At 60.8% G+C, this 115,256-nt stretch carries 97 protein-coding genes and 3 pseudogenes; 39 read left to right on the top strand and 61 right to left on the bottom strand.

Annotation, left to right across the window (positions count from 1 at the left end):
* A partial coding sequence (locus tag BFP95_RS06340) for an RHS repeat domain-containing protein (protein ID WP_139115298.1) occupies positions 1 to 1,856 on the top strand: 1,856 nt, incomplete at its 5' end.
* Between the two features lies 1 nt (position 1,857).
* Positions 1,858 to 2,241: a hypothetical protein gene (locus BFP95_RS06335; protein WP_065881683.1), complete on the top strand. Its 384-nt coding sequence runs from the start codon at positions 1,858 to 1,860 to the stop codon at positions 2,239 to 2,241.
* Between the two features lie 6 nt (positions 2,242 to 2,247).
* Here the strand turns inward: BFP95_RS06335 and BFP95_RS06330 are convergent, their stop codons facing one another.
* Positions 2,248 to 2,685 (bottom strand): DUF3995 domain-containing protein, encoded by a 438-nt coding sequence (locus BFP95_RS06330; RefSeq protein WP_065881684.1) that lies wholly within the window; start codon positions 2,683 to 2,685, stop codon positions 2,248 to 2,250.
* 93 nt (positions 2,686 to 2,778) lie between these two features.
* On the opposite strand from BFP95_RS06330, the gene BFP95_RS06325 reads away from it, so the two are divergent.
* Complete coding sequence (locus tag BFP95_RS06325; RefSeq protein ID WP_065876107.1) at positions 2,779 to 3,168, top strand: DUF2946 domain-containing protein; 390 nt, start codon at positions 2,779 to 2,781, stop codon at positions 3,166 to 3,168.
* 95 nt (positions 3,169 to 3,263) lie between these two features.
* Positions 3,264 to 5,390, top strand: coding sequence for a TonB-dependent receptor (locus BFP95_RS06320; RefSeq protein WP_065909623.1), 2,127 nt, complete (start codon positions 3,264 to 3,266; stop codon positions 5,388 to 5,390).
* 138 nt (positions 5,391 to 5,528) lie between these two features.
* Here BFP95_RS06320 and BFP95_RS06315 read toward each other — a convergent pair whose 3' ends face one another.
* Positions 5,529 to 6,545 (bottom strand): ABC transporter substrate-binding protein, encoded by a 1,017-nt coding sequence (locus tag BFP95_RS06315; protein WP_065876105.1) that lies wholly within the window; start codon positions 6,543 to 6,545, stop codon positions 5,529 to 5,531.
* Positions 6,546 to 6,680: 135 nt separating this feature from the next.
* Entirely contained in the window at positions 6,681 to 7,130 is a 450-nt protein-coding gene (locus tag BFP95_RS06310) for a hypothetical protein (RefSeq protein ID WP_065881688.1), read from the bottom strand.
* 417 nt (positions 7,131 to 7,547) lie between these two features.
* Between BFP95_RS06310 and BFP95_RS06305 the strand changes: the two genes are divergently transcribed.
* The 3 genes from BFP95_RS06305 to BFP95_RS06295 all read left to right on the top strand — a co-directional run bounded on the left by BFP95_RS06305 (position 7,548) and on the right by BFP95_RS06295 (position 8,471).
* Positions 7,548 to 7,829, top strand: coding sequence for a hypothetical protein (locus BFP95_RS06305; protein ID WP_065876104.1), 282 nt, complete (start codon positions 7,548 to 7,550; stop codon positions 7,827 to 7,829).
* A 106-nt stretch (positions 7,830 to 7,935) separates the two neighbouring features.
* Positions 7,936 to 8,166, top strand: a complete 231-nt coding sequence (locus BFP95_RS06300) for a hypothetical protein (RefSeq protein ID WP_065876103.1) — start codon at positions 7,936 to 7,938, stop codon at positions 8,164 to 8,166.
* A gap of 68 nt (positions 8,167 to 8,234) precedes the next feature.
* A complete protein-coding gene (locus BFP95_RS06295) occupies positions 8,235 to 8,471 on the top strand; it encodes a DUF2789 domain-containing protein (protein WP_049708713.1) in 237 nt (78 codons plus the stop codon).
* 221 nt (positions 8,472 to 8,692) lie between these two features.
* Here the strand turns inward: BFP95_RS06295 and BFP95_RS06290 are convergent, their stop codons facing one another.
* The 13 genes from BFP95_RS06290 to iolC all read right to left on the bottom strand — a co-directional run bounded on the left by BFP95_RS06290 (position 8,693) and on the right by iolC (position 24,199).
* Positions 8,693 to 9,919 (bottom strand): methyl-accepting chemotaxis protein, encoded by a 1,227-nt coding sequence (locus BFP95_RS06290; RefSeq protein ID WP_371913951.1) that lies wholly within the window; start codon positions 9,917 to 9,919, stop codon positions 8,693 to 8,695.
* 546 nt (positions 9,920 to 10,465) lie between these two features.
* Complete coding sequence (locus BFP95_RS06285) at positions 10,466 to 10,870, bottom strand: TraR/DksA family transcriptional regulator (RefSeq protein WP_003191666.1); 405 nt, start codon at positions 10,868 to 10,870, stop codon at positions 10,466 to 10,468.
* A 421-nt stretch (positions 10,871 to 11,291) separates the two neighbouring features.
* Positions 11,292 to 12,314 (bottom strand): ABC transporter permease, encoded by a 1,023-nt coding sequence (locus tag BFP95_RS06280; RefSeq protein WP_049708715.1) that lies wholly within the window; start codon positions 12,312 to 12,314, stop codon positions 11,292 to 11,294.
* Between the two features lie 26 nt (positions 12,315 to 12,340).
* Entirely contained in the window at positions 12,341 to 13,894 is a 1,554-nt protein-coding gene (locus tag BFP95_RS06275) for a sugar ABC transporter ATP-binding protein (protein ID WP_065876101.1), read from the bottom strand.
* A 65-nt stretch (positions 13,895 to 13,959) separates the two neighbouring features.
* The gene (locus BFP95_RS06270; protein WP_065876100.1) at positions 13,960 to 14,895 is read right to left on the bottom strand and encodes a sugar ABC transporter substrate-binding protein; all 936 of its coding nucleotides are present in this window, start codon (positions 14,893 to 14,895) and stop codon (positions 13,960 to 13,962) included.
* Positions 14,896 to 14,944: 49 nt separating this feature from the next.
* The gene (locus BFP95_RS29965) at positions 14,945 to 15,130 is read right to left on the bottom strand and encodes a hypothetical protein (protein ID WP_083224207.1); all 186 of its coding nucleotides are present in this window, start codon (positions 15,128 to 15,130) and stop codon (positions 14,945 to 14,947) included.
* Positions 15,131 to 15,257: 127 nt separating this feature from the next.
* Entirely contained in the window at positions 15,258 to 16,286 is a 1,029-nt protein-coding gene (locus BFP95_RS06265) for a Gfo/Idh/MocA family protein (RefSeq protein WP_065909621.1), read from the bottom strand.
* Positions 16,287 to 16,442: 156 nt separating this feature from the next.
* Positions 16,443 to 17,453, bottom strand: coding sequence for a Gfo/Idh/MocA family protein (locus tag BFP95_RS06260; RefSeq protein WP_065909620.1), 1,011 nt, complete (start codon positions 17,451 to 17,453; stop codon positions 16,443 to 16,445).
* Between the two features lie 19 nt (positions 17,454 to 17,472).
* Entirely contained in the window at positions 17,473 to 19,404 is a 1,932-nt protein-coding gene (iolD, locus tag BFP95_RS06255; RefSeq protein WP_065891235.1) for a 3D-(3,5/4)-trihydroxycyclohexane-1,2-dione acylhydrolase (decyclizing), read from the bottom strand.
* Between the two features lie 149 nt (positions 19,405 to 19,553).
* Positions 19,554 to 20,375 carry a TIM barrel protein gene (locus tag BFP95_RS06250; protein ID WP_065909617.1) on the bottom strand — a complete coding sequence of 274 codons (822 nt, stop codon included), beginning with the start codon at positions 20,373 to 20,375 and terminating at the stop codon, positions 19,554 to 19,556.
* Positions 20,376 to 20,401: 26 nt separating this feature from the next.
* Positions 20,402 to 21,190, bottom strand: coding sequence for a 5-deoxy-glucuronate isomerase (iolB, locus tag BFP95_RS06245; RefSeq protein WP_065909615.1), 789 nt, complete (start codon positions 21,188 to 21,190; stop codon positions 20,402 to 20,404).
* Positions 21,187 to 22,095: a myo-inosose-2 dehydratase gene (iolE, locus tag BFP95_RS06240; RefSeq protein ID WP_065909613.1), complete on the bottom strand. Its 909-nt coding sequence runs from the start codon at positions 22,093 to 22,095 to the stop codon at positions 21,187 to 21,189. The genes iolB and iolE overlap by 4 nt, the downstream gene beginning before the upstream one ends.
* 166 nt (positions 22,096 to 22,261) lie before the next feature.
* Positions 22,262 to 24,199, bottom strand: coding sequence for a bifunctional 5-dehydro-2-deoxygluconokinase/5-dehydro-2-deoxyphosphogluconate aldolase (gene iolC, locus BFP95_RS06235; RefSeq protein ID WP_065876093.1), 1,938 nt, complete (start codon positions 24,197 to 24,199; stop codon positions 22,262 to 22,264).
* Positions 24,200 to 24,482: 283 nt separating this feature from the next.
* Between iolC and BFP95_RS06230 the strand changes: the two genes are divergently transcribed.
* Entirely contained in the window at positions 24,483 to 25,391 is a 909-nt protein-coding gene (locus BFP95_RS06230) for a MurR/RpiR family transcriptional regulator (RefSeq protein ID WP_065876092.1), read from the top strand.
* A gap of 6 nt (positions 25,392 to 25,397) precedes the next feature.
* On the opposite strand, the gene BFP95_RS06225 is transcribed toward BFP95_RS06230, so the two are convergent.
* A complete protein-coding gene (locus BFP95_RS06225; protein ID WP_065909611.1) occupies positions 25,398 to 26,810 on the bottom strand; it encodes a MocR-like pyridoxine biosynthesis transcription factor PdxR in 1,413 nt (470 codons plus the stop codon).
* 92 nt (positions 26,811 to 26,902) lie between these two features.
* Here BFP95_RS06225 and BFP95_RS06220 point away from each other — a divergent pair, with 92 nt between their 5' ends.
* Positions 26,903 to 28,147 (top strand): multidrug effflux MFS transporter, encoded by a 1,245-nt coding sequence (locus BFP95_RS06220; RefSeq protein WP_065909610.1) that lies wholly within the window; start codon positions 26,903 to 26,905, stop codon positions 28,145 to 28,147.
* A 158-nt stretch (positions 28,148 to 28,305) separates the two neighbouring features.
* On the opposite strand, the gene BFP95_RS06215 is transcribed toward BFP95_RS06220, so the two are convergent.
* Complete coding sequence (locus BFP95_RS06215) at positions 28,306 to 29,211, bottom strand: hypothetical protein (RefSeq protein WP_065876089.1); 906 nt, start codon at positions 29,209 to 29,211, stop codon at positions 28,306 to 28,308.
* A 436-nt stretch (positions 29,212 to 29,647) separates the two neighbouring features.
* Here BFP95_RS06215 and BFP95_RS06210 point away from each other — a divergent pair, with 436 nt between their 5' ends.
* Both BFP95_RS06210 and BFP95_RS06205 read left to right on the top strand, forming a co-directional pair.
* Positions 29,648 to 30,331: a response regulator transcription factor gene (locus tag BFP95_RS06210; RefSeq protein ID WP_065876088.1), complete on the top strand. Its 684-nt coding sequence runs from the start codon at positions 29,648 to 29,650 to the stop codon at positions 30,329 to 30,331.
* Positions 30,309 to 31,700: a sensor histidine kinase gene (locus BFP95_RS06205; protein ID WP_065909609.1), complete on the top strand. Its 1,392-nt coding sequence runs from the start codon at positions 30,309 to 30,311 to the stop codon at positions 31,698 to 31,700. Before BFP95_RS06210 ends, BFP95_RS06205 begins: the two co-directional genes overlap by 23 nt.
* Before the next feature lie 70 nt (positions 31,701 to 31,770).
* Here the strand turns inward: BFP95_RS06205 and BFP95_RS06200 are convergent, their stop codons facing one another.
* From BFP95_RS06200 to BFP95_RS06190, 3 genes are read right to left on the bottom strand one after another with little or no spacing between them, the layout of a single operon-like run.
* The gene (locus BFP95_RS06200) at positions 31,771 to 32,187 is read right to left on the bottom strand and encodes an SRPBCC family protein (protein WP_065891230.1); all 417 of its coding nucleotides are present in this window, start codon (positions 32,185 to 32,187) and stop codon (positions 31,771 to 31,773) included.
* 26 nt (positions 32,188 to 32,213) lie between these two features.
* Complete coding sequence (locus tag BFP95_RS06195) at positions 32,214 to 33,011, bottom strand: SDR family NAD(P)-dependent oxidoreductase (protein ID WP_065881707.1); 798 nt, start codon at positions 33,009 to 33,011, stop codon at positions 32,214 to 32,216.
* A 17-nt stretch (positions 33,012 to 33,028) separates the two neighbouring features.
* Complete coding sequence (locus BFP95_RS06190; RefSeq protein ID WP_065881710.1) at positions 33,029 to 34,033, bottom strand: aldo/keto reductase; 1,005 nt, start codon at positions 34,031 to 34,033, stop codon at positions 33,029 to 33,031.
* A gap of 128 nt (positions 34,034 to 34,161) precedes the next feature.
* Here BFP95_RS06190 and BFP95_RS06185 point away from each other — a divergent pair, with 128 nt between their 5' ends.
* On the top strand, positions 34,162 to 35,055 hold the full coding sequence (locus BFP95_RS06185; protein ID WP_065881713.1) for a LysR substrate-binding domain-containing protein: 894 nt from the start codon (positions 34,162 to 34,164) through the stop codon (positions 35,053 to 35,055).
* Between the two features lie 28 nt (positions 35,056 to 35,083).
* Here BFP95_RS06185 and BFP95_RS06180 read toward each other — a convergent pair whose 3' ends face one another.
* Complete coding sequence (locus BFP95_RS06180; protein ID WP_065881714.1) at positions 35,084 to 36,376, bottom strand: NAD(P)/FAD-dependent oxidoreductase; 1,293 nt, start codon at positions 36,374 to 36,376, stop codon at positions 35,084 to 35,086.
* A complete protein-coding gene (locus BFP95_RS06175) occupies positions 36,373 to 37,461 on the bottom strand; it encodes a polyamine ABC transporter substrate-binding protein (RefSeq protein WP_065891250.1) in 1,089 nt (362 codons plus the stop codon). The genes BFP95_RS06180 and BFP95_RS06175 overlap by 4 nt, the downstream gene beginning before the upstream one ends.
* 138 nt (positions 37,462 to 37,599) lie before the next feature.
* On the opposite strand from BFP95_RS06175, the gene BFP95_RS06170 reads away from it, so the two are divergent.
* Positions 37,600 to 38,496, top strand: a complete 897-nt coding sequence (locus BFP95_RS06170; RefSeq protein WP_065876081.1) for a helix-turn-helix domain-containing protein — start codon at positions 37,600 to 37,602, stop codon at positions 38,494 to 38,496.
* Positions 38,497 to 38,554: 58 nt separating this feature from the next.
* On the opposite strand, the gene BFP95_RS06165 is transcribed toward BFP95_RS06170, so the two are convergent.
* Genes BFP95_RS06165 through BFP95_RS06155 form a run of 3 tightly spaced genes read right to left on the bottom strand, consistent with a single transcriptional unit; the run spans position 38,555 to position 41,679 of the window.
* Positions 38,555 to 39,658 (bottom strand): acetoin dehydrogenase dihydrolipoyllysine-residue acetyltransferase subunit, encoded by a 1,104-nt coding sequence (locus tag BFP95_RS06165; protein WP_065881717.1) that lies wholly within the window; start codon positions 39,656 to 39,658, stop codon positions 38,555 to 38,557.
* Positions 39,655 to 40,674 carry an alpha-ketoacid dehydrogenase subunit beta gene (locus BFP95_RS06160; RefSeq protein WP_049708736.1) on the bottom strand — a complete coding sequence of 340 codons (1,020 nt, stop codon included), beginning with the start codon at positions 40,672 to 40,674 and terminating at the stop codon, positions 39,655 to 39,657. The genes BFP95_RS06165 and BFP95_RS06160 overlap by 4 nt, the downstream gene beginning before the upstream one ends.
* Before the next feature lie 27 nt (positions 40,675 to 40,701).
* Positions 40,702 to 41,679, bottom strand: coding sequence for a thiamine pyrophosphate-dependent dehydrogenase E1 component subunit alpha (locus BFP95_RS06155; protein ID WP_065909607.1), 978 nt, complete (start codon positions 41,677 to 41,679; stop codon positions 40,702 to 40,704).
* A gap of 309 nt (positions 41,680 to 41,988) precedes the next feature.
* Between BFP95_RS06155 and BFP95_RS06150 the strand changes: the two genes are divergently transcribed.
* On the top strand, positions 41,989 to 43,851 hold the full coding sequence (locus tag BFP95_RS06150) for a sigma-54-dependent Fis family transcriptional regulator (protein WP_065891226.1): 1,863 nt from the start codon (positions 41,989 to 41,991) through the stop codon (positions 43,849 to 43,851).
* Between the two features lie 69 nt (positions 43,852 to 43,920).
* On the opposite strand, the gene BFP95_RS06145 is transcribed toward BFP95_RS06150, so the two are convergent.
* Positions 43,921 to 44,700: an acetoin reductase gene (locus BFP95_RS06145; RefSeq protein WP_065909605.1), complete on the bottom strand. Its 780-nt coding sequence runs from the start codon at positions 44,698 to 44,700 to the stop codon at positions 43,921 to 43,923.
* Between the two features lie 193 nt (positions 44,701 to 44,893).
* Here BFP95_RS06145 and BFP95_RS06140 point away from each other — a divergent pair, with 193 nt between their 5' ends.
* Positions 44,894 to 47,038: a TonB-dependent siderophore receptor gene (locus BFP95_RS06140; RefSeq protein ID WP_065909600.1), complete on the top strand. Its 2,145-nt coding sequence runs from the start codon at positions 44,894 to 44,896 to the stop codon at positions 47,036 to 47,038.
* A gap of 4 nt (positions 47,039 to 47,042) precedes the next feature.
* On the opposite strand, the gene BFP95_RS06135 is transcribed toward BFP95_RS06140, so the two are convergent.
* Both BFP95_RS06135 and BFP95_RS06130 read right to left on the bottom strand, forming a co-directional pair.
* Positions 47,043 to 47,480, bottom strand: coding sequence for a carboxymuconolactone decarboxylase family protein (locus BFP95_RS06135; RefSeq protein ID WP_049708741.1), 438 nt, complete (start codon positions 47,478 to 47,480; stop codon positions 47,043 to 47,045).
* 419 nt (positions 47,481 to 47,899) lie between these two features.
* Positions 47,900 to 48,808, bottom strand: coding sequence for a LysR family transcriptional regulator (locus BFP95_RS06130; protein ID WP_065876075.1), 909 nt, complete (start codon positions 48,806 to 48,808; stop codon positions 47,900 to 47,902).
* A gap of 204 nt (positions 48,809 to 49,012) precedes the next feature.
* On the opposite strand from BFP95_RS06130, the gene BFP95_RS06125 reads away from it, so the two are divergent.
* Complete coding sequence (locus BFP95_RS06125) at positions 49,013 to 49,411, top strand: helix-turn-helix domain-containing protein (protein WP_065876074.1); 399 nt, start codon at positions 49,013 to 49,015, stop codon at positions 49,409 to 49,411.
* A gap of 57 nt (positions 49,412 to 49,468) precedes the next feature.
* Complete coding sequence (locus BFP95_RS06120) at positions 49,469 to 52,231, top strand: ATP-binding protein (protein WP_065909598.1); 2,763 nt, start codon at positions 49,469 to 49,471, stop codon at positions 52,229 to 52,231.
* Here the strand turns inward: BFP95_RS06120 and BFP95_RS06115 are convergent.
* Both BFP95_RS06115 and BFP95_RS06110 read right to left on the bottom strand, forming a co-directional pair.
* Positions 52,178 to 53,701 (bottom strand): winged helix-turn-helix domain-containing protein, encoded by a 1,524-nt coding sequence (locus BFP95_RS06115; RefSeq protein WP_065909594.1) that lies wholly within the window; start codon positions 53,699 to 53,701, stop codon positions 52,178 to 52,180. The genes BFP95_RS06120 and BFP95_RS06115 overlap by 54 nt on opposite strands.
* 95 nt (positions 53,702 to 53,796) lie before the next feature.
* Complete coding sequence (locus BFP95_RS06110) at positions 53,797 to 54,747, bottom strand: GlxA family transcriptional regulator (protein ID WP_065876071.1); 951 nt, start codon at positions 54,745 to 54,747, stop codon at positions 53,797 to 53,799.
* A gap of 181 nt (positions 54,748 to 54,928) precedes the next feature.
* Here BFP95_RS06110 and BFP95_RS06105 point away from each other — a divergent pair, with 181 nt between their 5' ends.
* Positions 54,929 to 55,651 (top strand): pirin family protein, encoded by a 723-nt coding sequence (locus BFP95_RS06105; RefSeq protein WP_065909592.1) that lies wholly within the window; start codon positions 54,929 to 54,931, stop codon positions 55,649 to 55,651.
* A gap of 146 nt (positions 55,652 to 55,797) precedes the next feature.
* Positions 55,798 to 56,067 carry a hypothetical protein gene (locus tag BFP95_RS28785; protein ID WP_083224206.1) on the top strand — a complete coding sequence of 90 codons (270 nt, stop codon included), beginning with the start codon at positions 55,798 to 55,800 and terminating at the stop codon, positions 56,065 to 56,067.
* 62 nt (positions 56,068 to 56,129) lie between these two features.
* On the opposite strand, the pseudogene BFP95_RS06095 reads toward BFP95_RS28785, so the two are convergent.
* Positions 56,130 to 56,456 (bottom strand): annotated as a pseudogene (locus BFP95_RS06095) (zinc-binding dehydrogenase); the annotation flags it as partial.
* A 93-nt stretch (positions 56,457 to 56,549) separates the two neighbouring features.
* The gene (locus BFP95_RS06090; RefSeq protein ID WP_065891223.1) at positions 56,550 to 57,509 is read right to left on the bottom strand and encodes a GlxA family transcriptional regulator; all 960 of its coding nucleotides are present in this window, start codon (positions 57,507 to 57,509) and stop codon (positions 56,550 to 56,552) included.
* 108 nt (positions 57,510 to 57,617) lie between these two features.
* Between BFP95_RS06090 and BFP95_RS06085 the strand changes: the two genes are divergently transcribed.
* The 5 genes from BFP95_RS06085 (at position 57,618) to BFP95_RS06065 (ending at position 62,319) form a co-directional block, all read left to right on the top strand.
* Complete coding sequence (locus BFP95_RS06085) at positions 57,618 to 58,160, top strand: thioesterase family protein (protein ID WP_065909590.1); 543 nt, start codon at positions 57,618 to 57,620, stop codon at positions 58,158 to 58,160.
* Between the two features lie 432 nt (positions 58,161 to 58,592).
* On the top strand, positions 58,593 to 59,321 hold the full coding sequence (locus BFP95_RS06080; protein WP_065876065.1) for a winged helix-turn-helix domain-containing protein: 729 nt from the start codon (positions 58,593 to 58,595) through the stop codon (positions 59,319 to 59,321).
* The gene (locus tag BFP95_RS06075; protein WP_065909588.1) at positions 59,314 to 60,009 is read left to right on the top strand and encodes a hypothetical protein; all 696 of its coding nucleotides are present in this window, start codon (positions 59,314 to 59,316) and stop codon (positions 60,007 to 60,009) included. Before BFP95_RS06080 ends, BFP95_RS06075 begins: the two co-directional genes overlap by 8 nt.
* Positions 60,010 to 60,040: 31 nt before the next feature.
* On the top strand, positions 60,041 to 60,697 hold the full coding sequence (locus tag BFP95_RS06070) for a winged helix-turn-helix domain-containing protein (RefSeq protein WP_065876063.1): 657 nt from the start codon (positions 60,041 to 60,043) through the stop codon (positions 60,695 to 60,697).
* 230 nt (positions 60,698 to 60,927) lie between these two features.
* Entirely contained in the window at positions 60,928 to 62,319 is a 1,392-nt protein-coding gene (locus BFP95_RS06065) for an undecaprenyl-phosphate glucose phosphotransferase (protein ID WP_065876062.1), read from the top strand.
* A 136-nt stretch (positions 62,320 to 62,455) separates the two neighbouring features.
* Here BFP95_RS06065 and BFP95_RS06060 read toward each other — a convergent pair whose 3' ends face one another.
* The 18 genes from BFP95_RS06060 to BFP95_RS05975 form a co-directional block, all read right to left on the bottom strand.
* Positions 62,456 to 64,531, bottom strand: a complete 2,076-nt coding sequence (locus BFP95_RS06060; RefSeq protein WP_065909586.1) for a YjbH domain-containing protein — start codon at positions 64,529 to 64,531, stop codon at positions 62,456 to 62,458.
* Complete coding sequence (locus tag BFP95_RS06055) at positions 64,528 to 65,295, bottom strand: capsule biosynthesis GfcC family protein (protein ID WP_065909585.1); 768 nt, start codon at positions 65,293 to 65,295, stop codon at positions 64,528 to 64,530. Before BFP95_RS06055 ends, BFP95_RS06060 begins: the two co-directional genes overlap by 4 nt.
* Positions 65,292 to 65,945: a YjbF family lipoprotein gene (locus BFP95_RS06050; RefSeq protein ID WP_371914453.1), complete on the bottom strand. Its 654-nt coding sequence runs from the start codon at positions 65,943 to 65,945 to the stop codon at positions 65,292 to 65,294. Before BFP95_RS06050 ends, BFP95_RS06055 begins: the two co-directional genes overlap by 4 nt.
* Positions 65,946 to 65,957: 12 nt before the next feature.
* Entirely contained in the window at positions 65,958 to 67,070 is a 1,113-nt protein-coding gene (locus tag BFP95_RS06045; RefSeq protein WP_065876058.1) for a polysaccharide biosynthesis/export family protein, read from the bottom strand.
* Between the two features lie 86 nt (positions 67,071 to 67,156).
* Positions 67,157 to 67,396 carry a hypothetical protein gene (locus BFP95_RS06040; RefSeq protein WP_065881740.1) on the bottom strand — a complete coding sequence of 80 codons (240 nt, stop codon included), beginning with the start codon at positions 67,394 to 67,396 and terminating at the stop codon, positions 67,157 to 67,159.
* A gap of 180 nt (positions 67,397 to 67,576) precedes the next feature.
* On the bottom strand, positions 67,577 to 68,986 hold the full coding sequence (locus BFP95_RS06035; protein WP_065881742.1) for a mannose-1-phosphate guanylyltransferase/mannose-6-phosphate isomerase: 1,410 nt from the start codon (positions 68,984 to 68,986) through the stop codon (positions 67,577 to 67,579).
* 23 nt (positions 68,987 to 69,009) lie between these two features.
* Entirely contained in the window at positions 69,010 to 69,468 is a 459-nt protein-coding gene (locus tag BFP95_RS06030) for a GDP-mannose mannosyl hydrolase (protein ID WP_065909578.1), read from the bottom strand.
* A gap of 4 nt (positions 69,469 to 69,472) precedes the next feature.
* Complete coding sequence (locus BFP95_RS06025; RefSeq protein WP_065881743.1) at positions 69,473 to 70,681, bottom strand: glycosyltransferase WbuB; 1,209 nt, start codon at positions 70,679 to 70,681, stop codon at positions 69,473 to 69,475.
* Positions 70,681 to 71,658 carry a GDP-L-fucose synthase gene (locus BFP95_RS06020; protein ID WP_065909577.1) on the bottom strand — a complete coding sequence of 326 codons (978 nt, stop codon included), beginning with the start codon at positions 71,656 to 71,658 and terminating at the stop codon, positions 70,681 to 70,683. Before BFP95_RS06020 ends, BFP95_RS06025 begins: the two co-directional genes overlap by 1 nt.
* A gap of 2 nt (positions 71,659 to 71,660) precedes the next feature.
* Positions 71,661 to 72,782, bottom strand: coding sequence for a GDP-mannose 4,6-dehydratase (gene gmd / locus BFP95_RS06015; RefSeq protein WP_065891220.1), 1,122 nt, complete (start codon positions 72,780 to 72,782; stop codon positions 71,661 to 71,663).
* 69 nt (positions 72,783 to 72,851) lie between these two features.
* Positions 72,852 to 73,787: a glycosyltransferase family 2 protein gene (locus tag BFP95_RS06010; protein ID WP_065881748.1), complete on the bottom strand. Its 936-nt coding sequence runs from the start codon at positions 73,785 to 73,787 to the stop codon at positions 72,852 to 72,854.
* Position 73,788: 1 nt separating this feature from the next.
* On the bottom strand, positions 73,789 to 74,766 hold the full coding sequence (locus BFP95_RS06005) for a nitroreductase family protein (protein ID WP_065909576.1): 978 nt from the start codon (positions 74,764 to 74,766) through the stop codon (positions 73,789 to 73,791).
* Positions 74,763 to 75,314, bottom strand: coding sequence for an acetyltransferase (locus BFP95_RS06000; RefSeq protein WP_065876049.1), 552 nt, complete (start codon positions 75,312 to 75,314; stop codon positions 74,763 to 74,765). The genes BFP95_RS06005 and BFP95_RS06000 overlap by 4 nt, the downstream gene beginning before the upstream one ends.
* The gene (locus tag BFP95_RS05995) at positions 75,311 to 76,474 is read right to left on the bottom strand and encodes a polysaccharide pyruvyl transferase family protein (RefSeq protein WP_065876048.1); all 1,164 of its coding nucleotides are present in this window, start codon (positions 76,472 to 76,474) and stop codon (positions 75,311 to 75,313) included. Before BFP95_RS05995 ends, BFP95_RS06000 begins: the two co-directional genes overlap by 4 nt.
* Positions 76,471 to 77,661: an O-antigen ligase family protein gene (locus BFP95_RS05990; RefSeq protein WP_065909575.1), complete on the bottom strand. Its 1,191-nt coding sequence runs from the start codon at positions 77,659 to 77,661 to the stop codon at positions 76,471 to 76,473. Before BFP95_RS05990 ends, BFP95_RS05995 begins: the two co-directional genes overlap by 4 nt.
* On the bottom strand, positions 77,658 to 78,971 hold the full coding sequence (locus tag BFP95_RS05985; protein WP_065909573.1) for a lipopolysaccharide biosynthesis protein: 1,314 nt from the start codon (positions 78,969 to 78,971) through the stop codon (positions 77,658 to 77,660). The genes BFP95_RS05990 and BFP95_RS05985 overlap by 4 nt, the downstream gene beginning before the upstream one ends.
* Positions 78,972 to 78,977: 6 nt before the next feature.
* Entirely contained in the window at positions 78,978 to 81,197 is a 2,220-nt protein-coding gene (locus BFP95_RS05980) for a polysaccharide biosynthesis tyrosine autokinase (protein ID WP_065909571.1), read from the bottom strand.
* Positions 81,198 to 81,238: 41 nt separating this feature from the next.
* On the bottom strand, positions 81,239 to 81,679 hold the full coding sequence (locus BFP95_RS05975) for a low molecular weight protein-tyrosine-phosphatase (protein WP_065881754.1): 441 nt from the start codon (positions 81,677 to 81,679) through the stop codon (positions 81,239 to 81,241).
* Positions 81,680 to 81,978: 299 nt separating this feature from the next.
* Between BFP95_RS05975 and BFP95_RS05970 the strand changes: the two genes are divergently transcribed.
* Together BFP95_RS05970 and BFP95_RS05965 are read left to right on the top strand one after the other, a co-directional pair.
* Entirely contained in the window at positions 81,979 to 82,218 is a 240-nt protein-coding gene (locus tag BFP95_RS05970) for a phosphomannomutase (protein ID WP_256533248.1), read from the top strand.
* Positions 82,215 to 82,547 (top strand): hypothetical protein, encoded by a 333-nt coding sequence (locus BFP95_RS05965; protein WP_065876042.1) that lies wholly within the window; start codon positions 82,215 to 82,217, stop codon positions 82,545 to 82,547. Before BFP95_RS05970 ends, BFP95_RS05965 begins: the two co-directional genes overlap by 4 nt.
* On the opposite strand, the gene BFP95_RS05960 is transcribed toward BFP95_RS05965, so the two are convergent.
* The gene (locus BFP95_RS05960; RefSeq protein WP_065909568.1) at positions 82,499 to 83,119 is read right to left on the bottom strand and encodes a hypothetical protein; all 621 of its coding nucleotides are present in this window, start codon (positions 83,117 to 83,119) and stop codon (positions 82,499 to 82,501) included. The genes BFP95_RS05965 and BFP95_RS05960 overlap by 49 nt on opposite strands.
* 268 nt (positions 83,120 to 83,387) lie before the next feature.
* Here BFP95_RS05960 and BFP95_RS05955 point away from each other — a divergent pair, with 268 nt between their 5' ends.
* A complete protein-coding gene (locus BFP95_RS05955; RefSeq protein ID WP_065876040.1) occupies positions 83,388 to 84,470 on the top strand; it encodes an LLM class flavin-dependent oxidoreductase in 1,083 nt (360 codons plus the stop codon).
* Positions 84,471 to 84,603: 133 nt separating this feature from the next.
* On the opposite strand, the gene BFP95_RS05950 is transcribed toward BFP95_RS05955, so the two are convergent.
* Positions 84,604 to 85,398 (bottom strand): class II aldolase/adducin family protein, encoded by a 795-nt coding sequence (locus tag BFP95_RS05950; protein WP_065876039.1) that lies wholly within the window; start codon positions 85,396 to 85,398, stop codon positions 84,604 to 84,606.
* Positions 85,399 to 85,768: 370 nt separating this feature from the next.
* A complete protein-coding gene (locus BFP95_RS05945; RefSeq protein ID WP_065909566.1) occupies positions 85,769 to 86,674 on the bottom strand; it encodes a LysR family transcriptional regulator in 906 nt (301 codons plus the stop codon).
* 217 nt (positions 86,675 to 86,891) lie between these two features.
* Here BFP95_RS05945 and BFP95_RS05940 point away from each other — a divergent pair, with 217 nt between their 5' ends.
* The 6 genes and pseudogenes from BFP95_RS05940 to BFP95_RS28780 form a co-directional block, all read left to right on the top strand.
* The gene (locus tag BFP95_RS05940) at positions 86,892 to 87,503 is read left to right on the top strand and encodes a cysteine dioxygenase family protein (protein ID WP_065891213.1); all 612 of its coding nucleotides are present in this window, start codon (positions 86,892 to 86,894) and stop codon (positions 87,501 to 87,503) included.
* Positions 87,500 to 89,082, top strand: a pseudogene (locus BFP95_RS05935) (rhodanese-related sulfurtransferase). Before BFP95_RS05940 ends, BFP95_RS05935 begins: the two are co-directional and overlap by 4 nt.
* Positions 89,083 to 89,166: 84 nt before the next feature.
* Entirely contained in the window at positions 89,167 to 90,141 is a 975-nt protein-coding gene (locus BFP95_RS05930; protein ID WP_065876035.1) for an ABC transporter substrate-binding protein, read from the top strand.
* Between the two features lie 12 nt (positions 90,142 to 90,153).
* Positions 90,154 to 91,503, top strand: coding sequence for an LLM class flavin-dependent oxidoreductase (locus tag BFP95_RS05925; protein ID WP_065909564.1), 1,350 nt, complete (start codon positions 90,154 to 90,156; stop codon positions 91,501 to 91,503).
* Positions 91,504 to 91,719: 216 nt separating this feature from the next.
* Positions 91,720 to 92,889 (top strand): acyl-CoA dehydrogenase family protein, encoded by a 1,170-nt coding sequence (locus tag BFP95_RS05920; protein ID WP_065909561.1) that lies wholly within the window; start codon positions 91,720 to 91,722, stop codon positions 92,887 to 92,889.
* Positions 92,886 to 93,288, top strand: a pseudogene (locus tag BFP95_RS28780) (NAD(P)-dependent oxidoreductase); the annotation flags it as partial. The gene BFP95_RS05920 and the pseudogene BFP95_RS28780, both read left to right, overlap by 4 nt.
* A 124-nt stretch (positions 93,289 to 93,412) precedes the next feature.
* Here the strand turns inward: BFP95_RS28780 and BFP95_RS05915 are convergent.
* From BFP95_RS05915 to BFP95_RS05900, 4 genes are all read right to left on the bottom strand, one after another.
* Positions 93,413 to 94,294, bottom strand: coding sequence for a LysR family transcriptional regulator (locus BFP95_RS05915; RefSeq protein ID WP_065876031.1), 882 nt, complete (start codon positions 94,292 to 94,294; stop codon positions 93,413 to 93,415).
* A gap of 182 nt (positions 94,295 to 94,476) precedes the next feature.
* Positions 94,477 to 95,094, bottom strand: coding sequence for an isochorismate family cysteine hydrolase YcaC (ycaC, locus tag BFP95_RS05910; protein ID WP_065881774.1), 618 nt, complete (start codon positions 95,092 to 95,094; stop codon positions 94,477 to 94,479).
* A 28-nt stretch (positions 95,095 to 95,122) separates the two neighbouring features.
* Positions 95,123 to 96,961 (bottom strand): amidohydrolase, encoded by a 1,839-nt coding sequence (locus BFP95_RS05905; protein WP_065909560.1) that lies wholly within the window; start codon positions 96,959 to 96,961, stop codon positions 95,123 to 95,125.
* Positions 96,958 to 97,548: an antibiotic biosynthesis monooxygenase gene (locus BFP95_RS05900; protein ID WP_065876029.1), complete on the bottom strand. Its 591-nt coding sequence runs from the start codon at positions 97,546 to 97,548 to the stop codon at positions 96,958 to 96,960. The genes BFP95_RS05905 and BFP95_RS05900 overlap by 4 nt, the downstream gene beginning before the upstream one ends.
* Before the next feature lie 543 nt (positions 97,549 to 98,091).
* Here BFP95_RS05900 and BFP95_RS05895 point away from each other — a divergent pair.
* The gene (locus BFP95_RS05895; protein WP_175405799.1) at positions 98,092 to 98,769 is read left to right on the top strand and encodes a response regulator transcription factor; all 678 of its coding nucleotides are present in this window, start codon (positions 98,092 to 98,094) and stop codon (positions 98,767 to 98,769) included.
* Between the two features lie 47 nt (positions 98,770 to 98,816).
* On the opposite strand, the gene BFP95_RS05890 is transcribed toward BFP95_RS05895, so the two are convergent.
* Positions 98,817 to 100,445 (bottom strand): pyoverdine maturation tyrosinase PvdP, encoded by a 1,629-nt coding sequence (locus BFP95_RS05890; protein WP_065891208.1) that lies wholly within the window; start codon positions 100,443 to 100,445, stop codon positions 98,817 to 98,819.
* Positions 100,446 to 100,587: 142 nt separating this feature from the next.
* On the opposite strand from BFP95_RS05890, the gene pvdM reads away from it, so the two are divergent.
* The 3 genes from pvdM to BFP95_RS05875 are packed head-to-tail and all read left to right on the top strand — an operon-like array spanning position 100,588 to position 104,134.
* On the top strand, positions 100,588 to 101,937 hold the full coding sequence (pvdM, locus tag BFP95_RS05885) for a pyoverdine-tailoring dipeptidase-like protein PvdM (RefSeq protein ID WP_065876026.1): 1,350 nt from the start codon (positions 100,588 to 100,590) through the stop codon (positions 101,935 to 101,937).
* Positions 101,938 to 101,955: 18 nt separating this feature from the next.
* On the top strand, positions 101,956 to 103,227 hold the full coding sequence (locus tag BFP95_RS05880; RefSeq protein ID WP_065876025.1) for a pyoverdine-tailoring periplasmic protein PvdN: 1,272 nt from the start codon (positions 101,956 to 101,958) through the stop codon (positions 103,225 to 103,227).
* A gap of 34 nt (positions 103,228 to 103,261) precedes the next feature.
* Positions 103,262 to 104,134: a dihydropyoverdine dehydrogenase gene (locus BFP95_RS05875; protein WP_065876024.1), complete on the top strand. Its 873-nt coding sequence runs from the start codon at positions 103,262 to 103,264 to the stop codon at positions 104,132 to 104,134.
* Positions 104,135 to 104,269: 135 nt separating this feature from the next.
* Here BFP95_RS05875 and BFP95_RS05870 read toward each other — a convergent pair whose 3' ends face one another.
* A complete protein-coding gene (locus BFP95_RS05870; protein ID WP_065876023.1) occupies positions 104,270 to 105,097 on the bottom strand; it encodes a N(5)-hydroxyornithine transformylase PvdF in 828 nt (275 codons plus the stop codon).
* Positions 105,098 to 105,297: 200 nt separating this feature from the next.
* On the opposite strand from BFP95_RS05870, the gene BFP95_RS05865 reads away from it, so the two are divergent.
* Together BFP95_RS05865 and BFP95_RS05860 are read left to right on the top strand one after the other, a co-directional pair.
* Positions 105,298 to 106,950, top strand: coding sequence for a cyclic peptide export ABC transporter (locus BFP95_RS05865; protein ID WP_065876022.1), 1,653 nt, complete (start codon positions 105,298 to 105,300; stop codon positions 106,948 to 106,950).
* Between the two features lie 109 nt (positions 106,951 to 107,059).
* Positions 107,060 to 109,486, top strand: coding sequence for a TonB-dependent siderophore receptor (locus tag BFP95_RS05860; RefSeq protein ID WP_065909558.1), 2,427 nt, complete (start codon positions 107,060 to 107,062; stop codon positions 109,484 to 109,486).
* Positions 109,487 to 109,597: 111 nt separating this feature from the next.
* Here the strand turns inward: BFP95_RS05860 and BFP95_RS05855 are convergent.
* Positions 109,598 to 115,256, bottom strand: a 5,659-nt coding sequence (locus BFP95_RS05855; RefSeq protein ID WP_139115297.1) for an amino acid adenylation domain-containing protein, incomplete at its 5' end; no start/stop codon positions are given.

Below are 115,256 nucleotides of genomic sequence, written 5' to 3'. Positions count from 1 at the left end.
TAGTCCAAATCGTCTTGCCGAGTGGTGACACGCGTAAATATACCTACAACGCTTACGGAAAAATCACCTCCGAACGCGATGAACTGGGGCACGTCACCCGTTACGAATATGCCGACGGCTTGCACCTGATCAGCCGCCGCATCAACGCCGATGGCACCCAGGTCAAATACCGTTACGACAACGTTCGTTTGTTGCTGACCGAGATCGAAAACGAAGTCGGCGAAACCTACCGGTTCCAGTATCACAGCAACGGCCTGATCCAACAAGAAACTGGTTTTGACGGCCAGCGCACCGCTTACGTTTATGACCTGAACGGCAACCTTCAGGAAAAGACCGAACACGGCGACGATGGCAGTCAGCTAGTCACCCGCTACGAGCGCGATCACGCCGGACGACTCGTAAGAAAAACCCTGCCCGACGGCAACATCGTCGATTACGCCTACGACCGCCAGGGCAATCTCCTAAGCGTCGACGACGGCCACTGGGCGCTGGCCTACGAATACGATCCGCAAAACCGCCTTACCGCTGAACACCAAGGCTGGGGCACGTTGCGCTATGGCTATGACGCCTGCGGTCAGCTGAAAAACCTGCGCCTGCCGGATAACAACCGTCTCACCTTCAACCACGATAAAGGCGGCCATCTAGCCACTGTCGACTTGAACGGTGAAACCCTCACCTCGCACCTGTTCAAAGCCGACCAGGAACAGCAACGCCAACAAGGCCAACTGATCAGCCACTACCACTATGACGATCAGCAACGCCTGCACGCCCACGCCGTCACCCAACAGGAACACTACCTTTACCAACGCCAATACGACTACGACAAATCCGGCAACCTCACCCGCCTCCTCGACACCCGCAAAGGCGAACACCACTACCACTACGATCCCCTCGCCCGCCTGACCCGAGCCGATCACTCCCAAGGCGAGCAGGAACGCTTCGGCCACGACCCGTTTGGCCGCCGCATCAGCAAAACCGTTGACGGCAAAACTACCGAATTCTTCTGGCAAGGCGACAAACTCATCGCCGAACACCACGCGGATCGGCACCGCAGCTACCTCTATGAACCGGACAGCTTTCGTCCGCTGACCCTACTAGAAGGCTTCGGTCCAAAAGAAACCAAGCCCTACCACTACCAACTAGACCACCTCGGCACCCCACAGGAACTCACCGCCCCGGGAGGCAAAATCGTCTGGTCCGCGCACTACCGCGCCTACGGCGAAATCACCCGCCTCGACATAGGAAAAGTCGACAACCCGCTGCGCTTCCAAGGCCAATACTTCGACTCGGAAAGCGGGCTGCACTACAACCGCCATCGCTACTACAATCCGGATCTTGGTCGCTACCTGACACCTGACCCGGTGAAGCTGGCGGGTGGGATCAATGCATACCAGTACGTACCCAACCCGACAGGTTGGGTAGATCCGCTAGGCTTGAACTCTTGTCCAGGTGGCAAAAAGTGCAAACCGACGACCGAAGCTGAAGAACCAGAAACGGAGGCAAAAGCTAATTATGGGGAGCCACTCCCCCCCACCACCTCAAATATCCCGCCTGAAATGGGATATCACAAAGAAACCTATGCCAACAAACCAGTTAAACCGGAAGAAACCACCCGAAAGTGGGATGAATTTCTAGGGCCACGTCCCCACACGAACACCAACCCGCGAACTGGAAAACCTGATCGCGACAGGATAGTTTCTAGTGACGCAAAAAGAAGTATTCGCTATGGCGCGCACGAAATGAACAGCAAACCAAGCAAACATCACTACCATGAGGAGACATGGACTCTTGAGCTTAAAACCAACACCATGAATGTGGACAACACTGTTGTTAGAGTCCCACTACCGAAGAAGTGAAATGAAGATACGAATTACCGAAATACTTTCTACTACGGACACTTTACTCGTCAGGTTCCAATCATCTATCGGTAGTGGCGCCGCTCTATGGGCCGGGATCACTCCCAAAATCGGCGATGAACACGACGTAGAGTTCGATCTGGATGAAATCTTTTCTTGGGGGCGAAGCATTACTCCGTCCTCCGATACAACCCCGCAGATCATCGAGATAAAGGGTATCACTCAAATAACAGCCGAATTGACTCAAGTCGCGGACGAAGAATGTGCTGCATTACAACTTGGCGACTCTATAGTTCTTGTTGAACTCGACCGACCAATCACTCAAAAATCTGGTTACGTTGACGTGCGGGCAACCAGAATCGTCCTATACCCAACAAATATTTAACCCCCCTCACCCCCACGCCACCACCAACAACCCCACCCCCAACACCAAACACAACGGCGAATAAAAATACGTATCCAACCTCGCAAACCTTGACCCGCCGACTTTCTTGAAAAACCCCACCAATTCCGAATCCCCAATCGCCCTGGCAAACATCACCAACGCAATCGCACTGATCCCCCACTGCAACGCCCCATGGGACACCGCCGAAAAGTACAACCCCGCCCGCAGGCACACCATCAGCGCAATCCCCACCAATCCCAATGCGACCAGAAACGTGGCGAGCGCCGAGGGCTTGAACGCTGGCTTGGGTCCGCTGGCGAATTCTCCGGGCAGTTGGGGGATGGCGGCTAAGAAGCCGAGTTTGCCGCCGGCAGCCCAGTACAGATGCACCATGCTGATGAATGTAAAAACGCCGACAATCCATCGTGCGACTACAAAGCTCATGACTGGCTCTCCCTGAAAAGGTCCGCATCAGGATAGCCCCCCTGAGATTTTCTGCAGGCATTTCGTCGGCGGCTGATGGTAAAGTGCCGCCCCATGAAACTTGCCCGTGCCGACCGCTCGCTCATTGCCTGGATGCTCTATTGCTGCGTCCTGTTCAATGTGTTCGCCTGCAGTATCGGTCATGGGCAGATGGTCGGGATGCAGCTCAATGGCATCGGCGGTCAGTTCTGTACAGTGGACCCGCGCACCCAGGCGCCCAAGCCGTCCAACTCCACCGAAGAAAACCTGCCCACACTGTCAAAGGCGTTTGGCTGCCCGCTGTGCTCCACTGGCGGTATGGGCCCGGCGCTGAGTTCCAGCCTGAATGTAGCGGTGTTGCCCCAGCCCCATGCGCCACCGCCAGCTATTGTCCTGGCTGCTGACATCCCTACCCACTTCACCTGGCCCACGGCTCATCCGCGCGCGCCGCCTGCTTTCGCCTGATCCCTTCGCTTTCTGATCTGCACTGACCGCCGTTTCCGCAAGGAAATACAGGCGGCTGCGCGTTGTTTTCAAGCCAAGTTTTTCAGGATTCAACCATGAAACATCTACCCCTGTTGGCGGGCCTGTTCGGCTGCCTGCCTGTCTGCGCCTGGGCCCTTGAGTTGGCCCCGACGACCATTGATGGCGAACAAACCGCCGAGCCCGGCCTGGCCCTGGACCAACCCAGCGGCGTGGCGTCGCGGTTGGGATTGAGCGTACGGGAAACCCCGGCGTCGGTGGCCATCGCTAAGCGCAGTGACATCGAGCGCCACGGCGCCAAGACTTTCCGCGATGCGGCCAACAGCCTGCCCGGCGTCAACGCCAGCGCCCCACCGGGCTTTGGCGGGTTTGTCTCCTATCGGGGTTTTACCAGCAGCCAGATCACCCAGATGTTCAACGGGATCAACGTCGCCACAGGCCTGGCCCGGCCTGTGGATGCCTGGATCTATGATCGGGTGGAACTGGTCGGCGGCCCCTCCTCCCTGATCAACGGCGCAGGCTCCGTGGGCGGTTCGCTCAATTACGTGACCAAGCTGGCCACCCGTGAGGAACAGGCGGCCGAAGGCCAGCTCACCTACGGCAGCTATGACACCGCCGGTATGGCGTTCGGCGTCAATCACGCCCTGACCGAACCCGGCGCCGAGGTGCAGCACTACGCGCGCCTGGATGTGAGCCGCAACACCAATCACAGCTACATCGACCGCGACCAGCGCGAGGCCTGGAGCCTGGCGTTTTCCCTGCTCAGCGACCTCACGCCCAACCTGTCTCATACCCTGGCACTGGAATACCAGGATGAGCATGAAGACAGCCCCTACTGGGGCACGCCGGTGCTCAACCCCAAGGCCGGCGAGCTGAAGATCGACAAGCACAACCGGTTCAACAACTACAACGTCGCCGACGGCCGCTACGAGCAGCGCACGCTCTGGGCGCGCTCGATCATCGACTACCGCATCAACGACAGCACCACCCTGAAAAACACCCTGTACCACTTGGACAGCCAACGCGATTACCGCAACCTGGAAACCTACCAGTACAACGCCAACAACAGCGCGGTGAACCGCTCGACGGCTTACCAGGTACGCCATCAGGGCGAACAGAACGGCAACCAGTTCGAGCTGCGTCACGATGACAGCCTTTACGGCCTGTCGACCACTTGGTCCGGCGGCTTCGAGTACAAGGTCAACAGCACCACGAGCACGCCGTGGAATGTGCCGGGTAACAGTGCGGTGGATCCGAATACCTTCAACCCTGGGCACTTCTACGACATCCCGCGAACCCGGGAGAGCTTCGGTAACGACAAGACCAATGAAGTCACCACCAAGGCGCTGTTCGTGGAGAATCGCCTGGGCCTCACCGACAAATTGTCGCTGTTGACCGGCCTGCGTTACGACGCCATCGACCTGGATGTCACCAACCACCGCGTGGTCACGGCCACCAACCCTCGGCACTTCAAACGCAGTTGGGAACCGGTGACCGGCCGCGTAGGCCTGACCTATCAATTCATCCCATCGGCCAATGTGTACGTGCAATACAGCACCGCCGCCGAGCAGCCAAGCACCACCACACAAGTGTTTGATGTCTCGACGGGTAAACAGTGGGAAGTGGGCAGCAAGTTCGACTATCTGGACGGCCGTGGCTCGGCCACCGTGGCCGCCTACAAGATCGAGCGCAAGGATTTTGCCGTGACCGATCCGCAGGATCCCACCAGCAGCATCCCGGTCGGCGCGCAGTCATCCAGGGGCATCGAGTTGGCCAGCTCATTGCGCATCACGCCAAGTCTGCTGGCGGAGGGCAACTTCGCCTGGGTCGACGCCGAGTACGAGGATTTCAATGAGAAAATTGCCAGTGGCGCGGTGGTCTCGCGCAAGGGCAACACGCCGACCAACGTACCCACGCGCGTGGGTAACCTGTGGCTGACTTATGATTTTGCCGAGGATTGGCAAGGTGGTGTGGATGCGCGGTATGTGGCTGAGGTGTATGCGGATAATGCCAATACGCAAACGGTGCCGGCCTATACGCTGTTCGGGACGTTCCTGCGCTATAAGGTGGACTCGCATACCTCGGTCACGGGCCGGGTGCGCAACTTGACGAACGAGGTGTATGCCGAGTTCGCCCATGTGTCGCCGGCGTACTATCTGGGGGCGCCGAGGACCTTCGAGCTGGCAGTACAGACCCGGTTCTGACTTTGGAATACACACCAATGTGGGAGCTGGCTTGCCTGCGATAGCGGTGTGTCAGTTGATGAATCCTTGACTGATACAGCGCTATCGCAGGCAAGCCAGCTCCCACATTTTGAGCTCACTTGGCAGTGAGACCGGTGTTTATTTCAGGCTCGCCTCAACCTTCTCCGCCACATCCTCGGTCAACCAAGCCTTCCACACTTGCGGATGTTCCTTGAGAAACGCCTGGGCCACATCCCGTGGCGCTGTGTGATTTTCACTCATGGTCGCCAAGGCCTTATTCAGCGGCTCGATCGGAAACTCAACTTTCTCAAAGAACTGCGCAATCTGCGGATGGGCCTTCTGGAACGGCGTAGACACCCCGATACTCAACTTGGACGCCAACGAGCGCGTGGGCTTCGGATCAGGATTATCCGCATCCGTCAGGGTCTTCCAGGCCTCGGCATCGAACGGCGGTTCCTCCAGTTGGATCAACTTGTAGCGCCCCATCAACGGCGTCGGCGACCAGTAGTAGAACAGCACCGGCTTGCCCCGGCGGATCGACGAGGCAATCTCGGCATCCAGTGCCGCGCCTGAGCCGCTGCGGAAGTTCACGTAGCTGTCATCCAGACCGTAGGCCTTGAGCTTCTGTTTGTTGACCACTTCCGAGGTCCAGCCGATAGGGCTGTTGAGAAAGCGGCCCTTGCCTGGGGATTCCGGGTCCTTGAACACATCCTTGTAGCGCGCCAGGTCCTTTACGCTCTTGAGGTCCGGCGCCAGTGGCTTGATGCCTTTGGCGGGATCACCCTTGATCACGTATTCCGGCACCCACCAGCCTTCGGTTGCGCCTTTGACCGTGTCCCCAAGACCCACCACCTTGCCTTCGGCCTCCGCCTTGACCCACACCGGGCTGCGGCCGGCCCATTCTTCGCCGATCACTTGGATGTCGTTCTTGGCCAGCGCGGTTTCCAAGGTGATGGTAGTGCCGGGCAAGGTGTCGGTGGGCAAGTCGTAGCCCTTCTCGACAATAACCCGCAGCACTTCGGTGATCAGGCTGCCGCTTTCCCAGTTCAGGTCGGCAAAATGTATCGGCGCCTCAGCGGCGCGCACCGGCAATGCGGCCATTGACAGCCCTAGGGTCGCCAGGGACGCAGCCAACAGCGTTCTCAATCCTTTCATGCCTCAGGCACCTCGCGATATCGCAACCAATAGCGGAAGGCTTTGCTGCGTATGCGCGAAGCCTCTGAACAATTAAGTCAACTCAACTGTAGTAGAGGTTCCGGGAGATAACGGGTGTTCGCGTTTTTTTGCTGATTATTCGCTGGCCTTGAACGTGACCAGCTCGCCCTTGCGCCACTTGGCAGCCTTGCCGGTCACGGCCTTGAGGGTTTTGGTCAGGCCATCCTGCAGTTGCTCATTGGCGGCAAACACCAGCATCACGCTGTGGCCTTCCTTGAACACGATGCCCTGGCCTTCGGCCGAGGACACGAAGGCGTAGTCGCCCAAGCCATAGACGGTCAACTTGATGTCGCGGAACTTCAATTCGAACTTGCCACCCTCGCGACTGGGCAATACCGCCGCGCGGAAGTGATCGCCGACTTTGAGTTCCAGGCGAGGTTTGTCGTCCACCACCATCGCCGCCTCGGTGTCGATTTCGGCGATGTAGATACCTTCCGGCGTCTGCTCGGTGATGTAAACGAAACGGGATTGAAACTGCTTGACCAACTTTGCGCGCAAATCACCCAGCACGAACAACGCGTGCATATCCAGATTACTGACTGCCAAGGAAACGCCCCCACATCGAAAAGAGCGCTGTCCGCCAGAGCGGGCAGCACAAAAAAACGGCCATCACGGCACGATCACATCACTCATTCTTTGAAAAAAACTGAAGAAGATCCCACTGTCGCGTCACAAGACTAGTACAGACGTACGTGATGGACCTTGTGCAAGGTCATCAGGCACCACAGGAGATCACAGGTTCAACGGCCCGAGAATACGGCCCGACCAACTTCAGAGAATAACCCAATTAAAAATGCAGTTTTCCGACACACAAACACAAATAAACACACTGCCATGGAACCGGGCGCTGGCCGCCGACGACAATACTAAAACAGCAACACCGATCAAAACCACCTACAACACTGCAATCAAGTCATCCGGATCGATCGAAAGGAGCAGGCCATGCAACGATCAGCCTACAACGCGATGTCTTCGCACACCCGTCCATCCTGTCAGGACGAAGCTCAATACTACCGCTTGAACGGCTTTGAAGGGTACTCGGATTCGATTCTTTACCAAGTCGTACCTGCCGGCCGAAACTTTTTCCATATCCGCGAAGTGCTCAGCGGTCGAATCAAAGGCTTTCGCAGCGACCATGTCAAGGCCTGCGAACTGGCCAAGAAACTTGAAGCCATGTTACAAGCGGCCCCACGGAGCAATCGTTTCGTCAGCCCGCTAACTTAACTGCGCCGCCGACCCGCAACAACTGCCATACTGGCCCGTCCACTGAAGTTTGTGTCCACCCGGGCCAGGTTTCTCCAGTGCAGTTATCTCCAAGGGAAGGCTCTACGTGACGGAATTTGATATCGGCGAATTTTTTATCCATGGCGACGCAAGGGAAGTAGACGGTGAGTTCCAAGCCGTGATCATCATGCGGGCCAAGCCACCGCTGACCACTGTCACCACCCACCAGGTTGAAAAAGACCGCTGGTTCAAAACCGTCGACGCCGCCGCCATCGCAGCAAAGGACGCCGCCAAAGCGTTAAAAACCGCCGTAGATTCCGGCGCCCTGAATTCCTGACAATCCGATAGAACTCTACTGCGTCACAACCCTCCCATGCATAACGACCACCCTGCATGGAGAACGATATGGACGCGCCAATCCCTACCCTTGAAACCCTATTTGACCAATTGGGCCTGGATTCAACCCCGGACGCTATCGACGCCTTTATCGCCGCGCACCCTTTGCCTGACGACGTGAAGTTGATCGATGCGCCTTTCTGGTCCGCACAACAGGCAAGTTTTCTCAAGGAAGAGCTGCGCGAAGACGCCGAATGGGCGATCGCGGTGGACGAACTGAACCAACGCCTGCATCAACCGCACTGACGGTAGATATCTACACAACGTTCAAAGGCTGAAAAATCTCCCTGTAGTGAGCGGGCTTGCCCCGCGCTGGGTGGCGAAGCCGCCCCAAACCAAGCGACCTAGTTCTATCTGGAACTCGGCGATGTCTTTATTGGGGCGGCTTCGCCACCCAGCGCGGGGCAAGCCCGCTCACTACAATATGTGTCGATAGCTATGCCCATTCCGGAAAAGCCCAATTCACGTCAACGCCTTACAGCCTCGGGTTTATAGCCCAGGCGCAAACCACCCCAATGCCGGCCCTTGACGACGATCGGCACCGACAGGTCGTGCATCAGCTCACCGGTATCGCGGGTGTAGGTCTGCAACAAAACCGCCTGTTGATGGCTGCCACAGCGGATCCCGGTGCGGTCTTCAAACTTGCGCTTGGTGCGGTTCTGCACAGCATCCACCTGCACATCGCCGGTCAACGCCTGGGAAAACGCCTTGTTGTGCGTCGGCACGTAACCCTGGGGCGTGCAGGCAATGGCGAACACCAACCCTTCATGCCTCGGCAGCAGATCTTCCTGGATCGCCGGCAACACCTGGTCGGTATAGCCGTCAAACCGGGTGTGGTACTTGCTTGGGCTGGTATTGGCAATCGGCGTATAGCTGCGGTCGAACAGGTCATCCAGGCTGATGCGGTTCTGTAGCACGTCGGCCTCGAATTGCGCGGCAATTCGGCTGGCGCCTTCACGGGCCAAGTCGTAGATACGCTGGTGATAGTCATCCAGGCCAACTTCCGCCAAGCGCTCACTGATGGTTTCGGCCTGGCCTTCCATCTGCACGGCGGCGTCGGCCAGTTGGCGGGTTTGCTGGTCGCTGACGGCCAGGTCGCTGCGCATTTGTTCCACAGCATGGAACAGGCTGTCGAGCTGGGTGCGGTTGGTGTCGGTGCCCTGGGCAATTTCATTCACCTGGCCTTCGACATCCGCCGCCAGGCTGGCGATGCTATGCAGTTGCTCACCGGCGCGCTCCACTTGCTCCACGCCCGTGTGCAAGTCTGCCGAGAGCTGGCGAATCTGCTCCACCACCTGAGCGGTGCGTTGCTGGATATCGGCCACCATCACCCCAACCTCATCAGTGGCTGTGGCCGTACGGCCCGCCAGCCCGCGCACCTCATCCGCCACGACTGCAAACCCCCGACCATGCTCACCGGCTCGCGCCGCCTCAATCGCTGCATTGAGTGCCAACAGGTTGGTCTGGCTGGCGATGGACTGGATCACCAGGGTCACCCGCTGGATTTCCTCACTGCGCTGGCTCAAGGCTTCGATCAGTTCACGACTGGCATCGGCGCGCTGGCTGAGCTGGTGCATGCGGCTGATCGATTGGGCCAGTACTTCGCGGCCTTCGGTGCTGCGTTGATGGGCCTGGCTGGCTGCCCCCAGGGCCTCGCGGCTGAGTTGGGAGGTGACCTTTTCGGTGCCAATCATCACCTCGGCACTGCTGACAATCTGCTTGGCTGCACTCAACTGAGACTGCAAGCGAGCCGCCAGTTGCTTGACCGAATAGGCCACGCCGGCAGCGGACAGTGCGTTATGGCTGGTGGTATAGGACAGGTCGCGAGTCAACTCGCCAATCGCATCGACGGCGTCGCAAGACGCAACAACGGGCGTGCGACTTGTCAGGCGAGGCAGCCAGATCACCAGCACGGCCAGTGGCAGGCAGAGGTACAACGGCAGGATGGCAAATGCCAGGCCCAACAGTATCAGCACCAGGGCGATGCTCTGCGTAAGCTGCGTCAACCAGGCGGGCAACCCGCGCACCACCGATTGCGGTGCCACTGCTGCGCCCGTCAGAGATCCGTCTCCAGCCATCTTCGTCACCCCACTGCTTATCGTTATTGTCGCTGCATTAAACGCCACTATCGGGCCATTATCCATGGGCCTTTAGTGGGGTGGTTTGCAACAGATCAATAGACGGGGGTGTAACGAGTCTTTCCCTGGGGGACCGCTCAGCGATCCCCCAGCTTCACCACATCAGGCTTGGCGCTGGTGCTTGTCGATCTGCTCGTGGCGCTCTTGCGCTTCGATGCAGTACTTGGTGGTAGGGCTGATCAGCAAGCGCTTGAGGCCGATAGGCTCGCCGCTGTCATCGCACCAGCCAAAGGAATCTTCCTTGATGCGTTCCAGTGCACGCTCAAGCTGCGGCAACATGCGCTGGTCGCGGTCGATGGCGTTCACCAGCCAGGTGCGCTCTTCTTCAACGGAAGCGGCGTCGGCAGGGTCGGCCGGAGTGTCCAGGCTTTCAATGGCGATACGGTTCTGTTCGATGCGCTCGTGGTGCTCCACTTTCATGTCTTGCAGCAACTTCTCGAAAAAAGCGTGCTGTTCGGCATTCATGTAGTCATCCGCCGGCATGGCCAGCAACTTTTCCTTTGTCATTGATTTCTCTATAAAAAATACGTGCATTAAGGCGAATAAGGGAGCGTTCCGGCCGACCTCTGCAGGTCTCGGAAGGGCGCCGTCCATTTCAAGCGCCACCCGGCACTCAATTTACGAGGGGCGGCAGTCTAAGGCCGACTTGAGGGCACAGCAACTGAAAAGACAGGCAATTTTTCCGAGATAACCCCCAAAAGCACCAGGACGGGCTCGGCGAATGGTTATCGGAGTGCGTTTATAGCAAGAAATTCAGTGTTGTGGAGCTATATAGAAGACAAACGGTTAGAACTGCCTGATAAAGATGCAAGTGTGGGCGTCGGGCTTGCCCGCGATCCAGGCGACTCGGTCCGTCAGGGCTACCGAGTTGATGCAATCGCAGGCAAGCCAGCTCCCGCACTTGATTTGTGTTGGTCGTAAGACGATCTCAGCGTTTGAGTTTGCGCTTGTTGCGGTACTGGTCGATCACCACTGCCACCACAATGATCAGGCCCTTGATGATGTCCTGAATGTACGCATCCACCCCGACAAACGTAAACCCGCTGGCCATCACCCCCAGAATCAGTGCGCCGATCACAGTCCCCGTGATGCGCCCTACCCCGCCCGCCAGGCTGGTGCCGCCGATCACCGCAGCCGCAATCGCATCCAGCTCATAAGACATGCCCATGCCGGCCTGCCCGGTTGCAGCACGTGCCGAAGCGACCACACCGGCCAGACCAGCCAGCAAGCCGGCGATGCTGTAGACGATGATCAAGTGGCGCTTGACGTTGATCCCCGACGTACGCGCCGCCTGCATGTTGCCGCCGATGGCGTAGGTGTATTTGCCGTACTTGGTGTAGCGCAGGGCGATATGGAAGATCACGGCCACCACCAGGAAGATGATCACCGGCATCGCGCCATGGCCGATGGCCGTGTACGAATCCGAGAGCATGCTCACCGGTTGGCCTTCGGTGTAGTAACGCGCCAGGCCACGGGCCGAGACCATCATACCGAGGGTGGCAATAAAGGGTGGGATACCGGTGACGGCGATGATGCTGCCGTTGATCGCCCCTGCCAGCAGCCCGACGCCAAGCCCCATCGCCACCGGAATCCACACTGGCAAATCGGTCAGGCTGGGAAACACGGCTCGGGAAAAATCAGAGGTTTGCGCCAAACTGGCAGCGATCATCGCCGACAACGCCAATACAGAGCCCGAGGACAGGTCGATACCGGTGGTAATGATCACCTGGGTCACACCGATGGCGAGCAGGCCGATGATCGACACTTGCAGGATCATCAGCACCAATCGCTGGGAGTTCATCAGGAAGCTCTGGTCACGCACGATCCAGCCGAACACTTCAAACACCAGGCCGATGCCGATCAGCACCAGGAAGATGCTCAGCTCGGTGGGCATGCGTCGGCGACTTTTGGTTGGCACCGTCGCGGGTTTGTTATCCGTTATTGCATTCATAGCCCATCACCTTTTTATTCTGTACGTCAGTGGACTGCCGTCATCCCGGAGGCCAACTGCATGACTTTTTCCTGGGTCGCGTCGCTGCGGTCCAAGGTGCCCATCAATTCACCTTCGTGCATCACCATGACTCGGTCGCTCATGCCCAGTACTTCGGGCAGCTCGGAAGAAATCATGATCACCGCCATGCCTTCGCTGGCGAGGAAGGCGATCAACCGGTAGATCTCGGCCTTGGCGCCCACATCAATGCCCCGCGTGGGTTCATCAAGGATCAGCAGGCGCGGGTTGGTCATCAGCCAGCGCGCCAGCAAGGCCTTCTGCTGGTTGCCGCCGGACAAGGTGTCGATGCATTGCTCAAGGGACGGGGTTTTCACCCGCAGCTTCTTGCACATGTCTTCGCACAGCGCACGCAGGGCTTTCTGCTGGATAAAACCGTTGCCCGAGTAGTGCGGCAGCACGGCCATTTCCATGTTTTCCAACACGGAAAGGCAGGGGAACAGGCCACTGAGCTTGCGGTCTTCGGTCAACAGAGCAAAGCCCTTCTCAATGGCCATGTGTGGATCGGTAATGCGCACCGCCTTGCCGTCCAGACTGATCTGGCCGCTGCTGCTAGGGGTGATGCCAAAAATGGTTTCGGCCACGTTGGTGCGGCCCGAGCCCATCAACCCGGCAATACCGAGGATCTCGCCGGCATGCAGGTCAAACGATACGTCCTTGAATACGCCGTCCAGCGTCAGGTTGCGTACCGACAGCAACAGGTCACCGATGGGCGTCTCGCGCACCGGGAACAGCTGGCTCAGCTCACGGCCGACCATCATCGAAATCAGGCTGTCGCTGTTCATGCTGTCCGCGCGTTGCAAGCCGATGTACTGGCCGTCGCGGAACACCGCCACTTCATCGGCGATGGCGAATACTTCATTCATTTTATGGGTGATGTAGACGATGCCTTTGCCCTGGGACTTGAGGTCGGCAATGATCGAAAACAGGTGGGCCACTTCCTTGTCGGTAATGGCCGATGTCGGTTCATCCATAATCAGGATGTCGGAGTCGTAGGACACGGCCTTGGCAATCTCGACCATCTGCCGCTCGGCGATGCTCAGGTTGCCCACGTGTTCCTCGGGGTCGAGGTTGATGCGCAAGCGCGCCAGCAACTCGGCGGTGCAGCGGTGCATTTCACGGTGGTTGACCATGTGCAGGCTGTTGAGCTGCTCGCGGCCGATCCAGATATTCTCGGCGATGCTCATGTGCGGCATCAGGTTGAGTTCCTGGTGGATCATCGCGATCCCGGCCTTTTGGGCCGCCAGGGGTGTTTCAAACACGATCGGCTTGCCGCGCAGGCGAATTTCACCGGCGTCGGGCTGGTAGATGCCGGCGATGATTTTCATCAATGTCGACTTGCCTGCACCGTTCTCGCCCATCAGCGCCAGCACGGTACCGGGGCGCACGCGCAGCTGTACATCGGCCAGGGCCACGACACCGGGAAAGCCTTTGCTGATATTGACGATTTCCAGCAGGTAGGGTTCTTCCAACAGCTGGGGTTGGATACCGGGAGGCTGCGAGACAGTGGCTTGAGCGAGCATAAGGAGGTACTCCATCGGCAAGGCGGGCACGACCGCCCTGCCGGTTTATTGTTGTTATGTCAGGGCTACTTGAACTTGGCGACGTTTTCCGGAGTGATCAGTTGGAACGGAATAATCACGTTCTGCTCGACCGGCTCCTTCTTGGCCATTTTGCGCGCCGCTTCCACCGAGCCCACCGCCTGACCCTTGGCGTCCTGGAACGCCGACGCGGCCATGTCACCCTTGGTGATCGCGTTCAGACCGTCCGGGGTGCCGTCGACACCCGCGATCAGCACGCTGCCCGGCTTGGTACCCGCCGACTTCAGGGCCATCGACGCGCCGATGGCCATCTCATCGTTGTTGGCCAGCACCGCGTTGAATTCGCGACCTTGGGTCAGCCAGTCGTTGACCAGGGTCATACCCTTGTCACGCAGCCAGATGCCGGTCTGTTCCTGTTCGATCTTGATATCCGGGTATTTGGCCAGCACCTCCTTCACGCCCTTGGTGCGATTGGTGGTGGAGTTGTTCGCCAGGTCACCCAGCAGGATCACAATCTTGCCTTTGCCGCCGAGCTTTTCAGCGATGTATTGCATTTGCAGGCGACCAGCCTCGATGTCATCGGAGGTCACAGCGACCACATCCTTGGGCAAGTCTTTCTGGTCGGGACGGCGGTTGACGAAGACCAGCGGGATGCCCGCCTTGGTGGCGGCGCTGATGATGTTCTTGGTCGACGCGGTATCCACCGGGTTGACGATGATGGCGTCGACTTTCTGGCTGATAAAGTTCTCGACCTGGCTCAACTGCTTGACCACGTCGGCACGCGCGTCTTCGAACTGCAATTGCACACCGTCACCCTTGGGGTAGGACTTGGCTTGCTTGTCCATGTCCTCGCGCAGGTAAGTCAGGAAGGTATCGTCGAAGGCGGACATGCTCACGCCCACCTTGATATCGGCGGCACTGGCAAAACCACTGGCCAGCATCATGGACAAGGCCAGCGCGGTAAAACGGATCGGGGTCTTCATGAACGGTCTGTCTCCACATTCTTGTTGGTTTTGTTGGACGTTACGTTGATCAGAGCGGGGCTTGCGAATTGGACAGTCGAACCACCGGCGCGCCTGGAATGCAGCAGACCAGCGCGCCTTTGTTTTCGACGCACAGCACATTAAGGAAGGAGAAGTAGAACGGCCGGGTGCGGGGCAGACCGCGTGGCGCTAGGACAGGGCGTAAAACTCGCAGTACAGCGTTGAAGATTTTCATCTGACGGTACCTGGTTGTTTTTGATCTTGTTTTTGTTGAGTCGTGCAGATCGAGTCCGAACGTACTTTATGCAACCTGGAAAAGACTTTATTGGAAAATAATTTCCATATCAACCTGTTTTAGAATTTTATTCTATTTTTGTTGAAACCACCTGCTGGCGCTCCGCGCTCAGGCGTGCGGCGTCCAATATACGGGTGGTTTCCAGCGCATCATAGGCATCCACCGGCAGCGGCCCCTGCCCTTGCACGGCCAATTGCAACTGTCGATAGAACTGCGTCCAACAGCCCTTTTCCGACGGCACCCGCTCGCGGTCCGGGCCTTGTTCGAACCAGCCCCAGCGGCGGTGTTCTTCAGAGCCCCAATGCTCACCTTCAGTCTTCGGCGACTTGCCGGCCATCAGCGCTTCTTCCTGGCCGTCCAAGCCTTCGACGGTGTAGCAGCCAGAGGTGCCACTGACGCGAAAGCGCGGCGCCTGGCTGTTTTGCAGGGCATTGCCCCACAGATGGGAAATCACACCGTTGGCGTGGGTCAGGGACACAAAAAAACCATGGTCCACCGTGGGATGTTCGGCGGTGTATTGCAGTTGCGCGAACACCCGATCTACCGGGCCGAACAGTTGCAGGGCCTGGTCGACCAAGTGGCTGCCCAGGTCGCGCAGCCAACCACCGCCGCTGGCGTTACCTACGGCTTGCGGGCTGTAGCGTTCCACGCGGGATTCGAAACGCGTGATCGTGCCCAAGGCGCCGGCGTCGACGAGTTTGCGCAGGGTCAGGTAATCCGAGTCCCAGCGTCGGTTCTGGTAGACGCTGAGCAGCGAGCCTTGGCGTTCGGCCGCGGTGATCAGCGCCTGGGCCTGTTCGGCGTTGGCGGCGAAGGGCTTGTCGCTGACCACGGCAACGCCATGTTCGATGGCTTCCAGCACCAGGGCCGGGCGGCCCTTGAGGGAGGTGGAGATAACCAGGGCATCGACGCCGGCTTCGACGATTTGGCCGATGTTGTCAAAAGCCCTGACACCGGGGTGGTCGGTTGCCAGTTGCTGGCGGCGCTCGGGGGACCGAGTTACTACGCCGACCAATGTCGCACCTGGCAGGGTTGCAATCAGCGGCGCATGAAAGAAGCGCCCTCCGTGGCCGTAGCCGACTAGACCGATTCGCATGCATACACTCCTTACTTGAAGTGGAAACCCAATTCAAATGTGGGAGCGGGCTTGCTCGCGAATGCGGTGTATCAGTTAAAGAACTTGTATCTGATACACCGCATTCGCGAGCAAGCCCGCTCCCACACTGACTGCATTCCATCTGTGGGATCGCGGTCAGCCGTAGAAGTGCGGACGCTGCGGCAAGCTCACCCTCACAATCTGCTCGCTATTCTGCGCCTCAATACACGCATCCGCCGCCACCGCCGCCGCAAAGCCATCCCACGCCGACGGCCCGCCGACCTGCCCGGCGCGTACGCTGTCGATAAACGCCTGCAACTCCACGTCATACGCACCAATAAACCGATCCTTCCAGTCCATCAGAATCGCATTCGACAACTTCGCGCCACTGCGCATTTGCACCTGGGACGGCTCCGGCAGTTTGGCAATACCGGTCTCCCCCACCACTTCGCACTGGATGTCATAGCCGTACTGGCAGTTCACGAACACTTCGACATCGATACGCGTGCCCTTGGCGGTTTCCAGCAGCACGATCTGCGGGTCACGCAAGTGGGCCAGGGCCTTGCTGGATTTGCGTGGGAACACCACTTGCACCGAGACGTAGTCGTCGTTGAGCAGCCAACGCAACACATCCAGCTCGTGGATCAGGGTGTCGGTGATCGCCATGTCGGTCTTGTAGTTCTCGCCCACCGTCGGGTTGCGGTGCGCGCAGTGCAGCATCAGGGGTTCGCCGATCTGGCCGCTGTCGATCACCGCTTTCAATGCGCGATAACCCTCGTCGTACGGGCGCATGAAGCCGACTTGCACCAGGCGCTTGCCGTAGGCCACTTCGGCGTCGACGATCTTGCGGCAGCCGTCAGCCGTCACGGCCAAGGGTTTTTCGCAGAACACCGGTTTGCCGGCGGCGATGGCGGCGAGCACGAACTCTTCGTGGCTCGGGCCCCATGAAGTGACCAGAATGGCCTCGACCTGTGGCGAATTGATCAGCGCATGGCCGTCGGCGTACACCTCGGCGTCCAGCTTCAACTCTGCGACAACCTTGGCGGCTTGCTCAAGATTGATGTCGGTTACCGCCACCACCTGGCTGTTGAGCAAGGTCTGGCTGCAACGACGAATATGGTCGCGGCCGATGGCGCCGGTACCGATAACACCCAACTTCAAAGACATACATTCACTCCTTTTGTTATTAGTACTGCCGGGCCTTCGCCAGGTGTTCGTTGAGTTTTTTCGCGGCGGCATTCGTACGTTCGCTGGTGGACACCTGCGCGACACCCACCCGCCACCACGACAGGTAGCCGTGGATCATGGTCTTGGGCAGCACCTTGATATCGATCAGCGTCGAAACCGTTTGAGTTCGTGCATCGGCCAGCGCCGCTTCGAGTTGCTCCACAGTGCTGACCTTGTAGGTCTTGCAACCATAGGCCGCCGCGCTCATGGCGAAATCCACCGGCACCAGGCCGCCGTCGAGCTTGCCGCTCTCGGGGTTGCGGTAGCGGAACTCGGTGCCGAAGCTGTCCATGCCATTGCCGATCTGCAGGTTGTTGATGCAGCCGAAAGCCATGTTGTCGAGCAGCACCACGTTGATCTTGCGGCGCTCCTGGATCGAGGTGGCCAGCTCCGAATGCAGCATCATGTAGGAGCCATCGCCGACCAGGGCGTAGACCTCTTTGGTCGGCTCGGCGAGTTTCACGCCGAGGGCGGCGTTGATCTCATAGCCCATGCACGAATAGCCGTACTCGACGTGGTAGGTGTTGACGCCCTTGCTGCGCCAGGCGCGCTGCAGGTCACCGGGCAGGCTGCCGGCGGCTGCGACGATGATTGCGTCATCGGCCAGGGTTTGGTTGAGCACGCCAAGCACACGGCTTTGGGTGAGGCACGAACCGGTCAGCTCGATGAATTCACGCAGCACCGCGCGGTCCAGGTGGTCGTCGACCTCCGGCACGAAGCCGTCACCGTCATATTCCACCTGATGCACACGGTCCACTTCGGTGTCCAGCTGCGCCTTGGCTTCACGGATCTGCTCGCCCCAGCCCGAACGATAATCGCCCAGGGCATCGGCCAGTGCTTCAAGGGCGACTTGTGCGTCAGCCAACACCTGCACGCCGTCCAGTTTCAAGGCGTCGCAGGGACTGATGTTGAGGTTGAGAAACCTCACCTCGGCGTGCTTGAACAGTGATTTGGACGAGGTGGTGAAGTCGGTATAACGCGTGCCGATACCGATGATCAGGTCGGCTTCGGGCGCCAGCAGGTTCGCCGCCAGGCAGCCAGTTTCTCCGATCCCGCCGACGTTCAGCGGATGGCTGGAGACCACGGCGCTCTTGCCCGCCTGGGTTTCGGCGAAGGGGATATCAAACCGTTCGGCAAACGCCTGCAGTGCAGCATTGGCACCGGAATACTTCACACCGCCGCCGCAGATGATCAGCGGCTTGCGCTTGCCGCGAAAGGCCGCCAGCGCATCACTGATCATCGCGGCGGTGGCCGGGCGACGTTCGATACGGTGCACGCGTTTTTGCAGGAAGTAGTCGGGATAGTCCCAGGCCTCGGCCTGCACGTCCTGGGGCAACGCCAGGGTCACGGCACCGGTTTCAGCCGGATCGGTAAGCACGCGCATGGCGTGGATTGCGGCGGTCATCAACTGCTCGGGGCGGTTGATGCGGTCCCAGTATTTGCTCACGGAGCGGAAGGCATCGTTGGTGCTGATGCTCAGGTCGTGGAACTGTTCGATCTGTTGCAACACCGGGTCGGGCTGGCGACTGGCATACACATCGCCGGGCAACAGCAGCAGCGGGATACGGTTGGCGGTCGCGGTCGCGGCGGCGGTGAGCATGTTGGCAGCGCCGGGGCCCACAGAAGCGGTGCACGCGTAGATCTTGCGGCGCAGGTGCTGCTTGGCAAAACCGATGGCGGCGTGGGCCATGCCCTGTTCGTTGCGGCCCTGGTGCACCACCAGGTCACCGCTGTCTTGCTCCAGGGCCTGGCCCAGGCCCAGCACGTTGCCGTGGCCGAAAATCGTGAACACCCCGGCGACAAACTTGCTCTGCACGCCATCGACTTCGATGTATTGGTTATCCAGGAACTTCACCAGGGCTTGGGCCATGGTCAGTCTTGTTGTGGTCATGTTCGCACCTTGAATGAATGCAAATCTTTCGATCAACAGTGATCCCATGTGGGAGCGGGCTTGCTCGCGAATGCGGTGTGTCAGTCACCGGATTTACTTACTGGTCCACCGCCTTCGCGAGCAAGCCCGCTCCCACACGTTATCCGCTGTCAGTTCCGGGATTTGTTCAGATGGGCAATGCTCGCGCCCAACGCCTGTTGTATATCCGCCAGTTCATGCACGCTCTCGGCAAACGGCTCAAACGACAAATAGCCGCTGTATCCCGTGCTGAGCAGCGTGTCGATCTGCGCCGCGTTACCAAGGATGTCACCCTCGCCCACCAACACGCGGTGGCCGTCACGAATCGAATTGAGCGGCGCCTCGGCATCTTCCACGCCGGAGATATGCACCAGCCCGGTCAATTCGGGGAAGAACTCATGTTCGCTGGCCAAGTGATGATGGAAGGTGTCGTGCACCAGGCGGAACACATCCAGGCCGCCAATGGACTGGATCGCATCCACCGCCACGCGCTTGCGGCGTAGCGCACATTCCTCAAAGCCCAGGGGTTCGATAAAACCGAGAATCCCGTATTCACGCAGGATCGGCGCCAGCTCGCTCAAGGCCGTGCGCAACCCGGCGGCACGCTGCGCTTCGTTGCGCGTATCGCCTCGCTCGTTGAACGGGCACATCACCAGGCCCTGGGCGCCGCACTCGCGGGCATAGGTGGCGAGCTGGATCGCTTGGGCGCGACGCTCCTCGTTCCACACGTCAAAGGGGTACAGCGCGTTGATCGACAGCACCTGGATGCCCTGCGCTGCGCACAACTCGCGCACGCGGCTGGCCGGGGTGCCGAATTCGATTTGCTTGTCCGCAAGGTCATTGCGGATCTCGATGGCATCGCACTTGAGCGCTGCGGCCAACTGGATGAAGTCCGGCAGGGACAGGTTGGGGGCGACCATGCGGTTAAGGGCAAAACGTAAAGGCGACTTCATTGTTGTTGTTCTCCGTCCAAAACCGCTTAGAGGTCCAGCAGCCAGCTGTGCTGTGGGTCGTTATGGAAATGCCAGGCGCGCTTGGGGCCGGCCATCACGTTCAGGTAATACGATTCGTAGCCATACGGCACGCTGACTGGGTGGTAGCCCTTGGGCACCACCACCAGGTCGCTGTTTTCCACGGCCATGGCCTGGTCAATGCTGCGATCGTCGGTGTAGACGCGCTGGAACACAAAGCCCTGGGGCGGGTTGATCTGGTGGTAGTAGGTCTCTTCAAGAAAGCTCTGGTGCGGCAGGTCGTCGGTGTCGTGCTTGTGCGGCGGGTAGCTCGACGAATGCCCGGACGGCGTGCGTACCTCTACCACCAGCAGTGAATGGGCCGGCTCGCTGTCGGGCAGGATGTCGCACACATAGCGGGTGTTGGCCCCTTTGCCGCGCACGCTGCGTTTGCAGTCTTCCGGGCGGATCAGGCGCGGCTCGTAGCCGTCCGCCCCCGGCGCGGCGCAGACGGCAATCTGTACATCGCTCAACGCGGTGACCTGGGCATCGGTACCCGGTGGCAGGTAGGCGGCGAAGGGGGATTTGTCTTCAAACACCGACTGGCGATCCCCCAGGTTCTGCCAGTTGAAGCCTTCGCCTTCAATGTTCACGCGACCGCTGAGCAGTACCAAGCACAGCTCTTGATCACCGGCGCTGACCGGCAGGGTTTCGCCCAGGCTCAGGCGGTAAGCGGAAAAGCCCACGTACTCCAGGCGCCCCGCTTTCAGCGCGACCATGGTTTGTCCGCGTTTGCTGCTCTTGACCAACAAGCTCATTTTGCAGTCCTCTCATTCAGCAGGGCATCATTCAGCAGAGCACGTAGGGTGTCGTAACCTTTTTTCGCATAGATATAGCTGGGCGCCACAGCCGGGTCCTGCTCGGCTTCCACAACCAGCCAGCCTTCATAGTTCTCGGCCAGCAACTCATCGAGCAATTCGGCGAAGTCGATGTCACCGTCGCCGGGCACGGTGAAGGTGCCGTTGACGATGCAGTCGGGAAAACTCCACATCTGGTTACGCGCCAGTTGCACCACAGGCTTGCGCACGTCCTTGAAATGCACGTGGCAGATGCGGTCGATGTGTTTGCGCAGCACCTCCACTGGTTCGCCGCCGCCCATGTAGCAGTGGCCCGAATCGAACAGCAGGCCGACTTCCGGGCCCGTTCGCTTCATCAACTGGTCGATGTCTTCCGCGGATTCGACGTAGGCGCCCATATGGTGGTGGTACGCCAGGCGCACGCCTTGGGACAGGGTGAAGCGCGCCAGTTCGGTGAGCTTGTCGGCATAATCCTGCCAGGCCTGTTCGCTGTGAAAGCGCGGGCGCTCGATCAGGCGGATGCGCGAACCCTGGATCGAATCGGCGACTTCGCCGTAGACCAATACACTGGCACCGTTTTGCTTGAGCAACTCGACATGGCCGGCGATGGCCTCGATTTCTTCGGCCACTGAACGCCGGGCCAGCCGGCTCGAGTACCAGCCGGAGACCAGTGCCAGGTCATAAGGACGCAGCACATCGCCGACGCCTTTGGCGTCCTTGGGGAATTTGCCGTTGAGTTCGAAGCCTTCGTAACCGATTTCCTTGCCTTCGCTCAAGGCGGTGCTCAGGGGCGTTTCGCCGCCCAGGGCTGGGAGGTCGTCGTTGCTCCAGGAAATCGGGTTGATGCCAATTCGGATTGCGGGCATGGCTGCACCTTTTGTTTTTATCTAGAGATCACCGGGATCTGCTTTATGTGGGAGCGGGCTTGCTCGCGAATGCGGTCTGTCAGGCAACACTTCTGTAACTGAACCACCGCATTCGCGAGCAAGCCCGCTCCCACATTTGACTGCATTCCACATTCGAGAAGCGTGTTTAGGTTCGGGCACTTCGCCAGGCATTGATCAGCTGTTCAAACGTGGCCTGTACTTGCTGAATCAAAACCTCATCATCAATCTCCCCCGCCATCCACGCCCGGCTCGGCTCCTGGAAGATCGTGCGGCCCACGGCAAAACCTCGGCAGGTAGTGCTCAGGCGGGCTTGCTGGAAGCCATCGGCGAGAAACTCGGCCGAGGCATTCAGGCCCAGCAGCACCACGCCACGGCAGTACGGGTCGCGGTCCTGGATCAGTTCGTCAAGCTTCTTCCAGTCCTCGGCCGACTGCGCCTCGATCTTCCACCACGCCGGGTAGATACCCAGGTTGTACAAGCGCTTGAGGCTGCGATAGAGCACGTCCGGGTAAGTGGACGGGTGGTCCTTGGGCGGGATGACTTCCAGCAACAATTCATGGCCACTGACAATAGATGCCTCGTACACCGCCTTGAGTTGCGCTTCCTGTTCCAGGCGCAGCAACGGCTCGTCGTCGGGGTGGAATTGCACGAGGCACTTGATGATCTGCTCCTGGGGCCAGGCGATCAGGTTGCTGCCAATCGAGCGGCCGTGCTCGAACGCCAGTGGGCGCGAGTTCTGCACCTCCACCGGGCGTGCGATCCACCAGCCACGGCCGCTGGCCGCATTAAGGGCGTCCTGGCCGAAGCGTTGGTCGGCCAGCAGGCCCACATCGGCATCTATGCCTTGCTCGGCGAGCTTTTTCTCGACGCGTTCGATGGCCTGGATAAACAGCTGCTTGATATCGCTGATGCGCGTTGGGTCCTGGCCACCTTTTTGCGCCAGGTCCACCAACTGCCAGCGGTGGTCGAAAGCAAACACGAACAGTTGCTTCCAGGGCTTGCGCGGCACCGAGACGCGGTGCAGGCGTTGCAAGGTGACGTCTTGATCTGGCCGGGTGATCGGCACCGGGCTGTTGAACAGGTACTCAAGCTCGGCAGGCGTCGGCATGGCCGGTGCGCAGGCGTGGCGCGATACCACAAGCCCGCCGCAGGCATTGGCCAACTGGCTGCAGCGCTCATCGCTGGCGTCATTGATCCAGCCGCTGAGGAAGCCCGACATAAATGCATCGCCAGCACCGAGCACGTTGAGCACTTCAACGCGCACACCGGGGTAGATGGCGCCGTCTTCCAGTCGCGCGGGGATGGCGCCGTGAATCACCGTGCAACCCTGCGGGCCGAGCTTGACCACCAGGGTCGCCGGTGTCAGCTCGCGGACTTTACGCAGTGCGGTGAGCAAATCTTCACTGCCACCCGCGATGAGGAATTCTTCTTCGGTACCGACGATCAAGTCGAAGCGCGGCAGGATTTTCTGCACATGCTGGCTGACGTTCTGGTCGGCGACAAACCGCGTCTCGCCATCCGCCTTGCCCGCCAGGCCCCACAGCACTGGGCGGTAGTCGATATCCAGCACGCGCTTGACGTTGTGCTTGGCCGCGTAGTCCAGCGCCTGGATGCTGGCCTTGTACACGCCGTCGGTGGAGAAATGCGTGCCGGTGATCAACAGCGCCTTGCTGGAGGCAATAAAGGCTTCACTGATGTCCTCGGCGCGCAGGGCCATGTCGGCGCAGTTTTCGCGGTAGAACACCAGGGGGAAGGTTTCGCGGTCCTTGAGGCCGAGCAGCACCAGGGCGGTCAGGCGCTCAGGGTCGACCTTGATGGCGCTGACATCGCAACCTTCGCGGGCCAGGGATTCCAGCAGGAAACGGCCCATGTGGTCATCGCCCACCCGGCTCAACATCGCCGACTTGAGGCCCAACCGTGCGGTGCCAAAGGCGATATTGGCAGAAGAACCGCCGAGGTATTTGGCAAAGCTGGACACGTCCTCAAGCCGTGCACCGACTTGTTGTGCATAGAGGTCGACGCCCAGGCGCCCGAGGCAAATCAAATCCAATTGACGCCCACTGGCAAAACGAGTCTGGCCCATGCTGGCTCCTGTTATTTTTATCAGCCTGCGTTGTGCCGTCGTGGTGGCGGCAAACGCTCTTGGTGGGAGCAGACTAGAACGTCCGGCGACGCCAATCAATATTTATTCTAGATATTTTTTCATTGGAATATTTTTTCCATTAAGCTTGCACAGGGGCAGCCCAGCGAGACTGCCTCGTTTAAGCAGGCCACGGTGGCCGTGATGCGCAGGTATTTTTTTGCGCCTACCCTGTAGACTTGCGCCACTTATCAGCGCATCAGAAGAACCGTCAGAAGGATTGCCCATGTCCCGCACCGATCATGAGACCCCCCTGGAAGAAACGCCCGCCAGCCCTCCGATCAATGCCGAACGCCTGTTGCAGCTGATCACCGACGAATACGAAAGCCTGCCACGCCAACTCAAACGCATCGCCAGCTACATGAGCCAGCAAAGCGACCGGATCATGGTCGACCGCATCAGCGACATCGCCCGCGAGTGCGAAGTGCACCCGTCGGCGATCGTGCGGTTTTCCCAGCGTTTCGGTTTCAGCGGTTTCAGTGAGATGCAGGCGCTGTTTCGCGAGGCCTACACCCACAAGACCACCCCGGTGCAGAACTACCAGCAGCGCATCCGCAGCATGATCGCCAACAAGTCGCAGAAGGCCAGCGGCGGCGACCTGGCGCGTGAGTGCGTCAACGCTACCCTGTCCGGCATCGAGCGCCTGGGGCTGGAACTCGATGACGTGGCATTCGACAAGGCCGTGGACCTGGTGGTCAACGCCGACAACATCTACGTGGTCGGCGTGCGCCGCTCGTTTGCGGTGGCCGATTACCTGGTCTACAACCTGCAGCACACCAACAAGCGCATCCACCTGATCTCGGGCCTGGGCGGCAGCTACCGCGAGCAGATGCGCAGCGTACGCGCCAATGACCTGGTGATTGCAATCAGCTTCTCGCCCTACGGCAAAGAGACCCAGCATTGCCTGCGGATTGCCCAGCATCATCAGGCCAAGACGTTGATTATCACCGACAGCAACCTGTCGCCCCTGGCCAAGCGGGCGAACGCGGTGCTGTTGGTGAATGAGGGCTCGTCGTTTGCGTTTCGTTCGTTGAGCGCCACGTTGTGCCTGTGCCAGGCATTGTTTATTGCGGTGGCGTATCGCTTGGAATTGAAGGTGGACGAGATACATGAGCAGGTCGGCTTCGACGACTGACCGCGCCTACACCAACTGCGCCAACGCGCGGCCGTGAAAGCGGATCTGCGCCAGGGTCAACGCGGTGTAGCCGATGATCACCGCCGGCGGCAATGTCAGCGCATGACAGAACTTGCCCAGCGGCTGTAGCGTCAACCCGACTGCAGCGGCACGGCGACAGAAATCCCCCTCTTCGACACCGTCCGGCAGCCACAACACAAAGTGCAATCCTGCCTGCTGCCCGCTGACGGTGCAGCGCCCACCCAGGCATTCCAGCAGCGCATCGCGCCGTGCCTGATAAGCCTGCCGCGAGGCACGCAGGTGACGCACAAACGCGCCACTGCGCAGAAACTCCACCAACCCCAGTTGATCACTGGCCCCCACCGAGTGCCCGGTGAGTTGCAAGGTACGCAACAACGAGCGGCGCAGCACGTTGGGCACCACCATGAAGCCCACGCGCAAACCGGGGAACAGGTTCTTGTTGAAGCTGCCGCAATAGATCACACGGTCGCCCGAATCCAGGGATTTAAGCGCGGCCAGCGGCGCGGTGTTGTAGTTGTATTCACTGTCGTAATCGTCTTCGACCAACCAGGCGTCGGCGCGGGCGGCCCAGTCCAACAGCGCCAGGCGACGGGACACCGACAACGTCATGCCCAATGGCGCCTGGTGGGCGGGCGTGACATAGGCCAGACGCGCCGTCTCGGGCAGTTGGGCAGTGTCGAGGCCGTCGGCAGTGACGGGAATTGCGTGGATGTGCGCCCCCGCCAGGGCGAACAAACGGCGTGCCGGCAGATAACCGGGGTCTTCGACACAGGCCGTGTCACCCGGCTTGAGCACGCTGCGCGCAATCAGGTCAAGGGCATGGCGGATGCCGGTGGTGACGATCACCTCATCGGCCTCGCATTGCATACCGCGATAGCTGCGCAGGTAATCGGCAATCTGCGCGCGCAGCTCGGGCAGACCGGCCGGGTGCGCCGCTTCCAGCACACCCGGGCCTACCGTCAGCAACCCACGGGAGATGCAGCGGGCCCAGGTTTTCAGATCAAACAAGCTGGCATCCGGACGCCGCGCAACAAAGGGCACATGGCTCTGCACACCCGCATCCGGCTGATCAGGCTCCACACGGCGCCGTGGGATTTCCCTGGCTAAAGGTGCTGCAATGAATTGTTCCGGAATCACCGCGCACACCCGCGTACCAGACCCCGCCACCCGCTGCACGTAGCCTTCGCTGTGCAGGCGGTCAAACGCCGCCTCCAGCGTGCCACGGGATACCAACCAGCGCTCGGCCAGGCTGCGCGTGGAGGGCAAGCGGCTCCCGGCGGGCAACTGCCGGTTCAGGATCGCCCCGCGCAGGGCCTCGTAGGCGCCCTGCTGCTTGCCCGCGTCCAGCGTATCCGGGCGCGGCAGGTCGAGGGCGGATGCGGTTTTTCCTCGGCTCATAGTGGTCCTATCGATCAAGGCATAAGTGGCCCTGAGGATTAAACCACAAAGCCGCTAGAGTTCGAGCTCTACCTCTTGCATCGAGACTTCCCATGACTCAACGCGCCCTCTCTACCGGGTTCTGGCTGGTGCTGCTGACCGTGCTCATTGCCCTGCCCCGCATCACGCTGGACATGCACCTGCCAGCCCTGCCCGCCATGGCTGACTACTTCCAGACCAGCGACGCCGAGTTGCAACTGACCCTGACGCTGTACACGCTGGGCTCGGCGATTTCCCTGCTGGTCAGCGGCCCGCTCACCGACCGCTTCGGCAGGCGTCCGGTGCTATTGGCCGGGCTGTTTCTGTATGTCGTGGCCACAGTGGCTTGCGCTTTGGCTGACAGCATCGCCGTGCTGATCATCGCCCGCCTGTTCCAGGCATTGGGTGGCTGCTGCACCACGGTGATCGGCCGGGTGATCGTGCGCGATTACTTCGACCGCGACGAACAGGCGCGCTTGCTCGGTTTGATCTCCATGGCCATGGCCGTTTCGCCGATGGCCGCGCCGGTGCTGGGCAGCGTGCTGTTGCCCGTCGTCAACTGGCGCGGGCTATTTGTGTTGCTGGCGATGATTGGCGCACTGCTGTACGTGGTGGTGTATCGCCACCTGCCTGAAACCCGTCCGCCGCACGTCGCCGCGGCACCACCGAGTGGTTTGCTGCGCCTCTACGGGCAGCTTTTGCGCGACCGTCATTTCCTGCGTTATTCCCTGGCGATTGGCTGCGTCTACAGCACGTACTTTCCGTTTATCAGTGAGTCTTCGGCGTTGTTGCAACGGGGCTTCCAGTTGTCTGCCACAGCTTATGCACTGGTATTCGCTGCCACGATCAGCGGCTACATGCTGGGCGCGAATCTGTTTCGGCGCCTCGTGCTGCGCTTTGAACCAGACCGTTTGATTGCCGCAGCGATAGGCCTGAACGTGCCTGGCAGTGTCGTGCTCGCGGTCGCTACAACCACACTGCCAGGGGAATGGCTGGCGATTGTGCTACCGATGGTGGTGATCATGGTGTCGGTGGGGATGGTGATTCCGGCCTGTCAGCTCTCGGTTTTGCAGCCGTATGGCGCGATTGCCGGGACAGCATCGGGGCTGTTCTTTTTTACCCAGATGTTCCTGACAGCGGTAAGCAGTTGGGCAACTGGCTTGTTGTCAGATGGTACGTCAGGACCTTTGGTGATCATGACAGCGGTGGCGAGCGTGTTGCTGGTGGCAAGCTGGCTGACACTGCGCACAACCAAATGTGGGAGCGGCGGTGCGACGATTCGACTTGCTCGCGAAGGCGGTGTATCAGTCACCCCATGAGTAGCTGACACACCGTCTTCGCGAGCAAGCCCGCTCCCACAGGGGGACCGAGCCAGGCTCAGTATCAGTGCACGAAGATCGCAATCAGGATAATGATCGGGATTGGAATGCCGAGGAACCACAGAAGTAATGAGCGCATGATGTTCTCCTTGAATTAATTAACGGACGAAGTGTTCGGTTTCGACATACACCACGGCATCGCGACGACGACCGCCATAGGTTGCAGCGAAACTGGCAAAGAAGGCGCCGATCAGCAGGGCAATGAAGGTCCACAGCGACGTATAGGCAGCGACTTTCGCAGCGGCATCAGCGGCTTGCTTGGCCTTGAGCTTGGCGTCTTCAACGGCTTTACGGGCATCGCCATAGACCTTGTCGATACGGGCTTCAGCATCAGCCTGACTGAGGTTGGTACGCTGGCTGATCAACTGGGCCAGGTAAGCACGGTCTTCAGCGGCGAGTTGACCGTCATTGCTCAGGGTGCGGGTGAAGATGCGCGCGACCACGCCATGTGCAGCGTCGTCACCGACGGCCACCGGGCGATCATCGCGAAACAGGCTGTCGACGTAGTAGTCGAAATCACCGCCGCTGACGCCTTTGGCTGCACTGCCGGCGGCCTGCGTCATGCCACTGGCCGCGCCGGCTGCAACGCTGGCACCGGCTTTCACGCCACCGCTCACCACACTGCTGACCGAGCCGACCACCAGTACTGCGGTAATCAGCGTGGCAACAGCCCAGGCCAGGAAGCCATGGGCGGTGTCGCGAAAGTACACCTCATCGCCGTGCATATTCGCCCACTTCACACGCAACCGGCCGGCGATATAGCCGCCCAGCCCGGACGCGACGATCTGGGTAAAGGCCAGCCAGATAATCGTGGAAATGCCAAGGCCCTTGGCGCTGATGCCACTGTCAGCCCACGGCGACACCGCCGAAAAGCCCAGGCCGAAACCCAGCAGTACCAGGATCAGCGACAGTGCAGCCGCCGCCGCCGCCCCAGCAAAAATCGCCCCCCAGGAAACCCCGGAGAGCGTGCTCGACTCTTGTAGCGTGGATGAGGATGTGATCATTGTTTTTTTGCTCCCGGCAGGAAAAATGGTGTTACAAGTCTCAAAAAGGACAGTGCAGGCAGCGTGCCAGTCGCTATTAAATTTAATATCGTTGCAGATCAATAAGTTAAGTAATTTGAACTTACAAAAACCATGCAAGTTGCAAGAATTGATCGTTTGAGGCGGGCGTTATGCATTCCACGTAGTGAGCGGGCTTGCCCCGCTCTGGGCTGCGAAGCGGCCCCAACCCAGACACCCAGTTTCTCCAGTTGGAGCGAGATGTCAGGTTTTAGGGCGGCTTCGCCACCCAGCGCGGGGCAAGCCCGCTCACTACAATCCTTCGCAGCCATGAAATCTGTGTCAGTTTCGCCAAGATGACGTTTTATTTAGGAAGCGTTCAGCCATTTCTTGGCAAAATGCCCACACTTCTAGTGTGAATCGCTCACCAGGTAATCCTATGACCCGTATTTTGACCATCGAGGATGACGCCGTAACAGCCCGCGAGATCGTCGCCGAGCTGAGTAGCCATGGACTGGATGTAGATTGGGTGGACAACGGCCGCGAAGGCCTGGTCCGTGCCGTGAGTGGGGATTACGACCTGATCACCCTCGACCGCATGCTGCCGGAACTCGATGGCCTGGCCATCGTCACCACGTTGCGCACTATCGGGGTGTCGACGCCGATCCTGATGATCAGCGCTCTGTCCGATGTCGACGAGCGTGTGCGCGGCCTGCGCGCCGGGGGTGATGACTATCTCACCAAGCCGTTCGCGTCCGACGAAATGGCGGCGCGCGTCGAGGTGTTGCTGCGGCGCAAAAGCACGGTCAAGGAATTCGAAACCGCCCTGCGCGTGGCCGACCTGGAACTGAACCTGATCAGCCGCGAAGCCAGCCGCGCCGACCAACCGCTGAGCTTGCTGCCCACCGAATACAAACTGCTCGAATTCCTGATGCGCAACACCGGGCAGATCCTGTCGCGGATGATGATCTTTGAAGAAGTCTGGGGCTATCACTTCGACCCGGGCACCAACCTGATCGACGTGCACATCGGCCGCCTGCGCAAGAAGATCGACCCGCCGGGCCTCACGCCGCTGATCCGCACGGTACGAGGTTCCGGTTATGTCATTGCTGAACCCATCTAAAGGCTGGCGCTCTTCCAGCAGCCGCCTGCTGGCGCTGTACAGTTCGTTGTTCGTGGCCTGGAGCTGCATCCTGATGGGGGTGCTGTATTACGAGGTGTCGGGTTACCTGAGCGACCTGTCGCGCCACTCCCTGATGCAGCGCCAACACTTATTCCAGCGCTTCGACGGCGAAGAACTGGTGGAAGCCCTGACCACCAGCATGACCTTCGACATGAAGGGCGTGGACGCCTACGGCCTGTTCGATGCGCACTTCCGCCCTCTCAGTGGACCGATCCGCGCAGTGCCGCCGGACCTGCCCCTGGATGGCAAGATCCACGCCCTGGCCAATTGCGTCGACTCCGACGACCCCAAGCTGCCCAAGGACAGCTGCGACGCCGTGGCCACCCACACCGAAGACGGCCGTTGGCTGGTGCTGGTGCGCGCCAACGGTTCGCTGTTTGGCGTGACCCGGATCATCTGGCATGCCCTGCTCTGGGCCCTGTCGTTGACCATTATCCCAGGCGCGGCTGGCTGGCACTTGCTGCGTCGGCGCCCGTTGCGTCGGATTCGCGGGATCCAGGCCAGCGCTGAAGCCATCGTCGCCGGCGACCTCACCCACCGTTTGCCGCTGTCCAACCGGCGCGACGAACTGGACATGCTCGCCGCCATCGTCAATGCCATGCTCGACCGCATCGAGAAGCTGATGAACGAGGTCAAGGGTGTGTGCGACAACATCGCCCACGACCTGCGCACGCCACTGACGCGGCTGCGCGCGCAGCTGTATCGCATCAAGCAGGAAGCTGAAGCAGAGTCGGGCTACGCGGTGAAACTCGACGACGCGATTGCCGAGACCGACACGCTGATGGCGCGCTTTCGCGGGCTGCTGCGCATCTCCGAGCTGGAAGACCACCAGCGCCGCTCCGGCTTTCTGGTGATGGACCCACTGCCCCTGCTGCGTGAACTGCACGACTTCTACCTGCCCCTGGCCGAGGAAGGCGAATTGCAGTTGGTGCTCGACACCCCAGAGTCCCTGCCCTGGATCACCGGCGACCGCGCGCTGCTGTTCGAAGCCTTGTCCAACTTGCTGAGCAATTCGATCAAGTTCTCCCCGCCGGGCGGCGAAGTGATCTTGCGCGCGGTGAATGACGCTGGCAGCACACGCATCGAAGTCCACGACTCCGGGCCGGGCATACCACTGGCAGAACGTGCAGCGGTATTCCAACGCTTCTATCGCGTGGATGAAAGTGACCAACAAGGCGGGTTCGGGTTGGGTTTGTCGATTGTGGCGGCGATCATCAACTTGCACGGGTTCAAGTTGGAAGTGGGTACAAGCGAGCAAGGCGGTGCCAGATTGGTGCTGGAATGCCGCCAGCAGCTCATGCCCAAGTAGCCCAAGCACCACAAAACCCTGTGGGAGCTGGCTTGCCAGCTCCCACATGGGCCTGCTCTACGTCTGAAAGTCAGGCCGGAAAGTTGGCCCGCAACGCCTCAAGCCCGCCGCTGTAAACACCAGCGAACAGTTCTTCCACCGCCGCATCCGTGGTGCCTGCCGCCGGCGTAAACACACCGGACCAGGTCACTTTCGCCGACGACTCGCTCAACGCCTCAACCTGCAACGTCGCCAGGTACGCACTCACCGGAAACGGCGATTGCTCAATGGTGTAGCTGTACGTGCGCCCCACGTTATCAAACGTCTGCAAACGCTCCACGATTTCGCCACCGTCAGCGGTTTGCAGGTGACGCACGCGGCCGCCCTCGCTCGGTTCGCTCTTGACGATAAACGGCAGCCAGTCCGGCAGGCTGTTGAAGCCGCCGATCAATTGCCAGACCTGATCGGCCGATACCGGGATTTCAATCACAGAAGAGGCTGTTGCCACAATAAATACTCCAGAAATGAAAAAAATCAGATCGCCATGCTGTCGACCACACCACCGTCGACCCGCAACGCGGCACCGGTGGTGGCAGACGACAGGGGTGAAGCAATGTACGCCACCAGGTTGGCGACTTCATCCACATTCGCCGCACGCTGGATGATCGAGGTCGGCCGCGCGTTACGCACAAATACGTCCGCCTCGTCCCGCGCACTGCGCCCGGACTTTTGCGTCGCGTCCTTGAGCATCTGCTCCAGCCCGTCGGTGAAGGTCGGGCCCGGCAGCACAGCGTTGACCGTCACACCGGTGCCCGCGAGGCGCTTGGCCAAGCCATGGGACACCGCCAGGTTGGCGCTTTTGGTCACGCCGTAATTGATCATATCCGCGGGCGTCGCCACGCCGGACTCCGACGACAGGAAGATCACCCGCCCCCAGCCATGCCCGACCATGCCCGGCACATAATGCCGCGCCAGGCGTACGCCGGAAATCACATTGACCTCATAGAAACGCGTCCACTCGCTGTCTGGCGTTTCGAAGAAATCCACATCGTTGAAGATGCCCAGGTTGTTGACCAGGATGTCGGCACGCGGTTCGGCGGCAAACAGTTTTTCTGCGCCTTCAGCCGTGCCCAGGTCCGCCACCAATCCGCGCAAGTCAGCGCCGGGGACGGCCTGGCGAATGCTCGCCAAAGCCTCATCCACCTTGCCGGCTTCACGCCCGATCACCACCACGGTAGCGCCGGACTGCGCCAGCGCCTGGCTGATGCCCAGACCAATGCCGGCGGTGCTGCCGCTGACGATGGCGACTTTGCCACTTACATCAATTTTCATGGTTATTACTCCTGAAGTTAGAGCGGCAGTGGTGCGCGGTCCGAGATCAATCGGGCATCGCGCAGGGCCTGCCAGAAGGCTGCCGGGATCTTCTCTGACAACGCTGCGACGTCTTCGGCAATCCGCCCCGGACGACTGGCACCTGGAATCACCGCGGCCACTGCCGGATGCGCCAGCGAGAATTGCAGCGCCGCAGCTTTTACGCTGATGCCGAATGCCTGGGCAATTGCCTTGATCTGTTCGACCTTGCTGATGATCGCCGGGCTGGCTTTCTGGTATTCGAAGTGCGCACCACCGGCGAGGATGCCGGAGCTGTAGGGGCCACCGACGACGATCTCGACGTTCTGCGCCAGGGCCGCGTCCATCAAGCGTTGCAGGGCACGATCGTGGTCCAGCAGCGTGTAGCGGCCGGCCAGCAAAAAGCCGTCGGGTTGCGCTTCAGTCAGGTCCAGGGTCAGTTCGCACGGTTCGACGCGGTTCACACCCAGGCCCCAGGCCTTGATCACGCCCTCTTCGCGCAGGCGGGTCAGGACCTTGAAGGCGCCCGTGCGAGCCTGGTTGAAGTACTCCAGCCATTGGTCGCCGTAGAAGTCCTGGGCGATGTCATGAACCCACACGATGTCCAGGCGATCGGTTTTCAAGCGAGTCAGGCTGTCTTCAATCGAACGCATCGTCGCGTCGGCGCTGTAGTCGTTGACCATTTTGTTCGGGCGACCGTGTTCGAACACGCCGCTCTTTTCGCCAAGGTCACGGGCACTTTCTTCGACTTCGTCGAGAATCACCCGGCCGACTTTGGTGCTGAGCACGAAGTCATCGCGGTTGTACTTCGACAGGGCTTGGCCCAGGCGAATTTCCGACAGCCCCGAGCCGTAGAACGGCGCGGTGTCGAAGTAGCGCACTCCGGCGTTCCAGGCGGCCTCGACGGTCGCCTGGGCTTCGTCTTCAGGAATGGCGCGGAACATGTTGCCCAGGGGTGCGGTGCCAAAGCCGAGTTGGCCTGGGAGTTTGTCTTTCAAGCTCATGGTGGATCCTCAATTGGGTAAGAGGTCGCTGTGACCGTTGAGCAAATCCTAGATTGCCTAGATCGGACCGTCCAAGACATACTGCGACGAACTTGAGTCCTCTCAGGTCTTAAAAGAAGAGGTCTGACATGATTGATCTACGCCAACTGCGTTACTTCGAAGTGGTCGCTGAAGAAGAACACGTCGGCCGCGCGGCCGAGCGCCTGCACATTTCCCAGTCGCCGCTGAGTCGGCAGATCGCCCAGCTCGAAGAACGCCTGGGCCTGACCCTGTTCGAACGCAGCCAGCAACGCATCCGCCTGACCCGCGACGGCCAGACCTTTCTCGCCGAAACCAAGGCGCTGCTGACCCATGCCAATCGCCTGGAATCCCTGGGCAAGCGCCTGGGTCGTGGCGAGGAAGGCGGCCTGTGCATCGGCTATATCGAAAACGCCATGCATGCCGGCGTGCTGCCGAACGCCCTGCGCGTCCTACGCGACGACCGGCCCAACGTGCATATCAAGCTGTATAACCTGCCCTCCCTGGAACAACTCGAAGGCCTGCGCCAACGCAGCCTGGACATCGCCCTGGTCGGCGAGCCGCCAGCCGCCGACGATCCCGATCTGACCGCGCTGCAAGTGCTGGACGACCCGATGCTGCTGGCCTTGCCGGAGCATCATCCGCTGGCCCGAGAAAACCACTTGCTGCCCGAACACTTGGCGGACGAACAGTGGATCGGCGTGCAGCGCAAACCCAGCGCCAACCCTGCCGATGACTTTGTCGCCGCCTGCATCCGCGCCGGTTTTACCCCGCAGATACCCATGGAAGCCAGCGAGCCGTTCACCGCATTGGGTTTGGTGGCCTCAGGGCTGGGCGTGGCGATGGTGCAAAAAGGCCTGAGCCGCAATGCACCGCCCGGCGTGGTGCTGCGGGAATTGCCGTGGTTGACCTACACCACTCCGTTATGGGCGGCGTGGCATCGGATCAACCTGCGGCCATTGGTGGAAACCTTTCGCAAAGTGCTCACCGAACCCAAGGGCTGACGCTCCCACGTTTGGATTGCGGCGCCTGCTAGACGAGCTCCCGCAGGCGATACCACATCATCCCCAACGCCAGCAGCGGCGAGCGCAACGCTTTGCCGCCGGGGAAGGTCATGTGTGGCACTTGGCTGAAAATATCCAGGCCCTGGCCCGCGCCTGCATGAATCCCTTCAGCCAACAACCGCGCGCACCAGTGGGTCACGTTCAGCCCATGCCCGGAATACCCCTGGGCGTAGAACACATTGGGGTATTGCTTCAAGCGCCCGACCTGGGGGAAGCGGTTGGCGGTGATGCCGATCTTGCCGCCCCACTGGAACTCAATCGCGGTATTGGCCAACTGCGGGAACACCTTGAGCATTTTCGGCTGCATATAGCCGGCGATGTCCGCCGGATCGCGTCCGGAGTAATGGCAGGCACCACCGAACAACAGGCGACGGTCGGCGGACAGCCGGTAGTAATCCAGGCCGACTTTCTGGTCGCACAGCGCCAGGTTTTGCGGGATCAGTTGGTTGGCCATTTCTCCCGACAGCGGCTCGGTGGCAATGATGTAGCTGCCGGCCGGGAGCACTTTGCCGCTCAAGCGCGGTTCGAGTTCTTCCAGATGCGCATTACACGCCAGCACCAGATGGGCGGCGCGCACCGTGCCCCCTGCGCAGCGCACCTGAACCGTGTCGCCATGGGTCAGTTCCAACACCTCGGTATGCTCGAAAATTCGCACCCCGAGGGATTCGGCGACCTGCGCTTCACCCGACACCAGATTCAGCGGGTGCAAGTGCCCCGAGCCCATGTCCACCAGGCCACCGGCATACACCGTCGAGCCCACCACTTGCTGTATGTCCTGCGGGCCAACCAGCCGGGTTTCATGGGTGTACCCCAGCTTCGCCAGGTGCTCCTGTTCAGCGTTGAACGCCGAAAACTGCGCCGGCGTATTGGCCAGTTCGCAAAAGCCCCAGCGCAGGTCGCACTGGATGTTGTGCTCACGAATCCGTTCGCCCACCAGCGCCACCGAATCGATACCGGCGCGCTCCAGGTAACGCACGCCCTCCTCGCCCACATACTTGGCAAACCCCGACACATCGTGGCCGATACCGCGAATCAACTGCCCGCCATTGCGCCCACTGGCGCCCCAGCCGATGCGCCGGGCCTCCAGCAGGATCACCGAGAGCCCGCGCTGCGCCAGTTCGATAGCGGTATTCACGCCGGTGAACCCGCCGCCGATCACGCACACATCGGCATTCAAGTCTGCGCCGAGTGACGGGCGCTCCGGCAGGGCATTGGCCGAAGCACGGTAATAGGATCGGGCGTGGTCACTGGATGGGGTCATTTGTTGGTCTTCACTTTGCTCCAGGCGCGGGTCATCAGGCGCATGGTCGCCGGGGTTGGCGTGGTGGAAATGTAGAGTTTGTCGAGCACTTCCTGCGGCGGGTACACCTCAGGGTTGTTCACCAGCTCCGGGGCCATGAAGGCCTTGGCCGCCGGGTTGGCATTGGCGTAACCGACCGAGGCGCTGACCTTGGCGATCACTTCAGGGTCGAGCAGGTAGTTGATGAACGCGTGAGCTTGTTTCGGGTTGCTCGCGTCGACGGGAATCGCCAGCAGGTCGAACCACAGGTTGGAGCCTTCCTTGGGAATCGAATAGGCGATGTTCACCCCGTTCTTGGCTTCCTTGGCACGGTTGGCCGCCTGGAACACGTCCCCGGAATAACCGAAGGCCACACAGATATCACCGTTGGCCAGGTCCGAAATGTACTTGGAGGAATGGAAGTAGGTGACGTACGGCCGCAGCGTCAGCAGCTTGGCCTCGGCCTGCTTATAGTCCTCGGGATTCTCGCTGCGTGGGTCCTTGCCCATGTAGTTGAGGATCGCCGGGAACAGCTCATCTGCCGAATCGAGGAAGGCCACACCGCACTGATTGAGCTTTTTGATGTTTTCCGGCTCGAACAACACCGCCCACGAGTCGATATGGTCCACGCCCAGCACCTGCTTGACCTTGTCGACGTTGTAGCCGATGCCATTGGTGCCCCACAGGTACGGCACCGAGTGCGCGTTGCCCGGGTCGTTTTTTGCCAGCAGCGCGAGCAATTTGGGGTCGAGGTTCTTGAAGTTGGGCAATTGCGCGCGGTCCAGCTTGAGGAATGCGCCGGCCTTTATCTGGCGCGCCAGGAAGTGGTTGGACGGCACCACCACGTCATAACCGGTGCGCCCGGCGAGCAATTTGCCCTCCAGGGTTTCGTTGGAATCGAACACGTCGTAGACCACGTTGATCCCGGTCTTGGCGTGGAAGTCAGCCAAGGTGGTCTCGCCGATATAGTCGGTCCAGTTGTAGACGCTCACGGTTTGTGCCGCTTCGCTGGTGCTACTGAGGGCGGCGACCAAGGCCAGGGGGATAAGCTTGTTCACAAGACGCATATCGGAAACCTCGCAGAGGGGATGCCGCGCCGGGTTGAACTGCCCGCGCATTGAGGTCTATCTTGAGCCGTATGTCGAACCACCTCTATCCACTTTGCACGCACCATAACGCACCAATAGAGTGCGCACGGATCACCCATGACACAGGCAACCGCTTTGCGCGTACAGGCCTTCACCACCGGTGATGTGGCCGCCCAATGCAGTGCGACACCCGGCTGGGTGCAACAGTACCAGCAGATGTCCCCGGGGCATTTTGCGGGGCAGATCCGCTACCTCGACCTGCAAGGCGTGGAGGTCTACGAAGAGTGCATGAACACGCGGGTGGAACAACATTTCAACGCGCCAACCGGCGCCCTCGCGTTCTGTTTCGACGGCAGCGATAACGCGCTGTACCTGCTCAATGGCGAAAGCCGCAACACCTGGATCACCCCGGAAAACTACCGCGAAGTGGCGGTGGTGTTCGGGCCGCAGTTCGTGCAGCGCCATGGCTTGGACGTGGCAAAGCTGGAAGGTTTGTTCATGGCGCCGCTGACTTGCCAGCAGAATGCACTGTTCACCCGCTGGCTGAGTGGCACCCTCACCCGCTTGTCCGCCGTGATCGACCCTGCCAGCCGTGACGCGCTCAGCCAGCAATTACTCGACGATTGCCTGTTCATCCTCGACAACGCCTGTGTGTGCCTGGACAGCAGTTCATTGCAACGACGCGGCGAAGCGCGCCTGCTGATGGCGCGCATTGGCGAATGGGCGGCGGATGCGCCGGATGAAGCCGTCAACCTGCTGGAACTGGCACAGATTGCCGGCGTGCCGTTGCGTCAGTTGCAGCAAGGGTTCAAGACCTATACGGGGATGAGCCCGGCGCAGTGGTTGCGGTTGCGCCGGTTGAACGGGGCGCGGCGGGAGTTGCTGGGTTCACCTGACTCAACCGTGGCCGAAGTGGCGATGAACTGGTCGTTCTGGCATTTGGGGCGGTTTTCCAATAGTTATCGGGCGTTGTTCAAGGAGTTGCCCAGCGAAACCCTGAAGCGCCATGGTTGAAATGCGCCCAAAACTGTGGGAGCTGGCAGGCAAGCCAGCTCCCACATTTGGATCTCTATCAGGCTTGGGATTTGAGGAAGGTCGCCATTAGCTGGTTGACGTACTCTGCTGCCTCCAACTGCACCATATGCCCCTGCCCTGGCAAAACTTCCACCTGGGCGTCCAAGCCCTCGGCATGCCTGGCCGGGATGATTGCATCCTCACTCCCCCAGATCACCAAGCTCGGCTGTCGGCCCACCACATTGCGCACATCAATCATCTGCCGCCCGCCCTCAAACAGCTTTTGATTGAGCTGCCGCAATGCCTGGTCCACGCCTTCCAGCCGCTTGAACTTGAGCATGTCCTCCAGCATCTGCCGCGTCACCAACGCCGGGTCGCTGAACAGTTGGGTCAACTGTGGCTTGAGCGCATTGCGGTTATTGGCCTCGGCAAACCCTTGCAGGTAATCACCGTTAATATCCGGGCCCAGGCCGGCGCTGGCGATCAGGGTCAGCGAAGCGACACGCTCGGGTGCCTGGCCAGCGACCGTCAGCGAAACCAGCCCACCCATGGAGTGCCCGGCCAGGTGCACGCGGTCAAGATCGAGGTGGTCAAGCAAGTCCAACACCGCCAGGCTCAACTCCTGCGCATCGCCGTTTTGCAGGTGCTTGCCCGACTCGCCGTGCCCCGGCAGGTCCAGGGCGATCACGCGGCGCTCGGCGGCCAATGCCGGTTGGTTGAACAGCCAGTTGTTCAAGTCACCGCCAAACCCATGCACCAGTACCAACGGCGTGCCGCCTTCGCCCAGGTCGAGATAGCGCAGCAAGCGCCCGCCTATTTCGACCTTCTGCGCACTCGGCCCAGTTGCTTCGGCCTCGGCGCTGCTTGAGACAAACCCAGCGTTGAAGCTTTCGATCACCGCATCGATCTGGGCCTCGGTGGCCTCGCCTTCCACCACAATCCCCAGCAATGCACCTACCGGCAAGGTCTCGTCGCTCAGCGCCAGCACCCGGCGCAACACACCACTGAAGGGCGCTTCGACACTGCTGGAGAGCTTGTCGGTCTCCACGTCCAGCACCTCCTCGCCCTTCTCCACCCGATCGCCGGGCTGCTTGAGCCAGACGTCGATGCGGCCCTCGGTCATCGACAGCCCCCACTTGGGCATGGTCAGGGTATGGATCATGCGGCATTCCTCTTGTCAGCGATCTTCAGCACGGCGGCCTCGATCTTCGCGGCGTTGGGGATGTACAAGTCTTCCAGCGCATCGGAAAACGGCACCGGCGTGTGCGGCGCGGTGACCATCTCAATCGGTGCGCGCAGGGAGGCAAACGCCCGCTGGGCGACTAAGGCACTGATATCGGTAGCAATGGAACAGCGTGGGTTGGACTCGTCGATCACCACCAGCCGCCCGGTTTTTTCCACGCTTTCGAGGATGCTGTCTTCATCGAGCGGGCTGGTGGTGCGCAGGTCCAGCACTTCGCAGTCGATGCCCTGGCGGGCCAGGTTGGCGGCGGCCTCCAGGGCGATATGCACCATGCGCCCGTAGGTCACCAGGGTCACGTCTTTGCCTTCGCGCACGAAGTTGGCTTCGCCGAAAGGCACCGTATACAGCTCCTCCGGCACCTCACCTTGCAGGCTGTAAAGCATCTTGTGCTCGAGGAAGATCACCGGGTCATTGTCGCGGATCGCCTGGATCAACATGCCCTTGGCGTCATAGGGCGTGGCCGGGCACACCACCTTGAGGCCGGGAATGTGGGTCCACATCGAAGTGAGCATCTGTGAATGCTGGGCCGCCGCACGCAGACCGGCGCCGTACATCGCGCGGACCACCAGCGGCGTAGTGGTCTTGCCGCCGAACATGTAGCGGAACTTGGCGGCCTGGTTGAGCAACTGGTCAAGGCAGCAGCCGATAAAGTCGACGAACATCAACTCGCACACCGGGCGCATGCCGCGCGTGGCGGCGCCGACCGCCATGCCGACATAGCCGACTTCGGACAGTGGCGCGTCGAGTACGCGGTCGGGAAATTCCGGGTACAGGCCTTTGGTCACGCCGAGTACACCGCCCCAGGCATCCTGTTCGCCAGGGGAACCGGTGCCGCCGGACACGTCCTGGCCGATGATGAACACGCTCTGGTCACGGCGCATTTCCTGGGCCAGGGCTTCGTTGATCGCCTGCTGATAGCTGATTTTGCGAGCCATAAAGTTCTCTCCACGTAGTTGTTGTTATTAGCGGTAGGCGACGTAGACATCGCTGAGCAGGTCGGCGGCCTGGGGCTTGGGATCGGATTTGGCCAGGCGCACGGCGTCTTCGATCAACTGTGCAACCTCGCCGTCGATGCGTTCGAATTGCGCCGCGTCCAGCCAGCCTTCGGCGCTGCAGCGTTGGCGGAACAGCGCCAGGCAATCCGCACTTTCGCGCAGTTTTTTCACTTCATCCGGGCCGCGATAGGTTTGCGCATCACCTTCGAAGTGGCCGTAGAAGCGGCTCAATTTCACTTCAACCAGCGTCGGCCCATCGCCTTTGCGCGCTCGCTCCACGGCGACGCCAAGCGCCTCATGCACGGCGAAGAAATCATTGCCATCGACAATTACGCCTGGCATGCCAAACCCCACGGCGCGTTCGGCAATGTCCTTGCACGCCACCGACCAGCCGGAACCGGTGGCCTCGGCATAGCCATTGTTTTCGGCGACGAACAGGCACGGCAGTTTCATGATTGAGGCCAGGTTCATCGCTTCGAACACCGCGCCCTCGTTGGAACCACCGTCGCCAAAAAATGCCACGGCCACGCCCTGGCTGCCCTTGAGTTTGGAGGCCAGCGCCGCACCAGCGGCCAATGGCGCACCGGCACCGACAATGCCATTGGCGCCGAGCATGCCCTTCTCCTGGTCGGCGATGTGCATGGAGCCGCCTTTGCCACCGCAAACGCCGGTTTTCTTGCCATAAATCTCGGCCATCATGCCGAACACATCCACGCCCTTAGCGATGCAATGGCCGTGGCCACGGTGGTTGGAGGCGATGCAATCTTCATCGTTGAGGTGGGCCATGACCCCGGCGGCGCTGGCTTCCTGGCCGGCGTAGAGGTGCACAAACCCGGGGATCTCGCCGGTGGCGAATTCCACGTGCAGGCGTTCTTCGAAATCACGGATGGTGCGCATCACGGTATAGGCATGCAGCAATTGATCGGTGGACAGGTGAGTGGACATCTTGTTGTTCTCCAGGTTGTCTCGACACACAAAAGGCTGGCTACGGCCAGCTACAGGGCATTCAGCACAGGCTGTGCCAAGCCCCGGGAAAACCTCGCAAAGCATTGATCCAGAGCAGTGCCCTGGCGTTGTGCGGGTGCTACTTGCCCGCGCAGAATGAGACGGCGCATTGCACAGTGCAGGCCGTGTCTCAGGGTGTTTGAGACGCTGCGTCTCATGCCTGGCAGTTGGTCAGCCACTGCTTGTCCCACCCGACGCATGCGCGCTTAATGGCGGGCATAACAACAAAGACCGAGAACCGGAGGCCTTATGCTCGCCGCGAACTCCAGGGAGCACGTCGACTGCGTCAGTCGCGTGGTCCGCAATGCCGATCGCCTGCCCCAGGCGCCGGTGCCGTCGTTGATTTTCGATTCGTGGCGGCGGTCCATGGAGCAACACCATTTGGACCCCGGTTCCCTGCAGGGCCCGCGCATCCTCAGCGAGCCCTTGCTCAAGGAATGCCGCGAGCGCGCCGAACTGTTCATGCGCATCGCCAGCGAAGAAGTCGGGCAACTGCACCACCGCGTGCGCCAGGCCGACTACTGCGTGATGCTCACCGACGCCCAGGGCCAGACCATCGACCACCGCGTGGACACCTCGATACGCACCGACTGCCGCAAGGCCGGCCTGTACCTGGGCACCTGCTGGTCGGAAGCTGAAGAAGGCACGTGCGGCGTGGCCACGGTGCTCACCAGCAAGTCGGCGGTGACGGTGCACAAGCGCGACCACTTTCGTGCGGCATTTATCGGCCTCACCTGCTCCGCCGCGCCGATCTTCGACCCTCAGGGCAACCTGCTCGGGGTGATGGACGCCTCCGCGTTCAAATCCCCGGATGACCGCCGCAGCCAGCATTTGGTGCGGCAGATGGTGGCGCAGAGTGCCCAGGCCATCGAAAACGCGTTTTTCATGCACACCGCCCGCGAGCATTGGGTGCTGCAAGCCCACAGCACGCCCGGCTATGTGGACAGCCAGCCCGACCTGCTGCTGGCCTGGGACCGAGACGGTCGCTTGCATGCCCTCAATAGCAAAGCGCGCCAGGCCCTGCGCCTGCGCTTTGGCCAGGTGCCGGAGCATATCGGTGAAGTGTTCGACCTGGATGCATTGCGCGCAGTGACCGACCAATCGGCCCAGCAACTGCACTGGATTGGCGAGCCTGGCGCCCTGCATGTACGCGTCAATGCACCGCGCCGCAAACCGGCGCGTGCGGCGTTGATCCCGCTGGTCGATGCGCGCGTGGAAGAGCACCTGCGCCTGGCCGTGCGGGTCAAGGACCGCAACCTGCCCGTGCTGGTGCAGGGTGAAACCGGTGCCGGCAAGGAAGTCTTCGCCCGCCAACTGCATGCGCGCAGTGCCCGTCGCGATGGGCCGTTTGTGGCGGTGAACTGTGCGGCGATTCCAGAGAACCTGATTGAAAGCGAGCTGTTCGGCTACGTCGCCGGCGCGTTCACCGGCGCCTCCAGCAAAGGCATGCCGGGGTTGTTGATACAGGCCGATGGCGGCACGTTGTTCCTGGATGAAATCGGCGACATGCCCCTGGCCTTGCAGACGCGCCTGCTGCGGGTGATGGCCGAAGGGGAAGTTGCGCCGCTGGGCGCGGCGAAAACCCGCGCGGTGGATATCCAGGTGATCTGCGCCAGCCACCGAGATTTATCGGTGTTGGTCGCTGAGGGCCGTTTTCGTGAAGACCTGTACTTTCGCCTCGGCTGCGCGCGTTTCTGCCTGCCGCCGTTGCGCGAGCGTACCGACAAACTGGCCTTGATCAATCGACTACTGGAGCAGGAAGCGCGCAACAGCGGCGTCGCGGTGGGCATCGGCCAGGCAGCGCTGGAACTGCTGCTGGGTTACGCCTGGCCGGGCAACGTGCGGCAATTGCGGCATGTGCTGGCGTATGCGTGTGCGGTATGTGAAGGCGGGACGCTGCAGGTGGCGGATCTGCCGGTGGAGGTGCGAGGGGATCAGGTTGAGGCGCGGGTGGAAGATAACGTGAGTCCGGAGCGGCAGGTGGTGCTGGATGCGTTGATTCGGCATCGTTGGAAGCCGTTGCCAACGGCGCAGGCGTTGGGCATCTCAAGGGCAACGCTGTATCGCCGAGTTAACCAGCTAGGTATCGACATGCCCGGCAAAACCACCTGACACAGTGAGACCAAAAATGTGGGAGCTGGCTTTCCTGCTCCCACATTCAACCGAGTAGGCCTTGGGGGATCAGCGGTAGACCAGGCCGCCGTCAATCAGCGGAGCTTGCCCGGTCATATAGTCGGAGTCCGGCCCTGCCAGATAAGACACCAACCCCGCCACATCCTCCGGCGTTTCTGCGCGACCCAGGGTAATCCCATCCACATACTTTTTGTACGTCGCCCCCACTTCAGCCCCGGTAATCTCGGCCATGCGCTTGTCGATCTCGACCCACATATCGGTGCCCACCACACCCGGGCAGTAGGCATTCACCGTAATCCCGGCGCTGGCCAGTTCCTTGGCCGCCGCCTGGGTCAAGGCGCGCACGGCAAATTTGGTCGCCGAGTACACGCCGAGCAGCGCAAAGCCTTCGTGGCCCGCGATGGAGCAGGCATTGATGATCTTGCCCTTCTGCCCCAGCGCCTTGAATTTCTTGCCGGCAGCCTGGATGCCCCAGAGCACGCCTTGCACGTTGATGCCCAGGGTGCGCTCGACCTGTTCCGGGCTGACGTCCAGCAGTGAGTCGATCTGCGCGACCCCGGCGTTGTTGACGATGATGTCGAAGCCACCCAGGGTCTGGTGCGCGTGCTCCACCGCCGCCACGACTTGCTCACGCTTGGACACGTCGGCGACAAACACCGAGGCCTGGCGTCCCAACGCCACGACTTCGGCAGCCACCGCTTCGAGCTTGGCGCCATTGATGTCCACCAGGGCGATGTCGGCACCGTCCTGTGCCAGGCGCAGGGCGATGGCCCGGCCAATGCCCTGCCCGGCGCCGGTTACCAGCGCAACTTTTCCAGCGATACTCATGGCTATCTCCTGCGAGTGATGAAGGAAGCCTTGTCTATCGCAGGTGCACCTTGGCCTGTCGAGGCGCAGTGGGATCGGTGGGAAGGTTGAGACGGATTGTCTCAAGCCGCGAACCATTCTCGAAAACTTGTAAAAGTGCGCGGTTATGCCTAGTTTATGCGCCCCCCGCCCTGCGCTTTAAGGCCTTGCCCCCATGGTTTTGCGTTTTCGTCCCGTCGTCACCTCACGTTTCGCCCTCGGTTTGCTACTCAGCGGCGGCATCGGTAGCAGCCTGGCGGCTGAAATTGAACTGCCGGCGGTGAAGGTCCAGGGCCAGGATGAGTCCGGCTACCGCAGTGAAACCGCCTCGGTGGGCGGCGTCGATGACGCGCCGCTGCTGGACACCCCGGCGTCGATCAGCGTGATCAATGCCGCGCTGATCAAAGACCAGCAAGCGCGCCTGCTCAGTGAAGTGCTGCGCAACGACGCCTCGGTGGGCGACAGCTATGCGCCCATCGGTTATTACGAAAACTTCGTGGTGCGAGGCTTCTCGCTGAACGCGGCGAGCAGCTACAAGATCAACGGGCGCACCATCACCGGCGAGCAAAACGTCGCCCTGGAAAACAAGCAGCAGGTGGAAGTACTCAAAGGCCTGGCGGGCTTGCAGAGCGGGATCTCCGAGCCGAGCGGCGTGATCAACTACGTGACCAAGCGCCCGGAAGATGTGCGCTCGGTGACCGTCTCCACCGACGATCGCGGCAGCGGCTACATCGCCACCGACGTCGGCGGTTGGTTTGGCAGCGAGCAGCAGTTCGGCCTGCGCGCCAACGTGGCCCATGAAGACCTCAATGCCTATGTCGAACACGCCAATGGCCAGCGCGATTTCGTCTCCTTGGCCTTCGACTGGAACATCAGCCCCGATGCGGTGCTGCAACTGGATGCGGAATACCAGGACAAGCAACAGCGCTCGGTGCCGGGTTACCAGTTGTTGGGCGGCACTGAGGTTCCACACGACGCCTCGCCGAAAAAACTGCTGGGGCACCAAAGCGGCTCCAGGCAGGTGGGCATTGAATCACTGAACCTCAACGGCAAGTTTGAATACCGTTTCAGCGACCAGTGGAAAGGCAGTGTCAGTGCCGCCCGCAGCAAGGTGGTGATCGATGACTACAGTTCGTTTGCCTGGGGTGGCGCCACCAGCGGCGTAGGCAACACCTTCACGCCCGAAGGCAACTACGACATCTACGACTACCGCAGCCCGGACGACACCCGTCGCGACGATGAAGTACAAGCGGCAATGACCGGGCTGTTCGACACCGCCGGCCTGGGCCATGAACTGACTTTCGGTACCAGCGCGTTTCGCCGCGTGATCGACAAGCGCAAACCAGTCAACGAGTGGATCGGCAGCGGCAATATCAACGCCGACGCCCCGACTTTTACACCGACTGACGTCCCATTGAATGACAGCCATCGCAACCTCGACAGCCGCCAATACGGCCTGTTTGCCAGCGACCGCATTCTCTTCAACGAGCACTGGCAAACCCTTCTTGGCGGCCGTGAAGTGCGCCTGGATGAGCGCGCCTTTGACGATAACGGCAATGAAGCCCGCCACACTCAACGGTATGTGTTCCTGCCCCAGGCATCGATTATCTACAAGCCGGTGGACAACCTCTCGCTTTACACCAGCTACAGCAAGGGCCTGTCCCTGGGCGGCACCGCCCCCTGGTACGCCAGAAACGCCAATGAAACCCTGGCCCCGACCACCTCACGGCAAATCGAAGCCGGGGTGAAGTACGACTGGCGCCGCATCAGCTTCGCCGCCGCCGTGTTCCAGACCCGCCAGGCCTACCAGTACGCCCAGCCCGACGGCGCGGGCAACTTCACCTATGTGCAACAAGGCGAGCAGAAAAACACCGGGCTGGAGTTGTCGGCCAACGGCTGGGCCACCGACCGCCTACAAATTGCAACCAGCGTGGCGGCGATTCGTGCGCGGGTCACCGGCAGCGGCACGCCGGAGTACGAAGGTCACCAGGCGATCAACGTGCCCAAGCTGCGTGCCAGCGTGTATGCCGACTATGCCTTGCCGTGGGTGAATGGCCTCGCGGTGCTGGGTGGCGTGCAATACAGCGCCAAGAAGTCCGCCAACCGCACCGGCAAGGTGGAAGTGGGCGATTACGCGGTGGTGAATGTGGGTAGCCGCTACACCACCAAGGTGGACGGCTATGAGACGGTGTTCCGCCTGAGCGTCGACAACCTGTTCGACAAGCGCTACTGGCGCGACGCGGGCGAGTACATGGGCGATGACTACCTGTTCCAAGGCGCGCCATTGACGGCGCGCCTGAGTGCGTCGGTCAATTTCTGACGGGTTACTTCGGCATCTTGCGAAAACCTACCGCCAGGCGGTTCCAGCTGTTGATGGTGGCGATGGCCACGCTCAAGTCGACTTGCTCCTGGGCGCTGAATTCGGCGGCCAGCGCGTTGAAATCTTCATCCGGGGCGTGGGTCTGGCTCAGCAGGGTCAAGCTCTCGGCCCAGGCCAGCGCGGCGCGCTCACGCGGTGTGAAAAACGGCGTTTCACGCCAGGCCGACACGGTGTACAGGCGCCGCTCGGTCTCGCCCCCTTTGCGCGCGTCAGCGGTGTGCATGTCGAGGCAGAAGGCACAACCGTTGATCTGCGACACACGCAGGCGGATCAGCTCCAGCAATGGCAGCTCGATGGACAGTTTGCCGACGGCGGCCTCCAAGGCGAGCATGGCTTTCATCGCGTCTGGGGAGGCGGTGTAGAAATCGGTACGGGTTTGCATGGTATTGCTCCGGAACGGTGGGGTTGGTGGCTAGGTTAGTCACCGGGGGGTTGGGGAGGAATATCCAATTTTGGGGAAGAATGGGTGACCAATTTTCTTGGGGTGGGGGTGAGTACATATCCGTTATTGGGGTAACGGCGGCTTATGGTTCCGCCCTTACGGCGGGTCACTTTTGGAAAAGAGCCCCAAAAGTAACCAAAAGGGCTCTTGCCCCACCACTCGGTGTCTCGCCTAGGCTCGACATGCCCTCACTCCGGCCCACGCTCCAAAGCCGGAGTGAGGGCACACCGAGCCTAGGCGAGGTGCCGAGTGTTGGGGCAAGAGCGCTTTGGTTACTTTCGCGCTTTTCGAAAGTGACCCGCCGTAAGGGCGGAACCATAAGCCGCCGTTACGCAAATAACGGATATGTACCCAGAAGGTCAAACCACCCGCGCCATATGCTCCCCAATCCTCCCCCTCAACCACCGCTCCGCCGGGTCATTGTCATGCACCCCGCTCCACACCATCGACAACTCCGCCGCCTCGATCGCAAACGGCGGATCCTCCGCCCGTAACGCCGTGCCCTCGGTCAACGCACACGCCGCGTAATCCGGCACCGTCGCGATAATCTGCGTGCCCGCCAGCAACGCGCGCAAGCCGCTGAACTGCGGCACCGCCAGCACCACCCGTCGCGCCCTGCCAATGCGCGCCAAGTCAAGGTCAATATTGCCGCTCAAGTCCCCGGAAAACGACACCATCGCATGGGGCCGCTCACAGTAGTCATCCAGGGTCAGCGGCTCGGCGCCGTCGTCCCCACGCAGGACCTTGCATGGGATGTCCCGCAGCTTCTTGCGCTTGGCATTCGCCGGCAGTTCGGTGGTGTAGCTCACGCCAACGGATATCTCACCACTGGCCAGCAACGATGACATCAGCAAGTAATTAGCCCGACGCACCACCACGATGATGCCTGGGGCCTCTTCGCGCAGTTGGCTGAGCAGTGGCGGGAACAGGCCGAACTCGGCGTCGTCGGAAAGGCCGATGCGGAACACCGCACAGCTGGTGGAAGGATCAAAATCCTTGGCACGGCTGACCGCGCCGGAAATGGTGTCCATCGCCGGTTGCAACTCCTTGAGTATCGCCAGCGCGCGTGGCGTGGGCTCCATGCCCCGCCCGTTGCGCAGCAGCAAAGGGTCGTCGAACAAATCGCGCAGACGCCCCAGCGCCGCGCTGACCGCGGGTTGGCCCATGAAGAGTTTTTCGGCGACCCGGGTCAGGTTCTTCTCGAACATCAGCGCTTCGAAAATCACCAGCAGGTTCATGTCGACGCGGCGCAGGTCGTTGCGGTTCATGGTGGTATCCAAACGATTGGAGAGCCTACAGATAAACACACGAAGCGCAGTTGGGATTGCATGGCTGTGCTGTCTTTTCCAGGCCGGCACCTGACGAAATTAACAACGATTAACTCGTCAGCCGGGCGGTCCGGCAACAAGATTAGCGGCGTCTACACTGCATCCATTCAACGGGAACGCTCCCATCGACTGCGGATATTTGTCATGGCCCGACTCGAGCAATATGCCCCTCGTTTATCCGCCACCGGTGGCCTATGCCCCCGGCGCGAGCGTATCGCCAAGCAATTGATCCTGGCCAATCTCGGCGAAAGCCTGGCCATTGCCGACCTGGCCCAGGCCTGTGCGTTGTCGCGCAGCCATTTCTCACGCGCCTTCAAGTGCAGCACCGGGCTGTCGCCGCAGGAGTGGATCCGCCAACAGCGCATCCAGAGAGCCAAGGAATTGATCACCAGTTCCTCCTTGAGCCTCACGCAAATCAGCCTGGAGTGCGGGTTTTGCGACCAGGCGCACTTCTGCCATATGTTCACCCGCAGCGAGGGCGTCAACCCGATGACCTGGCGAAATCACCACTCGCGCCACAAGCCTCAAGTGATTGCTGCCTAGTGGTCTGTACGGACCTGGAATATGCTGGCCGCTCCCCCCTCCCGAGCATGGCCACCCATGAGTGACCTCAGCGATCAGGCCGTGCATTTCGGCCCTTACCGCATCCACCCGCGCCAACGCCTGGTGCTGGAGGCGGGTCGCCCGTTGCGCCTGGGACGGCGGGCAGTGGATATCCTGCTGATCCTGCTGGAGCAGGCCGGCAATGTGGTGAGCAAGCAGGAACTGATCGCCCGGGTCTGGCCGAAAAGCGTGGTCGAGGACGGCAACCTGCGCGTGCACATGGCGGCGTTGCGCAAGGCCTTGGGCGACGGCCAGGCCGGGCAGCGCTATATCGTCACCGTGGCCCAGCGCGGCTACAGTTTTGTTGCGCCACTGAGCATCGAACCGATGACGCTACCCACCGACGGCGCTCCCCAAAGCCCGTGCCACAACCTGCCCTTGCGCCGCACCCGGATGATCGGCCGCCAGGCCCTGATCGACAGCCTGGTGCAACAACTGCCCGAACAACGCTTCATCACCCTGACCGGCGCCGGCGGCATCGGCAAGACCACCGTCGCCTTGCGCGTGGCGGAATTGCTGATCGGGCATTACCGCGACGGTATTCGCTTGCTCGACCTGGCGCCGCTGAGCGCGCCATCGATGATCCTGCCCAATCTCGCCGCCCTGCTCGACCTGACCCACGTCGAGCACGAACCATTGGCCACATTCGCCCGCAGTTTGCAGGAGCGCCAGTTGCTGCTGGTGATCGACAACTGCGAACACCTGCTCGATGACATCGCCCTGATCAGCGAAACCTTGCTGCGCCACGCGCCCAGGCTGAACATCCTGGCCACCAGCCGCGAGGCATTGCGCGCCGAGGGCGAGTACGTGCAGCGCCTGGAACCCCTGGCCTGCCCGCCTGCCTCCGGTAACCGCGCCCAGGCATTGGGCTACCCGGCCCTGCAATTGTTGATCGAGCGGGCCATGTCATATCAGGACAGTTTTGAACTGAGTGAAACCGAACTGCCGCTGGCGATTGATATCTGTCAGCGCCTGGACGGCATCCCCCTGGCGATCGAGTTGGTGGCGGCGCAAATCGAACGCTTCGGCCTGCCCAGGCTACTGGTGCAGATGGAAGACAACTTCCGCCTGCTCACCCGTGGCCGACGCAGTGCGCTGCCGCGGCATCAGACCCTGCGCGCCACGCTGGACTGGAGCTTTGAGCTGCTGACCGCCTGCGAGCAAGTCTGCCTGCGGCGCCTGGCGGTGTTCCGAGGTGGGTTCAGCCTGGCGAGCGCCGCAGCGGTGATTGCCGGGGAACAGGTGGCGCCGGCTGAGGTGCTGGGTTCGATCACGCAATTGGTGGCCAAATCCTTGCTCAATGTGGAGGCCGGTGATGACGAGATGGGCTATCGGCTGCTGGACATCACGCGCACCTACGCCCTGGAAAAACTCAGCGTTGCCCATGAGCTCGACGCCACCCGCGAGCGCCATGCAGCGCGCTGCCTGGCACTGATGGAGCAGGCGCGCGGCGATTGGGAGCTGATCGCGACCCAGCCCTGGATCGACCGCTACGCACCGCTGCGCGAAGACGTCCGCGCCGCGCTCGACTGGGGGCTCGCACAGGGCGGTGAACACCTGTTGGCTGTCCGCTTGACGGTCAGCGCAATGCCGCTCTGGCAAGAGTTGTCGTTGCTCCGGGAACACGGCTTGTATGTGGGCAAGGCGCTGGCGTTGATTGAGCAGGTCCGTACGCCCTGCACTCAACTGACAATGCAACTGCAATTGGCGCTGGGCAGCCTGTCTTACCACGCCATGGGGGCTGCTCCCCAGACCATCGCGGCCTTTGTCGGGGCTCAACGCCTGGCTGAGGAGCGCCAGGATGTCGCTGGCCAAATGCGCGCCATCTCCGGTCATCTGGCGGTGAACTTGTGCGCAGGCCGCTATCGCCAGGCGTTGGCGCAGAGCATGCAATTTGATCGCCTCGACCCACGCACTGACCCGCTACTGGACTTGAGCGCCCAACGCCTGCGGGTATTGGCGCAGCACTACAACGGCAATCAGGCACTCGCCCGGCATAACGCCGAACAATTGATCCAACGCATGGCGCACAGCGGCCACCTCAACCGGTTCGCCCACGGGATTGGCGTGCAATACGACCAAAACGTTGCCTCCCTGACCGTATTGGCGCGAATCCTCTGGCTGCAAGGTTTCCCCGAGCAAGCCTGGCGTACCGCCAGCCAGGCGTTGGAACTGGCGCTGCAAATCAATCATGGCACTTCCATCTGCTACACCCTGGCCCTGGCAGGCGTGGTGATCGCCCGCTACAACGGTGAAGAGGACAGCGCTCAGACGCTGCAGGCATTGTTGCTGGAACACGCGCACAAGCATTCGGTGCAACTGTTCCAGACTTGGGCGGGGCACTACGCCGGCATCCTCGGGCATAAAGACTGGCAAGGCTTGGGGCTGATCGAGGACATCCTGATCACGCTCGATGCACACACGGTCGATGAGCCTGCCTTCGACCGCGCACGCACAGGCGACGCGGGCTGGTGTGCGCCGGAAATTCTGCGGGTACGCGCCAACAGCATGGCGGATATCCACGCGGCCGAAGCACTGCTGCACGATGCCCTGGCGCTGGCGCACCAGCAAGGCGCGCTCGCCTGGGAGCTGCGTTGCGCGACATCATTGGCGCGGCTGTGGCTGTCCCAAGGTCGCGAGCAAGCTGCACGCGACCTGTTGAGTTCAATCTACGCGCGATTCACCGAAGGCTTCGCCACCCAGGACCTAGTTCGCGTACGCAGCCTGCTCGACGAGCTTGAGGACAAACGGCCGGCCTGAAAACGGTCCCAGGTAATGTCCATAACCCTGCTGCAAACGCGCCACCTGCTCCGGATCGCGCAGTTGTGCCAGGGCATAGCTGCGCACGCAATTGAGCAGACGGTAACGCGGGTTGCCGGGGCCGGGCTCGAGGGTCAGCAACGACACGCCGACAAGACGCCTCAGCAGGTAGGACAGATCGGCGTGTTCCAGCTCGGTGCCGGCGACCAGTTCACCCAAGGTGGGCAAGGTTACCGCCATCTTGAACAACCCCAATTGCAGGAACAGCCAGCGCTCCGGCAGGCTCAGGCGCTCGCAGGTCCAGTCCAGGGCGGCGGTCAGGGATTGGTGACGTTCCACTGCCGTACGGCGGCCGCGGGTCAGCACCTGCAAGCCCTTGCACAGTTGCTGCTGCAGCCCGCGCACACCCAGGGCATCCACTTGAGCGGCCGCCAGTTCCAGGGCAAGGGGAATGCCATCCAGGCGTCGGCAGATATCCCGCAGCGGCGCCAAGTCCTGGGGCCGCAACACGAAGCCCTGCTGACTGGCACGCCCGCGGGCAACGAACAATTGCACGGCCGGATAGGCCATCGCCTGTTCAACACTGCTCAGTGCCGACGGTGCAGGCACCGCCAGCCGGGGCACGCGCTGCACCCATTCGCCGTGGACTTGCAGGGCCTCACGACTACTCACCAGCACACTGACTTGAGGCGCTGTTTTGCCAAGCACCCGCACCAGGTGACGGCAGGCGCCGAGCAGAAGGTCGGCGCCGTCGAGCACCAGCAACAGCTGGCGGGAGGTCAATTGACGGCTTAACTCGGTAGCGCTGGCGCTCGGTTCAAGGTTCAGCGCGGTGGCCAGGTGGCACAGCATACTCATCGGCGCTTCCACGGTGGCCAGATCGACCCACCACACACCGTCCCGATAACGCGGCAATACGCGCTCGGCCAGCGCCAGGGCCAAGGTGCTCTTGCCTACGCCGGCGCACCCGGTGAGCGTCATCAGGCGCTGCCCCGACAGGCGCCGCACCAGCACACCCAACAGTTCATCGCAGCCAATCACAGGGCTGAGCCGCGCTGCCAGATTGTGCCGGGGCAGCATGACGTGTACCGCGTCCTGTACAGGTGCTGTGAAACAGTAGCCGCGCTGCGGGTCGTTGAGAATGAAGCGTTGCCCATCGAGGGCGCGGCGCAGTGCGGCGATGTGCACGCGCAGGTTGTTTTCTTCCACCACGCTGTTCGGCCAGACCCGCTCGATCAAGGTGGCCTTGCTGATGTACTGCCCAGGCGCTTCGAGCAGCGCCGTGAGGATATCCAGCGCACGTCCGCCCAAGGGTACGGGCCAGCCGGCCTTGCTGACCAACCGCTGTTGCCGGTGAAAGACATAGGCGCCGAAGCGGACCGTGCCATCAGCGTCAATCGCCTGAGGGTTATTCATGTGGGTCATCGCGCTGAAACACCCGGCCTTGGGCGTTTGCGCATCCTTTTCCATGGGCTTGACGCTATCTTGCCAGTTGGCGATGACAGGACAATGCTGGAACGGGGAGCGACACGGACAATCGGGTGCGCGAGACGGACATTCTGTCGTTAACTGAACTGCTGTCGGTATTGGGTCGGGTTGAGGCCCAGCTTCTCACTGAACAAAAAGCGCATATGCCGCACGCTGCCGAAGCCTGCGTGGAAAGCCACGGTCTTGAGCGGCAGGTCGGTGGATTCCAGCAACTGCCGGGCGCGGTCGATGCGCGCACCTTGCAGGAACGCCATGGGCGTCATTTGCACATCCTTGGCAAACAGCCGCGCAAAATGGCGTGCGCTCATGCCGGCCAGCTCGGCCATGGATTCGATGGTGAAAGGCTGCTCCAAATGCGCCAGGACATAGTTCTGCACGCGGGTAATCGCGGTTTCCTGGGGCGCAACCGCCGCTGTCATCGGGCTGAACTGAGCTTGGCCGCCCTGGCGCTTCATCACCACCAGCAGCACCTTGGCCACGTCCACCGCGACTTGCTTGCCATGGTCCTGGGCCACCACCGACAACGCCAGGTCGATACCGGCCGTGACGCCACCCGAAGTGATCAAGCGCCCGTCCTGCAAGTAGATTTGATCCGTCTCGACAATCGCCTTGGGAAACGCCTTGATCAGCCGTTCGGTGTAGTGCCAATGGGTTGTTACACGGTGCTCGTCGAGCAGGCCTGCATGCCCCAGCACGAACGCACCGGTGCAGATCGAGCCGAAGCGCCGCGCCCGTGGGGCCGCAGCCTTGAGCCAGGGCAACAGCGCGGGGTGGCATTCGTTATAGGCACCGGGCCCGCCGGGCACCAGCAGCAAGTCGTAGGCATCCAGGGCCTGGTCCAGCAGCAGATCGGTCTGCACCATCACGCCGTTGGAAGCACGCAACGGGCCGGGCTCGGTGCCGATAGTGAGGATCTGGTAGTGCGCGGCCGCCGGCAGGTAGCGGTTGGCAATGGAGAACACTTCGAGCGGCCCGGCCATGTCGAGCAGGAGGAAGTCCGGAAACAGCGCCATGGCCACGGTTTTCATACAGGGAAAGGTCCATCAAAAAAGGAAAACGGCGGACAGTATGCCATGCCTGAAACTGTCAACTCATAAGCGACAGTTATTCAGAATCCACCTTCTTAATCAACCGTCCAGTAACCATTAATCTCTTTCTCAACGACGGAGCCCTGCATGTCGCAGCCCGCTCCCACTTGAGGACAAGACCATGTTGACCCTTCGCAAAGCTTCCGAACGCGGCGCCGCCAATCACGGTTGGTTGAAGTCGTTCCACACCTTCTCGTTCGCCAACTACTGGAACCCGAATGAACAAGGGTTTTCCGACCTGCTGGTGATCAACGATGACCGCGTCGCCGCTGGCAAAGGCTTCGGCCAGCACCCACACCGCGACATGGAGATTTTCTCCTATGTGCTCGAAGGCGCCCTGGAACACAAGGACACCCTGGGCACCGGCTCGGTGATCCGCCCTGGCGACGTGCAACTGATGAGCGCCGGCAGCGGTGTAGCCCACAGCGAGTTCAACCACAGCCAAAGCCGTGGCGTGCACTTCCTGCAAATCTGGATCGTGCCCGCGGTGGCCGGCGCCGAGCCGCGCTACCAGCAGGAGCACTTCAGCGAGGCGCAGAAACGTGGGCGCCTGCAGTTGATCATCTCGCCAGAGGGCAATGACGGCGCCCTCAGCGTGCGTCAGGACGCACGGGTGTATGCCGGGCTGTTCAACGGTGACGAAGCCGCAACCCTGAACCTGCCGCCGGACCGCCACGTGTACATCCATGTGGCCCGGGGCAGCGTTGAAGTGAACGGCCAGCGCTTGCAGGAAGGCGATGGCGCTCGGGTACGGGATGAGCGGCAGATCCGCTTGAGCCAGGGTGAAGACGCCGAAGTGCTGGTGTTCGACCTGCGCCCACAGGAATTGCCGCAGATGCCATGACCGGCCCCGCGATGGCCCGCCAACACGAGCCATCGCTGGCGTCGATAGTCACCATCAGCCCAATGAAGTTCTCTTAAAAAATGCAACGCGTACCATCAAACCCATACCAGGCAACACCCAAACTAAAACACTCGGAGCACACCATCATGAAACGCCAAATCTTGCTTAGCCTCGCTTTCTCGGTACTTGCTGCAAATGCATTTGCTCACCCAGTGGTTGCTGAAGGCGGTTCGGATCGCCTGATCGAAAGTCGTGTTGCAGAGGGTGGTTCGGACCGCCTGCTGGACCGCCGTGTCGCCGAAGGCGGTGCTGATCGCTTGCAAGAACGCGGTCTGGCTGAAGGTGGTGCTGATCGTCTGCAAGAACGCGGTCTGGCTGAAGGCGGTGCTGATCGTCTGCAAGGCAACAACGCTTAACCTCCCGCTGCTTGCGGGAACCCCAAACCGGCCTGATCAGCCGGTTTTTTTTTCGCCCGCTATTAATGCAACTCACGGTCCCCCCACAGCACCGCCTTGCCGACCTGTTGCCGCGCTTCGATGCGTTCGTGCACCTGCTGCACGGTCTCCAGCGTGTAATGCCCCTCGATATCCACCGTCAAAGCCCCTTCGAGCATCGCCGCAAAGACCGCATTGGCGCGTCGCTGCACAGTGGCCCCATCGGCCATGTGGTCGGCCAGCCGTGGCCGCGTCAAAAATAACGATCCGGCTTCGCCCAGTTCAATCGGGTCGAGGTCCGTCAGCGAGCCCGAAACATTGCCATAGTTAACGATCAAACCGCGTGTGCGGCAGGCGCGAAAACTGCAACACATGGTCGGCGAATCGGCCATCGTCGTAATTAAAGGTAGTGATGGAGTTCCTGGTGGCCTGCATCGAGGGCGAACCGCAGTTACGGCGCTGAATCAACCTGGATGGGCGAGAAACTTCTTGCGATACGCCGCCGGCAACAGGCCCACCCGTTGCTGGAACAGGCGGCGGAAGGAATTGCTGTCTTCGTAACCCACCGCGTAGGTGATGCTTTCCAGGGTCATGCGGGTCGATTCCAGCATTTGCTTGGCCCGCTCCAGGCGCAGGGTTTGCAGGTAGGCAATCGGGGTGTACTCGGTAGCGTCCTTAAAACGCCGCTTGAAATTGCGCACGCCAAACCCAAAGCGCCGGGCCACATCGTCAATGACCAAGGCCTCGGCAAAGTGCTGCTCCAGCCAGTGCTGCACGCGCAGGATCTCGCCATCGCCATGGCTTTTGGGCAGCGACCACATGGCATATACCGACTGTTCGCTACGCACATTATCGATCAGCAAGTATTTACCACAGGTGTGGGCCAGTTCCGGAGAGCCGAAACGACGGATCAGATGCAACATCAAGTCCATCGCCGCGCTTGCCCCACCGCTGGTGATCACACGGTTTTCTTCGCAGAGGATCTGCGCGTCATCCAGGTTCACGTCCGCGTAGCGTCGTCGAAACAGGTCGGCAAACGCCCAGTGAGTCGTGGCGCGCAGGTTTTGTAGAACGCCGCACTCAGCCAGCAAAAACGCTGCGGTGCACATCGAAGCCAACACCGCGCCGCGTGCATGCTGTTCGCGCAACCAGGCTGCGTAGGCAGGAAAGTTCGGCAGGGCCTCCTTCAATGTGAACAAAAAACCTGGGATCAGCACCAGGTCGGTCTGCGCGATCTGCGCCACCGCGCGGTCCACCTGCAAGCACTGCCCGCCCCAAGCCTCCACGGCCTGGCCGTCCAAGGAGGCAACGACCACGTCGAAGGGTGGGCTGTCGGCGAACAGGTTGGCGGCGCTGAGCATCTCCAGCGCCAAGGTGGCACTGGCGGCAGAACAACGATCGGCCAGGAGCAAGGTAATGTGCATGAAAGGAGCCCTGTTGCGCTTTTCGCAGGTAATAAGTCATTTGTGCACCTACCTTAGCCGATTCCACATCTTTACAGTGCTGCCACTGATCAACTGTCTGGTGCCTTGATGAATCTCTGGTTTCGCTTGCTCTTCATGCTGTCCCGGCGCCCCTGGCGCAAACCTGTCCATGGCCTGGCCACCACCGTGGTGCGCATGCGCGTCTGGCCGCTGGACCTGGACATTAACCGGCACGTCACCAATGGCCGCTACTTTTCCCTGGCGGACGTCGCCAGAATGGATTTTGTGTTGCGCACCGGCGCCTTTCGCGTGGCGCTGCGCAACAAGGCGCTGCCGATCGTGGGCGATACCTGGGGCAAGTTCCGCCGGGAGTTGAAGCTGTTCGAAGTGTTCGAGGTGCACACCCGCATGCTCGGCTGGGACCAAAAATGGAGCCTGATGGAGCACCGCTTTGTGAGCAAGGGCCGGGTGGTCGGCGTGGTTGTGATGCGCGGGCTGTTCCGCTCGGCCAAAGGCACCCTGCCCCCAGCGGATTTTTTACGTGAGCTGGGGCTGGGTGAAGCGTCACCGCCAATGCCGCAATGGCTCAGCGACTGGGCGCAAAGTTGTGATGACATGAGTGTGCAGTTGCGGGAGGAGGAGCAGGTTTGAGTGTTGGCAACCTGCACAACAGCCCCTCCCCGGCGTCGGTTGCACCTGGTCTGGGCCAGCCGTAGATCGCCCTGGCCGACGTTGCTGGCTAACGTGTGGGCATGACCGCGCAGCCCCGCAATCGATGAGTTCGCCGAAGCGTCGCAGGCTTAATCCAGTCCCCCCTTGCCACTAGCGATGCAAGGGTTTACCCGATTCCACCAAAAAAGCGTTTGGTCTAAAATACTTATCGAGCATTAAGAATTTGCACTAGCATATGTGTACGTTCGTACAAACACCCTCGCAATAGCCGCGCATTACCCCTTCCCTCTCTGAAAAACAAAGTGGCGAATGTTAAAATTTGTCACGTTTTGCCGTATTCAATTCGATTAGTATCTAAACGCTAGCAGCGATTGAACTGACGGCCTTGCATGCCGGAAAAGGGAGTAGGTGATGCATTTTTCCAATGTCCTCGCTATTGCACGGACTCAATCTAAATCGGAGGACTTTCGAGCGCTCATAGTTCGCACTGTAACGGATGATTTAAAAGTCGATACACGTTACTACGAACAACTAGTTGACCCCCACGAAAGCCACGGGAACTACCGTGCCATCATTATAGAAATCGACACCCCCTCGGCCAGCAATCAAACGCTGGAGATAATAAGAAAAACCCGAGATAAAAACCCTGGCTGCACGATATTCGTCGTTATCACTTTTGCCTCGACCTTGAGTAAAACCAAATACTATCTGGCCGGTGCGGACTACTGCATCAAAGTGATAGAAACATCCCCTGAAAAAAAATCGAGCCTGTTTGAAGACTTACTCAGCGAGACGGCACGACTGAATCGTTGCGCCCTGGTGCTCGATCAGGACCGCATGTGCATTCACGGTGACGGCAAAAAACTGGAAATCTCTTTTGTTGAAATGAAAGTATTGGAAGCGCTTATCCAGCGTCGACTACTCAGTCACAATGAGATCGCCGCCGTCATGGGACTTAATACCAAATACTATGACTCCCGCGCGCTGGAAAAATCCATCAGCCGATTGCGCAGTAAAATCAAGGCACACTACGGTGACAATATCATTCAGAATATCCGCGGTTATGGATACAAACTAAGCCGCGGTCTTATTTGCGCCAGCCATTTGCAAACCGCCCAAGAGAGGTCGAATCGTGAATAGCGAGAGAATATCCCCTGCGCACAGTGTGGACTTCAACCTTGTCAGGCAAGCCATTGTTGACCGCAACCATACACTCTGGGGCAATGAAATCAGCCTGACGTCCAAGGACACTCAGGCATTACCTCAAAGTGCCTACAGCGAGGCACTTCAGCGTATCAGCGCACGGCGCAATGCCTTGAACCCAACGGTAAGCCACACGTTCCTGCGGATTAATCAAGCCGTATTAATGAACGAAGACTTTCATACGTACATTATTCAGACTGCCCAGTCACTGGAAAAGCACAAACTTCCCTTCACCCTCAGTATCGATAACCCGTTGGATGCCCTGCCCGGTCCGGTTGAACGCAGGGCGATGGTGCGCCAGCTATATAAACTAAAAGACCAATGCAGCCTCACACTTGCCTACAATAATTACAGACTCGATACAAAGCCGGCAGATCTGTTGATCGACCTCAAGCTTTACGACTATATAAAAATGCCCTTCCCGGATTCCGCGCTCCGGCTGAGTCTCAACACACGCTCCGATCTGTTCGATCGGCTCTACGACCGCATGCTAGAGCTGATCAGTGCGACCCGGGTATGTTTCATTGCTGACACGGTTGAATTTGCCGACAGCGCCGTTCTGGCTAAAAACCTGCCTTTCGAATACTTTCAGGGCGGTTATTACTCTCCTGCTGACCGCTTATAACAACTGCATCTTCCTGATACCGGTGAACACCATGAGTTCTCTCAAGAAATACGCCTTTACACCGACAGTTCCCGCTATCGCACTGCGGGACTTCACGCCCAATGCAGAGCTGTTTCATTATGATATTGGTGAGCCAGCAACCACGCAGGTCGCCGACAAAAAACGCGGAGTTAGCCATCGACATTCCAGCCCCAGTGAACACCCACGGCTGAACACCTATGTCATTACCCATACCATAACGCTACCCTTACATTCTTCTACCGCCGTGCGACAAGAATCCAGAATGCCCACGCCAAAGGATCATGACAGCACGCCAAAAAACCATACTCGTCCTGCGGAAATAACCCCTGAGCGAACTCAACTGTCTCAGGATTTCTGGCTGCTGACCCAGCATGACCGAACCCTGGTCAAGGGCGGCTTGCGCATCTCCTTGACCACCATTGAATCCGCATTGATTAAAAAAATGTTGCATCATGAAGAGCGCGTCGTGAGCAAGGAAGAGTTGATCCGTAATATCGGGCGCGAGCCCGAGTTATATCGCGGATTGGAAATGTGCCTGAGTCGACTGCAAGAAAAGTTCAAGCGGGCCAACGACGGCGAACGTTTGTTTCGTGCAGTCAGAAACCGTGGTTATTGCCTCACCCAAAAAATCAAAAAGCCGCTCGAGCTGACTCAGTCACGCCGATAACTATAAGACAACTGACACTTTATCACTCACCCTGCCTATTGATACCTGCCTTTTTATAACACCCTCTAATAAGATCTCGCTGGCCTTGTTATAAGTCGTCAGCCAATGCTCCCTGCCGTTCATTACTATCCACGGGTACGCGCTTGCGCGTGCCTGTCGTTTTAGTGCGGTATTGCACCGCGTGATTAAACCCTGCCACCACGCACGTGGTCACCACCGGGAGCAGAACTATGCTGAACAACACTAGAATGCATCGCAACCTGACGCCCAAGGGTTTGACGTTCTGGGGCCAGTGGACGCTCGCATCGGGTTTGGTCGTGACACTGTTGTTTATGTTGGTGTTCTTGAAAACCGGTCAACTTGAATATAACTATCGTGTCTTGGCCGCCTTTACCATACTGGCGTCGCTGCCTGCGTATAGCCTGTGTGATGTGTATAGTAAGAAAGACGATTATGGCGTGGGCCTAGGTCGACTATTCATGGGTTGGTTGCTGACCATAGGTATATTGTTTGCCGTGGGCATTGCCTGTAATGCCAGTTCATTGTTTCCTCTGGAAATTTTACTGTTGTGGGCGGCAGTCAGTTACCCACTGTTGGCACTGTGTTATATCCCGTTGCACAGCCTGTCCAGGTATTACCATCGCCAACTTCACCAGCGGCACAAGTCATTGATCGTGGGCACCGGCAAACTGGCGGTCGACTTGGCCAAAACGCTGTCGCGCCAGAAGCGTTCACCTTTGGTTGGACTGGTCGGTAGCCACGCCGATGCGGCGTCGGAGGCGCAATCGCAGATACTCGGCGAACTGCCGCAATTACCGCAACTGATCCGGCAGCACGGCATTCGCCGGCTCTACATCACTCACTCGTTGCAGGATGCCACCCACATCGAGGCGCTGTACCTCAACTTGCTGGAAATCAGCGTCGATGTGATCTGGGTGCCCGACCTCAACAACATGCTGCTACTCAATCATTGCGTGGCCGAAGTGGATGGGTTGCCGGCGATCTTCCTCAACGAAAGCCCGCTGACCAGCCGCCCCACCGCTGCCCTGAGCAAGTCATTGCTGGACAAGAGCCTGGCCTTGCTGGCGATCCTGGTGCTGAGCCCGTTATTGTTGGTGTTCGCCCTGCTGATCAAGCTCACCTCTCCCGGCCCGGTGATTTTCAAACAGGACCGCCATGGCTGGAATGGCGAGGTGATCAAGGTATGGAAGTTCCGCTCGATGCGCATGCATGACGACCAAGAGGTACGCCAGGCCAGCCGCAACGACTCGCGCATCACCCCGGTCGGCCGGTTTATCCGGCGTACCTCCATCGATGAATTGCCACAGCTGTTCAACGTGCTGCAAGGGCACATGGCCCTGGTCGGCCCGCGGCCCCATGCCGTTGCGCATAACGACTATTACTCGGGGAAGATTCACGCGTACATGGCGCGTCATCGCATCAAGCCCGGTATCACGGGGCTGGCGCAGATCAATGGTTGCCGGGGTGAGACCGAGACACTGGAGAAGATGCAAAAACGCGTCGATATCGACCTGCTCTACATCAATACCTGGTCGCTGTGGCTAGATATCAAGATCCTGGTGAAGACGCCATTTACGCTGCTGTCCAAGGATATCTACTGACAGAAAAGCTGGACGTTCAAGTCTGATACCCGTCAGTTAAACCGCCGCTAAGGCGAAAGGTACTTGCTCCCTCGCCACAGGTACGGTGTTAGCCTTTGGCGGACTGGGATTAGACCTTCAAGCCCCCCTTCCCGCCTCACTCCGTCATCTTGTCGATGTTCTTGTAGAACAATTCACTGTCCCGTCCATCCGTCATCGAGTGCAACGAATAGGCGCGATTCAGCCGCGCGCCGCCGTCACGCGTCAGCGGTGCCCACACCAGGTTGGCGCGGCGCATGGTCGATAGGCTCATCAACTCATCGAACGGAATGGACAGATAGAGGCCTTTGTCGAAGCTGCCTTCCCCAAACTCTTCCTTGGACACGTTGGTACGGGTGATCCATGCACCGATGCGCACGCCATTGTTGAACTCCCGCGAAAGGCCCAGCGTCGCGCCCCAGTCCCTGGCCAGGTAGCGACCGACGCTCAAGGCGCCCTGCAGGTTGAACGGCAAGTCCGTGTAGCCGGTGATATGCCCGGTCACCGTGCGGTAATCGCGCAGGCTGAAATCCTGCTCGAAGCCGCGCTGGCGCACGTAGTTCAGGTCTGCCCCCACGGCCCAGCCCTGGCCCATCGGCCGGTACAACACTTCGCTGCCGACACCGGCGTACATCGACTCGAGCAAACCGCCGTAGACCATGCCGTACAGGTCCTGGTCCAGGCGCTGCGCATGGTTGAGCTGGAAGGTCGGGAGGGTGACGTCAGCGCTGGTCATGTACTTGCGCAGGTCGGTACGTACCCGAGGCAACCCCGTGGGCGCGTCATAGGTAAAACCGTCGTAGTTGTTCAACAGGTTGACGCTCAGCAAGCCGCTCCACCACGTGTTGCGGGTAAAGCGGTATTCGGCGTCGAGATCGGCGGAAACCTGGTAGAGCAAGCCATCCGGCCCGCCGACGTTCTGCTTATAGCCAAGGCCGATGCCATAGCTGAACGGCTTGGGCGGTTGGGTATAGAGCAGCGTCTGCGTGCGTTCACTGGCGCGATTGACTTCGACCTGGCGGTGCAGGTCCTGCAAGTCTTCGCGGTTGTTGACCACCTCGCGGAAGGTCTCGCGGGGTACGCTGGTTTCCTCGATCGGCATGGCATAACGTTCGCTGACCAACGTGAACCAATCAATCTGGTCGTTCACGCTGTTGTCCAGGATACGGCTGGCACGCCCTACCGCCTTGGCGCTGTGGAAGTAGCGCTGCTGTTCGCCATACACCACCAGCTCCGGCCCGCGTTGAGTGATGCGCTGCACGGTGTAGCCGGCATTGTCATGCAGACGCTGGGAGACTGCCGCCCAGTCCACCTGGTCGGGCGGTGTGCTCGGTGCCTTGGCCGGTAATGGGGGGGCCGGTGGGTCGTAGGTTTTTACCGGTGCCTTGCGGCTGGCAAAATTGGTGTGCAGGGTGATGCCGAACATCGCGGTGTTGCCGCGTTCCCAGGCAGCACTCACGTCGATGGAGTCGGCGAGCTTGTAGACCAGGCCCAGGTTGACCGGCGAGTCCTGGCGAAACGAGTTGTCCCGGGGTTCGTTCTTGTAGTCGTTACCTTCAACCTCGAGCTTGAGGCTCAACGGCGCCCAGGGCGTTTGGTAGGCGATCCCGCCAAACAACGCGGGCCGGCCGCGAAAATAGCCGTTGGAAAAGCTGCCGGAACCTTCGGCGGTGGGCCGCCTGTTGTAACGATCATCCAACACGCCCAATGGGTTGCCGAAATCACCGCGACTGCCCATGTAACCCCAGGCGATGCCGGCGCTGAAATCCACATCGCCATAACGCTTGTTGGCCACCAGGTACTCGCTGGAAAACAAGCCGGTGCCGCCCAGGTCCATGAACCCCAGTGCCACTTCCGGCAGCCAATGGCTTTCCTGGTACAGGCGCACTTTGGCGTCGACGGCCTTGTCCTTGTAGCTCTGGCCGCCGCTGAACGACTCGGCGCCATACAGGCGGTTGGTGATCGCGGTATAGCGAAAGGTGCCTTCCAGCCAGTCCAGCGGCTGCGCCGAAAAACTGTAGCGGCTATAGGGCTCGGTGCGGTTGGCGTTGATGCTCAGCTCGCCCGCGCGCGCCATGCGTGCGGTGGGGGTTTGCAGCAATCCCACCCCGCCAAAATCGCTTTGGGTGTAACGGGGATCGCCATGCGCGACGCCACAGGGCACCAGCAGCACGGCCGCAATACATAATTTCAAGGCGTGACCTCGGCCAAGGGTTGGGTGGCGAGAAACTCGGCCAATTGCTGATTCAGTTCAGGGGTGGGCGGGTCCAGGTCATCGCTGCGAATCGGTACCAGCAACGTGCTGCCGGGCGCAGGGGCTGCGCCGTCTTTGCGGTTCCAGGGGGCAATGCCCAAACGCGTGACCTGCCCGTCGGGCTGGATCAGCCACAGGTAATCGGCGTCCGCTTCCACGGATGGCGGGCACGCAGTGAGGTAGTCGCGCGCTTGCCGTTGCGGCTGAAATACCAAGGTGCACGCAGCGGCAACCGCGCCCAGCACACGCACGCTGTCAGGCCTCGGCGGGTACACCAGGCGGTCGCCCTCGCTGACCGGCAGGTTGGGCGCAAAACCGACCTCCACCGCCACCGGGTCCAGCACCGCCAACTGGCGGCCGGTCACCGGTAAGGCCTGCACCTGTTGATACACCTGCGCGGCAACAGCGGCACGGCCTTCGCGCCCCGCCGCCAACGCGGCCTGGTGCAGGGTTTGCAGGTCAAACAACACGCCGGCCTTGAGACGCGCCTGACCTTCAAGCAACGGTTGATGCAGCCAGGCAGCGCCCAGCCAATAGCCTTGGGCATCCGGTTGCGCCGCCGTGATCACCTCCAACAAGCGTGCCCCGGTTTGTAGCGCGATGGGGCCTGGGTTGCGTACCTGGCCGCTGACCGTCATGGCGGCCTGGCTCACACTGGCACAGCTGCACAACAGGACCAGCGCCGTGAGTGTTCGACGGGTCATCGGGCGTCCTTACGGGTGGGTTGCAACTGGGTAATGGTCAGGATCAGGCTCGGCGAAAGGTGTTGTTCGCTCCGCACAATAAAACCGTCGGCGGGGTCGACCCAGTAACGGTTGCGCGCCTTGAAACCAGCGCCTTCAACGTCTTCGTCGATGCGCAACAAGGCATAGGGCTTGTCGAGGATCTCGATGGTTTCGAGGCCCTTGCGCGTCATGCGGCTGGTCAGTGGGATACCCATGCGATAGCCACCCACTAAATCGATTTGCCGCGTACTGCGATAGCCATCCGGCACACGGTGCAGCCCTAGCTGGAACGGCGATTGCCCCTGCCAGTGCGTGCCATCCAGGTCGGTACCGAGGCCGACCGTGCGCACCACCAGGCCGTCACGCATCAGCAGCACCTGCTTGCCCGACGCCACCCAGAATTGCAGGTCGCCGCGCTGGCGAATCAGCGCCATCACCCCTTGGCTGGACACTGTGGTGACCTTGATCTGCGGGAACGGCACGGCATCCACCTGCGCCTGGGTCAACACCAGCGGCGCGGGCCCGGCCACGGCCGCCCTGAACGTGTCGAGGGAGGCGGTCATCAGCGGATTGCAGCCACCCAGCAGCCACGCCAACCCCATGTAAGTAGCGATTTTAAGAGTGTTCACGCAGGTTCCACCCTATCGGTTGCTGACTTCGCTCAGGTTGTTCTGAGTGGACGCGCCGATGCCGACGATCGTGGCGGAAGGGATCAACTGGCTGATAAAGCGGTTCCAGCGCGTGATATTGGCGGGGCCGACAAACACGACATCCTGAGGCTGCACCTCAAAGCGCGTGGCCAGGGCCATGGCCGAAGGAGAAGCCGCTTCCAGCTGGAACACCTTGGCCGGCTCTGCCGCGATATTCTGCGCGCCGCGGATCACATAGATGGCGTCGGCGTTGGAGGTGTTCTGGTTGACCCCACCCACCGAGCCGAGCACGTCGGAAAGGTTCATGCTGCGGGTCTTGAAGCTCAGCGCACGCGGCTGCATGACCTCGCCCATCACATAGATGCGTTTGCGGTCGTTGTAGGCCAGGTACAGCTGGTCGCCGTCCTTGAGGTAAATGTCGTTCAAGCGCGACTGCTCCAGGTTGAGCGTGTCGAGGTCCAGGGTGTAGCGCTTGCCGCCACGGGTGAGCGTCAGGTTCGACAGGTCGGCATTCAGCGGGTCGATCCCCGACGTGGAGACAGCCTCCATCACACTCATCGGGATGGTGGTGATCGGCAGCGGCCCCGCCTTGGCGACAGCGCCAGTCACCACCACGCGCTGGCTGGCAAAACGCAGCACGCTGACGTCTACCTGTGGGCTGTCGATGTATTGGCGCAACTTGTCAGTGATCTCATTGCGCAGCGCTTCAATCGAACGCCCCTTGGCGACCAGCGGACCCACATAGGGGTAAAACAGTTTGCCGTCGGGGTTGACCAGCCGCCCGTTGGCGTCGATCTGCTGCTGTGGACCGGAAGGTGCGGTGAGTTCAGGGTGATCCCACACGGTGATATACAGCGCGTCATTGGCGCCGATCAAATAGGGGCCAGGCTTATAACTTAATAGTTCCGCTGGTATGGAATAAGGCACTTGGGTTGCCGCGTCCATGGCGAGCAACTTTGGCGTGATAGGAATTAAATCCACCCGACTGTTTTCAGCCCCGCCCTCCTCGGTCAACGCCGCGGTATCCATATATTGGCCTGGGGCAAACATGCAGCCTTGCAACAATGCAGCGGCCACGGCCGCAACAGAAAAAATACGCATCATAGTGCTAGGACACTCGCGATAAACGACAAGAAAAAAAGACCACTTGGGCGGGGAATCCAAGCGGTCCAAAAGCGGAAGGCTTACAACTAGTTGCCGGTACCTGTGGTGCCGGTCGTGCCAGTGGTACCCGTGGTGGTGCCGCCGTTGGAACTGCCGCCGCTGCTGGATGCAGCGGCAACGCCGGCAACAAGGGCGCTGCCGACCAGCAGGGTTTCCCCTACTGTCACAGACCCCACCACGGCGGTGTCGAGCCCCAACGGCAACTCGGCAGCCAACGCGGACGTACTCAAGACACTGAGCATAATAATAGCCAGTGATTTCCTCATAACAGACTCCTTATCGTCAGTGAGTAGTCAGGCCGATAGTGCCACCCAACTAAACAGCACACCAGACAGGTAAGATTTAACGTGATTAGTTGAAAATAACGTTTTCCCGGCGAAGTGCCCGGCCGCCCCTGCATTGAGTGCTATTGAAGTTGTATAAAACGTTATTAATTGTCGGAAACTTCAGGTCCGTCCGTACTTATCTTCAAAACGCACAATGTCGTCTTCACCCAGGTAGGAGCCCGACTGCACTTCAATCAACTCCAACGGGATCACCCCCGGATTTTCCAGCGCGTGCACCTGGCCAATGGGGATATAGGTCGACTGGTTTTCCGAGACCAGGTAAGTCTGCTCGCCATTGGTAACCCGAGCCGTGCCGCTGACCACGATCCAGTGCTCAGCACGGTGGTGATGCATCTGCACCGACAGCTTGGCCCCCGGCTTCACGGTGATGCGCTTGACCTGGTAACGCTGGCCGTTATCCACCGAGTCATACATGCCCCAGGGCCGATATACCTCACGGTGGTTAAGGTGTTCATGCCGCCCGGCCTGCTTGAGCTGGTCGACGATGCCTTTGACCTGCTGCACCTGGTCCTTGTGGGCCACCAGCACGGCGTCCTTGGTCTCGACGATGATCAGGTCTTGCACGCCAACCGTGGCGACCAATCGGCTGTCGGCGTGGACATAGGTGTTGTGGCTATCCAGCAGCAACCCATCGCCGCGCAACACATTGCCGCAGGCGTCTTTTGCACTGGCCTCCCACAACGCCGACCATGAGCCAATATCGCTCCAGCCAGCCTGCAACGGCACCATCACCGCGTCACTGGTTTTTTCCATGACGGCGTAGTCGATGGAGTCGTCCGGGCACGTGGCAAAGGTCGCGGCATGCACACGGGTAAACGGCAGGTCCTGGCTACCGCCCTCCAGTGCCACGCGGCAGGCTTCGAGAATCGCCGGCTGGAAGTGTTCGAGCTCCTCTAGGTAGCGGCTGGCGCGAAACATGAACATGCCGCTGTTCCAGTAATGCTCACCGCCGGCCACATACTGCGCCGCCGTGGCCGCGTCCGGCTTCTCGACGAAGCGCTTGACCCGATAACCGCCCTCGCCCACCCCAGCACCTTGCTCGATATAGCCGTAGCCGGTATGCGCGCTGGTGGGCGTGATGCCGAAGGTCACCAGCTTGCCGTCCCTGGCCAGCGGCAGTGCCACTTCCAGGCTGGCATGAAACGCCGGGATGTCTTCGATCAAATGGTCTGCCGCCAGCACGAGCAGGATCGGGTCCTCGGCCTCGGCGACGGCCTTGCACGCCGCCAGGGCGATGGCTGGCGCCGTGTTTCGCCCCACGGGCTCCAGCAGGATGCTCGCCTGTTCCATGCCCAGCTGGCGCAATTGCTCGGCCACCAGAAAGCGGTGTTGTTCGTTGCAGATCAGCTGCGGCAACGCCACGTTGGCACCAGCAAGTCGCGTGATGGTCTGCTGCAGCATCGACAGGTGCGCGTCGGTCAGGCGCAGGAACTGCTTGGGGTTCAGTTGCCGCGAGAGCGGCCACAGGCGCGACCCCGAACCGCCTGCCATGATCACGGGTATTAACATGAGAGCATCCTTGGGACAGAGATTCAGAAGTAGGCACGGGTGTGTTTATGCACTCGCGGACTGAAGCGCAGCTCATCCTGCGGCCACCAGCGGTAATGCTGGTGTTGCTCGACAGGTGGCTGCAGCGTTTGGTCGTCGTCAAGCTCCAGGCAATAGCTGAGCACCACGTAGTGGGTGTCCGGCCCGGCCCCGGCGTTGGCGAAGACACTGTCATCGTAAAAGTGCTCGAACACCCCCAGCAGCCGTGCACTGGCGCGCTCGAATGTGCGCCCCAACTCATCCAGGGTGATGCGCCGGAAAGCGCTGTCCAGGCTTTCGTTTTTCTGGATGCGCCCACCGGGCACGAACCAGAAACCATAGGCCGGCCGGTTGACGCGCAGGCCGAGAAAAACATCGCCACGGCGGTTTCTCACCACCAGGTCGATCGCCACTAATGGCGTCGATGCCACGACCGTTTGGAAGGTCGATAAATCAAGCCACATACCATCAAACCTGTGCCAGAAAGCGTTGCAGAATGCGTTCCTTGTCGAGGAACTCCTTGGCGTAGTTCAACGCCACCTCATTGCGCGCGGGCAAGGCCAGCACCCGCTCGATTCCTGCGTTCAGCGCCGCGACGGATTCCGGCTCGATCAACACCGCAATGCCCGTGTGTTCCTGGCACAGGCGGCCGAGTGTGGTGTCTGGGTCGGCGGTGATAATTGCATTGCCACCCACCGCCAGGATGTTGGTGAGCTTGGACGGCAACACCGCGTCCGCCACTCCGCGCTTCTGGATCACCAGGTGCGCATCGGCCGAGGCCAGCAGCGCCGGTAAATCCTCGTAGGCCTGCAACGGCGCGAACAGCACATTGCGCAGGCCATCGCGCTGCACCCGTTCGAGCAAGCGCGCCTTGCCGGTGCCCTGGCCGACGACCAGAAATACCAGCTCCGGGCGATCGGCATGGGCCTGGGCGGCGTCAAGGATCAGCTCCAAGCCCTGCTTCTCACCGATGTTGCCGGAGTACAACAACACCCGTGCTCCCGGCGGCACACCCAGGCGCTCAACCAAAGCGTGGCTGTGCGCTACTTGGCGAAAACGCGAGGTTTCCGACCAATTGGGAAAAAACAGCAGGCGCTTGCTGTTCACACCTTTGCCACGGGCCTTGTCGAGCATGCCGCTGGAAATCGTCGAGACCCGATCAAAACGTCGCAGCAACCAGCGCTCGATCCCAAACGCCAGGCGCCGCAACAAGGAACCGCCGCCGATGCCCAGGCCGAACATCGCATCCACTTCATAATCCTGGATATGCAACACCGACCGTGCACCGCTGAGCTTGGCCAGCAATAACGCTTGGGGCGCGCACAACAGCGTGGGCACCACCAGCATCACCAGGTCGGGTTTCCAGCGCAGTTGCCCCAGCACCGCCAGAAACGAGCTGGCGGAAAAGCTCAGCAGGTGCAGCAGGCGGGTCAACGCGGTGGGCTGGCGCGGCACATACAGTGGGCAGCGAATCACCGTCACGCCCGCGTCCTGCTCGGTGCGAAAGCGCCACGGCGAATACCCTTCGCCCACCTGCCACTGTGGGTAATACGGTGGCGCCGTCACCACTCGCACCTCATGCCCCTGCTCGGCCAACCAGCGTGCCTGTTCACCGCTGTACTTGCCGATACCGGTGAGTTCCGGGCTGTAATTGATGCCATACAGAAGGATTTTCATCACTGGCCCCGAGGCTGTTCGAGGGCCGCGAGATAAGCGTTGTAGGCGTCGCGCAAGCCCTCCTCCAGCGGCACGTAGGCCTCCCAGCCAAGGGCATTGATACGGCTCACATCCAGCAACTTGCGTGGCGCGCCATCGGGCTTGCTGGCGTCGAAGCGCAAACGCCCCTGGAAGCCGGTCACGCGTACCAGGGCCTGGGCCAGTTCGGCGATGGTGCAATCCATTCCGGTGCCGACGTTCAGGTGCGAGCACATTGGCTGGGTCTGCTCGCGGTAACGCGCGGCGTCGAGTTCCATGACATGCACGCTGGCCGCCGCCATGTCATCCACATGTAAAAACTCACGTCGCGGCCGGCCACTGCCCCAGATCACCACCTCCTCATCACCGCGCTGGGTCGCCTCATGGAAACGCCGCAACAAGGCTGCGATGACATGGCTGTTTTCCGGGTGATAGTTATCGCCCGGCCCGTACAGGTTGGTCGGCATCACACTGCGGTAATCGCGGCCATGCTGGCGGTTGTAGCTCTCGCACAGCTTGATCCCGGCAATCTTGGCCACCGCATAAGGCTCGTTGGTGGGTTCCAGCGCGCCATCTAACAACACCGCCTCGATCATCGGTTGCGGCGCATGCACCGGGTAAATGCACGACGAACCGAGGAACAACAGGTGCTGCACGCCATGGCTGTGGGCGGCATGGATCACGTTGGCCTGGATCATCAGGTTCTGGTAGATGAAATCCGCCGGGTAAGTCGCGTTGGCATGAATCCCGCCCACCTTGGCAGCCGCCAGGTACACCTGGTCCACACGCTGCTTGGCGAAATACGCCTGCACCGCCGCCGGGTCGAGCAGGTCCAGCTCATTGCGGCCGGCGGTGAGGATCTGCGTATACCCCAGCGCCCACAGCCGGCGCACGATGGCCGAGCCGACCATGCCACGATGGCCGGCGACAAAGATCCGCGCATCAAGATCACGTGCCATGCTCAGTTCTCCACGGCAATCGGTGCGTCATGCCCGTGCAGGCGCAACAGGGCGTGGCGCCGGGCGATCTTCAGGTCTTCGCGGACCATCTCCGCGCACATTTCCTGCGCCGTGATCTCAGGCACCCAACCGAGCGAGCGTTTGGCCTTGGACGGGTCACCGAGCAGCGTCTCGACTTCTGCCGGGCGGAAGTAACGCGGGTCGACGCGCACAATCACATCGCCCACCAGGATGCCCGGCGCCAGGTCGCCGTCGATGTGCTCGACCACCGCCACCTCGTCCACGCCCTCACCGACAAAGCGCAAGCCCAGTCCCAGTTCCGCCGCCGACCAGCGGATAAAATCACGCACCGAATACTGCACGCCGGTGGCGATCACAAAGTCCTCGGGGCTGTCCTGTTGCAGCATCATCCACTGCATGCGCACGTAATCCTTGGCATGCCCCCAATCGCGCAGGGCATCCATGTTGCCCATGTACAGGCACGGCTCCAGGCCCAGGGCGATGTTGGCCAGGGCGCGGGTGATCTTGCGTGTCACGAAGGTCTCACCGCGACGCGGCGACTCGTGATTGAACAGAATCCCGTTGCACGCATACAGCCCATAGGCCTCGCGGAAATTCACGGTGATCCAGTAGGCGTACAGCTTGGCCACGGCATAGGGCGAACGCGGGTAGAACGGCGTGGTTTCCTTCTGCGGGGTCTCCTGCACCAGCCCGTATAATTCGGAGGTCGAGGCCTGGTAGAAACGGGTCTTCTTTTCCAGGCCAAGCAGGCGTATTGCTTCGAGAATGCGCAAGGTGCCCAGGGCGTCCACATCGGCGGTGTATTCCGGCGAATCGAAGCTCACCGCCACGTGGGATTGCGCACCGAGGTTATAGATCTCATCGGGCTGGATCTGCTGGATGATGCGCGTCAGGTTCGACGAATCCGCCAGGTCGCCATAGTGCAGGATCAGGTTTTTATGCAGGGCCTGCGGGTCCTGGTAAATGTGATCGATACGCTGCGTATTGAACGACGAAGAACGTCGCTTGAGGCCGTGCACGGTATAGCCTTTTTCCAGCAGCAGTTCCGCCAGATACGAGCCATCCTGACCGGTAATTCCGGTGATAAGCGCGACTTTATTCATGTCTGTCTCCCAATTGATAGGCGAGCGAAGGCCGACACCCAAACTTGGGTGTTTGTTAAAAACGGTCAGTTACTTCGGTGTGGGCAGGTTCAAGTTATGTCCGGTCAACTTTGAAAGTTCCCGGACAATGGCGTCCTTATCGTTTAAATGAGCAATCGCGGTTTCCAGTTCGAGCACCTTGGCGCCCACCAGGAAGCGGTACCAATAGCCCTGCAGCAAGTGATAGACCAAGCCGCTGCGGCCATCGAGAAACCCCAGTTGGATGATGTAGCGCCACAAGAAATACGCCGTCGAACTCAGGGTGAACGGCACGCGGTTATACACACGGTTCTTGACCAGGCGCTTGGCCTTGGCCTGGAACGAACTCTGCCCCGTATGCAGCTCATCGCGGATCGCGAACAACCCGAGCCGTGCGTTAAGCACTTCAATCGCTTCACGGGTGGCGTAGCCGTTGTGCTTGTGGGTGAAGAACGTCAAGTCATGCAGGTTATGGTCGGCAAACCCACCCTCCAGGGTGATCGTGCGGCCCTCAGCCACCGAAATGTGCTCGTCCATCCAGCGGTCTTCCATGCGACCGAGGCCGGTGCGCCACAACCGCAGCATCTTCAGAGGGTAGCGCCCGCCATGGCGTACCCAGCGGCCCATGAAAATATGCTTGCGCTTGAAGTTGATGCCGGTGATATCACTGGCCAACGTCGGCAGCCGCGTGTTGATCTCGGCGGCAAGGTCAGCCTCAATGATTTCATCGGCGTCCAGGCGCAAGGTCCAATTACCGGTTATGGGCAAATGGTCCAGCGCCCACTGGAACTGCTTGGCCTGGTTGACGAAGGGGTGCTGCACCACCAGCGCGCCGTGGCGACGCGCGATGTCGCAGGTGTCGTCGGTGGAGAACGAATCCACCACCAGCACTTCATCACTGAAGGCCCGCACCGAATCGATGGCCCGGGCGATGTGCAGGCTTTCGTTGTAGGTGAGGATGATCACGCTGATGGTTTCGCGCTTCATATCAACCTCCGTGCAGTTGCAGGACTTCGGTGGTCAGCCTGCGTGGTGAACGCGCGGCGCGGAAATGGCTCTCCAGGGGTAGGCCCACGGCGATCATCATGATCAGCCGCTCGCTGGCAGGAATGGCGCCGATGCTGCGGATTTTCTTTTCCACCGAATTGAGGATCGCCAGGTTCAGCGGACACGCACCGAGACCGTTGGCGTGGCACGCCAACAAAAGCCCCATAGAAAACAGGGCGCCGTCGACGTAAAGCTGGTTGCGTTGGCCGGCACCGCCCCAGGCGGTGACTTCAGAAGTAACCACAAACAGGTTGTCCACCGACTGGGCAAAGCCGCGCGATCCACCTTGCAGCTCAAGCAATTGCGCGATCACTTCACGGTCCTGGTACACATGAACTCGCGATGACTGGCGATTGCACTGCGAGGGTGACGACTGCGCCAGCTCCACCAGCGACGTCAGCAGGTGGCTGTCGATCTTGCCGGCCTGGAACATCCGGCAACTGGAGCGTGATTGCAGGAATGCCTTGGCATCAAGCCCACCACTGCCCGGCCACGCCGCGGCGCGCTTGATGCCGCCCGTACCGAGGGTACCGTCGCGCTTGAGGTGCTCAACATAGGCATCCAGGTAAAACACGAATTCGTCGCTCACGCCTAGGGTGCGGTGCAAGTCGAGGTAGCCCTGGAAAGCGCCAAGGGCCATCTCAAATGGCAACGCCGAATAGGTGCGATCGTATTCGTTGAGCATATGGATGATGCCGTTGATCTTGTCCTTACCGAATAGCGGTTTGGGCTCCTTGAGGGACAAGCCTTTTTCCACGGTGTGGGTTTCGATCAGGATCTTGTAGAACAGCTTCTTGTTGCGGCTCTCCAGCGGCGAGTAACCGTTGTGGCGAATAAACATGAGCATGTCGCGAAAGAATTCGCTGACGAAAAACATCAACTTCCACGCCTTATCCATCATGCGTTTCAACTGTTTCATAGTGTGATGTCTCTCGGTTTGAGGGGTCGGCACGGCGCACCAACGCAAATCATCCAGGCCGGCAGGTTGGCGATGACTACTGATCGCGCGCCCACCACGCAGCCCTCCTCCAGCACGCAGCCGGGATGGATAAAGGATTCGGCAGCCACCCACACGTGGTCCTTGATCAGGATTTCGCGCGTCACCAAGGGCCGCAGCAGGCTGCGGGTATCGTGGGTGCCTGTGCACAGGAAGCTGCGCTGGCTGATGGCGACCTTCGAACCCAGGGTGATCCTGGCCATGGCGTACACATCCACGCCGTCAGCAATGGCGGTGTAATCGCCGATCTCCAGATTCCACGGGGCCCAGATGCTGCACGTAGGCGCAATCCGGCAACCCACGCCGACCTTGGCGCCAAAGCGACGCAGCAACCAACTGCGCCAGCCGTGCAGCATCCAGCGCGGTGTGGGGCGAAACAGCAGTTGGTAGACGACGCCCCACAACAGGCGCCGGGCCTTGTTGCTACGGGGCAAGGTGTCGACATACTTGAGTTGGGCAAAATCGCTCATGAGTGCAGCGCCGCCAGTTGTTCCAACAGGTAGCGCTCGCCGACTTGCTGCAAGGCCTGGCGCCGTGCACGCACCGCCACCCAATCAATCGGCACCGTGATCAGGGCCTGAACCTGGTCGACGTTGTCCGCCGGTAGAAAGCGTTGCGACAGTTCCAGCTTCTCCAGCAAGTTACGCACCCGGGCATTCAGCGAGGCTTTGTTACCCGGCAACCCCACAGCAATAAAGGGCTTCTCAAAAATGATCGAGAACACCGTCGCATGAAAGGAATTGGTCACCACGTAGGCCGACTCCTTGAGCAACTTGAGCCAGTCCTGGGGGCCGACCTGCACGGTCTCGCCGATCTGCCGCCAGCGGCGGTGCGCGTTGTACGGCGAAACGATCGGCCCGGCTACATGCTGGGACAGAGCATGGGCCACTTCGCGCACGCCCACGCCCGTGCGCAAGGCGTAGCAGAACACGTGGCCAGTACGGGTCTGAGTGGCAGTGGCGAGCAGCGCTGAATAATCACGGTGCAGCAACGTCGGGTCGGGTACGCATTGGGCGGTGAGCCCGCTGACCTGTTGCACAATGCCCACACCGCTCTCTTCGCGCACGCTGATCGCTGACAGTTGTTTGAGCAGGCCTTCGGCCCGGGCGTGGTACTCGGGCTCCAGGTATTCCTTGCCGAAACTGGCGGCGTAGGAGATGCGCCGAATCGTCTTGTCGCAATCGAACGCCAGGAAGTACGCCGGATCCAGACCAGTCTGGCCCGAGGGGTTCCAGATCTGGTCACTGCCCGCCACCAGCAACTGCTGACCGGCGACGGCCTGGTTGAGCTGGTCGGCATGGGCGTAGCGCGGCTCCTGGATATTCAGGAAACGCGCTTTGAACGCCTGGAATTGGCGGGATTGGGCATTCGGCCCCAGCACCTGGGTTTTCAAGGCCAGGGCCTTGAGGTAAACCGCCTTGAGATTGGCTTTGAGCTGGCGCGGGTTGAACAGCTGCCGGATCTCGCTGCCATCCTCGACATAGGCCGGATGGTAGTTGATCAGGCTCACCTGCAGGCCCTGTTGCTGTAGCCAGCGCTGCAAGGCATAGGCTTGCAGCACGGCGCCGAAGTTCTCGCTGAAATGGTAGGTCAGTATCCCGGCCCTGACGGGGCGTGCAGATGCGCTCATGATCCAGCCTGTCTTAATAAGGAATGTGTAGGGTGTGCCGGCAGGACAAAGGCCTGGCGCGCAGGCGCGGCTTTGTTGAGCAAGCCGATGAACATCGACCACACCAGCAAATAGCTGCCATCAAAGGTGGTGAAGAACTGGTAGCTGGTCTTGAACGAAAAAATCAGCAGGATCGCCACCACCGCCAGCGACACTGGGTTGCGCGGCAGGGTGCTGAACAGCAGGCAGAACAACGCCACACCGATCACCCCGAGCTTGGCGATCACCCCCCAATAACCGTTCTCAATGTCGAACTTGGAGTTCTCGAACCAGCGTTCATCGTTGGTGGGCACCCCTGGCGTCAACTGCTTGGCCAGGCCATTGCCGAGAAACACCGTGGCCGGGTTTTCCAGGAACGACTCCTTGGCATGGGCGATCTCGAACGCGCGGGTCACGTCCTCACCCTTCTCTTCAAACAGGTAAGTGGCAAAGCGCGACACCGCCAGGGGGCTGGCATAGAACGTCAAGGTGCCCAGGGCGCCGATGGCGACCACCAGCACCGCGAGGGATTTGAGCTTGCGTTGGGTAATGGCCGACAGCAGGATCATCACCGCCATCGCCGCGAGGATTGTCTTGGATCCAGCGGCCAGCAGCGTGACGGCAAGGATCAGCATCAGGCCGATCTTGCGCTGGCAGCAGGCATAGAAAAACAGCAGCACCGCCGAGCTGGTGGGGAACAGCATGATGCGGCCCACCTCGTCGCTGGACTTGGAGGCGGCGTTGGTCAGGTCAATGCCAACCCCGTACAGGCTGACCTGCAGCAATTGGCCGAGGGCAAAGATATAGATGACCCGCTCGATGATCTGGCGGTAGTTGAAACGATGAGCCCGGGCAATTTTTTCCACATTGGCCAACACATAGCTGTAGCCGGCCAACAGCAGTACAAAATAGAAAAACGGAATGCCCGAACGCAGGAACTGGTACAGGGAAATTTTCGCGCCGCTGCTGACCAATACCTGCAACACGCTGGAGCCAATCACCAGGGCCAGTAACGGCAACGCACGGGTAAAACCACGCGCCGCATACACCACGAACGGCAGTAACAGCAGCAGCGCCAAGGGCTGCGACAGGTTGTTACTGAGCGCCAGCGGCAAAGCGAAAAACGTCAGCGGTAGGTAAAGGGTCAGTCGCGCCTGGGATAGCATCATGGCCCTACCTCCCCAGCACGCAGCACCCGCAGGTAAACCAGCACCACCAGTTCCGGCAGAGAGAGCAGCAAAGAGGCGCCCAGCAGCGGATCAATGCGCTCCTTGCACGCCAGCCACAGCAGCAAGGCCACCGCGCTGCTCACCGCATAGATCAGCGAAGTGCGGGTGTGACGATTGGTCGAAATGAGCATGGCCGCGAGGATGAACCACGCCACATTCAAGATCGTGTGGGAGCCGATCAGCGCCAGGGACACGCGGTCGACCTGCACCAGTCCATGGCTCCACAGCAGGATGATCTGCGGCCCGGCCCAGATAACAGCGGCATATACCAGCACGCACAGGCCCAGCACCAATGAACTGGCGCGCTGGGTGAAACGCCGCGCCTGCTCGAACTGACCGCGCCCGGCCAGCCGCGAGATTTCCGGTGTAAGGGCATTGCTGCAGGTGATGCCCAGCTGAATGATCAGGCGCATCAGGGTGCGTGCCATGGTGTAACCCACCACCACGGCCGGGCCGGCGATCTGGTTGAGCACTTGCAGACCGCCTTGCAGGGTGATCGCCTGGGCCAGCGGGATCGCCGCGCTGCCCAGCGCCGGTTTCCAGATTCCCCGAAACTCGGCCCAGGAGGCCGACGCCAGGCCCAATAGCGGCCAAGGTGAAATATGCCGGACAAACAGGGTCACCAACACTAGGAACAGCACTTGGCTGAAAAACATGCCCTGCGCCAGTTGCAGCTCCGAGCCGCCGAGCAGCAGCACAACGATGGACAGCACAATATCCAAGGTCCTGCGGTTGGCCATGATAAAGACCCCGCCGACAGTCTTGTCGATGGTCCGGAACCAGGCGTCAATCGGCCCACCCAGCAGACGCGTGCACAGGTAGCCGGACATGAACAGCACCACCAGACTGGCCTGTTCGGGGACCAGGGTCTTAAGCTTGAGCAGCCCCACCCAGTCGACCCACTGCCCCACGGTCAGGGCGAACACCAGCACCCACGCGACCACCACCAGGGTAAACGCCAATGCGGTCTGCACACTGCGCCGCGCACCGGGCACATCGCCTTGGCTGGCGCGCAAGGTGGCGCTGGTGGCCGAGGCCTGGGCCACCCCCAAGTCGAGCAGGCTGAGCATCGACGGGATACCGGTGAGCACCAGCCAGTCGGCATAGCGCCCCGTGCCCCAGGCATGCAGGAAAAACGGTACCAGCACCAGTTGCGCCGCCAACGTCACCAATTGGGTGTAGCCATAACTCAGCACGTTGAGGCGAAAACGACGCGACAACGAACGGGGCATTTCAAGCACTTTGTTCATAGCTCATCAGGCCTTGTCGGACTGATAGGCATAGCTGTAATAGCCGTAGTCGCCGTAGCCGTAGCTGGCGGAACGACGTTTTTCCACGCCATTGAAGATCGCCCCTTTGAGCTCAATGCCGTTCTGGTGGAAGCGCCGCAGGGTCAGCTCGATTTCCTTCGCCGAGTTCACTCCAAATCGCGTCACCAACAGGCTGGTGCCCGCCTGGCGTCCGACAATCGCGGCGTCGGTTACGGCCAGCAGCGGCGGCGTATCGATGATCACCAAGTCATAGTGTTCGCTGACCTCAGCCAGCAGAGCGGCAAAATTGGGGTGCATCAGTAGCTCGGACGGGTTCGGCGGAATCTGCCCACGTCCGATAAAATCAAAACGCTCCACAGCCGTCGGATGAATCGCCTGCTGCAAATCGCACCGTTTGGCCAGCAGGTCGGACAACCCCTCTTCCACTGCCTTGCCAAGCATCTTATGCAAGTAGCCCTTGCGCATATCGGCGTCGATCAGCAGTACGCGCTGGCCCGACTGCGCGACAATCGCCGCCAGGTTGGCCGAGACAAATGTCTTGCCCACTTCGGGGCTGGGACCGGTGATCATCAATCGGTTGTTCTTGGCCTCGATCATGGCGAAGTGCAGGCTGGTGCGAAGGCTGCGCATGGCCTCCATCACCAAGTCGTGAGGGTGATTGAGCGCCAGCAACGACGGTGCGGCCGAGCGGCCCTTGGCTGCGTTGGTTTCCTCGGCCTTCTGCAACAGGCTGAAAGGAATCGAGGCGTACACCGGTAGCCCGAGTTTCTCGATGTCATCCGGGCTTTCCAGGCCTCGGTTGAGCAGGCTGCGCACCAGTACCAGGCCGACCGACAACATGCCGCCCAACACCATGGCGAGCAGCACCACGATGACTTTTCGCGGTTCTACGGGCTTGGCAAGGTTGGCGTCGGCACTGTCGATCAAACGCACGTTGCCCACAGTCCCGGCACGCATCACGTCCAGCTCTTGGGAGCGGTTGAGCAACTGGGTGTAGATCTCTGTACCCACCTGCACATCTCGGGTCAGGCTGAGCAGTTCTTGCTGGGTGCTGGGCAAGCCTTCGACGCGCTTGGTCATCTGCGCTTGCTTGGCGTTGAGTTCAGCGAGCTTGGCGATCAACGCGCGATAAGCAGGGTGATGCGGAGTGAACTTGCGGTCCATCTCGGCCTGTTGCAGCTTGAGCTCGGAGATGCCGGTGTCCAGGGCCACTACTTGGTCCAGCACGGCTTTGGCTTCGAGACTGATGTCGATGGATTTGCTGCGGGTCTGAAAGCGGTTCAAGGCGTTTTCGGCCTTTTCCAAGTCGCGGCGCACCTGGGGCAGTTGGTCGTTGAGGAACGACAGGCTTTGCGCCGCTTCGGCCGAGGTGCGGTCGACGTTTTGCTTCACATAGAGATTAGAGATTTCATTCAACGTGCGAATCGCCAACGCCGGACGCGTGCTCTCCAGGGACAGGCTGATGATCCCAGATTCCTTGCCGCGCTCGACCACGGTGAGCAGGTCTTGGTAGTCGGCCACGGTATCCAGCCGTGGCTTGCGCACAATTTTGAAGTGTGTGCCGGGGTTGGCGCGTAGCTCCTTGATCAGGACCTCGACACCGTCGGCGGCAAATGGCACACCGACGCGACCTGCGGCGATCTGATTGCCGTCCTCATCAAACAGCGTGTAGGCCTGGTCAGCGCCGGCGACCAGTATCAACTGGGTGCCCAGCAACCCGGCAGGCAGGTTCAACGTGGTCAGCAACAGTTGCTCGCCACCGGCCGAGTAGCGGCTGAACCCAAACAGCGGCGGCGCGATATCGCCTTTGTGCTCCGGTGCGTAACGCCGTGCCAGGAAGCCGCCAATCAACGGAAAATGCTGCGCGGTGATGGTGATATCCAGCGCCAAGGTGTCCACGGTCTTACCGATGATGGTGCGCGACTTGATCAGCTCGATCTCAGTCACCGCCGGCGACTCTTTCCCCAGCAGGCTGCTGACATCAGAGAAACCAAGCATGTCGTTTTTCTTCGGTTCCACCTGGATCAACGCATTCGCCTGGTACACCGGCGCCGCCAGGATGGCGTAGGCCGCGCCGATCAGCATGCACGTGCCAGTAATCCCCGCGATCAGCCACTTATGATCGATCAGGGTGCCGAGCATGCCGAGCACATCGATCTCGTCACGGTGAGGGGTGTCCGGGGAGGCGTTCTGGGGTGAATACATAAATCGCGTCTTCGTCCTTGCAATCATTTAAAGAGGGAGCATCAGCGCGCCAAGCGCTGGGCCCAGGCCTGCGCGGCCTGTTCGATCAATGCATAGGCCTGCACAAAGGCAGGCTTACCCTGGCGATAGGGGTCGGTGATCTCGCGGTCGTGCTGCCATTTGCCCAGCAGGAACACCTTGCCCCGTGCTTCAGGGGCAAGGTTGAGCACACCGTCGATGTGCCGTTGCTCCATCACAAGGATCAGGTCGGCTTCGCTCACCGCCTCCACGCTGAGTTGCCGCGCTTTGTGCACTTGGGGCATATGCCCATGCTCTTGCAACACTTGCCCCGCCAGCGGCTCCAGCGGGTGATCACGCAGTGCTGCCAGGCCGGCCGAGCTCACCCGGATGCCGGAAGGTGCAAGCGCGACGCCCAGCAAGTGTTCCGCCGTGGGGCTGCGGCAAATGTTGCCGATGCACACGATTAATATCTTTTTGAACAAGGCAACCTCCCACGCACCGCATGCTTATTCTTCGGCAAAAGGGACGACCTTATTAACTAACCAACAACTAACTTCCGAGTAATTATGACCACAGCTGATAAAGCGCGACCATCTATCGCGCAAGACAAAAAATAACAACAGTTGTATTAACCGACGAAAAATAACATTCCAGTACTTTTCCCCCTCTACATAATAAAGTGCCGCCTGACTGCAACAGCGAAGGGACGGCCATGAACACTTCAAAGTTATTGGTAGAGCGTATTGGCCTATTTCCTTCTTCGGGAAATATTCATGTTGACGTGAATAACTCAACGCGCGTCGTCGAGCGCATGCAGCTGCTATATGGCGACAACTCGCTGGACAGCGATGAGTCCTGTTCCGGACTGTCCATGGTCTTTGCCGATTGGCGCTTCAAGTTGCAGGTCAGTGACGCATTGTCGGTGTGCCTGTGCGTGGAAAGCCGCGGCGACAGCCAGTTCATGCAGGTTAAGACCGCCGAGTTGCTGGCGAACATCTCCGGCACCGAGGAGCGGCCATGAGCCTGCTGGATGATGTGATCCGCAGCTATGCGCTGAGGAAACTCACGGGGATGTTCGAAGGCTTTGCCGAGCCGGCGATGGGCGCGCAGTATCGGCGCAATACCCAGGCCATCGGGCGCTGGCTTGAACAACTGCACGGCAGTTCCCCGCAGGAAGTCACCCATACGCTGTTCAAGCAGATGAAAGAGGCGCGGCGGCGCGGCGATGTGCGGCGCTTCAACGCGCAGACGGTGTTGCTGGAGCTTATGGTGGAAAGCAACCGGGCCTTGGACCTGGTGACTTACTCGGCCTTCCTGTGCGCCGCATCCGACCGCCAGGAAGGTTCTTGATGGGCGTGCTCGGCCCCCGACAGCGTGATTGCGACACGATTGAGCAGCAACTCTGCGTTGTACTTGGGCAACAGCGCACAGGCCAACAAGACCACCAACCCACCGCCGATAAACGAGGGGGATACCTCGACAGGGGTGGCTTCAATCCGCCAAAGAAACACGAGAGCCGCGCCCACACCCAGCACCGCGCCAGCCAAGGCTTCATTCAACGGATGGATATAAGGCGCGACGCAATAGGCACTGAACCACAGACTGGCCAATAACCCCGCCAACGCCGACGGCCAACGTAAAGCCGGGTTGAACTGGCGCGCCACCAGACTCGCGCCCACCGTGACCATCAGGCACGTGTTCATTGCATGGCCGCTTAATACGGCGATGTCCAAGTGTTGAAACGATAAGCCCCACCCCTTGAACAACACCTTGCTGAGTGCAACCAGTAAGTAAGTGGCACCGACTGTCAGTACCCAGGTCCGAAGTGCCCGAGGATTGGAATACCAGAGCCACACAGCAATGATTATCGCGGCCGGAACCATGACGGTGATGCCGCCATATTGCGCAAGTTCTGCCCGCATAAATCTCCTACCGTTGACGTGCCTGATTCGGCGCCCATCAGACCTCAGCCCAAGGCGAAATACAACGTTATCAATGGTCAGCCTTGCACTGCGCACCCTGCATAAAATGCGATTTACTGATAAAAATACAAAAACATGATTCTGTATTTTAATAATTAGAATAGAACCAAACGGCATTTTACATAGGCTGTTGCTGACCCTACCTTGGACGAGCATGACCGACCCCTACTCGGCGGAGGTGTTGATCCCTACTCGACAAGGACAGACCATGAGCATCGAATTCATCGGCTACATTGGCGGCCATCACGCTTCCGAGATTCACCCGCGCAGCGGCCCTACCCTGCAACCCGACTATGTCGAGACCGTGGCCCGCGCCCACGAAGACGCTGGCTTTGACCGCGCACTGGTAGCCTTCCATTCCAACAGCCCGGACAGCACGCTGATCGCCGCCCATGCCGCCAGCGTCACGAAGAAACTGCAGTTTCTCATCGCTCACCGCCCGGGCTTTGCCCAGCCGACCCTGGCGGCACGTCAATTCACCACGCTGGATGTGTTCAACGGCGGGCGCACGGCGGTGCACATCATCACGGGTGGCGACGACCGCGAACTGCGTGCCGATGGCAGCCATATCGGCAAGGACGAACGCTACGCACGTACCGACGAATACCTGAGCGTGGTGCGCCAGGAATGGACCAGCGAACAGCCCTTTGACTTTGAGGGCACCTACTATCAGGTCGAAGGCGCGCACTCCACAGTGAAGTCGCCGCAACAGCCGCATATTCCGCTGTATTTCGGCGGTTCTTCTGCAGCCGCGATTGCTGTCGCGGGGAAGCATGCCGATGTGTATGCGCTGTGGGGTGAAACCTACGAGCAGGTGCGCGAGACCGTGACCCAGGTTCGCGCTGAAGCGGCCAAGCATGGGCGCACGATTCGTTTCAGTTTGTCGTTGCGGCCGATTCTCGCCGAAACCGAAGCGCTGGCGTGGGCACGCGCCGACAGCATCTTGCAGCAGGCGACCGAGCTGGCAGAAAAAAATGGCTTTGTGCGGCGTGAACCGCCGAATGAAGGCTCACGCCGGTTGCTCGCGGCAGCCGCGCAGGGGTCACGCCTGGACAAGCGCTTGTGGACCGGGATTGCCGGGTTGCTGGGGGCGCAGGGCAACTCGACTTCGTTGGTGGGCACGGCCGAACAGGTCGCAGAAGCGCTGCTGGATTACTACGACCTGGGGATTACCACGTTCCTGATTCGCGGGTTTGATCCGCTCAACGATGCGATTGACTATGGCAAGCGCCTGATCCCCCTCACCCGCCAACTGATCGCAGAGCGCGAGCAGGCCCAGCAAGTCGCTTAATCAACACCACCACAAAACAGTGTGGGAACTGGCTTGCCTGCGATGCATACACCTCGGTGTTTCAGCGGTACCGAGTTGATGCTATCGCAGGCAAGCCAGCTCCCACATTGTTAGATCTTCAGTGGCTTGAAGATCAGTTTTTGTAGTCGGTATCGCTGCGCTCCAACTGCCGAATCAACGCATTCCAATGCCGCGCCACCCCCGGTCCTTCGCCATTGGCAAACACCTTGGCCTGCTGCTCGACCTTCTCCACCACGTCCGCTGGCGGAAAGATCAATTCCGCATTCCCCGCCGCCTGCGCCGCGACCTGGATGTTGCACGCACGCTCCAACTGCTGCAGCTGCTGGAAGGCGTGTTCCACGCTGCCCCCCGCCGTCAACAACCCATGGTTACGCAGGATCATCACGCTCTTGTCACCCAAGTCCGCCACCAACCGCTCGCGCTCGTCCAAATCCAGGGCAATGCCCTCATAGCCGTGGTACGCCACGCGCCCGGAGAAACCAATGGAATGCTGGGAGATCGGCAACAACCCGCTTTTTTGCGCCGACACCGCAATGCCGTCACGGGTGTGGGTGTGCAGCACCGCTTGCAGGTCGTGGCGTGCGCCATGAATGGCGCTGTGAATCACGTAGCCGGCGTAGTTGATGCCCAGGCCGGTCGGGTCGTCGACGAGGGTGCCGTCGAGGTCGACCTTGACCAGGTTGGAGGCGCTGATCTCATCGAACAACAGCCCGAAGGCGTTGATCAGGAAATGCTCCTCCGGGCCCGGAACACGGGCGGAGAAGTGGGTGTAGATGTGGTCGGTCCACTTGTACAAGGCCGCCAGGCGATAGGCGGCGGCCAGTTTGACGCGCACGTCCCATTCTTCCGGGGTGACGCGGCTGCGAACAGTGTTGGAAACACTGGAAATCGAGGTGACGCTGCTCATGGCAAAACTTCCTGGATGGCCTTAAGGACTTCCAGGCAGCCTATGGGATGCAAAAAAATAATAAAAAGCACATTTTAATCTAAGATAATTATTATTTTTTTTCATAACTACATTGGTCACGGCACAGATCAAATGTGGGAGCTGGCTTGTCGAATCGTCGAACCGCTGCGATGGCCATAGGTATCTACACAACTTGAGGGAGCCTTCTGCGTAGCAGCTGTCGAGCCCCGGCGAGGCTGCGTTTGCGGGCTGTCTGACACACCGCTGACGCAGCCTCGCCAGGGCTCGACAGCTGCTACGCAATTTCACGTTGAAGATGTGTAGATACTTATGACCATCGCAGCGGTTCGACAAGCCAGCTCCCACAATGTCAGGCGGCGTTGCGGATTTTGTGCAGGGAAGCGGCGACCAACTTGCCAAACGCATCCACCGGCCCTTGCAGGTTGCCGAGGAAGTGCGGATAGATCAGCCACAAATCCATCACCGGCTTGAAGTCCTTGAGCGGCATCACCGCCAACTGCTCAAAGTGGGCGCTGCGTTCCAACAGCGGGCGCGGCACCAGACCAAGCCCCAAACCGTCCGCCACCAATCCCAACTGCAACTCGGTACCGAACGTTTCCAGGTTCACCCGCAGTGACAGGCCCTGATCCGACAACGTGCGCTGCAAACCGGCGCGGAAACCGCAGCCGTCCGGGTTGAGAATCCAGCCATTCTGATACACATCCGCCAATTTGCAGGGCTTCTTCGGCAGCTGGGATTTGGCACACACCACCACCAATTCCATCTTGCCGATCGACTCACCGACGATGTTGTCCGGGAAAATCTTGCCGGCCGGGAACAACGCCGCCGCTGCGTCCAGCTCGCCGCGTTCGATCTTGCCCACCAACTGGCTGCCCCAGCCTGTGGCGACCTGTGCACGCAGGTCCGGGTATTCGGTACGCAGGTGCTTGAGCGCGTCCAGCAGCACCACATCGCCGATGGTCTGCGGCACGCCCAGGCGCAGCAGGCCGCTGGGCGGTGCGTCGGTGGCGACCAATTCGCGCAGGGCATCCATCTCGCGCAGGATCAGCCGGCACTGCTCGTAGACGCGGGTGCCGATCAGTGTCGGCTTGAGAGGCTTGGTATTGCGGTCGAACAGCTCCACGCCCAACGCCTGCTCGAAGTTCTGCACGCGGCGGGTGATAGCCGGCTGGGTCAGTTGCAATGACTCGGCGGCATGGCTGATGGACTGGCAACGAATCACTTCGACAAAGGCATCGATATCGTCAATTTTCATTTGGGCCGCACATAGAGAACAGTCATTAAGATGTGTGCGAAGCATAGTTGCAGGCGGGCTATCTGGATAGCCCGCCCTGTGATCGATAACGTCTAACGCTATTCAAGCCGGTTCTAAATTACCTTCAGCTATAAGCTAATCATTAAAAAATAGCATATTAAATATAAACATTATGCTTAGATAAACCCATCGCAACCGACCACACGATGGAGCTGCCATGACCCAGGCCCGACACCCCGAGAGACTTCGAGCCTTTATAGGCGCCCTGGCGGAGTTGATTGACGGCAATCCACGCGAAGGTGACCTGCTGCACCGTGGCGGCAAGCTGCTGGCGCAACTGGTCAGCCATGATGACTGGCTCCCCGACGAATTTGCCCAACCTGACCCCGAGCGCTACCAGCAGTTCTTGCTGCATGCCGACTCGCGCCAGCGCTTCAGCATCGTCAGTTTTGTGTGGGGGCCGGGGCAAAGCACGCCGATCCATGATCATCGGGTGTGGGGGTTAATCGGAATGCTGCGCGGGGCAGAGTTTTCCCAGGGTTTTGAACGCGCACCCGATGGCAGCCTGGCCGCCGAAGGCAAGCCGATCAAGTTGGTGCCGGGCCAGGTTGAAGCCGTGTCGCCCAAAGTCGGCGACATCCATCAAGTGAGCAATGCCCACGGCGACCAGGTGTCGATCAGCATTCATGTGTACGGCGCCAATATCGGTGCGGTGCGCCGTGCGGTGTACCAGCCCGATGGCAGCGAGAAACTGTTCATTTCCGGCTATTCCAACGCCTTCCTCCCGAATATCTGGGATTTGTCCGAAGAAAAGAGCCCTGCCCTATGACCACCGTATCTACACGCAGCTTTGCCCAGATTCGCCAGGCCCTGTTGGACCGTCAGGAAGTCGCCCTGGTCGACGTGCGCGAAGAAGCGCCGTTTGCCGAATCCCACCCGCTGTTTGCCGCGAACATCCCGCTGTCCAAGCTGGAACTGGAGGTGTACTCGCGCATTCCACGGCGCGATACCCAGGTCACCGTGTATGACAATGGCGAAGGCCTCGCCGCCCGCGCCGCCGAGCGTCTTATCGCATTGGGCTACAGTCAGGTCAGCCTGCTTGAAGGTGGCCTGCAGGGGTGGCGCAAGGCCGGTGGCGAGCTGTTTATCGATGTCAATGTGCCAAGCAAAGCCTTTGGCGAGCTGGTGGAAAGCGAGCGGCACACGCCGTCCCTGGCGGCTGAAGAGGTGCAAGCGCTGCTCGACAGCCAGGCCGATGTGGTGGTGCTCGACGCCCGCCGCTTCGACGAATACCAGACCATGAGCATCCCCACCGGCATCAGCGTGCCCGGTGCCGAGTTGGTGTTGCGTGCCCGCGAACTGGCGCCGGACCCGACCACCCGCATCATCGTCAATTGCGCCGGGCGTACCCGCAGCATTATCGGCACGCAGTCGCTGATCAACGCCGGCGTGGCCAACCCGGTGTCGGCCCTGCGCAACGGCACCATCGGCTGGACCCTCGCCGGGCAGAAACTCGCCCACGGCCAATCGCGCCGTTTTGCACCAACCTCGGAAGAACATCGCCAAATCGCCGCCGTCGATGCGCGCCGCGTCGCCGACAAGGCGCGCGTGGGTCGCGCTACCCTCGCCGATCTGCAAGCCTGGCGCAGGACGCGGCCCGCACGACCTACCTGTTCGATGTTCGCACCCCGGAAGAATTCGAAGTCGGTCACCTGCCGGGCGCGCGCTCCACGCCAGGCGGCCAGTTGGTTCAGGAAACCGACCACGTCGCCAGCGTGCGCGGCGCCCGCCTGGTGCTGGGGGATGACGACGGCGTGCGCGCGAATATGTCGGCGTCCTGGCTGGCCCAACTGGGCTGGGAAGTGCATGTGCTGGATGACCTGCAACCGGCGGACTTCAGCGAAAAAGGCGCTTGGATCGCCCCCGTACCGACGCCGCCACAAGCCGAACTGATCAGCCCCCACACCCTCGCCGACTGGCTGGAGCATGGCGACACCGTGGTGCTGGATTTCACCGCCAGCGCCAACTACGTGAAGCGCCATATCCCCGGTGCCTGGTGGGCCTTGCGTGCACAACTGCCCCAAGCCCTGGCCAAGGTGCCCGCCGCCCAGCGTTATGTGCTGACCTGTGGCAGCAGCCAGCTGGCGCGCCTGGCGGTGGCCGAAGTCGAAGCCATCACCGGCAAGCAAGTGTTCCTGCTGCAAGACGGCACCACCGGCTGGATCAACGCGCAACTGCCGTTGGAAGAAGGTGAAACCCACCTGGCCTCGCCGCGTATCGACCGTTATCGCCGCCCATATGAAGGCACCGATAACCCCAAGGAAGCCATGCAGGCCTATCTGGATTGGGAGTTCGGCCTGGTCGATCAGTTGGCTCGCGACGGCACCCACGGTTTCCACGTTATCTGACCACCCCCTGCACCACGCTCGGCACCGACCCCTTCTCCAGGCGGAGGTATGCCTTCAAGTCCAATAAACGCCTGGAGTTTGCCCATGCTTTACACCCAACCCTTCAAGCGCCTGTTCCTGGGCACCGCCCTGGCGCTCGGCCTGATGTCCAGCGCCCATGCCGCCGACCTGCAACCGCTGCGGGTAGCCAATCAGAAATCGACGATCAAGGCGCTGCTGGAAGTCTCCGGCGAAACCAAAAACGTGCCCTATGCAATCCAGTGGTCGGAATTCCCGTCCGCCTCGCCGCTGGGCGAAGCCTTGAATGCCAATGCGGTGGACATCGGCGCCCTGGGCGATGCGCCTTACGTGTTTGCCCTCGGCGCCGGTGGGTCGCTCAAGGTGGTCAGCATCATCCACGCCGAAGGGCGCAACACCACCGCCCTGCTGGTGCCCAAGGACTCGCCGATCAAGAGCGTCGCCGATCTCAAGGGCAAAAAAATCGTCACCGGGCGCGGTTCCATCGGGCATTACCTGGCAATCAAGGCGCTCGCCAGCGCCGGCCTTACCACCAAGGACGTGCAGTTCATTTTCCTGCTGCCCAGCGAATCACGCCTGGTGCTGGATAACGGCAGCGTCGACGCGTGGTCCACCTGGGACCCGTACACCACCGTAGTCACCTCGCAAAGCCAGGCCCGCGTACTGGTCAGCGGCCGCCAGCTGTTGAGCAATCACCTGTACCTCGCGGCTACCAGCCAAGCCATCGCCGACAAGCGCCCGCAACTCGACGACTTTGTCGCCCGCGTCGACCGTGCCTACGCCTGGGCCAATACCCACCCCGACGAATACGCTGCCGCCCAGGCCAAGATCACCGGCCTGCCGCTGGAAGTGCATGTGGAAGTGGCCAAGGACACCCACCTGACGCCGGTCGCTATCGACGACTCGGTCATCCGCGGCTTGCAAGCGACCGCCGACACCTATCAACAAGAAGGCCTGCTGACCAAGCACATCGATGTGTCGCAGGGCTTCGACAAGAGCTTTAACGCCAAGCGTGTCCCACTTTCCCAAGCATCGCGCTAGAAGGAGCAGAACATGAGCAAGCCACGTCAATTGAAACTCGGTGCCATGGTCCACGGAGTCGGTCACGGTTGGGGCGAATGGCGCCACCCGCAGGCCCAACCGAATGCCAGCACCGACTTTGGTTTCTACCAGCAGCAGACTGAATTGGCCGAAGCCGCCAAGTTCGACTTCGTGTTTATCGCCGACAGCCTGCATATCCACGCCAAATCCAGCCCGCATTACCTCAATCGGTTTGAGCCGCTCACCATCCTTTCGGCGCTGGCCGCGATCACGACGAATATCGGACTGGTTGCCACCGTGACCGTCAGCTACACCGAGCCCTACCAGGTGGCGCGGCAGTTTTCGTCCCTGGACCATATCAGCGGCGGCCGCGCCGGGTGGAACGTCGTCACCTCGTGGCTCAGCGGCACTGCGGACAACTTCGGCAAAGCGGAACATCCGCCGCATGCCGTGCGCTACCGCATTGCCAAGGAACACCTGAACACGGTCAAGGGCCTGTGGGACTCCTGGGAAGACGACGCGTTTGCCTACAACAAGCAGACCGGCGAATTTTTCACCCCCGGCAAACTGCATGCGCTGAACCACAAGGGCGAGTTTTTCTCGGTCAAAGGCCCGCTGAATATCGCGCGCTCGCGCCAGGGGCAGCCGGTGATTTTCCAGGCAGGCACGTCGGAAGACGGGCGCAACTTTGCCGCGCAACACTCCGATGCGATCTTTGTGCATGTGGAGAGCATCGAGGAAGGCCTGGCCTATACCCAAGACCTCAAACGCCGCGCTAAAAGCTTTGGCCGTGACACGGGCAGCCTGTCGATCCTGCCGGGTATCCGCCCGATTGTCGGCCGTGATCAAGCAGAAGTGGAAAGCCGCTACCAGCAGGCCGTGGACCTGGTCACCGTGGAAGACGCCATCGTCGCCCTCGGCCGCCCATTCAACGACCATGACTTCAGTCAATACCCGCTGGACGCGCCCTTTCCGGAACTCGGCGACCTCGGTTCCAACAGCCAGAAAGGCGGCTCCGACCGCATCAAGCAACTGGCCAAGGACGAAGGCCTGACCCTGCGCGAAGTGGCCCTGCGCTTCTCGCGGCCAAAACGTGATTTTGTCGGCACGCCGGAACACGTCGCCGATGCCATCCAGACCTGGTTCGAAAGCGGCGCCAGCGATGGTTTCATCATCAACTCGGTGCTGCCGGATGGCTTGCAATACTTCACAGAACTAGTGGTGCCGGTGCTGCAACAGCGCGGTCTGTTCCGCACCGACTACAGCGGGCATACCCTGCGCGACAACCTCGGCCTGGACGTGCCGGCCAATCGCTACAGTGTCGCCGCCGAGCTTGAAGAAAAACAAGAGGCGCTGGCATGACCGCCACCCGCAGCCAGAACCTGTAGTGAGCGGGCTTGCCCCGCGCTGGGCTGCGAAGCAGCCCCACTAAAGACACTGCGATTTCCAGATAGACCCGATTCGCCTGGTTTGGGGCTGCTTCGCAACCCAGCGCGGGGCGAGCCCGCTCACTACACGCCTATGCCCCACGACCAGCGCACACAAGCCGCTCCCCCATTGTTGACCGAGTACATGCTTATGACCCAGCCGTCTCTCCGCTACGTGGAAGTCGCCAACTTCGACGCCCTGCTCGAACGCCTCAGCGCCGAGCTGGCAGGCACCGCGCACGTCTATGACGAGAGCGGCGCCTTCCCCCACGCCAACTTCACGTTGCTGCACGAGCACGGCCTGGTCGCCCTCACCGTGCCCAGATCCTTGGGCGGCGGCGGCGCCAGCCTGCCCCAGGCGCGCAAGGCAATCCGTGCGATTGCCAAGGGTGAGCCTTCCACCGCGCTGATCCTGGTGATGCAGTACCTGCAGCACACGCGCCTGCAAGACAGTAAGACCTGGCCGCCCCACCTGCGCAAGCAAGTGGCCGAAGACGCGGTGCGCAACGGCGCCTTGATCAACGCCCTGCGCGTCGAACCCGACCTCGGCACCCCGGCCCGTGGCGGCCTTCCGGCGACCACCGCCGTGCGCACCGCCGAAGGCTGGCGCATCAGCGGGCGAAAGATCTACTCCACCGGCAGCCATGGCTTGAGCTGGTTCAGCGTGTGGGCGCGCAGCGATGACGCCGACCCGCTGGTTGGCGCTTGGCTGGTGCGAAAAGACAGCCCCGGCGTCAGCATCATCGACACGTGGGATCACCTTGGCATGCGTGCTACTTGCAGCCATGAAGTGGTGCTCGACAATGTGCTGGTGCCACTGGACCACGCCGTCAGCGTCAGCCCGTGCAGCGCGCCGACGCCGGAGCTGGATGGCGAAGGTTTCCTGTGGATGTCGGTGTTGCTGTCCTCGGTGTATGACGCCGTGGCCCAGGCCGCGCGGGACTGGTTGGTGACGTGGCTGGAAGCGCGCGCACCGTCCAACCTCGGCGCCGCGCTGTCGACCTTGCCGCGCTTCCAGGAAACCGTCGGTCATATCGACACCCTGCTGTTTGCCAACCGCAGCCTGCTCGACGCCGCCGCCGAGGGCCATACCCCAGCGGCCAATGCGGCGCAGTTGAAGTACCTGGTGACCCACAACGCCATCCGCGCCGTGGAGCTGGCCATCGAGGCTTCGGGCAACCCTGGCCTGTCACGTCATAGCCCGTTGCAGCGGCATTACCGCGACGTACTGTGCAGTCGCGTGCATACCCCACAGAACGACGCCGTCTTGCAAGGCGTCGGCAAAGCCGTTTTCGCCCAACGCCAGAAGGAACGCTCATGAGTCAGGTGATGATTGCCAGCCAGTTGGACGAAGACTACAACGACGTAATCCGCGAGCGCGAATATCCTGCTGCTGCGCCCGATCAACGTGCGCGGCTACACCGCCCCGGACACCCTGCCTCCGGGTTGGCCTTACGGCGCACAGTGGGTGCACCTGGTGTCGTCAGGCATCGACTTTTATCCGCAATGGCTGTTCAACGGCCCCCGGTGACCACCTCGCGGGGCAGCGCCGCTGACCGAGGCCACGCGGCATATCATGAACCGTGATGTGCTGGGCAGTGCCAAGCCGGGGCTGCATCTGATCAACATTGCCCGAGGTGGTTTGCTGGATCAGGAGGCGCTGCTGGAAGCGCTGGACAATGGGCAGATAGGGCTGGCGTCGCTGGATGTGGCCGAGCCTTAGCCAACCGTGCAGGCGGGAAATCGTTACATCAGCCCCCATTGTCACCACGTCAAAGGGTTCGCTTGCGGCCTTCACAAACAAGATCCAGGAACCCATACAAACCCTGGACATCTGCACTTGGTTAACCGTCATTCGCCAGGCGCTCACGCAGGAACTCCACCAGCGCCTGCACCGGTCGCGAGCTCTGCCGGTGTTGCGGGTACACGGCCGACAGGGTCAGGGCTTCGGGGGCGAACTCGTCCAGTAGGCTGACCAGGCGGCCGTCCTTCAACGCATCGCCGACGATAAAGGTCGGCAGGTACGTGACGCCCAGCCCAGCAATGGCGGTATCGCGCAGCAGGTCGCCGTTATTGACGCGCATGCGACCGCTGACATTCAGCGCCTGCACCTTGCCCTTGAAGCGCCATTGCACCTGGCGACCATGGCCATAAGGCAGGCAATCGTGCTGGGCCAGGTCCTCGGGCTGCAACGGCGTACCGCGCAGGGCCAGGTACTCGGGGCTGGCGCAGTACACCCGTGGGATGCTGGCAATACGGCGGGCGATCAGGGTGGAATCTTCCAAGGTGCCAATGCGCAGCACCAGATCGTAGCCCTCGCCGATCAGGTCCACGGGGCGATCGCTTAAGTCGACTTCCACCGACACCTGCGGATGGCGCTGCAAAAACTGCGGCAACAGGCAGCCCAAATGGGCCATGGCAAACGACAACGGCGCGCTGAGGCGAATGGTGCCGCGTGGCTCGCTGTTCTGCCCGGCAATGCCCTGCTCCACTTGCTCGACTTCACTGAGCAGGCGCAAGGCGGATTCGTAATAACTCTGGCCGAGTGGCGTGACATCCAGGCGGCGTGTGGAGCGGTTGAGCAGGCGCACGCCCAGGCGATCTTCCAGTTGGATCAGGCGGCGGCTGACGAACTGCTTGGACAGGCCCAGCTGTTCGGCCGCGGCGGTAAAACTGCCGGATTCCATGACTTGGCAGAACAGGCGCATGTCTTCAAAGGGGTTCATTGTCGCTTCTCGGTGGACATTTAGCGGACTTATAGCCTGTGAGTGGCCACACCACAAAACAAAATGTGGGAGCTGGCTTGCCTGCGATGGCGGTGTGTCAGCCAACATTGCTGTCAGCTGACACACCGCCCTCGCGGGCAAGCCCGGCTCCCACAGGGTTCAGCAGTGCGGTGTTTATACAGTTACTTGGCCGTAAACGCCGAGTAGCTGTTCATCAGGTTGCGGTAGTTAGGGATGCGTGGCGACAGCAGGTTGGCCAGGCCTTCCATGTCGTTGCGCCAGTCAACTTGCAGCTCACAGGCCACCGAGAACCAGTTCACCAGTTGGGCACCGGCGGCGGTCATGCGCGCCCAGGCAGCCTGTTGCACGGTTTCGTTGAAGGTGCCGGAAGCGTCGGTGACCACGAACACTTCGAAGCCTTCATCCAGGGCGCACAGGGTTGGGAACGCCACGCAGACATCAGTCACCACGCCGGCGATGATGATCTGCTTGCGGCCGGTTGCCTTGACGGCCTTGACGAAATCTTCGTTGTCCCAGGCGTTGATCTGGCCAGGGCGCGGGATGTACGGCGCGTCCGGGAACATGGCTTTGAGCTCTGGAACCAGCGGACCGTTAGGGCCGCTTTCAAAGCTTGTAGTGAGGATGGTCGGCAGGTTGAAGAACTTCGCGACGTCGGCCAGGGCCAGTACGTTGTTCTTGAATTCGTTCGGAGAGAAGTCCTGTACCAGCGAGATCAGGCCGGTCTGGTGATCGACCAACAGGACAACGGCGTCATCTTTGTTCAAGCGCTTGTAAGTCATGGGGTAACTCCTGTGGGATGTATGGGATTCAGAAAGCAAAGCACGAGCAGCCAAACGCCCCCCAGAAACCCTGGAAGTCGCTGACCGGCACGCTGGAAAGACGCGCCTTTTCATGGCTGTGGGAATGCACGCCGCACGGGCCGCTGCAGTGGTGAACCTGAGCTTGCAAAGGCGAACTTGGACGCCAGTGACCCGGCACCTTGACCACCGGCGACCAGTCCGGCAGCACCGGAACCCGTGGCGGTGCGTAATCTTCGAAATCGCCAGCACCGTAGACCACGTTGCCGCCGAGCACGGTCAGTACCGATTCGATCCACTTGATGGCTTCTTCATCGACACTGAAAAAGTCTGCCGACAGTGCGGCCACATCTGCCAATTGACCGACCTTGATCTGGCCTTTCTTGCCCTGTTCGGACGAGAACCAGGCGCTGCCATGGGTGAACAGTTCCAGCGCGGTGAGGCGCGGCAGGCCCTCGGCGTGCAGCTCCAGGCCGCCGACGGTGCGGCCGCTGACCATCCAGTACAACGAGGTCCATGGGTTGTAGCTCGACACCCGCGTGGCGTCAGTGCCCGCCCCTACCGGTACGCCTTCGGCCAACATGCGTTTGATCGGCGGCGTGGCTTCGGCTGCTTTGGCGCCGTAACGCTCGACGAAGTACTCGCCCTGGAACGCCATGCGGTCCTGAATCGCAATCCCGCCGCCGAGGGCACGTACGCGCTCGATGTTTTTCGGGGTGATGGTTTCGGCGTGATCGAAGAACCACGGCAAACCGTTGAACGGGATATCGCGGTTGACCTTCTCAAACACGTCGAGCATGCGCGAGATGGATTCGTCATAAGTCGCGTGCAGACGGAACGGCCAGCGCTGCTCCACCAGATGGCGCACCACCGGCTCCAGCTCCTGCTCCATGGTCAGCGGCAAGTCGGGGCGCGGCTCAAGGAAGTCTTCGAAGTCCGCCGCCGAGAACACCAGCATCTCGCCCGCGCCGTTGTGGCGCAGGTAGTCATCGCCCTGGTGCAGGGTGACGCTGCCGGTCCAGTTCTTGAAGTCGCTGAGTTCTTCCTTGGGCTTCTGGGTGAACAGGTTGTAGGCGATGCGCACCGTCAACTGTTCGTCTTTGGCCAGTTGCTCGATCACCGCGTAGTCATCGGGGTAGTTCTGGAAACCACCGCCGGCATCAATGGCGCTGGTGAGCCCCAGGCGATTGAGCTCGCGCATGAACTGGCGGGTCGAGTTGACCTGGTATTCCAGCGGCAGTTTCGGGCCCTTGGCCAGGGTCGAATACAGGATCATAGCGTTAGGCCGCGCCACCAGCATGCCAGTGGGGTTGCCATTGCTGTCACGCACGATCTCGCCACCCGGAGGGTTTGGCGTGTCCTTGGTGTAGCCGGCCACACGCAGCGCGGCACGGTTGAGCAAGGCACGGTCGTAAAGGTGCAGCACGAAGACCGGGGTATCCGGCGCGGCCTGGTTCAACTCTTCCAGGGTTGGCATGCGCTTTTCCGCGAACTGGAATTCGTTCCAGCCACCGACCACACGCACCCATTGCGGCGTCGGGGTTCGATCAGCCTGGTCCTTGAGCATGCGCAAGGCATCGGCCAGGGACGGCACGCCTTCCCAGCGCAGTTCAAGGTTGTAGTTCAGGCCGCCACGGATCAGGTGCAGGTGCGAGTCGTTGAGGCCGGGGATGACGGTGCGGCCCTTGAGGTCGATTACCTTCGTGCCGCTGCCACGTCGCGCCATGGCTTCACCGTCGGTGCCTACGGCAACAAATCGCCCCTGGCTGATGGCGACGGCGGTTGCACGTGGGTTTTCACGGTCCACGGTGTGGAACTGGCCATTGAACAGAATCAGATCGGCGTTCATAGGGTTTCCTTTACAGAGGCTTCAAGCCAGGGAGCGAACAGGCGGGTAGCCGCCGGCATCAGCAGGTAGACCACCAGCAGGACGATGGTCAGGGTGACCAGAAAGGTGGAGACCACGTAGTTGGACAAGAACGGGTGCAGACGCAGGATCGGCCCCCAGATGAACGGCAACAGCAAGGTCTGCGGCAGAATCACGAACAGGCTGACCACCGCCTGCTTCCAGCGCGGCGGCTTGGCGGCGCTGTCGGCCAGGGGCGCGAACCAAAATTCGTTGGCGGCGCCGATTTCGGTCTTGTCGCCGTCGGCCAGCATGGGCGTGGCTTCGGCGATCAGGGTTTTGCGCTCTGGGGAGTCGAGCCAGGTTTTCAGGTCATCGGTGGAGCGGTAGCGCAATACGCAGGTGAACAACGCCAGCTTGCCCTGCTTACCGCGCACCACATCGACGCCCAGATGGCCAGGACGGTCGCCGGCGATGCGCACGATGCGGCGTAGCCAGGCTTCGTAATCGGCTTCACTGCCTTGTTTGATCAGGTGTTTGACCACCAGGGTGACGACTTCGTCGGAGCCTGGTTTTGGTGCTGGGTCCATGGGGTGTCCCTCTGCCTTGATGTTTCAGCGATGAGGGTAGTTTGCAGGGGGTTGGGGTGGGGAAAATTGGATGTACGTGCTGTTTGGGGGGTACATATCCGTTATTTGGGTAACGGCAACTTAGGGTTCCGCCCTTACGGCGGCTCACTTTGGAAAAGCCGGAATGCCGGCCCAGCCCAAAGTAAGCAAAGGGCTCTTGCCCCACCACTCGGCACCTCGCTTAGGCTCCGCGTGCCCTCAGGGCCGCCTCAGATCAAGATCACAAGCCAGATCAAAAGCAGAGCAGATCAAAAGCAGTTTTGGGGTACTCCGCAGGTCTGCTTTCCTGTGGGAGCTGGCTAAGTGCGCGCGCGCCGCGCCGCGTCGTACTCAGCTTGTGAGTGCTTGAGCCGATCTTTTCAGATTGGATCCCCTTCCCGCCGCCAGGCTGTACTAGCATAGGTCCCGGCGGGAAGGACTATCACGGCAGGTTGTTCGCATTGGCTAGCCTCTCAATCCCCGCCGCTATAAAGCCGAGCACCTGCACGCCTCATGGACGAATTGATGAACGCACACTTGTTTCCTCATATTGGCAAGGTCATCGCCAGCACCGGCAGTCGCCATTTCCCACGCATGCTGCATGACCTTATCCTCACCCAACTGGCAGTGGACGCCACCCATATCACCCAATTGCAGGTCAGTACCGACGGGCACACCCGCCGCAAGATCAGCCCGGTCTATACCGACTCGGTGGCAACCCTGGACGGGGAACAGCACGCCGCGCAATTGCACCTCACCCGCCACAAGGACGACGTACGCTACGTGCTGTCGGTGTATCGCTCACACCCGTCAGACAACTTCTCGCCGCAGGAACGCAGCATGCTGCAGGACTTCTCCACGCTGCTGTTGCCCATGGTGGAAAAGCACATCGCGGCAATCCACCCGTGCCGCCAGGACAGCGACCCGGTGATGCCGCAAAACCAGGGTATCGAAACCCTGCGCCGGCGCATTGAAGAGCGGTTGGTACAGTCAGGGCTAACGTTGTCCAACCGTGAGCTCGAGGTGTGCCTGGGGCTGCTGGCCGGGCGCACGGCGCCGGAGCTGGCAGAGGAGTTGGCATTGAAGGTCAATACCATCGAGAGTTACTTGAAACGCGCAGCGATCAAGCTGGGGATCAGTGGGCGGCATTCGTTGTTGCGGTGGCTGTATTCGACGGAGGATGACACGGCTGCACATCCATGAAGCACCACCGCCCTGTGGCGCTGGCTTGTCGGGTCGCAGCCGGGCACTCAAACCTCGCGCGGCTTCAGCTTCAGGTGCCGCGCATACCAGGGCCGCTTCGGCACTCGCTTGAACAGCCCCTGCAACATGCCTTCGTCTTCGCCAAAGGTGATCCGCAGCGCCAGTTTCATGGTCTCCGGGTCCATTTCCATCGACCGCCCCATCTGCAACCCCGGCGTCGTACTGCAGCCATGCGTATCCGGGCCCAGCCACGGGTCTCCCACCTCGACCCAGCGGCCCGGCGCGAACCAGGCCACGCCGTTGACTTGCATGCGGCGGACTTCACCCGGATTGAAGCGCTCATGGGCGCGAAACCAGTCTTCGATACGGTCGTCGATCCAGCCGTGAAAGTGCCAGAACACTGGGTTCACATGGGAGGAAAACGGGTCGCCGAGAAAGTCGTTCTCCGCCGTGTACCAGCGTGGGGCGAAGTCGGACGGGTCACGGGCGAACGGCACCGGCGCACCGTTGGAGGGGTCACGCGGCACCGAGGCCCAGCGCATGTGCAGCCAGTCGTGCAGGCCCAACTCCATCTCTGAACCCAACTGCCCGAGTGTCAGTTTGGACAAATAACGGGGGTCGCGGTATTGGGATTCCCACACCTGAAAGTTGCTGTGATAGGTCTCGGCGGCCTTGATGTCGCTGACCCACTGGGTGTAGGCGCTGTCATCCGGCGCCGACCACGTGGGCGGCAGCGCGAAGCCGTCGTGGTTGTCGAAGTAACGCAGGAAGCCCAGTCGATCACGTTCCAACGCCGGCTGCGGTTCGGGGAATTGCGGCCACGAGGGCAAATCCTGCAGGGAGCGCGCGGTGCCGAGCATGTGCCGGTGCATGAAGAAGAAGTCGATGCCCGAGCCGTTGCGGTCTTTGCGCTTGCCCCGGGCGTCGCGCTCCTGGCCCCGCGGGCCGGGTTGCCAGCCGATGCCGCGCAGAGCGTCGCGTTTTTCTTCGGAGAGTTTGTGCCATTGGTCGCGGGTGGCGTGCCACAGTTGGTGGAACAAGCGGTGCTCGGGAGCAATCAGCCAGGCCAACAGGGCCGGGTTGAGGCCGATGCGTTCGCGCGCTTCAGGAAACGCTTGCTTGTGGGCGATAAAACGATTGTCGCGCTCAACCAGCGCCAGCGGCCGGTCCAGCTCAAGAATCTGCCCGCTGAGGGTAGCGCTGCCGGCATTGGCGAAGTTGGCCCAGACTTCATCAAGGGTCATCTTGAATTCGTAGGCGGGTATGCCGTCGGCCGAGTCGCGGTCGATCAATCGCCAATACAGCACGGCACCCTCGCCCGTCAGCAGGTCCCCGAGCACCCGGTAACGAGGCTCACCCTCGGCGCGCAGGTTGGCGGCAGTGTCCAGGTAGCCGCGCAGGCCGCGCCCACGGGGGGCAATGTCGAGCAGCAACATCAGGCCTTGCAACGGTAAGCCCTTGAGGCCCGCGTCGCGACCTTCCAGGCGCAGGTTCCACACCCCTCGCAGGGTGTTCGCCAGGTGCTGGCCGTCGGTATCCGCCAAGTCCACGGTGGCTTCGCCAGGGGTGATGGGAAACTCTTCACGCGTCAACTCGCGATGGGCATACAAGGCCGCGGGCACAGCCGCGCCAGTCAGCGCCAGGCCTGCGATGAACCCACGTCGAGAGATCGTCATTGTCTACCTTAGGAAACGGCTTAATCAGAGCTAGAACGTTTGCAGGCCGGGGAAATTTACCGCGACCTGCCCGCCGCCTAAATTTCTGTGCCCGACGCTCGTTCTTCCCTGATAGCAAAGGCCTCAACTGACTGAGATGGCAATGACAAAACCACGTTCGAAAAAGGCGTTGTATATCGGCCTGCCGCTGGCACTCGCCATTGGCGCCGGAGCCGGCTTCCTGGCCTGGGATCACTGGTTCAGGGGCAATGCCGGCTACCCGCTGGAAGTGATCAAGCAGGCCAATGAAATGCAGGATCGCCTGTTGTCATTCGACAGCCATATCACCGTGCCCCTGGATTTCGGCGGCATCGACAACGAGGCCGACAAGGATGGCAACGGCCAATTCGACCTGGCCAAGGCGGCTCGTGGCCGCTTGTCCGGCGCGGCCCTGACGATTTTTGGCTGGCCGGAAATCTGGAACGGCCCCAACGCCCCGCACAAGCCCACCGACGGTTTTGTCGAAGAGGCGCGCCATGAGCAAGAGGTGCGCTTCAAGATCATCTCCGGCATGGTCCGCGACTTTCCCAACCAGGTGGGCATTGCCTACACCCCGGACGACTTCCGGCGCCTGCATGGCGAGGGCAAGTTCGCGATCTTTATCAGCATGCTCAATGCCTACCCCTTGGGCAACGACTTGAACCAGCTGGACCTGTGGGCCGCACGCGGCATGCGCATGTTCGGGTTCAGCTATATCGGCAATAACGCCTGGTCCGATTCTTCGCGCCCACTGCCGTTTTTCAATGACTCCGCCGACGCACTCGAAGGCTTGTCGCCGATTGGCCAACAAGCCGTGCACCGCCTCAACGACCTGGGCGTGATCATCGACGTGTCGCAGATGTCGACCAAGGCCCTCGAGCAAGTGGCGCAGCTGAGCCGCACACCGATGGTGGCCTCCCATTCAGCGCCACGCGCGTCGGTGGATATCCCGCGCAACCTCAGTGACAAGGAACTGCAACTGATCAAGAACAGCGGCGGCGTGGTTCAGGTCGTGGGGTTCCCGGCGTATCTACGCCCCTTGAGCCAGCCGACCCAGGACAAGCTCAATGCCCTGCGCGCACGTTTCGACCTGCCTCCCCTGCCCAACCTGGCCATGGCCTTGATGCCGGGCGACGCGATCATTGCCGCCTGGCCCGAGCAGAAGTTCGGCCAATATGCCCAAGGCCTGTACGGCATTCTTGAAGAGGAGCCCAAGGCCACGCTCAAGGATTGGGGCGACGCCGTCGACTACACGGTGCGCAAGATCGGGATTGATCACGTCGGCATCTCCTCGGACTTCAACGACGGCGGCGGCATCCAGGGCTGGGAGAACGTCGGCGAGATACGCAACGTCACCGCCGAACTGATCCAGCGCGGCTATTCCGAAGCCGATATCGCCAAACTGTGGGGCGGTAACTTCCTGCGCGTGTGGGACCAAGTACAAAAAGCCGCCAAGCCATTGGCCAACCGCTAATCACTTAGAAGCACGTCCATGACCGACCGCCGTACGTTCCTCAAGCAGGCGGGTGTATTTGCCGCCAGCCTGCCACTGGGCGCCGCGCTGCTCCCGCAAGCAATCGCCGCCAACACCACAGATGCCCCATGGACGGGCCTCAAGCAGCTGTTCAACCAAGACCCGGATTACCTGCACTTCTCCAACTTCCTGGTGGCTTCGCACCCCAAGCCGGTACGCGAGGCCATCGAGCGTTACCGGGCGCAGATCGACCGCAACCCAGGGCTGGCGATGGACTGGGACCTGCAGGAAACCTGGAAGCGTGAAGGCCAGGTACGTGAGTGGGCCGGCCGCTATTTGCAGGCCACGCCTGCACAGATCGCCCTCACCGGCAGCACTTCGGAAGGGTTGGCGATGATCTACGGCGGGATCAAGGTACGGCCAGGCCAGGAAATCCTTACGACCGTCCACGAGCACTACGCCACCCAAAATGTGCTGGACTATCGCGCACTCAAGGAAGGCACGCAGGTGCGCCGGATCAAGTTATTCGAGAGCGCCCACCGCGTGTCCGCCGACGAGGTGCTGGGCAACATCCAGCGCCATATCCGCCCCAACACCCGCGTGCTTGGCATGACCTGGGTGCAGTCCGGCAGTGGCGTGAAACTGCCCATTGGCGAAATCGGCACGCTGGTGGACGAACACAATCGCAACCGCGACGACCAGGACCGCATCCTCTATGTGGTGGATGGCGTGCATGGTTTCGGCGTGGAAAACCTCGACTTCCCGGACATGCATTGCGACTTCTTTATCGCCGGCACCCACAAGTGGATGTTCGGCCCACGCGGCACCGGGCTTGTCTGCGCCCGCGACGCGGACAACCGATACGTGACACCGATGGTGCCAACCTTCTCCGAAGACAAAGACTTCGCCACCCGCATGACGCCGGGCGGCTACCACGCCTTCGAGCATCGCTGGGCGGCGGATGAGGCGTTCAAGCTGCACTTGCAACTGGGCAAGGCGCAGGTGCAGGCACGCATTCGTGCGCTGAATACCGAACTCAAGGAGCAGCTGTTGGCGCAGCGGCAGATCGAACTGGTCACGCCGCGCAGCCCCGAACTGTCGGCCGGCTTCACCTTCTTCCGCGTCAAAGGAAAGGACTGTGATGCCGTCGCGGCCAACATGATGAAACGCCGTGTGGTGATCGACGCGGTGAACCGGGATGTCGGCCCGGTGATTCGCACTGCCCCTGGCCTGCTCAATTCCTCCGATGAAATCCAGCGTTTCATGACCTTGCTTCGCCAGCAGGTGTGACGCCCACCCTTTTTCCTTTGAACGAGATGCCCACATGAATCCATCCCGACTCAAACCCCTCACGGCATTGGCACTGACCGCCCTGTGCGGCGCACTCCTGCCCAACCTGGCCCAAGCCGCCGCGCCGCAACCCGGCAAAGTGTTCAAGGACTGCAAGGACTGCCCGGAAATGGTGGTGCTGCCCGCCGGCACCTTCACCATGGGCACGCCGGACGATGAAGTCGGCCGCGAGCCGGATGAAAGCCCGATGCATGAAGTGACCTTCGCCAAGCCGTTTGCCATGAGCCGTTTTCACATCACCGCTGGCGAATGGGACAGCTATGTCCGCCAGACCGGCGTGACCATCGCCGATGGCGACACCCGCCCCGGCCGCGAATGCATCGCCAGCAGGCCGCGCTACCCCCAGGGCCCACGCCAGCCGGCGGTGTGCATGGACATGGATGACATCAAAGGCTATGTGGCCTGGCTGTCGAAAAAGACTGGGCAGCCGTACCACATGGTCAGCGAATCGCAGCGTGAATATGCTGCACGCGCAGGCTCGACCGGGCCGTTCCCGTTCCCGTTCGATGAGGGCAAGGGCTACAGCATCGCCAAGCATGCCAACACCTACGGCCCTGCGGATGGGTACAGCTACTCGTCACCCGTCGGCAGCTACCCGCCGAATGCCTTTGGCATGTACGACATGCATGGCAACGTGTATGAGCGGGTCGCCGACTGCTACCACGCGGACTACAAGGGCGCCCCCACCGATGGCAGTGCCTGGGTGGAGCCGACCTGCGAGCTGTATCAGATTCGCGGCAACGACTGGGGCGAAGCGCCGGTGTTTTCGCGCTCGGGCAACCGCAATAACATCTACCCGCAGACGCGCGGGGACTGGATCGGGTTTCGGGTAGTGCGCGACCTGTAACACGGGCACCCTCCAGTGTGGGAGCTGGCTTGCCTGCGATGGCGGCAGGTCAGCTAACATCAATGTGTCTGACCCACCGCTATCGCAGGCAAGCCAGCTCCCACATTTGGACCGCAAGGCTCAAGAAGATTGCGGTCAGCCCTTCTGCGCCAACAACGCCAACCCTTCGTGCAACGCCGGGAACAGGCTGTTGTTGAAGTTATTCCAGCGCAATTCAAGGATGGTGTCATCCGGCGCGATCTCAGTCTTGAGCACGTCGTGGAACACTTCGCCCGAGTCAATGCCGTTGTCCACGTAGTGGAACGAAGCGCCGGTGAGGTACAGCGGCTCCGAGGGCCGGGTCTCCTTGGTCGCCCAATCCACCACCGTTTGCCCACGCGCACCGTACAGCGCGTTCCAGGTGGCGTAGGCGCCACGGCGCTCGTAGGGCGATTCGATGCGGGTAATCCCCGGGTGGATGTTCATGATGCGGCGGGCAAACGGCGCGCCCGGGCGCACCAGCTCGTCGAGGATCACCAACAAACCGTCCAGTACCACGATATCTGCCTTCAGCTCCACCAGCGTGTCGTGCAGGCGGCGTTCGAAATCCTGCTTGCCGGCGATGTGTTCCGCGCTACCGCGTGGCAGCCGCCGGTAGGTGGACGGCACGCTCAGCAGCAGATCATTGACCAGGCGCCCCTGCACCCGCAGGTCGGCCGGGTATAGCCATTGGCGACCCGGTTTGTAGGCAAACCCGTAATCGCGGACCAACTGCTGGTCCCGTGGGTTTTGCTCGTCGTCGTCATACACCACGCCCACCAGGTTGTAGGCCTCGCCCAGCGGCGTGTCGTTCAGTGCGCCCGCCAGGGATTCCAGCACCGACATCATGTAGCGCTCGTGGTCCTTGTAGGCCACTGGCTGCCCGGCCTTGTCAGCCGCGGCATTGCGCAGGGACCACACGTACACCAGATTCTTTTTCGTCATTGCTTCGCTCTCGCTGGATAGATCAGGCACGCGCCAATGCGCGTGCGCCTACACCACAAGAACGAACCAGCCGCCGCGCAATTTATCCGCCACCGCCACCGCCGAGCGCACCGAGCTAAATAGTCGCGCCAATCCTTCGTTTGTCATGGGTAAGGGTCTGTGTGCCCAGCCCCCTCTTTTTCACTTTCCGGGAAGTATTTATGACCGACCCCAAGCGCGGCGCCTTCAACGGTTTGCTCGCATTGCTCAGGCCCTTTCGCACCATCGTCAGCGTCTCCGTCGCCCTGGGCATGGCCGGCGGCCTGGCCATCACCTTTTTGCTGGCGACCATCAATAATGCCCTGCACTCCTCCACCGGCATGACTCAAGGCGTGGTGCTGACCTTCGCCGCCCTGTGCGTGCTGGCGCTGACCAGCTCGATTGTGTCGGACATCGGCACCAATTACGTGGGCCAGCGCATCATCGCGGCGTTGCGCAAGGAACTGGGTGAGAAGGTGCTGTCGGCGCCGATCGAGCAGATCGAGCGCTACCGCTCCCACCGCCTGATCCCGGTGCTGACCCACGACGTCGACACCATCAGTGACTTTTCCTTCGCATTCACCCCGCTGGCCATTGCCGCCACAGTGACCCTGGGTTGCCTGGGCTACCTGGCGTACCTGTCGGTGCCGATGTTTGTGATGATGATCGTGGCGATCATCATCGGCAGCAGTGTGCAGTTCATTGCAGGCGCCAAGGGCATTCGCGGTTTCGACGAAGCCCGCGACCTCGAAGACGAGCTGCAACGTTACTACTCGGCCATTGCCTCGGGCGCCAAGGAGCTGCGCATCCATCGCCCACGCCGCTATCGGATGAATACCCACCGCATCCAGGAAACCGCCGACCGGATCAGCGACATTCAGGTGCGCTCGGTCAACATCTACATCATCGCCAAGACGTTCGGTTCGATGCTGTTTTTCGTGGTTATCGGCATCGCCCTGGCGATGCAGGCCTACAGCCCCAACCCGGACCCGGCAGTGATCACCGGTTTCGTGCTGGTGCTGCTGTACATGAAAGGCCCGCTGGAGCATGTGGTGGGTTACTTGCCGATCATTGGCAAGGCGCGCATTGCCTTTACGCGCATTACCGAACTGTCCGAACGCTTCTCGTCACCGGAACCGCACCTGCTGATGGCCGATACCGAGGCGCCGCACCCTCTGGTGCACAGCCTGGAACTGCGCGGCGTGACGTACAGCCCGCCGCCGGTGGAAGGCAGCGAGCCCTTCCACCTGGGCCCGATCAACCTGAGCATCAAGCAGGGCGATATCGTGTTTATCGTCGGCGAAAACGGCTGCGGCAAGACCACCCTGATCAAGCTGCTGCTGGGCCTGTATCAACCCCAGGCCGGTGAAATCCGCCTCAACGGGGAAACCGTGACCGACCCGGTCCGCGACGACTATCGCCAGTTGTTCACCACGGTATTTGCTGACTACTACCTGTTCGATGACTTGGTACAGGGCAGTGCCACACAGTCGCTGGACAGCGCCGCCAACTACCTGGAGCGCCTGGAAATCGCGCACAAAGTCAGCGTCAAGGATGGCGTGTTCAGCACCACCGACCTGTCCACCGGCCAACGCAAGCGCCTGGCACTGGTCAATGCCTGGCTCGAAGAACGTCCGGTGCTGGTGTTCGATGAATGGGCCGCCGACCAGGACCCGGCCTTCCGCCGCATTTTCTATACCGAACTGCTGCCGGACCTCAAGCGACTGGGCAAGACCATCATCGTGATCAGCCACGACGACCGCTATTTCGACATCGCCGACCAGCTCGTGCGCCTGCGTGCCGGCCAGGTGGTACATGAAATGGAGCCTGCGTGAAATTTCTTTTCCGGTTTCTGCAAGTAGGAACGTCTCACTAGTGGGAATGAGAACCACACTCAATAAACACTTAGAATCTGCCAACTAAAACATAGAAGAGAAAGCATCCATGTCAGTACGACTCGGTCTGAGCCCCCTGAGCAAAGCGCTATCGATGCGACGGGCCCTGAACTTCAACCTGTTGCCAAGCGCGCTGGCCCTTGCGGTATCGATGCCCATTGCCGGGTACGTCCAGGCCCAAGAGATCGAGCTCGACATCCCTGCACAGCCGTTGGGGACGGCACTGCAAGCGTTTGGCCAGCAGAGCAACCTGCAAGTGCTCTACAGCCCTACCGACGTGCAGGGCAAAACCAGCACCGCCGTCAAAGGTAAGCAGGAACCCAAGCAAGCCATCGCCACCCTGCTCAAAGGCACCGGCATCGATTACACGCTGCAGGGCAACGCCGTGACCATCAGTGCGGTCGCAACCTCAGGGCTGGAACTGGGTGCCACCCAGGTGACGGCCAACCAATTGGGCACCGTGACCGAAGGCACCGGTTCGTACACCCCAGGCACCATCGCCACGGCGACGCGCCTGGTGCTGACGCCACGGGAGACGCCGCAATCGATTTCGGTGGTGACGCGCCAGGTGATGGATGATTTTGGGCTCAAATCCATTGACGATGTGATGCGCCATACACCGGGTATCACGGTGTCGACCTTCGACACCGAGCGTACCAACTACTACTCCCGTGGATTCTCCATCGAGAACTTCCAGTACGACGGCATTCCGACCCTGCGCAATGCCCAGTACTCGGCAGGCCAGACCATGACTGACATGGCGATCTATGACCGGGTTGAAGTCCTCAAGGGCGCCACCGGTTTGCTCACCGGAGCCGGCGCGCCTGGTGGCACCATCAACCTGATCCGTAAAAAGCCGACTTCCGAGTTCAAGAGCAGCATTGAACTGGGTGCTGGCTCCTGGGACAACTACCGTACACAGGTCGATGTCAGCGGCCCGCTGACCGAGAGCGGCAACGTACGTGGACGCGCGGTGGCGGCGTATCAAGACAAAAAGTCGTTCCTCGACCACTACTCCCGCAAGACCGGCGTTTACTACGGCATCCTTGAAGTCGACTTGACCCCGGACACCCTGTTGACCCTGGGCGCCGACTATCAGGACAGCAACCCCAAAGGCTCGAGCTGGACCGGCACCCATACGATTTTTGATGCCGTCGGCAATAAACTCGACGTGCCGCGCTCTTTCAACAATGGTCCTAAATGGGGTTCATGGGAACAATACAGCAGGACTGTATTTGCCACGCTGGAGCATAATTTCGACAACGGCTGGGTCACCAAAGGCCAATACAACCACCAGATCAACGGCTACAACGCCCCCCTGGGCTACATATCCCAGGACTCCGCCACCGCCAGTTCGATCTTTGCCAGCAAATACACCGGTGAAACCACCAGCGACAGCCTGGATGTCTACGCTTCAGGGCCGTTCGACCTGTTTGGTCGCGAACATGAGCTGGTGATTGGCCAGTCGCTTTCGACCTCCCGATGGAAAGGCAAGGATTACCGAAGCAACGTCACCTACTTCGACAACTCCTATGATTTCTATAACTGGCACGGCCAGGCCATCGAACCGCTGTGGGGCGCGCCCTCCAGGATCAGTGATGAGACCACTCGCCAGACCGGCACCTATATCACCGGACGCTTCAGCCTGACGGATGAGATGCACCTGTTGCTGGGCACTCGGATTGCCAATTACCAGGTCACCGGAACCAGCGACAGTGAGGAAAGCGGAAAAGTCATTCCGTATGCCGGCTTGACGTATGACCTCAACGAAAACTTCACTGCCTATACCAGTTACTCCACGATTTTCAAGCCACAGACCGAGTACCGCGACCGCACACGCACGATGCTTGATCCAGATGAAGGCAAGAACTACGAACTGGGTGTCAAAGGTGAGTTTTTCGATGGCCGCTTGAATTCGAGCTTGGCCTACTTCGAAGTGCATGAGACCAATCGCCCAGTCACCGACTCTGCTTTTAACTCCCTTCCAACCACTGACTTCACTGCTTACGTCGGTACCAAGAGCAAAACCAAGGGTTACGAGGCTGAAATTTCTGGCGAACTTACCCCTGGCTGGCAGCTTCAGGCAGGCTACACCCACAAGATCGCACGAGATGATGACGGCAAGAAGGTCTCAACCTGGGAACCAGAAGACCAAGTCAGCTTCTACACCACCTACAAACTGCAAGGCAGCCTCGACAAGCTCACCGTCGGCGGCGGCGCACGCTGGCAGAGCGCAGGCTGGCAGACTGTCCGGAATTGGGGCTACCCCGGCGGCGGACGCTCTGAAAAATTCACCCAGGAACCCTACTGGCTGGTTGACCTGATGACCCGTTACCAAGTGACCGAGAACCTGTCGGCCACCCTCAACGTCAACAACCTGTTCGACAAGCACTATTACACCAATATCGGTTTCTATGACTCCGCCTACCCTGGCGACCCACGCAACTTCATGGTGACCACCCGTTACGACTTCTGACCCGCAACCCCCAAAGCCCCTGCTCACCACGTGACCAGGGGCTTTTTCATGGCCATAACAAAACGCCCCTGATCATGCTTGATGATCAGGGGCGTTTCTTACCTCAACCGCTTACTGCAAGACGGCCACAAAGCTGCGGATGAACTCAGCGTTATCCACGATCCGATGATGAGTCGTCTCGATCACCACCGAGCGCTGGATACCCGCCTGGCCGATCACCTCGCGCATGCCGCTTTCGATCAGTGCCTGGTGAATACCGCCCTCACTCAGCGCCGCCCACCAGCAGTTGACCGGTGCCTTGATCGCACGGTAGTCGGTGTCTTGCAGGCGCTCATCCAGCAGTTGCTTGATCGCCCAGGAGCGCTCGGTTTCGCCGCCCTCCTGCAACTCTTCCTTGAGTACACGGAAGCTGTCGCCCAGGGTCGATTCCGCCCAGTCGGACAGGCACTGCCATTGTTCATCCTCGTTGCCGGGAGCCGCTTGCCAGACACGTTGGATCTGTTCGGCATAGGGAGGGAACATCACCGCCAGCAGCTCGGCACGCCGCTCAGCAGCAGAGATCACGCGGTCGTCCACCAGCGCGCCCTGACTCCAGAACGCAGTGAAGCGAGCCGGTGGCGGCGCATCGATCCAGCCGACCGATTCGACCTGACGACCGGCCTGTTCCAGGTGATAGGCCACTTCCATGGCCAGGTTGCCGCCCAGTGACCAGCCCGCCAGGCAAAAGGCACCCTGCGGCTGGGCACGCAGCAACTGCTGGGCGTAATCCTCGACCATCTGCGCCCAGCTCGGCACTTCGCCGCCCTCTTCCACCAAGGCGCGGCACATCACGCCCATCACCGGGCGCTGCTCACGCAACGCCAGGGCAATGGCTTTGTAGCAATGCACCGAACCAAAACTTGGGTGGAATAAATACAGTGGCGTGCCTTCAGTCTGGCCGTTGAGCGGCACGATCAGCGACGTCGGGCCGTTACCCTCCATGCAGCGCGCCTGCCCGGCCACGGTGGGATGAAGCATCAATTGATTGACCGCCAGCGACACACCGCACGCCTTGTTGAGTCGGTCCTTGAGCATCAGCACCAACAGCGAGTGGCCGCCCAGTTCGAAGAAATTGTCGTGCAAGCCCACGCGCTCGACGCCCAGCACCTGTGCCCAGATGTCGGCAATCTGCTGTTGCAACCGAGTGTGCGGCGCAACGTATTCGCGGCCCGTTGCGTCGGGCTTGGGCAACGCCTTGCGGTCCAGCTTGCCATTGGGGCTCAACGGCATCTGTTCCAGCACCACCCATTGTGCGGGCACCATATAGTCCGGCAGGTGATTCCCCAAATAGGCGCCCAGGCGGTCACGCCAGTCGTCGCCAGCCTGTTGCAGCACCACGTAACCCACCAAGTGCTGACCGTCCACCACCAGCACGGTGGCTTCGCGCACATCCGGGTGTTCGAGCAGACGCGCTTCGATTTCACCCAGCTCAATCCGCAGGCCGCGTAGCTTGACCTGATGATCCAGGCGCCCGAGGTACTCAATCACACCATCAGCGCGCTGGCGTACGCGGTCGCCGGTGCGATACAGGCGAGCGCCGGCATGAAAGGGGCAAGGTACAAAACGTTCAGCGGTAAGGCCGGGGCGGCGATGGTAACTGCGCGCCAGGCCTTCGCCGCCCAGGTACAACTCGCCCGCCACGCCGACAGGTACCGGCGATAAACCGGCGTCCAGCACATGGGTGCGCAAGTTGGCGATCGGCTCTCCGATGGGCACGGTGGCCTGGCCTTCGTCGACGCACGTCCAGTGGGTCACGTCGATGGCAGCCTCCGTTGGGCCGTAAAGGTTGTAGAGCCCGGCCTGGGGCAGCTTGGCGAATACCTGTTGCTGGGCATCCACCGGCAGTGCTTCGCCGCTGCACACGATACGTTGCAGGCTTTGGCAGGTGGTGACCTGTGGATCCTGCAGGAACGCCTGGAGCATCGAGGGCACAAAGTGCAGCGTGGTGATGTGCTCGTGGTTGATCAGGCTGACCAACTTGGCCGGATCACGATGATCCCCAGGCGCTGCAACCACCAGGCGCGCACCGGTCATCAAGGGCCAGAAGAACTCCCACACCGAGACATCAAAACTGAACGGGGTCTTTTGCAGCACGCTGTCGCGGGCTGTCAGGCCATAGGCTTCCTGCATCCAGCACAACCGGTTGGTCAGCGCCGAATGTCGGTTGCCCGCCCCTTTGGGTTGCCCGGTGGAACCGGAGGTGTAGATCACATAGGCGAGGTTTTCGCCGTCCAGGGCGATGTCCGGGTTGTGTTCGGCATACCCTTCAAACCAGGACTCGCCGAGCACCAGGCTGTCCAAGCCTTGCGGGATCGGCAACTGTTCCAACAAATGCGCCTGGGTCAGCAGCAGCTTCACGCCGCTGTCCTGCAGCATGTAGGCCAGGCGTTCGCGCGGGTATTCCGGGTCCAGCGGCACATAGGCGCCACCGGCCTTGAGGACCGCCAACAGCCCCACCACCATCTCGATGGAACGCTCTAGCGCCAGCCCCACAAGGACGTCCGGGCCTACACCGGCGCTGATCAAACGATGGGCCAAGCGGTTGGCGCGGCGATTCAACTCGGTGTAGCTCAGCTGTTGCCCGGCAAACGCCAACGCCGGCGCATCGGGTGTAAACGCAGCCTGATCTTCGATCCATTGGTGCACACAGCGTTGCAGCGGGTAGTCGCGGGTCGTGGCGTTCCAGCCGTGCACCGCCGTTTGCTGCTCACGGTGGTCAAGTAACGGCAACTGGCCGATACGCTGCTGCACATCACCCACCATGCCCTGCAGCAGGTTCAGCCAATGACGCGCCATGCGCGCCAGCGTAGCGGGTTCGAACAGGTCAGTGGCATAGGTGAGCGAGGCGGCAAGCCCTTCGATCGATTCGTGGGTATTGAGGCTCAGATCGAACTGGGCGGTCTGGCTGTCCCACGCCAGCCCACTGACACTCAGGCCAGGTAGTGGCTGGCGCTCATCGCGGGCAGAGGCCTGCGTCTGATGATTGAAGAGCACCTGGAACAACGGGTTGAAACTCAGGTTGCGCTCAGGCTGCAAGGCTTCTACCAGTTGCTCGAAAGGCAAGTCCTGATGCGCCTGGGCATCCAGCGCACGTTGCTTGACCTGCGCCAGTAACTGGGCAACCGTCTGCTGCCCATCGATGTCGGCCTTGAGCACCTGGGTGTTGACGAAGAAGCCGATCAGGCGCTCGGTTTCCACGCGGTTTCGGTTAGCGACGGGGACGCCGACGCGGATATCTCGCTGGCCACTGTAGCGGTGCAACAAGGTCTGGAACGACGCCAGCAACAGCATGAACAGCGTCACCCCTTGACGCTGGGCCTGCGTGCGCAATGCGCTGACCAGCGCCGAGGGAACGTTGATCTCCAGGCTCGCACCGCGATGGCTTTGCTGGGTCGGACGCGGGTGATCCAGTGGCAGCTCCAGGACCGGTTGCTCACCGCCAAGCAGGCCGCGCCAGTAATCGAGCTGACGTGTTTTTTCGCCGGCATCCATCCAATTGCGCTGCCACACCGCGTAGTCAGCGTATTGCACCGGCAGGTCCGGCAACTGCGGCGTTTGGCCCTGGCTGTACGCAACATACAAGTGCACCAGTTCATCAACCAGCACCTGCATCGACCCACCATCGGAAATGATGTGGTGCTGCACCAGCGCCAATACATGGTCATCGTCGGCGACGCGCAGCAGGCCCACACGCATGAGCGGCCCCTGGGTCAGGTCGAACGGTTGTGCAATGAACGCCTCCACATGAGTACGCAGTGCAGCCTCTTCTACGTCGCTACGGGTGATCGCTACCGATGTGTTCGCCGCAATAACCTGCACCGCACGCTCACCGTCTTGTTGCAGGTGGGTACGCAGGCTTTCATGACGCGCGACCAGTGTGTCGAAACTGCGCTGCAATGCGGCTTGGTCCAGTTGGCCCTTCAAACGCAAGACACCCGGCACGTGATACGCCGCGCTGTCCGGGTCCAGTTGCCAGAGGAACCATTGGCGCTCCTGGGCGTAGGACAAGGGCAAGGGTTGATCTCGCCCCACGGCCAACAGCGGAGGCGCCAGCGGTGTGCCGCTGTCGGTCGACAAGGCAGCAACAAACCCCTGCAAGCGCGGTTGTTCGAACAGGCTTCGCAGGGCGATTTCCCTGCCCAGCAGGTTGCGCAGGCGCGAGACGACCTGCATGGCCAATAACGAGTGGCCGCCCATTTCAAAAAAGTGGTCCGTCAGCCCTACTCGCTCGGCGCCCAGGATATCGGCCCAGACAGCGGCGACCTGTTGCTCCAGTTCGGTGACGGGCTCGACCCACAGCTGCTGCGATTGGCTGGCATCGGGCTTTGGCAGCGCCTGGCGATCCAGTTTGCCATTCGGGTTCAGCGGCATGCGTTCAAGGAAAACCAGGTGCGCCGGCACCATGTAGTCCGGCAGTTGTTCACGCAGAGTCGACTTCAGGGCTTCGGCGTCGGTTTGCTCGCTGACCAGATAGGCCACCAACTGGTTGTCGGCAGCCAACACCAGGGTTTCACGTACGCCGTCCTGGGCCAGCAACAGCGCTTCGATTTCCCCCAGCTCGATACGAAAACCACGGATTTTCACCTGATGGTCGACCCGGCCGACGTACTCGATTACACCGTCAGCGCGGTAGCGCGCCAAGTCACCCGTGCGGTACAGGCGCTCACCGGTTTCGCCGAACGGGTCCGGTACAAAACGCTCGGCCGTCAGCAACGCCCGGTTCAGATAGGCACGCGCCAAGCCGCAGCTGCTGCCGATGTACAACTCGCCCACGGCGCCCAGCGGCGCCAGGTTCAAGTCACGATCCAGCACATACAACGCCCGCCCTGGCAGTGAACGGCCAATCGGGCTGGCGGTGGCGCCGATCAGTTCGGTGCCTGATGTGCAGTCCAGCACGCTCGATACAACAGTGGCCTCCGTCGGGCCGTAGGTATTGAGCAAACGCACATGGCCAAGCCCGGCCTTGAGCCACTGCGCCGGGCCGTCCAGCGGCATGGCTTCGCCACCGATGTGGATCTGGCGAAGCGAACCGTAAGCACGCGGGCCAGCGGCCAGGCAGTCGAGCAGGAACAGGTTCCAGTAGGCGGTCGGCAAGTCGGCCAGGGTAATGCCCTGGGCGATGATTTCCTCGTACAGCCGCGCACTGTCCCACAGCTCGGGACCGCGCAGCACAACCGTGGCGCCATGGGTCAACGCCGGGTACAGCTGTTCAACAAAACCGTCGAAGTTCAGGGTAGCGAATTGAAGAACGCGGTCTTCCGAGGTCAACCGTGAATAGCCAGCAGCAATGCTGGAAAACTCAGTCAGCGCCGCATGGTTGATCGCCACGCCCTTGGGTTTGCCGGTGGAGCCGGAGGTGTAGATCACATAGGCCAGGTTCTGCGAAAAAACCGTTATCTGCGGATCGCTTTCAGGGCACAACGCCAGGTGCGCATCCGCCAGATCGACCGTCGCCATGCCTTCGGGCAATGGCATCGCCACATGAGACTGGGTCAGCACCAGGCGCACGCCGCTGTCTTCAAGCATATGCAACAGGCGTTCACGCGGGTATTGCGGGTCCAGCGGCACATAGGCGCCGCCGGCCTTGAGCACTGCCAATAGGCTGACCACCATGTCGAACGAACGCTCGACCGCCACGCCCACCAGCACTTCCGGGCCAATGCCCTGGCCGATCAGGTGATGCGCGAGGCGGTTGGCCTGGCGATTCAGTTCGGCGTAGCTGATGGACTGG

Origin of the sequence: Pseudomonas sp. 58 R 12 (genome assembly GCF_900005865.1) — a bacterium.
In the GTDB taxonomy this organism is placed as follows: domain Bacteria; phylum Pseudomonadota; class Gammaproteobacteria; order Pseudomonadales; family Pseudomonadaceae; genus Aquipseudomonas; species Aquipseudomonas tritici.
The sequence above is the reverse complement of the archived record's forward strand: the minus strand, read 5'-3'. Positions and strand labels throughout refer to the sequence as shown.

Coding starts and splice junctions, on each gene's coding strand:
- BFP95_RS06335 (WP_065881683.1), top strand. CDS start 1,858: ATGAAGATACGAATTACCGAAATACTTTCTACTACGGACACTTTACTC.
- BFP95_RS06330 (WP_065881684.1), bottom strand. CDS start 2,685: ATGAGCTTTGTAGTCGCACGATGGATTGTCGGCGTTTTTACATTCATC.
- BFP95_RS06325 (WP_065876107.1), top strand. CDS start 2,779: ATGAAACTTGCCCGTGCCGACCGCTCGCTCATTGCCTGGATGCTCTAT.
- BFP95_RS06320 (WP_065909623.1), top strand. CDS start 3,264: ATGAAACATCTACCCCTGTTGGCGGGCCTGTTCGGCTGCCTGCCTGTC.
- BFP95_RS06315 (WP_065876105.1), bottom strand. CDS start 6,545: ATGAAAGGATTGAGAACGCTGTTGGCTGCGTCCCTGGCGACCCTAGGG.
- BFP95_RS06310 (WP_065881688.1), bottom strand. CDS start 7,130: ATGCACGCGTTGTTCGTGCTGGGTGATTTGCGCGCAAAGTTGGTCAAG.
- BFP95_RS06305 (WP_065876104.1), top strand. CDS start 7,548: ATGCAACGATCAGCCTACAACGCGATGTCTTCGCACACCCGTCCATCC.
- BFP95_RS06295 (WP_049708713.1), top strand. CDS start 8,235: ATGGACGCGCCAATCCCTACCCTTGAAACCCTATTTGACCAATTGGGC.
- BFP95_RS06290 (WP_371913951.1), bottom strand. CDS start 9,919: ATGATTGGCACCGAAAAGGTCACCTCCCAACTCAGCCGCGAGGCCCTG.
- BFP95_RS06285 (WP_003191666.1), bottom strand. CDS start 10,870: ATGACAAAGGAAAAGTTGCTGGCCATGCCGGCGGATGACTACATGAAT.
- BFP95_RS06280 (WP_049708715.1), bottom strand. CDS start 12,314: ATGAATGCAATAACGGATAACAAACCCGCGACGGTGCCAACCAAAAGT.
- BFP95_RS06275 (WP_065876101.1), bottom strand. CDS start 13,894: ATGCTCGCTCAAGCCACTGTCTCGCAGCCTCCCGGTATCCAACCCCAG.
- BFP95_RS06270 (WP_065876100.1), bottom strand. CDS start 14,895: ATGAAGACCCCGATCCGTTTTACCGCGCTGGCCTTGTCCATGATGCTG.
- BFP95_RS29965 (WP_083224207.1), bottom strand. CDS start 15,130: ATGAAAATCTTCAACGCTGTACTGCGAGTTTTACGCCCTGTCCTAGCG.
- BFP95_RS06265 (WP_065909621.1), bottom strand. CDS start 16,286: ATGCGAATCGGTCTAGTCGGCTACGGCCACGGAGGGCGCTTCTTTCAT.
- BFP95_RS06260 (WP_065909620.1), bottom strand. CDS start 17,453: ATGTCTTTGAAGTTGGGTGTTATCGGTACCGGCGCCATCGGCCGCGAC.
- iolD (WP_065891235.1), bottom strand. CDS start 19,404: ATGACCACAACAAGACTGACCATGGCCCAAGCCCTGGTGAAGTTCCTG.
- BFP95_RS06250 (WP_065909617.1), bottom strand. CDS start 20,375: ATGAAGTCGCCTTTACGTTTTGCCCTTAACCGCATGGTCGCCCCCAAC.
- iolB (WP_065909615.1), bottom strand. CDS start 21,190: ATGAGCTTGTTGGTCAAGAGCAGCAAACGCGGACAAACCATGGTCGCG.
- iolE (WP_065909613.1), bottom strand. CDS start 22,095: ATGCCCGCAATCCGAATTGGCATCAACCCGATTTCCTGGAGCAACGAC.
- iolC (WP_065876093.1), bottom strand. CDS start 24,199: ATGGGCCAGACTCGTTTTGCCAGTGGGCGTCAATTGGATTTGATTTGC.
- BFP95_RS06230 (WP_065876092.1), top strand. CDS start 24,483: ATGTCCCGCACCGATCATGAGACCCCCCTGGAAGAAACGCCCGCCAGC.
- BFP95_RS06225 (WP_065909611.1), bottom strand. CDS start 26,810: ATGAGCCGAGGAAAAACCGCATCCGCCCTCGACCTGCCGCGCCCGGAT.
- BFP95_RS06220 (WP_065909610.1), top strand. CDS start 26,903: ATGACTCAACGCGCCCTCTCTACCGGGTTCTGGCTGGTGCTGCTGACC.
- BFP95_RS06215 (WP_065876089.1), bottom strand. CDS start 29,211: ATGATCACATCCTCATCCACGCTACAAGAGTCGAGCACGCTCTCCGGG.
- BFP95_RS06210 (WP_065876088.1), top strand. CDS start 29,648: ATGACCCGTATTTTGACCATCGAGGATGACGCCGTAACAGCCCGCGAG.
- BFP95_RS06205 (WP_065909609.1), top strand. CDS start 30,309: ATGTCATTGCTGAACCCATCTAAAGGCTGGCGCTCTTCCAGCAGCCGC.
- BFP95_RS06195 (WP_065881707.1), bottom strand. CDS start 33,011: ATGAAAATTGATGTAAGTGGCAAAGTCGCCATCGTCAGCGGCAGCACC.
- BFP95_RS06190 (WP_065881710.1), bottom strand. CDS start 34,033: ATGAGCTTGAAAGACAAACTCCCAGGCCAACTCGGCTTTGGCACCGCA.
- BFP95_RS06185 (WP_065881713.1), top strand. CDS start 34,162: ATGATTGATCTACGCCAACTGCGTTACTTCGAAGTGGTCGCTGAAGAA.
- BFP95_RS06180 (WP_065881714.1), bottom strand. CDS start 36,376: ATGACCCCATCCAGTGACCACGCCCGATCCTATTACCGTGCTTCGGCC.
- BFP95_RS06175 (WP_065891250.1), bottom strand. CDS start 37,461: ATGCGTCTTGTGAACAAGCTTATCCCCCTGGCCTTGGTCGCCGCCCTC.
- BFP95_RS06170 (WP_065876081.1), top strand. CDS start 37,600: ATGACACAGGCAACCGCTTTGCGCGTACAGGCCTTCACCACCGGTGAT.
- BFP95_RS06165 (WP_065881717.1), bottom strand. CDS start 39,658: ATGATCCATACCCTGACCATGCCCAAGTGGGGGCTGTCGATGACCGAG.
- BFP95_RS06160 (WP_049708736.1), bottom strand. CDS start 40,674: ATGGCTCGCAAAATCAGCTATCAGCAGGCGATCAACGAAGCCCTGGCC.
- BFP95_RS06155 (WP_065909607.1), bottom strand. CDS start 41,679: ATGTCCACTCACCTGTCCACCGATCAATTGCTGCATGCCTATACCGTG.
- BFP95_RS06150 (WP_065891226.1), top strand. CDS start 41,989: ATGCTCGCCGCGAACTCCAGGGAGCACGTCGACTGCGTCAGTCGCGTG.
- BFP95_RS06145 (WP_065909605.1), bottom strand. CDS start 44,700: ATGAGTATCGCTGGAAAAGTTGCGCTGGTAACCGGCGCCGGGCAGGGC.
- BFP95_RS06140 (WP_065909600.1), top strand. CDS start 44,894: ATGGTTTTGCGTTTTCGTCCCGTCGTCACCTCACGTTTCGCCCTCGGT.
- BFP95_RS06135 (WP_049708741.1), bottom strand. CDS start 47,480: ATGCAAACCCGTACCGATTTCTACACCGCCTCCCCAGACGCGATGAAA.
- BFP95_RS06130 (WP_065876075.1), bottom strand. CDS start 48,808: ATGAACCGCAACGACCTGCGCCGCGTCGACATGAACCTGCTGGTGATT.
- BFP95_RS06125 (WP_065876074.1), top strand. CDS start 49,013: ATGGCCCGACTCGAGCAATATGCCCCTCGTTTATCCGCCACCGGTGGC.
- BFP95_RS06120 (WP_065909598.1), top strand. CDS start 49,469: ATGAGTGACCTCAGCGATCAGGCCGTGCATTTCGGCCCTTACCGCATC.
- BFP95_RS06115 (WP_065909594.1), bottom strand. CDS start 53,701: ATGGAAAAGGATGCGCAAACGCCCAAGGCCGGGTGTTTCAGCGCGATG.
- BFP95_RS06110 (WP_065876071.1), bottom strand. CDS start 54,747: ATGAAAACCGTGGCCATGGCGCTGTTTCCGGACTTCCTCCTGCTCGAC.
- BFP95_RS06105 (WP_065909592.1), top strand. CDS start 54,929: ATGTTGACCCTTCGCAAAGCTTCCGAACGCGGCGCCGCCAATCACGGT.
- BFP95_RS28785 (WP_083224206.1), top strand. CDS start 55,798: ATGAAACGCCAAATCTTGCTTAGCCTCGCTTTCTCGGTACTTGCTGCA.
- BFP95_RS06090 (WP_065891223.1), bottom strand. CDS start 57,509: ATGCACATTACCTTGCTCCTGGCCGATCGTTGTTCTGCCGCCAGTGCC.
- BFP95_RS06085 (WP_065909590.1), top strand. CDS start 57,618: ATGAATCTCTGGTTTCGCTTGCTCTTCATGCTGTCCCGGCGCCCCTGG.
- BFP95_RS06080 (WP_065876065.1), top strand. CDS start 58,593: ATGCATTTTTCCAATGTCCTCGCTATTGCACGGACTCAATCTAAATCG.
- BFP95_RS06070 (WP_065876063.1), top strand. CDS start 60,041: ATGAGTTCTCTCAAGAAATACGCCTTTACACCGACAGTTCCCGCTATC.
- BFP95_RS06065 (WP_065876062.1), top strand. CDS start 60,928: ATGCTGAACAACACTAGAATGCATCGCAACCTGACGCCCAAGGGTTTG.
- BFP95_RS06055 (WP_065909585.1), bottom strand. CDS start 65,295: ATGACCCGTCGAACACTCACGGCGCTGGTCCTGTTGTGCAGCTGTGCC.
- BFP95_RS06045 (WP_065876058.1), bottom strand. CDS start 67,070: ATGATGCGTATTTTTTCTGTTGCGGCCGTGGCCGCTGCATTGTTGCAA.
- BFP95_RS06040 (WP_065881740.1), bottom strand. CDS start 67,396: ATGAGGAAATCACTGGCTATTATTATGCTCAGTGTCTTGAGTACGTCC.
- BFP95_RS06035 (WP_065881742.1), bottom strand. CDS start 68,986: ATGTTAATACCCGTGATCATGGCAGGCGGTTCGGGGTCGCGCCTGTGG.
- BFP95_RS06030 (WP_065909578.1), bottom strand. CDS start 69,468: ATGTGGCTTGATTTATCGACCTTCCAAACGGTCGTGGCATCGACGCCA.
- BFP95_RS06025 (WP_065881743.1), bottom strand. CDS start 70,681: ATGAAAATCCTTCTGTATGGCATCAATTACAGCCCGGAACTCACCGGT.
- BFP95_RS06020 (WP_065909577.1), bottom strand. CDS start 71,658: ATGGCACGTGATCTTGATGCGCGGATCTTTGTCGCCGGCCATCGTGGC.
- gmd (WP_065891220.1), bottom strand. CDS start 72,782: ATGAATAAAGTCGCGCTTATCACCGGAATTACCGGTCAGGATGGCTCG.
- BFP95_RS06010 (WP_065881748.1), bottom strand. CDS start 73,787: ATGAAGCGCGAAACCATCAGCGTGATCATCCTCACCTACAACGAAAGC.
- BFP95_RS06005 (WP_065909576.1), bottom strand. CDS start 74,766: ATGAAACAGTTGAAACGCATGATGGATAAGGCGTGGAAGTTGATGTTT.
- BFP95_RS06000 (WP_065876049.1), bottom strand. CDS start 75,314: ATGAGCGATTTTGCCCAACTCAAGTATGTCGACACCTTGCCCCGTAGC.
- BFP95_RS05995 (WP_065876048.1), bottom strand. CDS start 76,474: ATGAGCGCATCTGCACGCCCCGTCAGGGCCGGGATACTGACCTACCAT.
- BFP95_RS05990 (WP_065909575.1), bottom strand. CDS start 77,661: ATGATGCTATCCCAGGCGCGACTGACCCTTTACCTACCGCTGACGTTT.
- BFP95_RS05985 (WP_065909573.1), bottom strand. CDS start 78,971: ATGAACAAAGTGCTTGAAATGCCCCGTTCGTTGTCGCGTCGTTTTCGC.
- BFP95_RS05980 (WP_065909571.1), bottom strand. CDS start 81,197: ATGTATTCACCCCAGAACGCCTCCCCGGACACCCCTCACCGTGACGAG.
- BFP95_RS05965 (WP_065876042.1), top strand. CDS start 82,215: ATGAGCCTGCTGGATGATGTGATCCGCAGCTATGCGCTGAGGAAACTC.
- BFP95_RS05960 (WP_065909568.1), bottom strand. CDS start 83,119: ATGCGGGCAGAACTTGCGCAATATGGCGGCATCACCGTCATGGTTCCG.
- BFP95_RS05955 (WP_065876040.1), top strand. CDS start 83,388: ATGAGCATCGAATTCATCGGCTACATTGGCGGCCATCACGCTTCCGAG.
- BFP95_RS05950 (WP_065876039.1), bottom strand. CDS start 85,398: ATGAGCAGCGTCACCTCGATTTCCAGTGTTTCCAACACTGTTCGCAGC.
- BFP95_RS05945 (WP_065909566.1), bottom strand. CDS start 86,674: ATGAAAATTGACGATATCGATGCCTTTGTCGAAGTGATTCGTTGCCAG.
- BFP95_RS05940 (WP_065891213.1), top strand. CDS start 86,892: ATGACCCAGGCCCGACACCCCGAGAGACTTCGAGCCTTTATAGGCGCC.
- BFP95_RS05930 (WP_065876035.1), top strand. CDS start 89,167: ATGCTTTACACCCAACCCTTCAAGCGCCTGTTCCTGGGCACCGCCCTG.
- BFP95_RS05925 (WP_065909564.1), top strand. CDS start 90,154: ATGAGCAAGCCACGTCAATTGAAACTCGGTGCCATGGTCCACGGAGTC.
- BFP95_RS05920 (WP_065909561.1), top strand. CDS start 91,720: ATGACCCAGCCGTCTCTCCGCTACGTGGAAGTCGCCAACTTCGACGCC.
- BFP95_RS05915 (WP_065876031.1), bottom strand. CDS start 94,294: ATGAACCCCTTTGAAGACATGCGCCTGTTCTGCCAAGTCATGGAATCC.
- ycaC (WP_065881774.1), bottom strand. CDS start 95,094: ATGACTTACAAGCGCTTGAACAAAGATGACGCCGTTGTCCTGTTGGTC.
- BFP95_RS05905 (WP_065909560.1), bottom strand. CDS start 96,961: ATGAACGCCGATCTGATTCTGTTCAATGGCCAGTTCCACACCGTGGAC.
- BFP95_RS05900 (WP_065876029.1), bottom strand. CDS start 97,548: ATGGACCCAGCACCAAAACCAGGCTCCGACGAAGTCGTCACCCTGGTG.
- BFP95_RS05895 (WP_175405799.1), top strand. CDS start 98,092: ATGAACGCACACTTGTTTCCTCATATTGGCAAGGTCATCGCCAGCACC.
- BFP95_RS05890 (WP_065891208.1), bottom strand. CDS start 100,445: ATGACGATCTCTCGACGTGGGTTCATCGCAGGCCTGGCGCTGACTGGC.
- pvdM (WP_065876026.1), top strand. CDS start 100,588: ATGACAAAACCACGTTCGAAAAAGGCGTTGTATATCGGCCTGCCGCTG.
- BFP95_RS05880 (WP_065876025.1), top strand. CDS start 101,956: ATGACCGACCGCCGTACGTTCCTCAAGCAGGCGGGTGTATTTGCCGCC.
- BFP95_RS05875 (WP_065876024.1), top strand. CDS start 103,262: ATGAATCCATCCCGACTCAAACCCCTCACGGCATTGGCACTGACCGCC.
- BFP95_RS05870 (WP_065876023.1), bottom strand. CDS start 105,097: ATGACGAAAAAGAATCTGGTGTACGTGTGGTCCCTGCGCAATGCCGCG.
- BFP95_RS05865 (WP_065876022.1), top strand. CDS start 105,298: ATGACCGACCCCAAGCGCGGCGCCTTCAACGGTTTGCTCGCATTGCTC.
- BFP95_RS05860 (WP_065909558.1), top strand. CDS start 107,060: ATGTCAGTACGACTCGGTCTGAGCCCCCTGAGCAAAGCGCTATCGATG.